The 113,061-nt window shown below is 71.2% G+C and carries 103 protein-coding genes, 1 tRNA gene and 3 pseudogenes (1 of these 107 only partly in view); 35 read left to right on the top strand and 72 right to left on the bottom strand.

Translation table 11 applies throughout. The annotated features are described in order from the left end of the window. A partial coding sequence (locus DIZ27_RS23395; RefSeq protein WP_181383656.1) for a bifunctional ornithine acetyltransferase/N-acetylglutamate synthase occupies positions 1-217 on the bottom strand: 217 nt, incomplete at its 3' end. Then, positions 214-1,242 carry an N-acetyl-gamma-glutamyl-phosphate reductase gene (argC, locus tag DIZ27_RS23400; RefSeq protein ID WP_109380422.1) on the bottom strand — a complete coding sequence of 343 codons (1,029 nt, stop codon included), beginning with the start codon at positions 1,240-1,242 and terminating at the stop codon, positions 214-216. The genes DIZ27_RS23395 and argC, both read right to left, overlap by 4 nt. A gap of 204 nt (positions 1,243-1,446) precedes the next feature. Between argC and DIZ27_RS23405 the strand changes: the two genes are divergently transcribed. Continuing rightward, entirely contained in the window at positions 1,447-2,313 is an 867-nt protein-coding gene (locus DIZ27_RS23405) for an AraC family transcriptional regulator (protein WP_109380423.1), read from the top strand. Between the two features lie 106 nt (positions 2,314-2,419). Here DIZ27_RS23405 and DIZ27_RS23410 read toward each other — a convergent pair whose 3' ends face one another. From DIZ27_RS23410 to DIZ27_RS23435, 5 genes are all read right to left on the bottom strand, one after another. After that, entirely contained in the window at positions 2,420-3,517 is a 1,098-nt protein-coding gene (locus DIZ27_RS23410) for a barstar family protein (RefSeq protein WP_109380424.1), read from the bottom strand. 131 nt (positions 3,518-3,648) lie between these two features. Then, positions 3,649-5,163 (bottom strand): hypothetical protein, encoded by a 1,515-nt coding sequence (locus DIZ27_RS23415; protein WP_109380425.1) that lies wholly within the window; start codon positions 5,161-5,163, stop codon positions 3,649-3,651. A 69-nt stretch (positions 5,164-5,232) separates the two neighbouring features. Continuing rightward, positions 5,233-5,433, bottom strand: a complete 201-nt coding sequence (locus DIZ27_RS23420; RefSeq protein ID WP_109380426.1) for a DUF397 domain-containing protein — start codon at positions 5,431-5,433, stop codon at positions 5,233-5,235. Next, positions 5,430-6,293, bottom strand: a complete 864-nt coding sequence (locus DIZ27_RS23425) for a helix-turn-helix transcriptional regulator (protein WP_109380534.1) — start codon at positions 6,291-6,293, stop codon at positions 5,430-5,432. The genes DIZ27_RS23420 and DIZ27_RS23425 overlap by 4 nt, the downstream gene beginning before the upstream one ends. Positions 6,294-6,634: 341 nt before the next feature. Beyond that, positions 6,635-7,279 carry an alpha/beta hydrolase gene (locus DIZ27_RS23435; protein WP_109380427.1) on the bottom strand — a complete coding sequence of 215 codons (645 nt, stop codon included), beginning with the start codon at positions 7,277-7,279 and terminating at the stop codon, positions 6,635-6,637. 203 nt (positions 7,280-7,482) lie between these two features. Here DIZ27_RS23435 and DIZ27_RS23440 point away from each other — a divergent pair, with 203 nt between their 5' ends. Beyond that, the gene (locus DIZ27_RS23440) at positions 7,483-8,037 is read left to right on the top strand and encodes a DoxX family protein (protein WP_109380428.1); all 555 of its coding nucleotides are present in this window, start codon (positions 7,483-7,485) and stop codon (positions 8,035-8,037) included. A 73-nt stretch (positions 8,038-8,110) separates the two neighbouring features. Here the strand turns inward: DIZ27_RS23440 and DIZ27_RS23445 are convergent, their stop codons facing one another. Then, positions 8,111-10,606, bottom strand: coding sequence for an alpha-L-arabinofuranosidase C-terminal domain-containing protein (locus DIZ27_RS23445; RefSeq protein ID WP_109380429.1), 2,496 nt, complete (start codon positions 10,604-10,606; stop codon positions 8,111-8,113). A gap of 160 nt (positions 10,607-10,766) precedes the next feature. Here DIZ27_RS23445 and DIZ27_RS23450 point away from each other — a divergent pair, with 160 nt between their 5' ends. Beyond that, positions 10,767-11,207, top strand: a complete 441-nt coding sequence (locus DIZ27_RS23450; protein WP_109380430.1) for a DUF6314 family protein — start codon at positions 10,767-10,769, stop codon at positions 11,205-11,207. Here DIZ27_RS23450 and DIZ27_RS23455 read toward each other — a convergent pair. Then, a complete protein-coding gene (locus tag DIZ27_RS23455; RefSeq protein WP_109380431.1) occupies positions 11,189-11,782 on the bottom strand; it encodes a histidine phosphatase family protein in 594 nt (197 codons plus the stop codon). The two genes, DIZ27_RS23450 and DIZ27_RS23455, sit on opposite strands and share 19 nt — an antisense overlap. A gap of 369 nt (positions 11,783-12,151) precedes the next feature. On the opposite strand from DIZ27_RS23455, the gene DIZ27_RS23460 reads away from it, so the two are divergent. Further along, a complete protein-coding gene (locus DIZ27_RS23460) occupies positions 12,152-12,346 on the top strand; it encodes a DUF1918 domain-containing protein (protein WP_109380432.1) in 195 nt (64 codons plus the stop codon). A gap of 22 nt (positions 12,347-12,368) precedes the next feature. Here DIZ27_RS23460 and DIZ27_RS23465 read toward each other — a convergent pair whose 3' ends face one another. Further along, positions 12,369-13,628, bottom strand: a complete 1,260-nt coding sequence (locus tag DIZ27_RS23465) for a glycoside hydrolase family 10 protein (RefSeq protein WP_181383657.1) — start codon at positions 13,626-13,628, stop codon at positions 12,369-12,371. A gap of 253 nt (positions 13,629-13,881) precedes the next feature. Between DIZ27_RS23465 and DIZ27_RS23470 the strand changes: the two genes are divergently transcribed. After that, the gene (locus DIZ27_RS23470; protein ID WP_109380433.1) at positions 13,882-14,742 is read left to right on the top strand and encodes a 3-hydroxybutyryl-CoA dehydrogenase; all 861 of its coding nucleotides are present in this window, start codon (positions 13,882-13,884) and stop codon (positions 14,740-14,742) included. 47 nt (positions 14,743-14,789) lie between these two features. Here DIZ27_RS23470 and DIZ27_RS23475 read toward each other — a convergent pair whose 3' ends face one another. The 10 genes from DIZ27_RS23475 to infC all read right to left on the bottom strand — a co-directional run bounded on the left by DIZ27_RS23475 (position 14,790) and on the right by infC (position 25,871). Continuing rightward, positions 14,790-15,335, bottom strand: coding sequence for an NUDIX hydrolase (locus tag DIZ27_RS23475; RefSeq protein ID WP_219933643.1), 546 nt, complete (start codon positions 15,333-15,335; stop codon positions 14,790-14,792). A 132-nt stretch (positions 15,336-15,467) separates the two neighbouring features. Next, complete coding sequence (locus tag DIZ27_RS23480; protein WP_109380434.1) at positions 15,468-16,808, bottom strand: transcriptional regulator; 1,341 nt, start codon at positions 16,806-16,808, stop codon at positions 15,468-15,470. Positions 16,809-17,083: 275 nt separating this feature from the next. Next, on the bottom strand, positions 17,084-18,133 hold the full coding sequence (locus DIZ27_RS23485; RefSeq protein ID WP_109380435.1) for a PP2C family protein-serine/threonine phosphatase: 1,050 nt from the start codon (positions 18,131-18,133) through the stop codon (positions 17,084-17,086). A gap of 239 nt (positions 18,134-18,372) precedes the next feature. Then, the gene (pheT, locus tag DIZ27_RS23490) at positions 18,373-20,883 is read right to left on the bottom strand and encodes a phenylalanine--tRNA ligase subunit beta (protein WP_109380436.1); all 2,511 of its coding nucleotides are present in this window, start codon (positions 20,881-20,883) and stop codon (positions 18,373-18,375) included. Beyond that, positions 20,883-22,004, bottom strand: coding sequence for a phenylalanine--tRNA ligase subunit alpha (gene pheS / locus DIZ27_RS23495; protein ID WP_109380437.1), 1,122 nt, complete (start codon positions 22,002-22,004; stop codon positions 20,883-20,885). The genes pheT and pheS overlap by 1 nt, the downstream gene beginning before the upstream one ends. Before the next feature lie 149 nt (positions 22,005-22,153). Next, a complete protein-coding gene (locus tag DIZ27_RS23500) occupies positions 22,154-23,299 on the bottom strand; it encodes an ATP-binding protein (RefSeq protein WP_109380438.1) in 1,146 nt (381 codons plus the stop codon). 131 nt (positions 23,300-23,430) lie between these two features. Next, the gene (locus DIZ27_RS23505) at positions 23,431-24,321 is read right to left on the bottom strand and encodes an RNA methyltransferase (RefSeq protein WP_109380439.1); all 891 of its coding nucleotides are present in this window, start codon (positions 24,319-24,321) and stop codon (positions 23,431-23,433) included. A gap of 97 nt (positions 24,322-24,418) precedes the next feature. Beyond that, complete coding sequence (gene rplT, locus DIZ27_RS23510) at positions 24,419-24,802, bottom strand: 50S ribosomal protein L20 (RefSeq protein ID WP_055470307.1); 384 nt, start codon at positions 24,800-24,802, stop codon at positions 24,419-24,421. A gap of 100 nt (positions 24,803-24,902) precedes the next feature. Next, positions 24,903-25,097: a 50S ribosomal protein L35 gene (rpmI, locus tag DIZ27_RS23515; RefSeq protein ID WP_109380440.1), complete on the bottom strand. Its 195-nt coding sequence runs from the start codon at positions 25,095-25,097 to the stop codon at positions 24,903-24,905. Positions 25,098-25,205: 108 nt separating this feature from the next. Further along, the gene (gene infC, locus DIZ27_RS23520; RefSeq protein WP_109380536.1) at positions 25,206-25,871 is read right to left on the bottom strand and encodes a translation initiation factor IF-3; all 666 of its coding nucleotides are present in this window, start codon (positions 25,869-25,871) and stop codon (positions 25,206-25,208) included. 407 nt (positions 25,872-26,278) lie between these two features. Between infC and DIZ27_RS23525 the strand changes: the two genes are divergently transcribed. Then, a complete protein-coding gene (locus DIZ27_RS23525; protein WP_109380537.1) occupies positions 26,279-26,692 on the top strand; it encodes a DUF1844 domain-containing protein in 414 nt (137 codons plus the stop codon). 14 nt (positions 26,693-26,706) lie between these two features. Here the strand turns inward: DIZ27_RS23525 and DIZ27_RS23530 are convergent, their stop codons facing one another. Further along, complete coding sequence (locus tag DIZ27_RS23530) at positions 26,707-27,438, bottom strand: SseB family protein (RefSeq protein WP_109380441.1); 732 nt, start codon at positions 27,436-27,438, stop codon at positions 26,707-26,709. 79 nt (positions 27,439-27,517) lie between these two features. Here DIZ27_RS23530 and DIZ27_RS23535 point away from each other — a divergent pair, with 79 nt between their 5' ends. Next, the gene (locus DIZ27_RS23535) at positions 27,518-28,342 is read left to right on the top strand and encodes a hypothetical protein (RefSeq protein ID WP_309074896.1); all 825 of its coding nucleotides are present in this window, start codon (positions 27,518-27,520) and stop codon (positions 28,340-28,342) included. 69 nt (positions 28,343-28,411) lie between these two features. On the opposite strand, the gene mycP is transcribed toward DIZ27_RS23535, so the two are convergent. Continuing rightward, complete coding sequence (gene mycP / locus DIZ27_RS23540; protein WP_109380442.1) at positions 28,412-29,587, bottom strand: type VII secretion-associated serine protease mycosin; 1,176 nt, start codon at positions 29,585-29,587, stop codon at positions 28,412-28,414. Further along, complete coding sequence (locus DIZ27_RS47310) at positions 29,584-31,173, bottom strand: hypothetical protein (RefSeq protein ID WP_258308516.1); 1,590 nt, start codon at positions 31,171-31,173, stop codon at positions 29,584-29,586. The genes mycP and DIZ27_RS47310 overlap by 4 nt, the downstream gene beginning before the upstream one ends. 267 nt (positions 31,174-31,440) lie before the next feature. Here DIZ27_RS47310 and DIZ27_RS23555 point away from each other — a divergent pair, with 267 nt between their 5' ends. Beyond that, positions 31,441-32,643 carry an amino acid deaminase/aldolase gene (locus DIZ27_RS23555; RefSeq protein WP_109380444.1) on the top strand — a complete coding sequence of 401 codons (1,203 nt, stop codon included), beginning with the start codon at positions 31,441-31,443 and terminating at the stop codon, positions 32,641-32,643. A gap of 25 nt (positions 32,644-32,668) precedes the next feature. Here the strand turns inward: DIZ27_RS23555 and DIZ27_RS23560 are convergent, their stop codons facing one another. Further along, a complete protein-coding gene (locus DIZ27_RS23560; protein WP_109380540.1) occupies positions 32,669-33,574 on the bottom strand; it encodes a DUF2510 domain-containing protein in 906 nt (301 codons plus the stop codon). A 115-nt stretch (positions 33,575-33,689) separates the two neighbouring features. On the opposite strand from DIZ27_RS23560, the gene DIZ27_RS23565 reads away from it, so the two are divergent. Continuing rightward, positions 33,690-34,379, top strand: a complete 690-nt coding sequence (locus DIZ27_RS23565; RefSeq protein ID WP_109380445.1) for a gamma-glutamyl-gamma-aminobutyrate hydrolase family protein — start codon at positions 33,690-33,692, stop codon at positions 34,377-34,379. Positions 34,380-34,428: 49 nt separating this feature from the next. Here DIZ27_RS23565 and DIZ27_RS23570 read toward each other — a convergent pair whose 3' ends face one another. The 5 genes and pseudogenes from DIZ27_RS23570 to DIZ27_RS23590 form a co-directional block, all read right to left on the bottom strand. Beyond that, positions 34,429-35,367, bottom strand: a complete 939-nt coding sequence (locus DIZ27_RS23570) for a LysR family transcriptional regulator (protein ID WP_109380446.1) — start codon at positions 35,365-35,367, stop codon at positions 34,429-34,431. Between the two features lie 30 nt (positions 35,368-35,397). Then, positions 35,398-36,126 (bottom strand): helical backbone metal receptor, encoded by a 729-nt coding sequence (locus DIZ27_RS23575; protein ID WP_109380447.1) that lies wholly within the window; start codon positions 36,124-36,126, stop codon positions 35,398-35,400. Then, complete coding sequence (locus DIZ27_RS23580; RefSeq protein ID WP_109380448.1) at positions 36,123-36,692, bottom strand: helix-turn-helix domain-containing protein; 570 nt, start codon at positions 36,690-36,692, stop codon at positions 36,123-36,125. The genes DIZ27_RS23575 and DIZ27_RS23580 overlap by 4 nt, the downstream gene beginning before the upstream one ends. 380 nt (positions 36,693-37,072) lie before the next feature. Next, a pseudogene (locus DIZ27_RS23585) lies at positions 37,073-39,697 on the bottom strand (ABC transporter permease/substrate binding protein). Next, the gene (locus tag DIZ27_RS23590; protein WP_109380449.1) at positions 39,690-40,778 is read right to left on the bottom strand and encodes a glycine betaine/L-proline ABC transporter ATP-binding protein; all 1,089 of its coding nucleotides are present in this window, start codon (positions 40,776-40,778) and stop codon (positions 39,690-39,692) included. Before DIZ27_RS23590 ends, DIZ27_RS23585 begins: the two are co-directional and overlap by 8 nt. Before the next feature lie 239 nt (positions 40,779-41,017). On the opposite strand from DIZ27_RS23590, the gene DIZ27_RS23595 reads away from it, so the two are divergent. The 4 genes from DIZ27_RS23595 to DIZ27_RS23610 all read left to right on the top strand — a co-directional run bounded on the left by DIZ27_RS23595 (position 41,018) and on the right by DIZ27_RS23610 (position 44,318). Continuing rightward, positions 41,018-41,947, top strand: a complete 930-nt coding sequence (locus DIZ27_RS23595) for a 5'-3' exonuclease (protein ID WP_258308521.1) — start codon at positions 41,018-41,020, stop codon at positions 41,945-41,947. Positions 41,948-42,040: 93 nt separating this feature from the next. Further along, positions 42,041-42,898, top strand: coding sequence for a siderophore-interacting protein (locus DIZ27_RS23600; RefSeq protein ID WP_109380451.1), 858 nt, complete (start codon positions 42,041-42,043; stop codon positions 42,896-42,898). Between the two features lie 159 nt (positions 42,899-43,057). Continuing rightward, on the top strand, positions 43,058-43,345 hold the full coding sequence (locus DIZ27_RS23605) for a hypothetical protein (protein ID WP_109380452.1): 288 nt from the start codon (positions 43,058-43,060) through the stop codon (positions 43,343-43,345). 19 nt (positions 43,346-43,364) lie between these two features. Beyond that, the gene (locus DIZ27_RS23610; protein WP_109380541.1) at positions 43,365-44,318 is read left to right on the top strand and encodes an RluA family pseudouridine synthase; all 954 of its coding nucleotides are present in this window, start codon (positions 43,365-43,367) and stop codon (positions 44,316-44,318) included. Between the two features lie 181 nt (positions 44,319-44,499). Here DIZ27_RS23610 and DIZ27_RS23615 read toward each other — a convergent pair whose 3' ends face one another. From DIZ27_RS23615 to DIZ27_RS23695, 17 genes are all read right to left on the bottom strand, one after another. Continuing rightward, entirely contained in the window at positions 44,500-46,065 is a 1,566-nt protein-coding gene (locus DIZ27_RS23615; RefSeq protein ID WP_109380453.1) for a cytochrome P450, read from the bottom strand. Positions 46,066-46,155: 90 nt separating this feature from the next. Further along, positions 46,156-46,776 (bottom strand): ATP/GTP-binding protein, encoded by a 621-nt coding sequence (locus DIZ27_RS23620; RefSeq protein WP_109380454.1) that lies wholly within the window; start codon positions 46,774-46,776, stop codon positions 46,156-46,158. Then, positions 46,757-47,161 (bottom strand): DUF742 domain-containing protein, encoded by a 405-nt coding sequence (locus DIZ27_RS23625; protein ID WP_109380455.1) that lies wholly within the window; start codon positions 47,159-47,161, stop codon positions 46,757-46,759. Before DIZ27_RS23625 ends, DIZ27_RS23620 begins: the two co-directional genes overlap by 20 nt. Continuing rightward, positions 47,158-47,565: a roadblock/LC7 domain-containing protein gene (locus DIZ27_RS23630; RefSeq protein WP_109380456.1), complete on the bottom strand. Its 408-nt coding sequence runs from the start codon at positions 47,563-47,565 to the stop codon at positions 47,158-47,160. The genes DIZ27_RS23625 and DIZ27_RS23630 overlap by 4 nt, the downstream gene beginning before the upstream one ends. Then, positions 47,562-49,196 carry a sensor histidine kinase KdpD gene (locus DIZ27_RS23635; protein ID WP_181383658.1) on the bottom strand — a complete coding sequence of 545 codons (1,635 nt, stop codon included), beginning with the start codon at positions 49,194-49,196 and terminating at the stop codon, positions 47,562-47,564. The genes DIZ27_RS23630 and DIZ27_RS23635 overlap by 4 nt, the downstream gene beginning before the upstream one ends. 538 nt (positions 49,197-49,734) lie before the next feature. Then, a complete protein-coding gene (locus DIZ27_RS23640; protein WP_109380458.1) occupies positions 49,735-52,590 on the bottom strand; it encodes an RNA helicase in 2,856 nt (951 codons plus the stop codon). A 40-nt stretch (positions 52,591-52,630) separates the two neighbouring features. Beyond that, on the bottom strand, positions 52,631-53,521 hold the full coding sequence (locus DIZ27_RS23645; protein WP_109380459.1) for a diacylglycerol kinase: 891 nt from the start codon (positions 53,519-53,521) through the stop codon (positions 52,631-52,633). 31 nt (positions 53,522-53,552) lie between these two features. Continuing rightward, positions 53,553-54,506 (bottom strand): twin-arginine translocase subunit TatC, encoded by a 954-nt coding sequence (gene tatC, locus DIZ27_RS23650; RefSeq protein ID WP_109380460.1) that lies wholly within the window; start codon positions 54,504-54,506, stop codon positions 53,553-53,555. 48 nt (positions 54,507-54,554) lie between these two features. Continuing rightward, a complete protein-coding gene (tatA, locus tag DIZ27_RS23655) occupies positions 54,555-54,848 on the bottom strand; it encodes a Sec-independent protein translocase subunit TatA (protein ID WP_109380461.1) in 294 nt (97 codons plus the stop codon). Between the two features lie 251 nt (positions 54,849-55,099). After that, positions 55,100-55,294, bottom strand: coding sequence for a hypothetical protein (locus tag DIZ27_RS23660; RefSeq protein WP_109380462.1), 195 nt, complete (start codon positions 55,292-55,294; stop codon positions 55,100-55,102). A 34-nt stretch (positions 55,295-55,328) separates the two neighbouring features. Then, entirely contained in the window at positions 55,329-55,622 is a 294-nt protein-coding gene (locus DIZ27_RS23665) for a hypothetical protein (protein WP_109380463.1), read from the bottom strand. Between the two features lie 61 nt (positions 55,623-55,683). Further along, positions 55,684-56,679 (bottom strand): YafY family protein, encoded by a 996-nt coding sequence (locus DIZ27_RS23670; RefSeq protein WP_109380464.1) that lies wholly within the window; start codon positions 56,677-56,679, stop codon positions 55,684-55,686. Positions 56,680-56,696: 17 nt separating this feature from the next. Next, positions 56,697-57,650 (bottom strand): YafY family protein, encoded by a 954-nt coding sequence (locus DIZ27_RS23675; RefSeq protein WP_109380465.1) that lies wholly within the window; start codon positions 57,648-57,650, stop codon positions 56,697-56,699. 162 nt (positions 57,651-57,812) lie between these two features. Continuing rightward, positions 57,813-58,184: an FKBP-type peptidyl-prolyl cis-trans isomerase gene (locus DIZ27_RS23680; protein WP_109380466.1), complete on the bottom strand. Its 372-nt coding sequence runs from the start codon at positions 58,182-58,184 to the stop codon at positions 57,813-57,815. 60 nt (positions 58,185-58,244) lie between these two features. After that, positions 58,245-59,246, bottom strand: a complete 1,002-nt coding sequence (locus DIZ27_RS23685; protein ID WP_109380467.1) for an FKBP-type peptidyl-prolyl cis-trans isomerase — start codon at positions 59,244-59,246, stop codon at positions 58,245-58,247. Positions 59,247-59,381: 135 nt separating this feature from the next. Next, entirely contained in the window at positions 59,382-60,743 is a 1,362-nt protein-coding gene (pafA, locus tag DIZ27_RS23690) for a Pup--protein ligase (RefSeq protein WP_109380468.1), read from the bottom strand. 9 nt (positions 60,744-60,752) lie between these two features. Beyond that, entirely contained in the window at positions 60,753-62,012 is a 1,260-nt protein-coding gene (locus DIZ27_RS23695) for an MFS transporter (RefSeq protein ID WP_109380469.1), read from the bottom strand. A gap of 140 nt (positions 62,013-62,152) precedes the next feature. On the opposite strand from DIZ27_RS23695, the gene DIZ27_RS23700 reads away from it, so the two are divergent. Beyond that, on the top strand, positions 62,153-63,169 hold the full coding sequence (locus tag DIZ27_RS23700; protein WP_109380470.1) for a LacI family DNA-binding transcriptional regulator: 1,017 nt from the start codon (positions 62,153-62,155) through the stop codon (positions 63,167-63,169). 65 nt (positions 63,170-63,234) lie between these two features. Here the strand turns inward: DIZ27_RS23700 and prcA are convergent, their stop codons facing one another. The 6 genes and pseudogenes from prcA to arc all read right to left on the bottom strand — a co-directional run bounded on the left by prcA (position 63,235) and on the right by arc (position 69,098). Then, positions 63,235-64,002 carry a proteasome subunit alpha gene (prcA, locus tag DIZ27_RS23705; RefSeq protein WP_109380471.1) on the bottom strand — a complete coding sequence of 256 codons (768 nt, stop codon included), beginning with the start codon at positions 64,000-64,002 and terminating at the stop codon, positions 63,235-63,237. A gap of 64 nt (positions 64,003-64,066) precedes the next feature. Next, positions 64,067-64,912, bottom strand: coding sequence for a proteasome subunit beta (gene prcB, locus DIZ27_RS23710; RefSeq protein WP_109380472.1), 846 nt, complete (start codon positions 64,910-64,912; stop codon positions 64,067-64,069). After that, positions 64,864-65,055, bottom strand: a pseudogene (locus DIZ27_RS23715) (endonuclease domain-containing protein); the annotation flags it as partial. The gene prcB and the pseudogene DIZ27_RS23715, both read right to left, overlap by 49 nt. Positions 65,056-65,178: 123 nt before the next feature. Then, positions 65,179-65,397: a ubiquitin-like protein Pup gene (locus DIZ27_RS23720; protein WP_109380473.1), complete on the bottom strand. Its 219-nt coding sequence runs from the start codon at positions 65,395-65,397 to the stop codon at positions 65,179-65,181. Between the two features lie 188 nt (positions 65,398-65,585). After that, positions 65,586-67,097 (bottom strand): depupylase/deamidase Dop, encoded by a 1,512-nt coding sequence (gene dop / locus DIZ27_RS23725; RefSeq protein WP_375231999.1) that lies wholly within the window; start codon positions 67,095-67,097, stop codon positions 65,586-65,588. A gap of 234 nt (positions 67,098-67,331) precedes the next feature. Then, a complete protein-coding gene (gene arc / locus DIZ27_RS23730) occupies positions 67,332-69,098 on the bottom strand; it encodes a proteasome ATPase (protein WP_109380475.1) in 1,767 nt (588 codons plus the stop codon). 245 nt (positions 69,099-69,343) lie between these two features. On the opposite strand from arc, the gene DIZ27_RS23740 reads away from it, so the two are divergent. After that, positions 69,344-69,649: a ferredoxin gene (locus DIZ27_RS23740; protein ID WP_109380477.1), complete on the top strand. Its 306-nt coding sequence runs from the start codon at positions 69,344-69,346 to the stop codon at positions 69,647-69,649. Positions 69,650-69,719: 70 nt separating this feature from the next. On the opposite strand, the gene DIZ27_RS23745 is transcribed toward DIZ27_RS23740, so the two are convergent. The 3 genes from DIZ27_RS23745 to DIZ27_RS23755 form a co-directional block, all read right to left on the bottom strand. After that, the gene (locus DIZ27_RS23745; RefSeq protein WP_109380478.1) at positions 69,720-70,307 is read right to left on the bottom strand and encodes a hypothetical protein; all 588 of its coding nucleotides are present in this window, start codon (positions 70,305-70,307) and stop codon (positions 69,720-69,722) included. 216 nt (positions 70,308-70,523) lie between these two features. Beyond that, positions 70,524-71,426, bottom strand: a complete 903-nt coding sequence (locus tag DIZ27_RS23750; protein ID WP_109380479.1) for a tRNA (adenine-N1)-methyltransferase — start codon at positions 71,424-71,426, stop codon at positions 70,524-70,526. 57 nt (positions 71,427-71,483) lie between these two features. Beyond that, on the bottom strand, positions 71,484-73,190 hold the full coding sequence (locus DIZ27_RS23755) for a site-2 protease family protein (RefSeq protein WP_109380480.1): 1,707 nt from the start codon (positions 73,188-73,190) through the stop codon (positions 71,484-71,486). A gap of 274 nt (positions 73,191-73,464) precedes the next feature. Here DIZ27_RS23755 and DIZ27_RS23760 point away from each other — a divergent pair, with 274 nt between their 5' ends. Beyond that, positions 73,465-74,442, top strand: coding sequence for a RecB family exonuclease (locus DIZ27_RS23760; RefSeq protein WP_109380481.1), 978 nt, complete (start codon positions 73,465-73,467; stop codon positions 74,440-74,442). Between the two features lie 14 nt (positions 74,443-74,456). Continuing rightward, complete coding sequence (locus DIZ27_RS23765; protein WP_109380482.1) at positions 74,457-75,128, top strand: response regulator transcription factor; 672 nt, start codon at positions 74,457-74,459, stop codon at positions 75,126-75,128. A gap of 101 nt (positions 75,129-75,229) precedes the next feature. On the opposite strand, the gene DIZ27_RS23770 is transcribed toward DIZ27_RS23765, so the two are convergent. From DIZ27_RS23770 to metH, 3 genes are all read right to left on the bottom strand, one after another. After that, positions 75,230-76,834, bottom strand: a complete 1,605-nt coding sequence (locus DIZ27_RS23770) for an ABC transporter substrate-binding protein (protein ID WP_109380483.1) — start codon at positions 76,832-76,834, stop codon at positions 75,230-75,232. Positions 76,835-77,265: 431 nt separating this feature from the next. Then, complete coding sequence (locus DIZ27_RS23780) at positions 77,266-77,994, bottom strand: HAD family phosphatase (RefSeq protein ID WP_109380485.1); 729 nt, start codon at positions 77,992-77,994, stop codon at positions 77,266-77,268. A gap of 135 nt (positions 77,995-78,129) precedes the next feature. After that, positions 78,130-81,651 carry a methionine synthase gene (metH, locus tag DIZ27_RS23785; protein WP_109380486.1) on the bottom strand — a complete coding sequence of 1,174 codons (3,522 nt, stop codon included), beginning with the start codon at positions 81,649-81,651 and terminating at the stop codon, positions 78,130-78,132. Between the two features lie 293 nt (positions 81,652-81,944). On the opposite strand from metH, the gene DIZ27_RS23790 reads away from it, so the two are divergent. The 5 genes from DIZ27_RS23790 (at position 81,945) to DIZ27_RS23810 (ending at position 88,436) form a co-directional block, all read left to right on the top strand. Continuing rightward, positions 81,945-82,709 (top strand): IclR family transcriptional regulator, encoded by a 765-nt coding sequence (locus tag DIZ27_RS23790; protein WP_109380487.1) that lies wholly within the window; start codon positions 81,945-81,947, stop codon positions 82,707-82,709. Between the two features lie 433 nt (positions 82,710-83,142). Continuing rightward, complete coding sequence (locus DIZ27_RS23795) at positions 83,143-83,937, top strand: MIP/aquaporin family protein (RefSeq protein ID WP_109380488.1); 795 nt, start codon at positions 83,143-83,145, stop codon at positions 83,935-83,937. A 110-nt stretch (positions 83,938-84,047) separates the two neighbouring features. Continuing rightward, complete coding sequence (glpK, locus tag DIZ27_RS23800) at positions 84,048-85,583, top strand: glycerol kinase GlpK (RefSeq protein ID WP_109380542.1); 1,536 nt, start codon at positions 84,048-84,050, stop codon at positions 85,581-85,583. Positions 85,584-85,612: 29 nt separating this feature from the next. Next, positions 85,613-87,229 carry a glycerol-3-phosphate dehydrogenase/oxidase gene (locus DIZ27_RS23805; protein WP_109380489.1) on the top strand — a complete coding sequence of 539 codons (1,617 nt, stop codon included), beginning with the start codon at positions 85,613-85,615 and terminating at the stop codon, positions 87,227-87,229. A gap of 220 nt (positions 87,230-87,449) precedes the next feature. Next, positions 87,450-88,436 carry a PAC2 family protein gene (locus tag DIZ27_RS23810; protein WP_109380490.1) on the top strand — a complete coding sequence of 329 codons (987 nt, stop codon included), beginning with the start codon at positions 87,450-87,452 and terminating at the stop codon, positions 88,434-88,436. A 77-nt stretch (positions 88,437-88,513) separates the two neighbouring features. Here the strand turns inward: DIZ27_RS23810 and mshC are convergent, their stop codons facing one another. The 4 genes from mshC to DIZ27_RS23830 all read right to left on the bottom strand — a co-directional run bounded on the left by mshC (position 88,514) and on the right by DIZ27_RS23830 (position 92,046). Next, positions 88,514-89,743, bottom strand: a complete 1,230-nt coding sequence (gene mshC, locus DIZ27_RS23815) for a cysteine--1-D-myo-inosityl 2-amino-2-deoxy-alpha-D-glucopyranoside ligase (protein ID WP_109380491.1) — start codon at positions 89,741-89,743, stop codon at positions 88,514-88,516. 126 nt (positions 89,744-89,869) lie between these two features. Next, positions 89,870-90,703 (bottom strand): SCO1664 family protein, encoded by an 834-nt coding sequence (locus tag DIZ27_RS23820; RefSeq protein ID WP_109380492.1) that lies wholly within the window; start codon positions 90,701-90,703, stop codon positions 89,870-89,872. Next, a complete protein-coding gene (locus DIZ27_RS23825) occupies positions 90,667-91,257 on the bottom strand; it encodes a DUF3090 domain-containing protein (RefSeq protein WP_109380493.1) in 591 nt (196 codons plus the stop codon). The genes DIZ27_RS23820 and DIZ27_RS23825 overlap by 37 nt, the downstream gene beginning before the upstream one ends. A gap of 102 nt (positions 91,258-91,359) precedes the next feature. Continuing rightward, complete coding sequence (locus tag DIZ27_RS23830; protein ID WP_109380494.1) at positions 91,360-92,046, bottom strand: histidine phosphatase family protein; 687 nt, start codon at positions 92,044-92,046, stop codon at positions 91,360-91,362. Positions 92,047-92,132: 86 nt separating this feature from the next. Between DIZ27_RS23830 and DIZ27_RS23835 the strand changes: the two are divergent. Next, positions 92,133-93,162: pseudogene (locus DIZ27_RS23835) on the top strand (magnesium and cobalt transport protein CorA). Between the two features lie 23 nt (positions 93,163-93,185). Here DIZ27_RS23835 and DIZ27_RS23840 read toward each other — a convergent pair. Further along, entirely contained in the window at positions 93,186-93,974 is a 789-nt protein-coding gene (locus DIZ27_RS23840; RefSeq protein WP_109380495.1) for a ferritin-like domain-containing protein, read from the bottom strand. Between the two features lie 314 nt (positions 93,975-94,288). Beyond that, positions 94,289-95,344 carry an LLM class F420-dependent oxidoreductase gene (locus tag DIZ27_RS23845; RefSeq protein WP_109380496.1) on the bottom strand — a complete coding sequence of 352 codons (1,056 nt, stop codon included), beginning with the start codon at positions 95,342-95,344 and terminating at the stop codon, positions 94,289-94,291. A gap of 180 nt (positions 95,345-95,524) precedes the next feature. On the opposite strand from DIZ27_RS23845, the gene DIZ27_RS23850 reads away from it, so the two are divergent. Both DIZ27_RS23850 and DIZ27_RS23855 read left to right on the top strand, forming a co-directional pair. Beyond that, positions 95,525-96,511: an aldo/keto reductase gene (locus DIZ27_RS23850; protein ID WP_109380497.1), complete on the top strand. Its 987-nt coding sequence runs from the start codon at positions 95,525-95,527 to the stop codon at positions 96,509-96,511. Beyond that, positions 96,508-98,760, top strand: a complete 2,253-nt coding sequence (locus tag DIZ27_RS23855; RefSeq protein WP_181383659.1) for a helix-hairpin-helix domain-containing protein — start codon at positions 96,508-96,510, stop codon at positions 98,758-98,760. Before DIZ27_RS23850 ends, DIZ27_RS23855 begins: the two co-directional genes overlap by 4 nt. Before the next feature lie 79 nt (positions 98,761-98,839). Here DIZ27_RS23855 and DIZ27_RS23860 read toward each other — a convergent pair whose 3' ends face one another. Next, the gene (locus DIZ27_RS23860; RefSeq protein WP_109380499.1) at positions 98,840-99,520 is read right to left on the bottom strand and encodes a hypothetical protein; all 681 of its coding nucleotides are present in this window, start codon (positions 99,518-99,520) and stop codon (positions 98,840-98,842) included. A 47-nt stretch (positions 99,521-99,567) separates the two neighbouring features. On the opposite strand from DIZ27_RS23860, the gene DIZ27_RS23865 reads away from it, so the two are divergent. After that, positions 99,568-99,756 carry a DUF5703 family protein gene (locus DIZ27_RS23865; RefSeq protein WP_109380500.1) on the top strand — a complete coding sequence of 63 codons (189 nt, stop codon included), beginning with the start codon at positions 99,568-99,570 and terminating at the stop codon, positions 99,754-99,756. Between the two features lie 85 nt (positions 99,757-99,841). Here the strand turns inward: DIZ27_RS23865 and DIZ27_RS48480 are convergent, their stop codons facing one another. The 3 genes from DIZ27_RS48480 to DIZ27_RS23880 all read right to left on the bottom strand — a co-directional run bounded on the left by DIZ27_RS48480 (position 99,842) and on the right by DIZ27_RS23880 (position 102,444). Continuing rightward, entirely contained in the window at positions 99,842-100,570 is a 729-nt protein-coding gene (locus DIZ27_RS48480; RefSeq protein WP_109380501.1) for a chaplin, read from the bottom strand. A 165-nt stretch (positions 100,571-100,735) separates the two neighbouring features. Further along, the gene (gene chpH / locus DIZ27_RS23875; RefSeq protein ID WP_109380502.1) at positions 100,736-100,969 is read right to left on the bottom strand and encodes a chaplin ChpH; all 234 of its coding nucleotides are present in this window, start codon (positions 100,967-100,969) and stop codon (positions 100,736-100,738) included. A gap of 149 nt (positions 100,970-101,118) precedes the next feature. Continuing rightward, the gene (locus tag DIZ27_RS23880) at positions 101,119-102,444 is read right to left on the bottom strand and encodes a M20/M25/M40 family metallo-hydrolase (protein WP_109380503.1); all 1,326 of its coding nucleotides are present in this window, start codon (positions 102,442-102,444) and stop codon (positions 101,119-101,121) included. Between the two features lie 209 nt (positions 102,445-102,653). Here DIZ27_RS23880 and DIZ27_RS23885 point away from each other — a divergent pair. Both DIZ27_RS23885 and DIZ27_RS23890 read left to right on the top strand, forming a co-directional pair. Further along, a tRNA-Leu gene (locus DIZ27_RS23885) sits at positions 102,654-102,741 on the top strand. A gap of 133 nt (positions 102,742-102,874) precedes the next feature. Beyond that, positions 102,875-103,249 carry a YchJ family protein gene (locus DIZ27_RS23890; RefSeq protein ID WP_109380543.1) on the top strand — a complete coding sequence of 125 codons (375 nt, stop codon included), beginning with the start codon at positions 102,875-102,877 and terminating at the stop codon, positions 103,247-103,249. Between the two features lie 6 nt (positions 103,250-103,255). Here DIZ27_RS23890 and DIZ27_RS23895 read toward each other — a convergent pair whose 3' ends face one another. Beyond that, complete coding sequence (locus DIZ27_RS23895) at positions 103,256-103,957, bottom strand: FadR/GntR family transcriptional regulator (protein WP_109380504.1); 702 nt, start codon at positions 103,955-103,957, stop codon at positions 103,256-103,258. Positions 103,958-104,093: 136 nt separating this feature from the next. On the opposite strand from DIZ27_RS23895, the gene DIZ27_RS23900 reads away from it, so the two are divergent. The 4 genes from DIZ27_RS23900 (at position 104,094) to DIZ27_RS23915 (ending at position 107,910) form a co-directional block, all read left to right on the top strand. Next, complete coding sequence (locus DIZ27_RS23900; protein ID WP_109380505.1) at positions 104,094-104,612, top strand: gluconokinase; 519 nt, start codon at positions 104,094-104,096, stop codon at positions 104,610-104,612. Between the two features lie 86 nt (positions 104,613-104,698). Beyond that, a complete protein-coding gene (locus DIZ27_RS23905) occupies positions 104,699-106,096 on the top strand; it encodes a gluconate:H+ symporter (RefSeq protein WP_109380506.1) in 1,398 nt (465 codons plus the stop codon). A gap of 12 nt (positions 106,097-106,108) precedes the next feature. Beyond that, positions 106,109-106,870 carry an SDR family oxidoreductase gene (locus DIZ27_RS23910; protein ID WP_109380507.1) on the top strand — a complete coding sequence of 254 codons (762 nt, stop codon included), beginning with the start codon at positions 106,109-106,111 and terminating at the stop codon, positions 106,868-106,870. Positions 106,871-106,884: 14 nt separating this feature from the next. Then, positions 106,885-107,910 (top strand): L-idonate 5-dehydrogenase, encoded by a 1,026-nt coding sequence (locus DIZ27_RS23915; protein WP_109380544.1) that lies wholly within the window; start codon positions 106,885-106,887, stop codon positions 107,908-107,910. A gap of 94 nt (positions 107,911-108,004) precedes the next feature. Here DIZ27_RS23915 and DIZ27_RS23920 read toward each other — a convergent pair whose 3' ends face one another. Together DIZ27_RS23920 and DIZ27_RS23925 are read right to left on the bottom strand one after the other, a co-directional pair. Beyond that, on the bottom strand, positions 108,005-109,546 hold the full coding sequence (locus DIZ27_RS23920; protein ID WP_109380508.1) for an APC family permease: 1,542 nt from the start codon (positions 109,544-109,546) through the stop codon (positions 108,005-108,007). 80 nt (positions 109,547-109,626) lie between these two features. Next, positions 109,627-110,577: a hypothetical protein gene (locus tag DIZ27_RS23925; RefSeq protein ID WP_181383660.1), complete on the bottom strand. Its 951-nt coding sequence runs from the start codon at positions 110,575-110,577 to the stop codon at positions 109,627-109,629. 282 nt (positions 110,578-110,859) lie between these two features. Here DIZ27_RS23925 and DIZ27_RS23930 point away from each other — a divergent pair, with 282 nt between their 5' ends. From DIZ27_RS23930 to DIZ27_RS23940, 3 genes are read left to right on the top strand one after another with little or no spacing between them, the layout of a single operon-like run. After that, positions 110,860-111,411, top strand: coding sequence for an NUDIX hydrolase (locus tag DIZ27_RS23930; protein ID WP_109380510.1), 552 nt, complete (start codon positions 110,860-110,862; stop codon positions 111,409-111,411). A 37-nt stretch (positions 111,412-111,448) separates the two neighbouring features. Next, positions 111,449-111,841 carry a YidH family protein gene (locus DIZ27_RS23935; protein ID WP_109380511.1) on the top strand — a complete coding sequence of 131 codons (393 nt, stop codon included), beginning with the start codon at positions 111,449-111,451 and terminating at the stop codon, positions 111,839-111,841. After that, positions 111,838-112,170: a DUF202 domain-containing protein gene (locus DIZ27_RS23940; protein ID WP_109380512.1), complete on the top strand. Its 333-nt coding sequence runs from the start codon at positions 111,838-111,840 to the stop codon at positions 112,168-112,170. The genes DIZ27_RS23935 and DIZ27_RS23940 overlap by 4 nt, the downstream gene beginning before the upstream one ends. A 46-nt stretch (positions 112,171-112,216) precedes the next feature. On the opposite strand, the gene DIZ27_RS23945 is transcribed toward DIZ27_RS23940, so the two are convergent. Next, a protein-coding gene (locus DIZ27_RS23945) for an NADP-dependent oxidoreductase (protein WP_109380513.1) crosses the window boundary here: on the bottom strand, positions 112,217-113,061 show its 3' portion. It continues 100 nt past the right edge of the window; 845 of the gene's 945 nt are visible here — the last part of the coding sequence; its start codon lies beyond the right edge, outside the window; its stop codon occupies positions 112,217-112,219.

Raw genomic sequence — 113,061 nt, forward strand, 5'->3', positions numbered from 1 at the left:
CASCGGAGTTGAGGACGACGGCGGCGACCTGGCCGCCCTTGAGCACCTGCTCGGACCAGAGCACGGGTGCGGCCTTGACGCGGTTGGCGGTGAAGACGCCCGCCGCGGCGCGGCGCGGCCCGTTGTTGACCACGAGGGCCAGGTCCGGATTGCCGTTCTCCTTGATCCCGGCGGCGATGCCGGCCGCCGTGAATCCCTTTGCTGCCGTCACACTCACGGCGCGACTCCGATCGTGGTCAGTCCGGTGGACTCGTCGAGCCCGAGGGCGATGTTCATGCTCTGCAGAGCGCCGCCCGCGGTGCCCTTGGTGAGGTTGTCGATGGCGCTGATCGCGATGATCCGCCCCGCGGCCTCGTCGTACGCGACCTGGATCTGGACGGCGTTGGAACCGTAGACGGCCGCCGTGGCGGGCCACTGGCCCTCGGGGAGGAGCCGGACGAAGGGCTCGTCGGCGAACGCCTTCTGGTAGGCGGCCCGGACGGACTCGGCGGTGACCCCGGGCCTGGCCTTGGCACTGCACGTGGCGAGGATGCCGCGGGGCATCGGCGCGAGGGTCGGCGTGAAGGAGACGGAGACCCGCTCCCCCGCCGCCGCGCTGAGGTTCTGGATCATCTCGGGGGTGTGCCGGTGGGTGCCGCCGACGCCGTAGGGCGACATCGACCCCATGACCTCGCTGCCCAGCAGGTGCGGCTTGGCCGCCTTGCCCGCGCCGGAGGTGCCGGAGGCTGCGACGATCACCGCCTCGGCCTCGGCGAGCCCCGCGGTGTAGGCCGGGACGAGGGCCAGCGAGACGGCGGTCGGGTAGCAACCGGGCACCGCGATGCGCTTGGACCCCTCCAGCGCGGCGCGGCCGCCCGGCAGTTCGGGCAGGCCGTAGGGCCAGGTGCCGGCGTGCGGGGAGTCGTAGAACCGCTCCCAGTCGGCGGCGTCGGCGAGCCGGTGGTCGGCGCCCATGTCGACCACGAGCACCTCCGGCCCGAGCTGCTCGGCGACGGCGGCGGACTGCCCGTGCGGCAGGGCGAGGAAGACGACATCGTGCCCGGCGAGCACGTCGGCCGTGGTCGCCTCCAGCACCCGCTCGGCGAGCGGCACCAGATGCGGCTGCAGGCTCCCGAGCCGCTGCCCGGCGTTGGAGTTCCCGGTCAGCGCACCGATCTCCACCCCGGGGTGCGCCAGCAGCAGGCGCAGAAGCTCCCCACCCGCATATCCACTGGCCCCGGCCACAGCCACCCGTACGCTCACGAAAACCTCCTCCTCGATGGCATGACTATACGTATATCCGCACGTTTATGCAATGCCGCACAGGGAGTACCGGGTGAGAGCGTCGTGGCGGGGCCGGCATGCGCACCCGACTCGATCGGGCACAGGATGTCGGGTCCGGCGGGACGCGTGCCGCCTAGCGTGTCGATCGCAAGCAAGAAGGAACAAGAAGGAAGGAGACCGGGCGTGCTGGAGCGGCTCAACCAGGCCATGGAGCAGATCGAGCACGGTCTCGACCGGCCCGTCGATGTGGCGGGGCTGGCACGCACCGCGATGACCTCGGAATACCACCTGCGCCGGATGTTCTCCGCGCTGGCGGGCATGCCGTTGTCGGAGTACGTCCGGCGTCGGCGGCTGACCGTCGCGGGTGCCGAGGTGCTCGCCGGCCGTGAGTCGCTGCTGGAGATCGCGGTGCGCTACGGCTACGGCTCGGGGGAGGCGTTCGCGCGGGCGTTCCGCGCCATGCACGGTGTCGGTCCGGGCGAGGCCCGGCGCACCGGCTGCGCGCTCGTCTCCCAGCCCCGGTTGACCTTCCGCCTCACCGTCGAAGGGAGCAGCAGCATGCGCTATCGCGTGATCGACCGTCCGGCCTTCACCGTTGTCGGCCTCAAAGCCCGGGTGCCACTGGTGCACTCGGGGCCGAACCAGGCGATCATCGACTTCGTCCGCGGCATCGAACCGCGGACCGTGGAGCGCCTGGAGCAACTGTCGGACCAGGAGCCCCAGGGCATCGTCGCGGTCTGCGACGACCTGGACCCCAGCCGCGCCGAGGGCACCGAACTCGACTACTACCACGGGGTGATCACGTCGGCGGCCGCCCCCGAGGGAACCACGTCACTGGCCGTCCCGACCGGCACCTGGGCGGTCTTCACCACCTCCGGGCCGGCCCCGCAGGCCATCCAGGAGCTGTGGCGGGACGTGTTCACCCAGTGGTTCCCGTCGAACCCGTACCGCAGCCGCCCCGGCCCGGAGCTCCTGCGCACCCGCCTATCACCGGACAAGGCCGAAGCCGACGCCGAATTGTGGCTCCCGGTGGAGCGGGAGCAGGGGTGAACACGGCACCGGGCCCGTGGCCGTCGAACGGTACGAACGCTTCAGCCGACAGCACGGGCCGGCTGGGCCGAGGCGCTCGGTTCGGACGTGGACGGCCGGCCACGCATCACACCAGGCTGACCCGCATGCCGCCCTCGGCCAGGACGTCGAGGACCTCGGCGAACAGGTCCAAGGGCCGGCCACGAGGTGTCAGGGTCCGGGACAGGTACTCGCGTGCGGTCGCGGAGTGCCGCCAGAGCAAGGTCGCGGGGGCCGTGTAACCGAAGGAGCCGCGCAGGCAGTCCGTGAGGGCGTCGAGACAGCCTCCGAAATAGCCGCCCGGCCCGTTCACCGCCTCGCCGAGCGCCAGGTAGAGGCCCGGTTCGTCGGTGATCTGCCGGCCGTCGAGTTCGTAGGCGTGGCCAGTCCGCCGGTCACGGTGGGTACGACGGCAGGCCCGGTCCCGGGCCAGGTCGAGCCAGACCTCGCGACGCCGCGTGTCGAGTCCGGCCCAGGCGCCAAGGGTGTCCGGCGGCCCGGCGAGCCATCGTTCCCAAACTGAGTGCGCGTACGTGGGAACAGGGGTGAAGAACTCTCCGTCGAGCTCCAGGTCGATCAGGTCCGCCCCGTAGGAGGACGGGCCCCAGCCACGGACGGTGGTCCACAACAACCGATCGGTGAGCGGTTCGCCTCGGGCATCCCGTATCTCCAGCGCGGCCTGTTCCAGGTCCAGCGCCCGCCGGGTGCCCGTCCTCAGTGCCGTTCTCAGTCGATCACCCTGGGCCAGCCCTTGCAGGACGAGTGGGGGCGCCGTTCTCTCCGGCGGCAGGACGCGGGCGTATTCCCGGCAGGAGCCCAGCCACCGACTCCCGTCATGCACACGAACGGGGCCCCGGTATCCCCCGGGCGGGCCTTCGTAGTCGTCCTGGCCGGTGAGAACGAGACTGTCCGATCCGGGAAGCAGTCCGAGGCTCTCCGCGTCCTCCAGCAGCCAGGGTTCGAGTGCCCCGTCATCCGGTACCAGCCACACCCTGCTGCCCACCCAGCCCCGCACGTCGCCGTTCTCCGGAATCCAGCCGAACAGTTCGTACGTCCCGCGCCGGGGCTCACCGAACAGCCCGTCCACTGTCTCGCACACACCCCAGATGTGGCCATGGTCTGTGTCCGTGAGCTCGTACCGCTCGCGCCCTCGATGGTCGCTTTCTCCATGCACTTGAGTGATCATGCCCGTACCGGCTTTGCCGACGAAGCCGTTTTTGTCGCAGCGGGTTGACGTAGGTTCAAGCCTGAGCACTCCAGTCGGTAGGCGGCCCTCAAACGGGTGAGGCCGAGCGTTCGGCAGGGCAGGCGGGGCATTCACAGCTGGGGAACGAGGTCTGACATCACGGCAAGCGGCAGCGCCGGGTTGGCCGCCGCCGCTTCCACCACCTGCGAGTCGGCGTCGGTGAGCAGTTCCACGATGACCGGCGGCGGGAGAGTCGGATGGACGGCCGCCATGGGTCTCGCTTGCCTGTCCGCCAGGCAGGCGAGCAGTGCTCGGGCTGTCGCGTTCCGGTGCCGGGCGATCTCGCGGAAGGCCTTCTGCGCCGGTGGTTCGTGCCGGGTCAGGTGCTCCAGCAACGCCGGACTCGCTTCCGGGTTGGCCGCCACCTTGGCCAGGACCCGGACTCCGTGGCGGTCGAGCATGGCGCGCAACTGAACTTCGGTGAGGCCCGGGTGCGGAGCGACGGATTTGGCCACTTTCGCGTCGACGTCACCGGCCAGCGCGTCGCGGATCTCAGGCGGTAGGTCGCGTCGTTGACCCACGAGCATGCGCACGGCCGGGTTCGGTGACTGGGCCAGCTGCCGAACCTCACCGGGCGACGCGGCAGCGATCCGTGGCAGCAGACTGGCGCCGATCCTGGTGTCGTCGGCCAGGTGGACGAGTACGTCGAGCGACACATTCGGGTTGCCCGCGAGCCTGCGCCGTACGTCGTGGTCATGGTCGTCGGCCAGGGTACGCATCAGAGCGACGTCGATCGCGGGGTTCCCGGCGAGGTCGGCCCGGACACCGGGGACAGGGTCTGCGGCCAGTCGCCGGTACACCTCCGTGGGCAGACCGGGGCGCGTGGCAAGCGTCCAGCGCAGCAGCATCGAAGGATGGTCCACGAAACCGACCACCGCTTCGGTGGGTGTCCCCGGATTCCGCAACGCGGCCTCCTGGATCTCACACATCGTGGACTCGTGGGAACCGTCGCAGGAGGCGCCCGGCGGCAGATCGCAGTCGGGCCGCGGACACTGCGGCTCATGCACGAAGGGCGGCGCTTCACGGTCGCAGACCAGGCATCGACGCGGCGGAGGCAGCTCCTCGCCGATGAGCGCTGCAAGTACGTCCGGGGGCGTCGCCTCGTTGGCGGCCACCGCACGGCGGACCTCGGCGTGCGGATGGCCGGCAAGTCTGGTGGTCATGTCGGGCGTGGTCCACAACGCCAGCTCCGTGACGACGCGGATATCCGAGTCCGCGGCGAGAGTCTCCCTCACATCCGCCGGAAGGCCGGGGCAGGCGGCGAGTTTCTCCCGGTGCTCCAGAACCGGATCGGCTGCGAAGCGGCGTGCCCATTCCGGGGTGCCGGCTCGCTTTTCGAGCAGGGCGAGGGCGGCACGCGGCTGTGTCACCGGATCGACGTCGGCGACGGTCAGCAGGCCTTTGTACGCAAGCCGCACACCGCTCTCCGGAACGCGCGCGGCCACCGCGGCCGCCTGCGCACGGCTGAGATCCTTCCGAGCCGCGAGGCTCTCGGCGATGTCGTCGTCCGCGACCGCGATCAGTCGGTCGACCAGCTCGGCCGGCAGGGCCGGATTGGCGGCGAGCCCGCACAGGAGTTGATCCACGGAGGTCATCCTGCATCTGCCCCTGACACCGTGCCAGGGGCAGGGGTCAACAGACCGCAGAGACAGGCCCTACAGGGACGTGAACCCGACGAACGCCGACCAGGCTGCGGGGTGGACCGAGACACCGGGGCGGCGTATGTCCTTGGAGTCGCGTACATGGATTGCGTGTGGGCAGGACGCCACCTCGACGCACTCGCCGCCTTCCTCACTGCTGTAGCTGCTCTTGACCCACAGAAGCCCAGACGTGTGCTCCCGTGCCCTGGCTTTCATAGCTCCCCCAGCAGTTTCTCAACGTGGCTGAGCGACGCCCGAGGCGTGAGCGCCTGTGCTCGCAGAATGCCGTACTTGACCTCAAGGCCCTTCACGGGCCGTCGCTCAGTGTGTACATGGCTGACGTTCTGAACCTCGACATAAGCGATCCTGCGCCCTTCGGCCGTCTCGATCAAGGTGAAGGGACCGGCCATTCCAGCATTCTCCTCGCTCCCCAGCGACATGACCTGGATCTCAACCGTCGGCTTCCGCCCAGCCAGCAGAATGTGTTCCAACTGGCCACGCAACACCTCCCGGCCGCCGATCGGCCTTCGCAGCACGGACTCGTCGATGACGAAGCTCATCAGCGGCTGAGGGCTCTTGCCGTAGACCTCTTGACGCGCCAGGCGTGCCGCGACTCGTCGGGCAATGGCGTCCTCGTCGAGTGGCGGACGCATCATGCCGAACACCGCCTGCGCGTACTCCTCCGTCTGCAGCAGCCCCGGTACCGCCTGATTCGCGTACACGTGCAGTTCGACCGCTTCCGCCTCCAGCCGCGCCGCGTCCCGGAAGAACGCCGGATACTGCGCCCGCGCGATCTCCTCCTTCATCTCCTGGAGGACACCGCCCGCGTCCAGGAGTTCGTCCGCCTGATCGATGAACTTCGGCGGCGGGATCCGGCGGCCCTGTTCGTACGCGGCGATCGTCGAGGCCGAGTAACCCGTCATCGAACCGAACTCAGGCCGTTCCAGGCCCGCCCGGCCCCGGAACCGCTTCAGCTGCCGCCCGAAGACACGCAGGATGCCGGAGCTTGCCCCCGCATCCCGTTCGCCTTCCTCCGTACCGGGCTCTTCGACAGCCCGTCCCATCAGATCGCTCATGTGCATCATCACCGCCTCTCCCGTCAACGCGGCTCCGCGTCGAAGCGACACGCTCCGCCCCGCCCACACGCACCGACGAGCGACGTACAGCGACCAGACGTGTGCGCACCGTTCACCTCGTCGCGCGAGCGCTCGTCCGTACCCCGCTTGAGAAGCAAGCCGCCACTTGCCTGTGGTGTCGGCTATGGCGGATTCACCCAGGAGCCGCTGGAAATAGGCCAGGCCACCCCTGCGGTCCTGGACGGTATCTGCGGCAATCTGATTCACATCGAGCACAGCACGCAGGGACCTGCGAAGGCGGGCAGCGGGTCCTCTCTCCACCGCCCCAGGCCTCGTCCCCCTCAGGCCGCACCCTCCCACGCGCGCCGCAGGAAGGCCGAGGCGTCCGCCAGTTCCGGGAGGGTGATGCCGTGGCCCTGGCCCGGGTAGCGGCGTTCCTCGAGGTGTGCGCCGGACTCCTCGCGGAGCCAGGCGCCGGTCCGGGTGACGAGGTCGGCGGGGATCACCTGGTCCGCGGTGTCGCGGCCCCAGAAGACCGGCACCCCGGTCAGGCGGCCCTGCTCCTCGGGCAGACCCGCGTCCCACGGCAGGGTGCCGGACAGGAGGACGGCGGCGGCGAACCGCTCCGGGCGGGCGAGCAGCAGGCCGCCCGCCATGGCCATGCCGCCGGAGAAGCCGAGCAGTGAGACCGACGTGTGGCCGGCGGCCTCGGTGTCGAGCCAGCGGAAGAGCCAGTCGGCGGTGGCCGCGATGGAGTCGGGCAGGGGGCGCCCGATCCCCCGGTTGGCGAACCACGCGTATCCGCCGCCCTCGGCCAGCGGGGCGCGCACGAAGGCCATCGTGGCCTCCTGCGGCAGATGCGGCGCGAGCTGCGCGAACGACGCCTCGTCCGCTCCCCGCCCGTGCAGGGCGACGACGAGCGGCGTGCCGGGCCTGCGGTCGGGTTCGACGGACCAGCCGACCGTGGGTGCGGCGGTGTGGGGCATGGCGGCGGCTCCTTGGGTGGCGTGGGGCAGACACGGGTTTCGGCTCGGGGCCGAGCACGGTCGAGCGTACTCGCACTGCTTGAAAGTTGAAGCAAGGGTCATGGCTGGGTTAGCTTGAAGCTTCAAGTTTGTCGGGGCGGGCGTCGCTCAGTGCCGCGCGGCGCCCCCACCGTCTTCGCCGTCCCCTTCCGAGGAGTCCCCCCATGGCCAGTGCCACCACCTTGTCCCGCCCCGCCGCCGCGACGTCCGGCCAGGAGGGCCCCGCCGCCCCCGCCCGCGCCTACGACATCGGTCTGCTGGTCCTGCGTCTCGTGCTCGGTCTGACGATGGCCGTGCACGGCGCCCAGAAGCTGTTCGGCTGGTTCGGCGGGGGCGGTGTCGAGGGCACCGGCATGTTCTTCGGGTCCCTCGGCTACCCCTCGCCCGAGGCGTTCGCCGTCGTGGCCGGGCTCACCGAGACCCTCGGCGGGCTCGGACTCGCGCTCGGTCTGTTCACCCCGCTCGCCGCAGCGGCCGTCGCCGGCACGCTGGTCAACGCGATCGCCGTGAAGTGGGGCGGCGGCTTCTTCGCCCCGGAGGGCGTGGAGTACGAGCTCCTCATCACCCTGGCCGCGGTGGCGCTCGCCCTGACCGGCCCCGGCCGGATCGCCGTGGACCGGCTGCTGCCCTGGCTGCGCACGCACCGCCTCACGTACGGCGTCGCCGCGGTCGTGCTCGGCGCCGTGGTGGCCGGCGTCACCCTGCTGCTGCGCCACTGACCCGGCGGGCGGTACCCCGGTCGGCGCCGGGTGCGGGCCGCCGTCTCCGTGACGGCGGCCCGCACCCTGACCACTACCGCTGCTTGATCCGCAGGAACGTCACCGAGTGCGCCGGGAACGTGTACGTGAACCTGTCGGACACGCCCCGGAGCGTGGACGTCACCGGGGTCACCGGCGTGTCCGTCTCGGTGTTCACCGCGTCCGCGTCGGCGGCCAGCGTGGTGACCCGGGCGGTGGAGGCGGTCCTCACGCCACCGAGGTCGATCGCCGTGCGGGCCTCGGCCGGCTGGGCGTTGACGACCTTGACGATCAGGTCACCGGTCCGGTCGTCCTCGGTGACGACCTGACGGAACGGCTCGGCCGGCTTGTCGTCGGTGAAACCTCCCCATTCCTGACCGTCGAGGTAGAGGGTCACCTGGCGGCCGCGCACCTTGATGTCGATGTCGTAGGCGCGGCCCGTCTCGATCGAACCAGCTTTGGAGATCAGCGTCGACTTGCCGCCGTCCACGGCCTGTTCGACCGCGGACCGGGTGTTGTTCCAGCCACCCAGGTTCCACCAGTAGTAGGTGCCGGTGTCCTTGACCCCGAAGGCGACGAGGAAACCTTCCTTGCCGGATTTCTTGGTCGCCCTCACGTGCAGGTCGTAGTTCTGCCAGGCCGGGTCGCCCGCCGTGACCATGGTGTTCTCGGCGGTCGCGTCGGTCTGGAGGTACTGCCCGTCCTGGACGGTCCAGCTGCCGCCCCCGGTGTGCGTCCACTGCGCGGCGCCGTCGGAGAAGTCGTCGCCGAGCAGCGGCGTCCCGTCGGCGGCGGTCACCCGTACGTCGTCGTAGGCAGCGCTGGTGGCCCAGGTCGACAGGCCGACGGCACCGGTGAGGGGACCGCTGACGTCCGGTGTGCCGCTCGCCTCCGAGGGGACCACGCGGTCGCCGACGTTGGTCATGAACAGCTTCTGGACCTCGTAGTCGGCCGAGCCCCACGAGGCGTGGTTGTTGAACCAGATCATGTCCGGCGACCACTGGACGTAGTCCTCGTTGGCGAGCAGCGGCGCGTACGAGGCGAGTTCGACGACGTCCGCGTTGCGTTCCAGGCCGGTCATGAACGCGGCTTCGGCCAGGCCGTTCTTCCAGGCGTTGCCCTGTGAGGCGTACTCGCCGAGGAAGACCTTCGGGCCGCCGCGGTCGTAGGAGTCGTAGCGGTCGTTGTTCTGCAGGAACCAGCGCGGGCTGTTGTAGTAGTGCTCGTCGACCATGTCGACGTCACCCTCGCGGTTGAGCTGCCAGGCGGTGTCGAAGGTCGTGCCGGAGTCGTCCGGGCCGGAGTTGGAGATGACGGTGATGTCCGGGTACTCGGCCTCGATGGCGGCCCGGAAGCGCTGGAAGCGGGCGAAGAACTCGTGCGGCAGGTTCTCCTCGTTGCCGACCCCGATGTGGGTGAGGCCGAAGGGTTTGCGGTGCCCCATCTCGGCGCGCACCTTGCCCCAGGTCGAGTTCGCCGGGCCGTTGGCGAACTCGATCAGGTCCAGGGTGTCCTGGATGTGCCGCTTCAGCAGCGCCTCGTCGTCAGTGGCCCGGTTCTGGCCGCATCCGGTGACGAGGGCGGGCACGACGGGCAGCGGCATCGCGCCGACGTCCTCGGCGAAGCGGAAGTACTCGTAGTACCCGAGGCCGTAACTCTGGTTGTATCCCCAGAAGTTGGCGTTGGTGGCTCGTTCCTCCACCGGCCCGACGGTGTCCTTCCACTGGTAGGAGCGCTTGCGCTGCCAGCCGGAGGCCTCGCTGTAGTCCTCCATGGAGCCGGTGTTGACCAGGCAGCCGCCGGGGAAGCGCACGAAGCCGGGTTTCAGGGCGGCGATCTTCTCGGCGAGGTCCTTGCGCAGGCCGTTCGGCTGGTTCTTGTAGGTGTCGCGCGGGAACAGGGACACCATGTCGAGGGCCGCGTCGCCGGAGGAGGCGACGGCGAGACGGCCGCGGTTGCTGGTGCGGGTCGCGGTGAAAGTGGCCTTGTACTGAACCCAGTCGCCCTTGGCGGCCACCCGTCGGGCGGTCCCGAGCTCGCCGACGGCGTCCTTGAGCGTGGCGGTGAGGGTGGTGCCTCTCTCGGCCCTGGCCCAGACGGAGAAGTCGTAGCGCTTGCCCCGCTCCACCCGGAGGCCGGTGTTGTAGCCGGTGTTCGTGACGGAGGAACCCGCCGCCAGGGAGAGGTAGTTGCGGTTGCGTTCGTTGAGCCGGCCGGAGTCGTTCCGCACCTCGGCCGTGCCGCCGACCGTCCAGGAGGTCAGGGGTGTGTAGGAGCCGTGGTCGGCGGTGGAGTACTCGAAGGACCTGTTCTGCACGAGTTCGGCGTACAGCCCGCCGTCGGCGGCCCGGTTGATGTCCTCGAAGAAGACGCCGTACATCGTGTCGCCGATCGCGGCGCCCTCGGCGCCCGGGTCGACGGTGATCGTGTAGTCGGTGACGTCCTCGGCGTGCGCGGGGGCGGGCGGCAGGGCCGCGGCCGTCAGTAACGCGGTGGCGGTGAGACCGGTTCTGAGATGGGCGCGAGTGCGGGTGCGGGCGGTGCGTGACATGGATACTCCGCGGCTCTCTGGGAGGGGTGGAGCTTCACTGGACCATTCAGGTTGTTCGATATTTCGAGCGACGGTCAGCACTTCGAACGGCAAGATAGGGAGGAGGCAGGAGCACGTCAATGGTGCGTGCGGCGACGGACACAAGGGGGAACGCGACGGAATGGGCGAGTTCTGGCCGGTACCGGACGCACTGACCTATCTCGGCGGACGCTGGCGGGTGACCCGGACCGTGCGGGACCTCGCGAGCGGCGACCTGGGGCGCTTCGAGGGAACCACGCTTTTCAGCCCGCTCGAGGGCGGCGGCCTGCTGCACCAGGAGTCCGGCACCTTCACCTGGCGGGGTGTCCCCCGGCCCGCCGAACGCACCCTGCGCTTCCTCCCCGGACCCGGCGGCGTGGTGGACGTGCGGTTCGCGGACGGCCGGCCGTTCCACGACCTGGATCTCTCGACGGGCCGGTACGTCGCCGACCACCCCTGTGCCGCGGACCTCTACCGGGGCGAGTTCACCGTCCGCGACGAGGACCACTGGCGGACCCTCTGGCGGGTGCGCGGCCCGGCCAAGGACCTGGAGCTGGACACCGGCTACGGGCGTGTGCGCTGAGGGGAGACACCCTCGATGCGCAGGCTCCAGCGGCCCGCCTGCCCGGTGACGCTGACCCGCGACAGCGCGCGGACGTCGATGTTCCAGTAGGTCGCGGGCGGCGCCTTCAGTGCGTACACCAGCGCGGCGCGGATCACGGAGGGCTCGGCCACCGCCACCACCCGGAAGTTCTCCTCCAGCGGCCGGGTGTCCAGCCAGCCGCCCACGCGGGTGATGAAGTCCAGCAGCGACTCCCCGCCGTGCACGGTGGCCCGCGGGTCGGCGAGCCAGGCGTCCACGGCCTCCGGCTCCCGGGCCATCGCCTCGCCCAGGGTCAGCCCGCGCCAGCGGCCCATGTCGCAGTCGCGCAGGGCGAGCTGGACCAGCGGGGCGTAGCCGAGCCCGTCCCCGGTGGCACGGCTGCGCGGGTTCGGCGAGCAGTAGCGCAGGTCGGCCGCGGCGAGTGGCAGCAGCTCATGGGCGACGCGCTGCACCTCGCTCCACCCGGCCCGGTCGAGTGGCCGGTCGTCCTCGAAACGCTCGGTCAGCCGCGAGGAGCTCCCCGCTGCGGCAACGAACGTGACCCGAAGTGCCATGCGGCGATCGTCGGCCCCCCGGGGTGAGCAAATCAAGGGGTCCGGCCGGGGTGTTACCGAGCGTCCCTCAGGCATGGAGCACAGATCACGACCTGCCGGACAAGTGAGGTGAAACGTCTGCCCCTTCGCCCCGCTGCCCTCACTCGAGCAGACATGGCCTTCATGGCCGAATACTCGCAGGCCACCCGGCTGGGACGAGTGCTTTCCCCGGCACCTCACTCATCCCAGCACCTCGTCGCAGGCAGCGTGCGGTCGCCGCCCGGAATCCGGAGCGCGGGGCCGCTCCCGTGCGGGGCGTGCCGGGTGGCGCGCCGCGCCGTAGACTCGAAGCCACGGACCGCTGCTCCCGCACTTGGTGAGGAGACCCCGATGCGCGCAACTGTGGGCGACCAGCTTGTCCAGCACGGCAGGGTGGTCGGTCAGCACGACAAGGTGGCCGAGATCGTCGAAGTGATGGGCCAGAAGGGCGACCCGCCCTACCGCGTCCGCTTCGAGGACGGGCACGAGGCCGTGTGCTCACCCGGCCCCGATTCTGAGATCCGGCACAAGAACCGTCAGCGATGACCCGGCGACCGCCGGTGGTGGATCAACGTGGGGGTGTCGCTGGCCGCCCGTAGTGGTCGGCGACCACCCGCGCCATCGCGCCGACCGGGTCGGTGCTCAGTTCCCGGGCGGCGAAGAAGACGTGCCCGCGCACCTGCGGGTGCTCCTCGGCGAGCGTGAGGTGCCGGGAGAGTTCGGCCGGATCCTGCCAGGGGGCGGGCTGCGCCGGGTCGCCCGCCTTGTAGAGCGCCTCGCCCACGTACAGCTGTGTCCCGGAGCCCTCCACGGCCGCGGACCACCAGGCCAGCAGCTTCGCGTAGTCGGCGGCGGCAAAGCCGATGTTCCAGTAGAGCTGGGGGCAGATGTAGTCGATCCAGTTCTCCCGCGCCCACCGGCGGGTGTCGGCGTGCAGATCGTCGTAGGTCTGCACGCCGGCCCGGGTTTCTGAGCCGAGCCGGTCGGTTGCCGCGTTGCGCCACACCCCGAAGGGGCTGATGCCGAAGCGGGTGCCGGGCCGGATCTCCCGGACGCGGGCCGCCGTCTCGCGCACCAGCCGGTCGATGTTGTCCCGCCGCCAGGCCGCCCGGTCGGGGAAGGCGCCACCGTGGGCGTCGTAGGCGGTGTCGTCGTCGAAGCTCTGCCCCGGCACGGGGTACGGGTAGAAGTAGTCGTCGAAGTGGACCGCGTCGACGGGATACCGGCGCACCGCGTCGAGCATCGCCTCCACGGCGAAGGCGCGGACCTCGGGCAACCCGGGGTTGTAGTAGAGCTTTCCGCCGTACGGGACCACCCAGCCGGGGTTCCGGCGGGCCGGGTGCGTGGCGGCGAGCCGGGTGGGGTCGGTGTGCGGGGCGACCCGGTACGGGTTGAACCAGGCGTGCAGTTCCAGGCCGCGGGCGTGGGCCTCGGTGACGGCGGTGCCCAGCGGGTCCCAGCCGGGATGCGTGCCCTGGGTGCCGGTGAGGTACGCGGACCAGGGTTCGTACGGGGACGGCCACAGGGCGTCGGCCGTGGGCCGTACCTGGAGGATCACGGTGTTGAGCCGGTTGCGGACGGCGGTGTCGAGGTGGGCGATCAGCTCGGCCCGCTGCCGGTCGGCGCTCAGTCCCGGACGCGACGGCCAGTCCCGGTTGGCCACGGTCGCCAGCCACACGCCCCGCATCTCCCCCGCCCTCGCTCCCCGGCCCCCCGCCGCACCCGAGGGCACGGGGCCCGGCCGGGCCGGGGTGGCCGAGGCCGCCGTCATCATCGTCGCTGCCGACAGCGCCACCGTCGCGAACGCCCTGCGTGACACTCGTCCCATTTCACACCTGCCACAAAAGCCGCGATCCGCCCGATCACGGACCGTTCCGTGCTCAGCATGCCCGCCCCGCACGATCGATCATCGATCCTGCCGGGTAGCGTGCACGAACGGAGCAGGACGCCGCGACCCGGCACCCCTGCCGGAGCCGCAGAGCGAAGTCGCAGAGCAGAGCCGTGGAACTGGGCGGCGGAACAGCGGTAGAACAGAGCCGTAACAGCGCAGACGAACCGCGCAGGGAAGCGAAAGGGACGATGTGACCGACATCGAACGCGTCGGAGTGGTGGGCTGCGGCCAGATGGGCGCGGGAATCGCCGAGGTGTGCGCTCGCGCCGGACTGCACGTGATGGTCGCGGAGACCACCGGCGAGGCCCTGGAGATCGGCCGTACCCGGCTGTACAACTCCCTCACGAAGGCGGCCGAGCGCGGCAAGATCACGGCGGAGGAGCTGGAGGCCGCCCAGGCCCGGCTGAGCTTCACCACGGACCTCGGCGAGTTCGCCGACCGCGACCTGGTGATCGAGGCCGTCGTCGAGAACGAGCAGGTCAAGACGGAGATCTTCCAGGTGCTCGACCAGGTGGTGACCCGGCCGGACGCCATCCTGGCCTCCAACACCTCCTCCATCCCGCTGGTGAAGCTGGCGGTCGCCACCTCGCGGCCCGACCACGTCATCGGCATCCACTTCTTCAACCCGGCCCCCGTGCAGCAGCTGGTCGAACTGATCCCGGCGCTCACCACCTCCGAGGGCACGATCAGCCGGGCGCAGATCTTCACCGAGAAGGTGCTGGGCAAGCACGCGATCCACGCCCAGGACCGTTCCGGGTTCGTCGTGAACGCGCTGCTGATCCCGTACCTGCTCTCCGCGATCCGGATGTTCGAGTCGGGCATCGCCAGCCGTGAGGACATCGACAACGGCATGGAGATGGGCTGTGCCCACCCGATGGGCCCGCTGAAGCTGTCCGACCTGATCGGCCTGGACACGGTGGCCTCGGTCGCGCACTCGATGTACGAGGAGTACAAGGAGCCGCTGTACGCCGCTCCCCCGCTGCTCCAGCGCATGGTCGACGCGGGCCGTCTGGGCCGCAAGAGCGGCTCCGGCTTCTACAGCTACGGCTGAGAGACGCTTCGTGGCCCGGCGCCCCGACGGGTGCCGGGCCGTCGGCGTCAGGGCCTGCTGTCCTGGCCGAGCCTGAGATGGTGCAACAGCAGTAACGCGGCCGCCATGTTGGCGGCCGGGACCTCGCCGCGGGCGACCAGGTCGGGGACCACCTTCAGCGGCACCCACTCCCGGCGGTCCGACTCGAAGTCGTCCACCGGGTGTCCGACGTATTCGCCCTCGTCGGCCCAGTAGATGTGGTGCCGGGCGTCGGTGAGCCCGTTGGACGGCTCCACACTCATGAGGTGGTGCAGGGGCCCGGGCCGCCAGCCGGTCTCCTCCTCCAGCTCCCGGGCCGCCGCCCGGACGACGTCCTCGCCGTCCTCGACCACACCGGCCGCGAGCTCCCACCCCCAGCTGTCGGTGATGAAGCGGTGACGCCACAGGAGGAGGACCTCGTTGGCCTCGTTCACCACCGTGGCCACGGCGACGGGCCGCAGCCGGATGAGGAAGTGGTCGAGATGCCGGCCGTCCGGTAGTTCGACATCCGCGAGATTGACGCTGAACCAGCGGTTCGAGTACACAATTTGTTCGTTCTGCTTCGTCCATTGCACGGTTATGCCACCTTCCGCTGAGTGAGTGGCAATATCGCAGCAGCAGCGGTCCGGCAGCAGGCGCACAGGAGGCCGCCCGCGACGCAGCGGACGGCGCGACGCGGGCGCACTCCGCGGCCACCTGCGGCGGGCTTACAGCGGTACGCGCAGGGCACCGTCGATGAGTTCGGCCGCCTCGCCGGTACCGGCGCAGCCGTTGCGCACCAGGTGCTCGCGCACGGCGCGCAGCCTGTCGCGCAGCCGCTGCGACTCCATTCCACGGGCCTGCTCGGCCATCTGCACCGCGATGGCGACCGCTTTGTCGGCGTTGCCCTGCCGTAGTTCGATGGTGCTCAACATGGCGAGCCGGTGCACCCGCCCCCGGTCGTGCGCGGGGTTGTCGACGGCGGCGGCCGCGTGCTCGCCCGCCGCGGCCAGCTCGCCGAGGCTGAGCAACGCCTCCGCCACCTGCACGTTGACCAGGCCGGGTTGGACATAGCCGGTCTCGTCGGGTTCGTGGCCGCGCCGGATGCGCTCGGCGGCCTGCTCGGCGCGCCGGATGCAGGACAGCGCGCTCGTGCCGTCGCCGAGGTGCGCGTACGCCTTCGCCTGCATCGCGTACAGGTCGGAGGCGAGGGCGGGGGTGATGTGCTTGCCCGCGGCGCGCAGCGCGGCCTCCGCGAAGGCGACGGCCTGCCGGTACTCCCGCATGAACAGCGACTGGTTGACCAGAAGCGCGATCACGTACGCGCCGAGTCCACGGTCCCCGCTGGCCTTTGCCAGCCGGAGCCCCTGGTGGAAGTAGCGCTGGGCGAGGCCGTGCGCGTCGGAGTCGTACGCGCAGATCCCCGCGACCGCCACCAACCCGCCGGTGGCCCGGTGCAGTTGACGGCCGGTGGAGTCGGTGTAGCTGCCGCGCAGCAGCGGGGCGGCCTCGGTGTTGAGGAAACCGACGATGCGGGCGCGGGTCGCGACACCGCCGGCCTTGCGGTACATCTGCTCGTAGTGGGAGCGGGCGGAGCGCAGCATGTCCAGGTCGCCCGGTGTGACCCGGTGCCGGCCACCGCGTGAGACGTCCACGTCCTCGGGCGGGTTCTCCCACTCCCAGACGGGCATCACGGCGGGGGTGCCGGTGACCGCGGGCGCGCCCAGTACGTGCGGACGCCGCTGCTGGTCGGAGCGCCACAGTGCGGTGGCCCGCTCGACGAAGCCGGAGAGCGAACCGGGGTGCGGGGTGGACGGTCCGCCGGGGACACCGAGGCCGATGTCGTCGAGGGTGACCTGGCGGTGCAGCCGGACGGCCAGGACCTCGCAGATCAGGTCGGGCACCTGGCCGCGGGGCCGCTGCCCCTTCAACCAGCGTGCCACCGCGGTGTGTTCGTACCTGAGTGACAGTCCGCGTGCCCGGCCGGCCTGGTTGACGTGCGCGGCCAGACCGGCGTGCGAGATGCCGGCCTCGTCCAGGACCGCGTCGAGCAGAGTGTTGGGCTGCATGAGGTCCCCCGGAGGATCGGTGTCGACAGAGTAGTGGTCGGGTGTTCACACGGGGTGTGAACGGAGTGCCCGAATCCGCAGTGTGCGCGCGCTGTCGCGGGGAGTTCCCGGCCGGTTGACTGAGGTGCCTCGAAAGAGGCCGGCCGGGCCGCCGGCTCCCCCTCGTACAGCGCGGCGGCCCGTATCCGCGCCGTCCGCCCAGCTGCCTGCCCGACATTCCGTGGCGGGGCGGACGGCCCCGCCGGCTGCCCGCGCACACTGCGAGGGGGCGCACGCTATGCGGGGAACTGCTGGTGGCTCGCCGCGTGCGGGTCCGTCGTGATCGGCCGCGGGGATTCCGGCGCGATCGAGGGGGCGCGCGGAGACGGGCGCTCGTTCCTGAGGACCATGAGGGCGATGTCGTCCTTGGGTGGGCCGCCGGTGTGGCGGGTCAGCGCCGTGAGGACCGTGCGCAGGACCGCCTGCGGTGTACGCGGTGCCCCGCGCGCGGCGGCGGCGAGCACCTCCGGCAGCGGGAAGAAACGGCCGCCGGCGTCCCGCGCGTCCTCGGCTCCGTCCGTGTGCAGGACGAGCATGTCACCGGGCAGCAGTCGTCCGCAGGGGACGGTGGGGAGCTCGGCGGGCAGCGGGAACGGGCCCAACGGCGGGTGCGGATCGGCACGGGCGAGCGGTTCGACCCGCGCGCCGCTCAGCAGATGGGGCCAGGGGTGCCCGCAGTTGAGCGCCCGGACCTGCCCGTCCGGGAGGATCTCGAGCAGCAGTACGGTGACGAACTCCTCGGCGACCTGATGGCCGTCGGCGGCGCCGACGGCTGCCGAAAGGTGCTCGGCGCGGGCCCGCTCCCGCAGGTGCCGGTCCATCGCCCGCTCCAGCCGGCGCAGCACTCCGGCCAGGTCGGGTTCGTCGTACGCGGCCGCGCGGAAGCAGCCGAGGACGGCGGTGACGGTGGGGACGGCCCCGAGCCCGTGTCCGCGGACGTCGCCGATGACCGCCCGTACGCCGTACTCGGTGGCGCCCACCTCATACAGATCGCCGCCGAGCCGGGCACCCCGGTCGGCGGAGAGCTGGACGGCGGCGACCGTCAGTCCGTCGACGCGCGGCGGCGGCCGCAGCCTCCGCTGCGCGGTGCGGGCGATCGTGCGGGTCCGTCGCAGCTCCCTCAGCAGGCTCTGCCCGACGTGCAGCGCCAGTCCGGTGCCGATGGCGCTCAGAGCGGTGGGTGGCAGCCCGCGGGCGAGCGCCCGGCGCAGCGGGCAGTGGTCGGGATGCAACGAGGTGGTCCTGGGCCGCCCCGTGCGGGGTGCTCCAGCCTTGAAGCGGATCATGCCGATGGCCCCCCATTGTGGCCCAGACAGCGCAGACCGGCCTCGGAGAGGCCGGTCTGATTCTTTCGACCACACGATCCGATCCGGGCGTATCGCCCGAAAAGTCACCCGAACGAGTGAGGTGACTGGCGGTAACAGATACGTGAGAGAGCTACGTGCGTTCAGGAGCGCAGGGGGACTCGAGCACCCCGCGAAAACCCAAGGACCGGCCCCGAAGAGCCGGTCCTTGGGGGGACCCACTAGCCGCGAAGGACCGCCCCGGTGCGCTCGCCCGCGAGGGCGACCGCCGTCTCCCGGGCCGCGGACGCCTCGTCGACCGTCAGCGTCCGGTCGGGCGCGCGGAACCGCAGCGCGTACGCCAGGGACTTGCGCCCCTCACCCAGCTGCTCGGCGTTCTCGTACACGTCGAACAGGCGGATGGACTCCAGCAGTTCGCCGGCGCCCTCGCGCAGTGCCGCCTCGACGTCCGACGCCGGCACGAACGCGTCGACGACCAGCGCGACGTCCTGCGTGGCGACCGGGAAGGTGGAGATGCCCGGCGCCTGCGGGGTCTCGTCGCCGGCCTGCTCCAGGACGTCCAGGTCGAGCTCCATCGCGCAGCTGCGCGCGGGCAGACCCAGGGTCTTCAGCACGCCCGGGTGCAGCTCCCCGGCGTGCCCGATCACCCGCTCGGTGCCGTCGACGACGACCGCCAGCTCGGCGCAGCGGCCCGGGTGCCACGGGCCGTACCGGCCCTTGCGCACGACGAGTTCGGCGCCCGCCTCGGCGGCGACGGTGCGGGCGGCCTCGATCGCGTCGGCCCAGTCGGCCGGGCGGCCCGCGCCCCACCAGCCGGCCTGCTCGCGGGCACCGGCGAGGACCGCGGCCACGTGCCGCGGCTGGTCCGGCAGCGCCGCGTCGAGGCCGGCGAGCTCCTCGTCGGTGGGGCGCCGGTCCACCGGCAGCCGGACGGCGGTCCGCTGCTCCTCGCGCGGGAAGAAGACCAGGCCGGTCTCGAACAGGGCCAGGTCGTGCGAGCCGCGTCCGTCGTTGCGCCGCAGCGCGCCGAGCAGGCCGGGCAGCAGCGAGGTCCGCAGCGCGGGCTCCTCGTCGCTGAGCGGGTTGGTCAGCTTCACCACCCGGCGGGCCGGGTCGTCGGCGTCCAGGCCGAGCTGGTCGAAGACCTGCTCGCTGACGAACGGGTAGTTCGGCGCCTCGACGTATCCGGCGCCGGCCAGGGCCCGGCCGATCCGGCGGTGCAGCCGCTGCCGGGAGGTCAGCCCGCGGCCGGCGGGCGGCCTGGGCAGCGTGGCGGGCAGGTTCTCGTAGCCCTCGAGCCGGATGACCTCCTCGGCCAGGTCGTTCGGGTCGGTCAGGTCGGGCCGCCAGGACGGCACGGTGACGATCAGCTCATCTTGGCCGTAGACGTCGCAGCCGACCTGCTGGAGGCGGCGTACGACGGTCTCGCGGCCGTAGGCGACGCCCGCGACCTTGTCCGGGTGGTCGGCCGGGATGGTGATGGTGTGCGGCGCGGTCGGGGCGACGACCTCGGTGACGCCGGCCTCGGCGGTGCCCCCGGCGAGCAGCACCAGCAGGTCGACCGTGCGCTGCGCGGCAGCGGCGGCGGCCTGCGGGTCGACTCCCCGCTCGAAGCGCCGGGACGCCTCGGAGGACAGCTTGTGCCGACGGGCCGTGCGCGCGATCGACACCGCGTCGAAGTGCGCGGCCTCGATCACCACGTCGGCCGTGGCGTTCTCGACGTCGTGATCGGCGATCTCCGTGTTGGCGCCGCCCATGACGCCGGCGAGCCCGATCGGGCCGCGCTCGTCGGTGATCACCAGGTCCTCGCCGTCGAGGGTGCGCTGCACGCCGTCGAGGGTGGTGAGCTTCTCGCCCGGCTCGGCCCGGCGGACGCCGATGGTGCCCTGGACCAGGGAGCGGTCGTAGGCGTGCAGCGGCTGGCCGAGCTCCAGCATCACGTAGTTGGTGATGTCCACGGCGAGGGAGACCGGGCGCATGCCGGCCTTCTGCAGCCGGCGCTGGAGCCAGATCGGGGAGCGCGCGTCGGGGCTCAGACCGGTCACCGTGCGGGCGGTGAAGCGGTCGCAGCCGGCCGGGTCGGAGACCTTCACCGGGTAGCCGAAGGCGTTCGGTCCGGGCACGTCGAGCAGCGCCGGGTCGCGCAGCGGCAGACCGTAGGCGGTGGCGGTCTCGCGGGCCACGCCGCGCATCGACAGGCAGTAGCCGCGGTCCGGGGTGACGGCGATGTCGAGGACCTCGTCGACCAGCTCCAGCAGCTCGATCGCGTCCTTGCCGACCTCGGTCTCCGGCGGCAGCACGATGATGCCCTTGCTGCCGTCGTCGCCCATGCCCAGCTCGTCGCTGGAGCAGATCATGCCGTGCGAGACCTTGCCGTAGGTCTTGCGGGCGGCGATCGCGAAGCCACCGGGCAGTACGGCCCCGGGCAGGACCACGACGACCTTGTCGCCGGCCGCGAAGTTGCGGGCGCCGCAGACGATCTCCTGGGGCTCACCGGTGCCGTTGGCCTGGCCGACGTCGACGGTGCAGAAGCGGATCGGCTTCTTGAAGTCCTCCAGCTCCTCGATGGTCAGTACCTGGCCGACGACCAGGGGGCCCTTGAGGTCGGCTCCGAGGTGTTCGACCGTCTCGACCTCGAGGCCGGCCGAAATGAGTTTGGCCTGGACGTCGCGGCCGGTCTCCGTTGCCGGCAGGTCGACGTACTCCCGCAGCCAAGAAAGCGGGACCCGCATCAGATCTCCATCCCGAACGGCCGGGTGAACCGGACGTCACCCTCGACCATGTCTCGCATGTCCTCGACGTTGTGGCGGAACATCAGCATCCGCTCGATGCCGAACCCGAAGGCGAATCCGCTGTACTTCTCGGGGTCGACGCCGCAGGCGGTGAGCACCCGCGGGTTGACCATGCCGCAGCCGCCGAGTTCGATCCAGCCCTCGGAGGAGCAGGTGCGGCAGGGGCGGTCGGGGTTTCCGACGGACTCGCCCTTGCAGACGTAGCAGAGCATGTCCATCTCGGCGCTCGGCTCGGTGAAGGGGAAGAAGTTCGGCCGCAGCCTGGTCTTCATGCTCTCGCCGAACAGCGACTGCACCATGTGGTCCAGGGTGCCCTTGAGGTCCGCCATGGTCAGGCCCTCGTCGACGGCGAGGAGCTCCACCTGGTGGAAGACGGGGGTATGGGTCGCGTCCAGCTCGTCGGTGCGGTAGACGCGGCCGGGGCAGATGACGTAGACCGGCAGCTCGCGGTGGAGCAGGGTGCGGGCCTGCACGGGCGAGGTGTGGGTGCGCAGCACGACCCCGGACTCGGTGCCGCCCTTCGGGCCCTGCACGAAGAAGGTGTCGTGCTCACCGCGGGCCGGGTGGTCCGGACCGATGTTCAGGGCGTCGAAGTTGAACCACTCGGCCTCGACCTGCGGGCCCTCGGCGACCTCGTAGCCCATGGCCACGAAGATGTCCTCGATGCGCTCGGACAGCGTGGTCAGCGGGTGCCGGGCACCGGCCGGTACGCGGTCGTGGGGCAGTGTGACGTCCACTGCCTCCTCCACCAGTACGCGCGCGTCACGCTCGGCCTCGAGCTCGGTCTGACGGCCGGCGAGGGCCTTGTTCACGGCACCGCGCGCCTGGCCCACGCGCTTGCCCGCGTCGGCCTTGGCGTGCGGGGGCAGGGCGCCGATCTCGCGGTTGGCGAGGGCCAGCGGGGAGGCGGCGCCGGTGTGGGCGACCTTGGCCTCATGGAGCGCGTCGAGGGAGTCCGCGGCGGCGAAGGCGGCGAGCGCCTCGTCCCGCATGCGCTCGATCTCTTCTGGTTTCAACGCCTCGACCTCGACTGGGTCGTACGACTTATTGGGTGCCGACATCTCTTCCCGTACTTCCGTTTGGCTGGCTGATGGTTCCCGTCACCGGCTCGTGGACGAAGCGTCTCCGTCTGCGGGACACAATGGTGGCCAGAGGCCGAGTCTAACGGGGTGAGGGCAGGCGAACGCGCCCGTGGGGCCCTGGGTGCGCTCTAGGTGAGATACGCCGGGGCCGCCACGGGCAACGTAAATCGGAGCTCCGCGCCGCCGCCGCGGGCGCGGCCGACGGTGATGGTGCCGCCGTGGGCCTCGACGATGCCCTTCACGATGTAGAGCCCGAGGCCGGTGCCACCGCGCTTGCTGCCCCGCCAGAAGCGGGTGAAGACGCGGTTCATGGACTCCTCCGGGATGCCGGGGCCCTCGTCGCTCACGGTGACCGACGTGGCCGCGTGTTCGCCGTTCTCCCGGTCTCGGGGGGACGCCGAGGGCGTGATGTCGATGGTGACGGTTCCCTCACCGTGGCGCACGGCATTTTCCAGCAGGTTGCTGAGCACCTGGTCGACCTTGTCGGGGTCTGCCCACAGGGCGGGCAGGGGGTGCTGGATCCGCAGCAGGAACCGGTCGGCGGGCTGTCCGGCGGCGACGTACGCCTGGATGTGCCGTCCGACGGCCGTGCCGATGTCGACGGGCTGGCGGCGCACCTCGAGGCGCCCGGAGTCGATGCGGGAGATGTCGAGGAGTTCGGCGATGAGCCGGGTGACGCGGTCGGCGTCGGCGTCGACGGTCTCCAGCATCAGCTGTTTCTGCTCGTCGGTGAAGCGCTCCCACTTCGCGAGCAGGGTGGCGGTGAAACCCTTGACGGAGGTGAGCGGGGAGCGCAGTTCGTGGGCGACGATGGCGATCAGTTCGGCGTGGCTGCGTTCGGTGCGGCGCCGGGCCTCGGTGTCGCGCAGGGACACCACGACCCGGCGGACCGGGCCGGTGGGGCGGGCGCGGACGTAGCGTGCCGAGACGAGGACCTCCCGGCCGCCGGGCAGCAGCAGATTGCGCTCGGGCTGGCTCACCCGGATGGCGAGGCCGCCGTAGGGGTCGGTGAGCTGCCACCAGCGCCGGCCCTCCAGATCCTCCAGCGGCAGGGCCGCGTCGAGGTGTTGCCCGAGGGCCTGCTCGGCGGGAACGGCGGTGATCCGGGCGGCCGCCGCGTTGAAGCAGATCACCCTGCCGTGCTCGTCGGCGACGACGAGTCCGTCGGGCAGCTGGTCGGGTTCGATGCCGAGCTCGGCGGGGCCGGCGGACCGGGGCGCGGGCGGGTGCGCCGCTTCCGGTGCTCCCGGTGCGCTGCTCGTGCCGACGGTCATCCCCGTACCCCACCTCTCAGAACTCCCTCGGGGTGCCCCGCGCTCACGGCGGGTGCCCCGGTCCGGACGAAGCCGGGAAGCCTGGGGCACGGCCGAAAACTTGGGGAAGGGTCCCCGGGCAGGTCACCCTACTAGCTCTCGGTGACGGAGCGGCACCCTCCGGCGGCGCGCTGTGCACGCGCCGACGCGTAGAGACATACGGCGGCGGCGGTGGCGAGGTTCAGACTCTCGGCCTTTCCGTGGATCGGGACGCGGACGACGGCGTCCGTGAGCGCGCGGGTCTCCTCGGGGAGGCCCCACGCCTCGTTGCCGAAGACCCAGGCGGTCGGTCCGCCCATGGTGCGCCGGTCGAGTTCGTCGTCGAGGTCGCGGTCGCCCGCGCCGTCCGCCGCGAGCACCCGTACCCCGGTGTCCCTGAGGGCGGCCACGGCCCGCTCTACGGGCACGCCCACGGCGACGGGCAGGTGGAACAGCGACCCGACGGAGGCGCGTACGGCCTTGGGGTTGTACAGGTCGACGGAGGCGTCGGTCAGGACGACGGCCTCGGCGCCGGCCGCGTCGGCGCACCGCAGTACGGTGCCCGCGTTGCCGGGGTCGCGTACGTGCGCGAGGACGGCGACGAGCCGGGGCCGGGCGGCGAGGATCTCCTCGAAGGGGGTGTCCAGGAAGTGGCACACACCGACGAGGCCCTGCGGGGTGACCGTGGTGGAGATGTCGGCGATGACCTGCTCGGCGGCGAGGTGGACGCGGGCGCCTGCGTCTCGCGCGGCGTCGATGATGTCGGCGTACCGCTCGGCGGCCTCCGGGGTGGCGAACAGCTCGACGAGCGTGGCGGCTCCGGTGGGCCGGTGACCGCCCTCCCGGCCGGCCGTGGCCCGGTGGACGGCGGCCTCTCGTACGGCCTGCGGCCCCTCGGCGAGGAACAGCCGCTCCTTGCCCCGGAAGTTCCGCTTGGCCAGCCGCCGCGCGGCGGACACACGGGGCGAGCGGGAGGAGATCAACTCGGGGGTGGCGGGGGGCATTCGGTTCACTTTCGCTCGCAACTTCCGCACAGACGACGGACCCGCAGGCAGCGCCTACGGGTCCGTCGGATCACGCCGGATCAGGGCCGGCGGGGCGTCACGCGGCCTTGGGCGCGTTCACGTCGGACGGCAGCGCCTTCTGCGCGACCTCGACGAGCGCGGCGAAGGCGGTGGCGTCGTTCACGGCCAGCTCGGCCAGGATCTTGCGGTCGACCTCGATGTTCGCGGCCTTCAGACCCTGGATGAAGCGGTTGTACGTGATGCCGTTCGCGCGGGCAGCGGCGTTGATGCGCTGGATCCACAGCTGGCGGAAGTCACCCTTGCGCTTCTTGCGGTCGTTGTAGTTGTAGACCAGCGAGTGGGTGACCTGCTCCTTGGCCTTGCGGTACAGGCGCGAACGCTGACCGCGGTAGCCGGAGGCCTGCTCGAGGATCGCCCGGCGCTTCTTGTGGGCGTTGACTGCCCGCTTGACGCGTGCCACTTTTTAACTCCTTGTAGCGGGGCCGCGGTTGTTGCTCACACGGCCCGAAATCGATTGGGTCCCGGTCCTGACGTACCTACGGCGCCTGGGCGCCATGACGTCACTTGCCGAGAAGCTTCTTGATCTTCTTGGCGTCGCCCGGGGCCATCTCGGCGTTGCCGGTGAGGCGACGCGTCACACGGGACGACTTGTGCTCGAGCAGGTGGCGCTTGCCGGCGCGCTCACGGAGCACCTTGCCGGAGCCGGTGACCTTGAAGCGCTTGCGGGCACCGCTGTGCGTCTTGTTCTTCGGCATAGCGCCGTTATCTCCTCGTCGGTGGCGCTCCGATGCCCGGTCACGAAAACCGGGCACGGTGGAGCGTCGTACTTGTTTCGGTTATGTCCTGGGGGCGGACCCCCGGGATCACGCCTCGGCGGCGGCCTGGGCCGGAGCTTCGGTCTCCGCGTCGTGGTCGTCGTGGTCGCCCTCCGCGGCGTTCTGCGAGCGGCCCGGGTGGGCCTTCGCATCCGCCTTGCGGGCTTCCTGCGCCTGGCGGGCCTCGGCCATCGCCTCGGTCTTCTTCTTGTGCGGACCGAGAACCATGATCATGTTCCGGCCGTCCTGCTTCGGGTTCGACTCGATGAACCCGAGGTCCTGGACGTCCTCCGCGAGCCGCTGCAGCAGTCGGTAGCCCAGCTCGGGCCGGGACTGCTCGCGACCACGGAACATGATCGTGATCTTGACCTTGTCGCCCTGCTTGAGGAACCGGACGACGTGACCCTTCTTGGTGTCGTAGTCGTGCGGGTCGATCTTCGGCCGGAGCTTCATCTCCTTGATGACCGTGTGCGCCTGGTTCTTGCGCGCCTCACGGGCCTTCATGGCCGACTCGTACTTGAACTTCCCGTAGTCCATGAGCTTGCAGACGGGCGGACGGGCGTTCGCCGCGACCTCGACCAGGTCCAGGTCGTACTCCTGCGCAAGCTCCAGTGCCTTGGCCAGCGGGACGATGCCCACCTGCTCGCCACTGGGACCGACAAGTCGCACCTCGGGAACGCGAATCCGGTCGTTGATGCGGGGCTCGGCGCTGATGGATCCTCCTCGGTAAGCACCACGCGACGGTCTGGCGGACAGCCGCGTAACGTCTGTTTTCGTTAGACCTAACCGCGCCGAAGCAGCAAAAATGCCCCGGACGATCACAGGCGGGGCTCCTCGAACTACCGGAACACCGCCGCGGTCACCGCGGGGCGCACTTTCGGGCGGATCGCCGCCGAGCGGCACCGCCTGACCGGTGACCTGTCATCCTCAGAGACGATCAGGTGGGAGTTCGAAAGCCTCCACTTGTGGGCCGGGCTCGCATGCCGTGGGCAGACGGGTCCGACCGGTCGTTACACAAGGTTAGCAGCTTCCGCAGGGGTGCGCTAACCGTCCGTCCCGCACTTCTGCCGCCGTGCCTCCTGCTGTCAAGAGGACACGCGCCTGGCCCTATCGTGTGGGGCATGAGTGAGACCTCCCCCTCGGACACCTCCGCCACCCCCGAGAGCGCCGCGACCCCCGAGACCCCCGAGATCACCGACAACCCCGACTTCGACTCCATGACCCGGGACATCGCCGAGGTCCCGGCGGTCGAGGTGATCGTGACCGTCGCCGTCAACCTGATGAGCGCCGCCGCGGTGAAGCTCGGCCTGACCGAGGAGGGCGACCAGCACAAGGACCTGGACGAGGCCCGCAAACTGGTGCACGCGCTGGCCGGCCTGCTGGACGCGTCCGCGACCGAGATCAGCTCCTTCCACGCGGCGCCGCTGCGCGACGGCCTGAAGTCGCTCCAGCTGGCGTTCCGCGAGGCCTCGCTCGTCCGGGACGAGCCGGGGCAGGGCCCGGGTGAGAAGTACACGGGCCCGCTCTACGCCTGAGGGGTCCGGCTCCGTCAGGGGCGTACGTAGAAGGGCTCGCCCGGTGGCGTCGCCTCGGCGGGCAGTACTGCCAGGTCGAGGCCGCGCACCAGGCGGGCCCTCAGTGTCTCGTCGGCGGCGAGGCGCTGTGCCACGGACCTGGCCGCCTCGGCCACGGGTGCGGCGGGGTCGAAGACCAGGGCGAGGGTGCCGTCGGCCTGCCCCGGCCCGAGGTGGGCGCGCAGCACTGCGGGCTCCGCGGCGACGACCGCGCGCAGGGCCTCGGTGACCGCGGGGTCGGCCAACGGATCGGTCGTCGTGCGCCCCTCGGCGAGCGCGAGCAGCAGCGGTCCGGTCAGCTCGAAGGGCACGGGCCCTGCCAGGTCGAGCACGACCGTGTCGGCCTTCTCGTGCGCGGCGGCCTGCAGGGCCTGGTGCAGCGGTACGGCGACGGGGCGGGCCTTCGGATCCCAGCGGGCGAGCGAGTCGGTGGAGGTGAACGCGGGCAGCGCGGTGCGGTGGCCCGCCTTCAGGGTGGGGACGGCCATGTCGCTGGTCTTCTCGCGGCGCAGCCCCCGCTCGTCCTCCTCGACCTCGCCGAGCACGGCCACCACGGGGACCAGCAGCCGGGTGCCCTTGAGCGCTTCGAGCACCGGGGTGACGGCGTTGCCGTCCTCGGCCCACGCGGCGAGTGCCGCGCTCAGCCGGGGGTCGGCGGAGCCGTCGTCGTCTCGGTAGCCCGGGTCGGGAATGTTCTTGTTCGCCACGGTCCTCGAGCCTATCGGCCATCGGTGGCGGGCTCGGACGGGGGCGGCCGAGAAGCGGGAAGCGCGGAAGGTGCGGGATGTGCAGGAGGTGCAGGTGAGGTCCGAGGGGCTGGGGGCACGGCTGGCGGCCGCCGTATCGGCGGGGTCGGCGGTGTCGGCAGGGTCGGCGCTCACCGAGGAGGACGGCGCCGAGGTGTCGGTGGGAGTCCTGGATCCGGTTGCCGCGGTCGGCGCCTGCCACGGTGACCGGGCGTTCGTCGCCGCGAGCATCGTGAAGGTCGACATTCTGGCGGCGCTGCTGCTCGGGGCGCAGGACGCGGGACGGGAGCTCACCGGGGAGGAGCGCGCGTACGCCGCCGCGATGATCGAGCGCAGCGACAACGACTCGGCGTCGGCGCTGTGGCGCTCGATCGGACGGGCGGCCGGGCTCGACGCGGCGAACGCCCGCTTCGGGCTCACCCGGACCGAGGGCGGCGACGGCCCCCGGTGGGGGCTGACCCGGACCACCGTCACCGATCAACTCCTGCTGCTGCGGCAGGTGTTCGGGGCCGGGGCGGACTCGGAGCTGACCGGGGTCTCGCGGGCGTACGTACGAGGGCTGATGGAGGGGGTGGTCGCGGACCAGGCGTGGGGGGTGCCGGTCGCGGCGGACCGCGTCCTGGCGGGCAGGGATCCGGGGGACGGCTCGGCGTGGGCGGTGAAGAACGGCTGGGTGCCGCGCGACGCGACCGGGCTGTGGGTCGTGAACAGCGTCGGGCGCGTCACGGTCGACGGCCGGGACCTGCTGGTGGCCGTGCTGTCCGACGGCAACGCGACGATGGCTCGGGGCGTCGCGCTGGTGGAGGCGGCGGCACGGGCGGCGGTGTCGGTGTTCACGGGGGACGGCGGGCACCGCGCCGGCTGACGCCCGGTGACACCGCTCGGTCCTCGTGGCACCGGACGTACGTGTGTGGCCCCGGACGTCCTCGCGCGTCTAGACGTCCTCGCGGCTCGTGCGGCGGCCGCGCCACAGGACGACCGTGGCGACCAGCAGGACGCCGCCCGCGCCGCCCGCCAGGGGTGCGGCCCAGTCGGCGGTGTCCCCGTCGGAGTCGGCGGTCTCCGGTCCGGGGCCGAAGTACGCGTCGCCGTGGGCCGCCGGCTTCAGGCCCCCGGGCTTCAGCCGGGCCGCGGCCTCGATGGCGGCGGCCGGGTCGACGAAGCCGAAGCCGCGGGAGTCGTCGCGGCCGTCGGCGGGGGCGTTGCGGGCGGTGTCCTCCAGGAGGCTCTTGAGCTGGGCCGGGGTCAGGTCCGGGTGGGCCGCCCTGACCAGAGCGACGGCGCCGGACACGAACGCCGCGGCGGCGCTGGTGCCCCAGCCCTCGTAGTACTTGCGGTCGGGGTCGGCGATGATCACGTCGACGCCCGGAGCGCTGACCGTGGCGTACCAGCGCCGGGTGGAGAACGGGGCGCGGGTGCCGTAGCGGTCGACGGCGGTGGCGGCGATGACGCCCGGGTAGGCGGCCGGGTAGGAGACGCGGTCGCCCTTCTCGCCGCCGTTCCCGGCGGAGGCGACGACGGCCACGCCTTTGCGGAGGGCGTACTGGATGGCCTCGTCCTCGCCTGACTCGGGGTGGGCGGAGGCCGAGTCGTCGCCGAGGGAGAGGTTGATGACGTCGGCGCCGTGGTCGGCGGCCCAGCGGATGCCCTCGGCGAGGGCGTTGCCGCGGGTGCGGCGGGCCTTGGCGCGGGCCGGGTCGCGGTCCTCCAGGATCACCCGGACGGGGAGGATCCTGGCCTCGGGCGCGACGCCCATGACGCCCTCGGTGTTCCCGGGGCCGTGTCCGTGACCGGCGATGATCCCGGCCATGTTGGTGCCGTGCCGGGCCCAGGCACGGTCGCCGGGCTCGGCTCCGAAGCCGACCAGGTCCTTGCCCTCGAGGACGTTGCCGGCGAGGTCGGGGTGGTCGGCGTCGACCCCGGTGTCCAGGACGGCGACGACGATGCCGTCGCCCCGGGTGGTGCGCCAGGCCTCCTGGATGTGCAGGGCGTCCAGGCCCCACTGCCGGGCGCGGATGCCGTCGGCGTGCGCGGCGGTGACGGGGAGCAGGGCGAGGGTGGCGGCGAGGAGGGTGCTCAGGGTCGCGGCCCTGGCGGTCGCGGTCCTCATGACGGCTGCTCCGTGGTCGTGCCGACGTTCTTGCGCAGGCCGCGTTCGACGCGGTCGGCGAGGCCCTGTGCCTCGTGGCCGAGGCCCGCCTGGGCGGGGGCGCTGGTGGCACCGGACTCCATGGCGTCCTCGGCGGGCTGCGGGGTCTCGACGGCACGGCCGTCGGCCCAGCCGGAGACGGCGTAGACGACGACGGGGGCGTCGGTGAGCACGGAGATCGCCCAGGAGGCACGCTGCCCGGCACCGAAGTCGGCGGCGGCGGTGCCCTTCGCGGGGTACGGGAGGGGCACCAGGTCGGTGCGGCGGTCCAGGCGTTCCCTGTCGACACGGTCGGCGAGGGAGGCCATGCCGGCGGCGTCGGCCTGGGTGAACAGCAAGCCGACGGTGGTGACGTGGCTCTGGGTGGCGTCGGTGTAGGTGGCGCGCAGCAGGCGTTCGCAGCCGAGGGGGGCGAGCAGCTTGCGCAGCAGGGGGTCGAAGGCGTCCTCGCAGCCGCTGTCCGGGGCCACTGCTATCCGGGTCCAGAGCCGGTCGGCGTCGCCGGGACCGGCGCCCTTGCCCTGCACGGTGGGCGGGAACAGCTGGTCGACCGGGACGCTGTGCCACAGGCTTCCGGCGGCGGTGAAGCCGCTGCGGGAAGCCGTCTCACCGGAGTCCCCGGCGAGCCAGCTCCCGGTGACGGCGCCGCCTATCAGTCCCACCCCTAGGACGAGGCAGACCGCGGCGGCCACGATCTGGGACCGGTCCCGCTGTCCGAGGAGCCGTGGCCGGGCGTTCTCGTCGTACCCCTTGGCCCCCGTCGGCCCGAACGACACGACGGGCCGGCCGGGGCCGAAGGAACCGCCGGGTGTCATGGGACCGCTCCAGGAGAGCACGGGGTCGGGGGAGCCCGGCCGCGGGGCCGGGGCCCAGGTGTCGTCCGGCGCCGGGCGGGGCGGCGGCATGGCCGACCGGGGCGGGGTGGCCGTGCGGGGGGTCGGTCCGACGGATGCGGGTGCGGCTGTCGGGCGCAGGCGGGTGGTCGTCTCCGACGGGGTTTCGGCGGGGGTGTCCCGCTGCCGGACGGTGGGGCGGTGGGCGGGCTGCCGCGGTACGGCGGTCGAGCCGTTCGGGGCGGTGCCCGCAGACGGTGTCCCCCGGCCGACGGTCGGTGGCGTGTCCGGGAAGCGGGCGGAGGCCTGCGGCGGGGGCGGCGTGCCGTCCGGGCCGGCCGTATCGGCCGTCGGTCCGCCGGTGTCGAAGCGCGGGAACCGGGGCCGGGACGGCGCGGAGCCGGAAGGCGAGGGGCCGGAACGCGAAGGGCCGAAGGGCGAGGAAGCGGCGAGCGGCGGTGCCGTCGGCCGGCGCATGTCGAACGCGCCCGTTCCGCCCGAGGTCCTGCCCTTGGGCTGAACCGGCGCGGTGTCGTTCGCCGGTCCCCCGGCGGGTGTCCCCGGGGGCGTCTCCTCGGCGCCGGTTCCCGGCTGCCGCCGGTCCGGTTCCCGGGCGTCGTCGTCCGGTCTGCCCGGCGGGTACGGCGGCGTGGACGGCGGCGGAGGGGTCGTGGGGCGCGGAGGGTGGGAGGCGCGCTGCGCTTCCGTGCTCATGCGCCCCCCCGTTTCGTCGTGCCCGGACCGTTTCCTCGCGGCGGGCCGGTGTCTGCCGCCGGGCCCGGTACGAAGCCGTCCCGGGCAGAGATACCCGCACGGGTGGAACGTCATCCCGGCACGAGCCTTCGTCCGGCATGGTTCTGCCGGGCGTGCGCGTCACTCTACGGCGTGATCCCGATCGAACGGGAACCAGTCGGCAGGGCCGCGGCATCTGCCCGGAACATCCCCCTACCCTGCGGTAATCCTGTCTGGCAGGCTTCGTTCATGACTGTGCGCGCCTCCGACCGGGCCCGTTACGACCAGGCCACCGCCCATCTCGACGCCCCGCTCGCGATCGTGGACCTGGACGCCTTCGACGCCAACGCGGACGATCTGCTCCGCCGGGCCGGCGGGAAACCGATCCGGGTGGCCGGCAAGTCCGTGCGCTGCCGCGCCCTGCTCGAACGGGTCCTCGCCCGGGAGGGTTTCGCGGGGGTCATGTCGTTCACTCTCGCCGAGTCCCTGTGGCTGGCCCGCTCCGGTTTCGACGACGTCCTGCTCGCGTATCCCTCCGCCGACCGCGCGGGCTACGCCGAGTTGGCCTCCGATCCCGAAGTCGCCGCCGCCGTCACCGTCATGGTCGACGACCCGGCGCAGCTGGACCTGATCGACGCCGCGCGCGCGGGCGGCGGTGAAGTGGTGCGGGTCTGCCTGGAGTTGGACACCTCGCTGAAGCTGCTCGGGGGCCGGGTGCGGGTCGGGGCGCTGCGTTCCCCGCTGCACTCCCCCGCACAGGTCGCCGAGATGGCACGCGCGGTGGTCCGGCGCCCCGGGTTCGAACTGGTGGGGATCATGGCGTACGAGGGCCATGTCGCGGGCGTCGGCGACGCGGTGGCCGGGCAGCCGCTGCGCTCCCGGGCCGTGCGGCTGATGCAGGCCGCCGCACGGCGGGAACTGGCCGGGCGGCGTGCGGCGGCGGTGCGGGCGGTACGGGAGGTCGCACCCGATCTGGAGTTCGTCAACGGCGGCGGTACGGGCAGTGTGCAGTTCACCGCCGAGGAGGACGCGGTCACCGAGGTCGCGGCGGGTTCGGGGCTGTACGTGCCGCGGCTGTTCGACAACTACACGTCGTTCACCGGGCGTCCGGCGGCGCTCTTCGCCCTGCCCGTCGTACGGCGGCCGGGCGTGGGCGTGGTGACGGTGCTCGGCGGCGGGTACCCGGCCTCCGGCGCGGCCGGTGCCGACCGGCTGCCGGTGCCGTATCTGCCCGAGGGCCTGCGCTACGACCCGCGGGAGGGGCCCGGCGAGGTCCAGACGCCGCTGCTGGGCCCGCCCGTCGACGATCTGCTGATCGGCGACAAGGTGTGGTTCCGGCATGCCAAGGCGGGCGAGCTGTGCGAGCGGTTCGACGCGCTGCGGCTGATCGAGGGCGGCGAGGTGACGGCGACCGTGCCGACGTACCGCGGCGAGGGCATGACGTTCCTCTGACACCGGAGCCCCGGCCCGGCTCGGGTCACGGTCGGGGGCCGACGCTGCTGCCCACGCCGCCACCCGGGTCCGCGTCGCCGACCGCGCGGATGCCCTTGGTGATGCGGTCCATGTCGGACAGGGGCGGGGCGCCCTCACCGCTCTCGAAGACGTAGCGGACGACGATCGGCGACTCGGTGCCGACGCTGGACGGGAAGACCAGCGACTGCACATGGCCGCCGGGCCCCTTGCCGGTCGTGACGCGCCAGCGGACGAGGTACCCGGCGCGGCCCGCCACCGCGACCGGGCCGGACCTGACGACCTCGTGGGACTCGATTCCGCCGTAGGGGCTCTGGTCGAGGGCGTCCTCCTCGAAGGCGTCCTCGGCCGCGTCGGAGATGTCCTCCTTGGCGAGCAGTTCGGGGGACGTCTCGTCGGTCGCGGTCACCGTGCGGGAGATGACCGTGCCGGAGCGGCAAACGCTGCCCTCGCCGGGGCAGTCGTGGGTGCCGGGGGTGGTCATGACGACGTCGTGCCGGCTGACGTGCTGCGGCCGGACCCAGCCGTCGAGGAGCGGGAAGGTGACGCCGTTGAGCTGGTCCTCGACGACGGCGGGGTCGCCGGCAGGCCCGGACGCGGACTCCGGTGCGGACGGTGCGGGGGTCTCACCTTCCGGTGCGTGGGCGGACTCCGTGCCCGTGGGGCCGGTCCTGGTCTCCGGGTCGCCGTCGTCGCCCAGCAGCACCGCGCCGGTGACGACCGCGGTGACGAGCACGGCCGCCGCCGCGGTGAGGGCGATGGCCCGGGCACGGCCGGTGCCGCCGGAAGACGGGGGCACCGGCCCGCCGGGGACTCCGGGGGCGCGCCGGTGCCCGGTCCAGGCCACACCGTCCCACCAGCGTTCCAGGTGCGGAGCGTGCGGGTCGGGATACCAGCCTGGTGCGGGCGTCATGCTCATCCGGGCACTGTAGGGGGAAAGCCGTCGCAGTCCCCAGTGCGATGGGACGTACGCCCCCGGGATTTCGCCGTTCACGAGGAGGCCGGTGGCGTCGACGAAGGAGTACGGCATGGTGGCCAGGCCGCTGATCGGCATCAGTACGTATCTGGAACCCGGGGTCCGTTGGGGTGTGTGGCGGCTGGACGCCGCACTGCTGCCCCTCGGGTATCCGCGGCTGGTACAGCGGGCGGGGGGACTGGCCGCGATGCTCCCGCCTGACGCGCCCGAGCACGCCGCGACGGCCGTGGCCAGGCTCGACGGGCTGGTCGTCGCGGGGGGTCCGGACGTGGAACCGGTCCACTACGGCGCCGGGCCCGGCCCGCGCACCGGGCCGCCCGCCCGCGCCCGGGACGCCTGGGAGCTCGCCCTGATCCGGGCGGCCCTCGACCGCCGTGTCCCGCTGCTCGGGATCTGCCGGGGCATGCAGCTGCTGAACGTCGCCCTGGGCGGCACCCTCGTCCAGCACCTCGACGGCCACGCGGAGGTGCCGGGGGTCTTCGGCCACCACCCGGTCAAGCCGGTGCCGGGCACCTTGTACGCCGGTGCCGTCCCGGAGGAGACCTCCGTACCGACCTTCCACCATCAGGCGGTGGACCGCCTCGGCGAGGGCCTGGTCCCGTCCGCGCACGCGGCGGACGGCACTGTGGAGGCGATCGAACTCCCGTCCGCCGACTGGGTGCTGGGCGTGCAGTGGCACCCGGAGATGGACGAGGACCCACGCGTCGTACGCCACCTGGTCCGAGCGGCCGCGACACTCTGACCCACCCGCCGCCTCCCTCGGCCCTCCCCGGTGCACGGCGGGCAGGTGCTCAGCCGCGGGTCAGGGCCAGCAGGTCGCGGGCGGGCCCCGTGGGGCGGTGGCCGGTCGGCCAGACCGCGCGGAGGTCGCGGGCCAGGGCTATGCCGTGCACGGGGACGCGGATCAGACGGCGCATCGCCAGCTCCTCGCCGACGGCCAGCTCGCTGAGGACGGCCGGGCCGGCACCGCTCACCGCCGCGGCCTTCACGGCGGTCGTGGACGACAGCTCGATCAGCGGGCGGGCCAGACCGCCCAGGGCGGTGTCCAGGACCTGCCGGGTGCCGGAGCCCTTCTCGCGCAGGATCAGCGGGGTGGTCGCCAGTTCCTCGGTGGCGAGTGGGCGACGGCGGCGGGCCCAGGCATGCGTCGGTGCCGTCACCACGATCAGCCGGTCGTGGGCGATCACCGCGGAGTCCAGGCCCGGCGGCACCGTCACCCCCTCCACGAAACCCACGTCCGCCTCGTCCGACAGCAGCCGCTCCGCGACCGACGCGGAGTTGCCGGCCAGCAGCGACACCGCCGTGTCCGGCCGCTGCGAACGCAGCGCGAGCAGCCAGCCCGGAAGCAGGTACTCGGCGATCGTCATGCTCGCCGCTACCCGCAGCCGTGAGTCCCGGCGGTCCCGCAGTGCCTGCGCCCCCGCGTCGAAGGCCTCCGCCGCCTCCACGATCCGCCTGGCCCAGTCGGTGACCAACGCGCCCGCGTCGGTCAGCCGCGACCCCCGCGGTGAGCGGTCCACCAGTGCCACGCCGAGCTGCCGCTCCATGGACCGGACCCGGCTGCTGGCCGCGGGCTGGGTGATGCCCAGTTCGCGTGCCGCGCCGCCCAGGCTCCCGAGCCGTGCCACCGCCAGCAGCAGCTCCAGCGCCCCGAGGTCCGGCACCCGGTGGGCCAGGGTTCTGGCGCTCACGGACCTGGATCCCGCACGGCCGTCGTCCGTCTCGCTCATAAGGTCAGCTTATGCCCTGACGGCGGTGCGTCAGCGGCGCGCTGCTCGCAGCTCCTGGGGCAGCACTGTCGCGGCTTCCGCCAACGACGGCCCGTACCAGGTGAGATGCCGACCCCCGACCAGCGCGCACGGCACTCCCGGGAAGGCTTCCGCGCCGTCGTCGGCGGTGAAGCGGTAGGGCTCGTCAGGCAGCACGACGAGGTCGGGGGCCGCCGCGCGCAAAGCGTCCAGAGGGACGCGGGGATAGCGTTCCCGGTGATCCGCGTAGAGGTGGTCGACACCGAGGCGGGACAGCAGATCGCCGGCGAAGGTGTCCCGGCCCAGCACCATCCAGGGCCGCCGCCAGACGGGTACGACCGCGGTCCGGCGCGTCTTCGGGGGCGCCACGGCGTCCCAGGCGGCTTCGGCCTCGTCCAGCCACCGGGGGCGCGCGTCCACACCGCACGCCGTGAGCACCCTGGCCAGCTCGCTGAAGGCCTGGGACAGCGTCCGCACCTCCGTCACCAGCACCTCGAGGCCGGCCGCGCGCAGGTCGGCGAGGTCGGACGGGCGGTTCTCCTCCTCGTTGGCGATCACCAGGTCGGGGGCGAGGGCGGCGATCCGCTCCGTCTTCGGGTTCTTCGTACCGCCGATCCGTACGACGTCGAGATCGGCCGGACGGGTGCACCAGTCGGTGGCACCGACCAGGGCGCCGGGGGCGGAGAGCGCCACGGCTTCGGTCAGGGACGGGACGAGGGAGACGATCCGCGCGGAACTCATCGGCGCGGCTTGTCCCGGACCGCCTCGATGTGCTCCGCGACGGCGACGACGATCAGCCGGGTCTCCGCGACCGTGGCCCGCCACCGGTGCCGGACGCCTCCGGTGAGGTACAGGGTGTCGCCGCGGCCGAGGCGGTAGGCGCGGCCCTCCGCCTCGATCTCCACGGCGCCGTCCGCCACGTACATCAACTGGTCGTTGCGGAACTGGAATTCGCGCCCGGCGTCGTGGTCGCCGGTGAACTCGGAGGCGTGCATCTGGTGATGACCGCGCACCAGGGACCGGACGCGCGGTTCGAGCAGCGGCTCGGTGTCCTCCGCGCGGACGACGTCGACGCTGCACGCCGGGTCGGCGGCGGCGAGCAGTTCCACCGCGGTGGTGCGCAGGGCGTCGGCGACCTTCTCCAGGGAGCTCTGGCTGGGGCGCGCGCGCTCGTTCTCGATCTGGCTCAGGAACGGGACCGACAGGCCGCTGCGCTCGGCCACGACGGCAAGGGTGAGGTCCAGCGCCCGGCGTCGCCGCCGCACGGCTGCGCCCACCCGCAGAGGCTGCTCTTTGTGGTCGCCCATCGCCCCGGCTCCCTCCTTCGCCCGTCGTCCCGTACCCGGTGCGTGCGCCGCTGTCCGGCGCACTCCTTCTTTTGAGCTGTCTGCACCCTACGCATGTTCGGCAAACCGTTTCAGGCGCCTGTCACGTCGGCGTCATGAGCGATCGCGTACGACCCCACAGTTCACGCCGGCCGGCGCCCGGCCTGTTCGGTTCGATGTGCGCAGGGTGCCAGGTGTTTCCGCCATTGTCGCCCGAAGTGGGGCAGGAGGTCACGGGGAGGTGCCCTGAGGCCGGGAAGGGCCTCGCGGTGTGTGATTGTCCGGATCCTCACCGTGCTCCGGACCTGCCCGAGGGGCGGSCGGTGGCGGCCGGCGCGGTGGTCACCGCGGCGGCGTCACCGTCACTGCGGGGTCATGCGCTCCGGCACGTCCGGGTGTTCCTCCAGCCAGGCGGCGACGGCTTCCTCCTCCTGGCCCTGGCCGCGGTCCTTGATCTCCTTCTCGAGCGTGCCGAGTTCGTCCTCGCTCATCGTGAATCCCTTGATCCACTTGGTGAGTTCGGGGTACTGCTCGGGGAACTTCTTGCTCGCGATGGTGTGGATGGTGTTGTTCTCGCCCCAGGCGCCCTCGGGGTCCTTCAGCTTGGTCAGCTCGTACTCGCTGTACGTTCAGTGCGGCGACCAGAGGGTGACCGCGATGGGCTCCTTCTTGCTGTAGGCCCGCTTGAGCTCGGCCAGCATCGCCGGCGAGGAGCCGTCGACGGCCTTGTACTCCTTGTCCAGGCCATAGGCCGGCAGGACCTTGTTCTTGAGGAGGTCCATCTGGCCGGTGCCCGGCTCGATGCCGACGATCCGCCCGTTGAACAGGTCGGCCTTGCCCTTGAGGTCCTCGAGCGACTTGACGTCCTTGACGTACGAGGGGACGGAGACCTCCAGTGAGACCGGTTCGTACCAGGTACCGAGGTCGGTGAGTTTGTCCTTGTTCGGCTCGTAGAAGTTCTTCTGGGAGTACGGCAGCCAGGCGTCGAAGTTGAGGTCGAGATCACCGGTGGAGAGGCCCGTGTAGACCGGCCCGACGTCCATCTGCTTCAGGTTCAGCGTGTAGCCGCGCCGCTCCAGGACGTTCTTCCACAGGTAGGTGATCGCGACGTCCTCCTCCCAGGGGAACCAGGCCACGTCCAGCGGACGCTTCGCCTCGGCGGGAGTGTCACCGGAACCGGACGACTGCACGGGCGCGAGCTTGTCGACGATGCCCGGGTTGTCCTTCAGCCAGGCGCGGACGGCGTCCTGCTGCTTGCCCTTGCCGGCCTTGTTGATCTCGGCCTCCAGGCTGGTGAGTTCCTCCTCGGCCATCGAGAAGTCCTTCAGCCACTTGCCGACGGTGGGGTGGTCGGCGGTGAAGTCCTTGCGGGCCAGGGAGTGCACGCCGTCACCCTCGCCCCAGGTGCCCTTGGGGTCCTTCAGCTTCTTCAGGTCGAAGTCGCTGTACGCCCAGTGCGGCGACCAGAGCGTGACGACGACCGGTTCCTTCTTGCTGTAGGCCCGCTTGAGCTCGGCCAGCATCGCCGGCGTGGAGCTGTCGACGACCTTGTACTCCTTGTCCAGGCCGTACTCCTTGACGACCTTGTCCTTCAGCAGGCCCATCATTCCGGCGCTGGACTCGATGCCGGTGATCTTCCCGTTGAAGGTGCCGGCCTTGCCCTTGAGGTCCTCGAGGGAGTCGAAGTCCTCCATGTAGGCGGGCACGGCGAGTTCGAGCGACGTCTCCTCGTACCAGGTGCCGAGGTCCTCGAGCCGGTCGCCGTACTTCTTCCAGTACTCGGCGTGGGTGGTGGGCAGCCACGAGTCCGTCTGGAAGTCGATGTTGCCCTGGGCGAGCGCGGTGTAGAGCGGGCCGGCGTCGAACTGCGTGGCCTCGACCTCGAAGCCCCGCTGCTCGAGGACCTCCTTCCACAGGAAGGTGGAGGCGATGCCCTCGTCCCAGGGGATGTAACCGATGGAGATCTTCTCGCCCTTGCCGACGTTCTTGTCGTCGGCCGTGGTGTCCGTGCCGCCGGTGGTGCCGCCGAAGATGCTCATGCCGCCGGCCACCAGGGCGAGGACGACGACGCCGATCACGGCGACCTGCGGACGCGGCCGGTAGGACCAGATCTTGAGTCCTCCCTGCGCGACACGGGCCTTGGCGGCGGCGCGGCGGCCGAGCGGGGACACCTGGGTGCCCAGGGCACTGGTCATGCGGTCGAGGTAGATCGCCAGGATGACGATGGCGAGGCCGGCCTCGGCACCCAGACCGATGTTGAGCTGGCCGATGGCCTCGATGACCGCGCCGCCCAGGCCGCCGGTGCCGACCATGCCCGCGATCGCGGCCATGGACAGCCCGAGCATGATCACCTGGTTGACGCCCGCCATCACGGTGGGCAGCGCCAGCGGCAGCTGGACGCGCAGCAGGGTGTTGCGGGGCGTGGTGCCGAACGCCTCGGCCGCCTCCACGAGGTCCTTGTCGACCTGGCGGATGCCCAGCTCGGTCATGCGCACGCCGGGTGCGAGCGCGAAGATCAGGGTGGCGACGACGCCGGGGGCGGGGCCGGTCCCGAAGAACAGGATCGCCGGGATCAGGTAGATCATCGCGGGCAGCGTCTGCATGAAGTCCAGGACCGGCCGCACGGCGGCGCTGACCCGGTCCGAGCGTGCCGCCCAGATGCCCACGGGCACCGCGATGACCAGCGCGATGACGGTGGCGACGATGACCAGCGCCAGCGTGACCATCGAGTCCGCCCACAGTTCCATGGAATCGAGGAAGGCGAATCCCAGGAAGGTGAGGACACCGGCGAAGGTGCCGCGCAGCCAGAAGGCGATCACCGCGAAGATACCGGCGAGCAGCAGCGGCTCCGGTGCCTGCAGGACGGCGTTGACACCGTCGTAGGCGCCGGTGAAGACGGCCTTGAAGAAGTCGAACAGCCAGGTCACGTTGTCGAGCAGCCAGTCGACGCCGCTGTTGACCCATTCGCCGAGCGGGATCCTAGGCACGGGCCATCACCTTCTCGCCCTTGCCCCGCTGGGAGTCGCAGGTGCCGGGCGCGGCCTCCTCGTCACCGAGGAAGCCCACGAGCCGCTGCCGGGGCACGACCCCGACGACCGCGCCCTCGCCGTCGAGGACCGCCACGGGGTGCGCCGCGCGGGCGCTGATCGCGCACAGCTCGGTGAACGGCGTCCGAGGGGTCGCGGTCTCGCAGTCGCAGTCGGCCTCGTCGCCGCGCACCTCTTGGTCCATCACGGCGCCGGCGGTCAGCACCCGGGAGCGGTCGACGTCCTGGGTGAAGGAGGCGACGTAGTCGTTGGCGGGGCGGATCAGGATGTCCTGCGCGGTGCCGATCTGCACGATGCGGCCGTCACGCATCACCGCGATGCGGTCGCCCAGGCGCATGGCCTCGTTGAGGTCGTGGGTGATGAAGACGATCGTCTTCTTCAGCTTCTTCTGCAGCTCCACCAGCTGGTCCTGCATGTCGCGGCGGATCAGCGGGTCGAGCGCGCTGAAGGACTCGTCCATCAGCAGCAGGTCGGCGTCGGTGGCGAGCGCGCGGGCCAGACCCACCCGCTGCTGCATACCGCCGGACAGCTCGTCGGGCCAGGACTTCTCCCAGCCGGCCAGGCCACACAGAGCGAGCGCCTCGTCGGCGCGGCGTTCGCGCTCGGCGCGGGGCACGCCCTGCACTTCCAGTCCGTAGGCGGCGTTCTCGCGAACGCTGCGGTGCGGGAAGAGAGCGAAGTGCTGGAAGACCATGCTTATCTTCTTGGAACGGACGTCGCGCAGTTCCCGGTCGGACAGCGCGGTGAGGTCCTCACCGCCGAAACGCACCTGTCCGGCGGTCGGCTCCGACAGACCGTTGAGCATGCGCAGCAGAGTGGACTTGCCGGATCCGGACAAGCCCATGACGACGAAGATCTCGCCCGGCTCCACCGTGAACGAGGCATCGATCACGGCGGCCGTGGTGCCCTGGTCGCGCAACTCCTCACGGTCGGTCTCGTCGTTGCGCAGTCTCTCGACCGCCTGTCCCGGTCGTCTGCCGAACACCTTGTACAGATGCTCCGCTTCTAGCCTGGTTGACACGCGTACCTCTTGAGTCGACGGCAATGGAAGGAGCGACGCCCGGCGGTAGGCTCACGCGGTCTTGAACCGTCGAAGACAGTTGAACCTGCAACCGGCATCGCTCCGTGCCTGCGCCTCCCCCGTTTCAGCCAACACAAACGTGTGTTCTGCTTCACAGAAGAAGCGCAGGGCGCAACTCGTCGCGCACCCCGCGCTCACCGTCACGCGGCTGCGGGGCGCTGTCGGTGGCGTACGGCATGATGCGGGACGTGACCGGACGACTCATGCTCCTCGACACCGCCTCCCTCTACTTCCGCGCCTACTTCGGCGTCCCGGACTCGGTCAGAGCCCCGGACGGCACGCCGGTGAACGCCGTGCGCGGGCTGCTCGACTTCATCGACCGCCTGGTCAAGGACCACCGGCCGGCCGATCTGGTGGCGTGCATGGACGCAGACTGGCGCCCGAAGTGGCGGGTGGACCTGATCCCCTCCTACAAGGCGCACCGCGTCGCCGAGGAGCGCCCGTCGGGCCCCGACGAGGAGGAGGTGCCCGACACCCTGTCCCCGCAGGTGCCGGTCATCGAGGCCGTCCTGGACGCCATCGGCATCGCGCGCGTGGGGGTCGCCGAGTACGAGGCGGACGACGTCATCGGCACGTTCACCGCGCGGGCGCGCGGTCCGGTCGACATCGTCACCGGCGACCGCGACCTGTACCAGCTGGTGGACGACGCGCGGGGGGTGCGGGTGCTGTATCCGCTGAAGGGCGTCGGCACGCTCCAGGCCACCGACGAGGCCGTACTGCGCGAGAAGTACGGGGTCGGCGGCGCGGGGTACGCGGATCTGGCGCTGCTGCGCGGCGACCCGAGCGACGGCCTGCCCGGCGTGCCGGGCGTCGGTGAGAAGACGGCGGCCAAGCTGCTGGCCGAGTTCGGCGACCTGGCCGGGATCCTGGCGGCGGTGGACGATCCGCGGGCCCGGCTCACGCCGACCCAGCGCAAGCGCCTCACCGAGGCGCTGCCCTACCTGGCGGTCGCGCCCGAGGTCGTCCGGGTCGCGGACGACGTACCGCTCCCGGACGTCGACACGGCGCTGCCGCGGGCGCCTCGCGACCCGGACGCCGTACGGGCACTGGCGGCCCGCTGGGGCCTGGGCGGGTCCCTGGAGCGGCTGCTGGCGACCCTCGCACGGTAGGGGCCGAGCCGGGGCGGCAGCAGGCGGGCAGGAGGTATTCCCTGAACAAAGCTGTTAGGTTAGGTAAACCTAACCGAGCAACAGGGAGCCTCCATGGCAGAGCGACCGGGACGCCAGCCGCGCAAGCCGCACTCCGGGCAGGTGGTCCGCACCGAGCAACTGACCCCGCACATGCGGCGCGTGGTGCTGGGCGGCGACGGCCTGGCCGACTTCTCGGCGGACACGGCCACCGACCACTACGTGAAGCTGCTGTTCCCGGCCGAGGGTGTCACCTACCCGGAGCCGTTCGACATGAAGCGGATCCGCGAGGAGCTCCCGCGCGACCAGTGGCCGGTGACCCGGACCTACACCGTGCGCCACTGGGACGCCGGGCAGCGTGAGCTGACCCTGGACTTCGTGATCCACGGGGACGAGGGGCTGGCCGGTCCGTGGGCCCTGCGGGTCCTGCCGGGCGAGACCGTGTTCCTCACCGGGCCCGGCGGCGCCTACGCTCCCGACCCGGCCGCCGACTGGCATCTGCTGGCGGGCGACGAGAGTGCGCTGCCCGCGATCGCCCGGTCGCTCGAGGCGATGCCGAGCGGGGCCAGAGTGCATGCCTTCGTGGAGATCGACGGCCCCCAGGAGGAGCAGAAGATCGACTCCGAGGTGGCGGTCACCTGGCTGCACCGCGGGGACCGTCCGGTCGGCGAGGCGCTGGTGGAGGCCGTGCGGGGCCTGGAGTTCCCCGAGGGCCGGGTGCAGGCCTTCGTCCACGGCGAGGCGCACTTCGTCAAGGAGCTGCGCCGGCTGCTGCGGGTCGAGCGGCAGATCCCGCGCGAGGACCTCTCGATCTCCGGCTACTGGCGGCTCGGTCACAACGAGGACGGCTGGCAGGCCTCGAAGCAGGAGTGGAACACACAGGTCGAGGCAGAGCAGGAGCAGACGCCGCGGCAGGCGGCGGCAACCTCCTGACCCTCCGCACTCGGAACCCGAACCGGCGTCATCCGATCCGCCCGGTTGGGGCGGGCGCCCCGGGTTCCGGCGCCGGTCGGGTGAACCCTGGGCCCCGCGCCGCGGTGGGCGGCGTGGCGAGGTCGGCCGGGCCGGGGTGCTGACCGAGGATCCGGGCGCGTGGCAGACACCTTCGAAGAACTTGTGGCCAAGCAGCGCGCGGCGGACGAGGCGCATGTCCGCGTACGCCATCTGCAGGAGACCTATGGGCCGCCCACCCGGACCAGGTGGAGCGCGCAGCAGACCAGTACCTGGGAGACCGCCTGGCGGGCCTGGCGCGACCTCGCCCGTGACCTCCAGATGGCGGTGAGCGAGTTCGCGCGGGCCGAGGGAAAGCCGCGTCACGTGGTCGAGGCCGAGGTCAAACGGGCGGTACGGCGGGAGGAGGAGGGCGGGGCGGACGTGTAGCCCCGTAGCCTTGGCCCTCGTGAGACGCAGACGCCGGATCCTCCCGCCCTCCCCGCTGCCGCAGCGCGACGGTGTGGACCCGGTGCGGCTGAGGCTGCCCGCGGCGGGGCCGGGGGCCACCGTGCGGGAGCATCTGGTGGCCCGGCTCCCGGTCGGCGCCGGTGTCGTCGACGGCATGTTCGACGCGGGGCTGATCGTGGGGGCGGACGGGCGGCCCGTACCGGCAGACGCCCCGTACGCACCGGGGCTGTACGTGTGGTTCCACCGGGAACTGCCCACCGAGGTTCCGGTGCCCTTCCCGCTGGAGGTCGTGTACCGGGACGAGCACATCGTCGTCGCCGACAAACCCCATTTCCTGGCCACCACACCGCGCGGCAGCCATGTCGCCGAGACCGCGCTGGCGCGGCTGCGCCGCGAGCTCGGCATCCCCCTGCTGGGTGCCGCGCACCGCCTCGACCGGCTCACCGCGGGGCTGGTGCTGTTCACCGTGCGGCCCGAGGAGCGCGGCGCGTACCAGACGCTGTTCCGGGACCGGCGGATGCACAAGGAGTACGAGGCCGTCGCCCCGCACGATCCCGCGCTCGCCCTGCCCCGGACCGTGCGCAGCCGGATCGTGAAGGAGCGCGGGGTGCTGACCGCCCGCGAGGTCGCGGGTGAGCCGAACGCCCTCAGCCGGGTCGAGCTCCTGGGCCACCGGGCGGACGGACTGGCCCGGTACCGGCTGGTGCCCGGCACCGGGCAGACCCATCAGCTGCGGGTGCACATGACCGCTCTGGGCGTGCCGATCCTCGGCGACCCGCTGTATCCCGAGGTGACCGCGCCCGCCCCGGCCGGTGATTTCCGGCGTCCGCTGCAACTGCTGGCGCGGACAATGGAGTTCACCGATCCGGTGACGGGTGTGGAGCACCGGCTGCGCAGTCGCCGGACGCTCGCGGCATGGACCTCGTACGAGCAGTGGGCCACTGGTCGTTGACACCCTCACCTGCGTGAACGCGGGCGATTTCGGTCAGCACCGCTACGCGGCGCTCCCTCGGGTCCCTGCTTCCCAGGCCCTTGCCACCCGAAGGTGGTCCTGCAAGGCCTCCACAGGCCTGACTTCCCGCCCGTCCGTCGGTAGGTCCGTCGACTACGTCGGTGGAGCACCGGGCACGTGTTCAGTAGCCGCCCCACCACCGCAGGAAGCGCTGCCAGGCACCGGTCGGGCGGGCGGGTTCGGCGGCCGCGGTCGCCGTCGGTTCCGCCACCGGTCCGGCGGGCTGCGGCGCGGGCGGGGTCGGGGGCTGCGGCGCGGGGACGTCGTGGTGCCCGAACGGCTCGGGGCGGTCGGCCGCCTCGGAACGGGTGGCGGGCGACGGCGCGGCCTGCTGCTCCGGCTCGGGGGCGCCGATGTGCCAGTTGGGCCGCGGGGCCGGCTGGTGGTCGTGGTTCGGCTGCTGGGTCACCTCCTGGGGCGGCCTGGGCATGAACTGGACGGGCAGCTCGATGAGATGCCGTGAGGCGATGGACTCGGCGTGGCGCAGGTCCTCGTCGTCGACGTCGAGTTCGAGGTCGGGCAGCCGCATCAGCAGCGCGTCGACGCCGACCTCGGCGATGGCGCGCCCGATGTCCTGCCCGGGACACTCGTGCGGGCCGCCGCCGAAGGCGAGGTGGGAGCGGTTGCCCTGCATGTGGGCGGTGGGGTCCGGGCGGACCCGCGGGTCCGCGTTGGCCGGTGCGGGGGCGAACAGCAGACCGTCGCCCTTGCGGATGCGCTGGCCGCCGAGTTCCGTCTCCTGCTTGGCGAAGTAGGCGAAGACGGTACTGAACGGCGGTTCGTCCCACAGCAGTTGCTCGACCGCCTCCGGTACCGTCATCTGCCCGCCGTTGAGCTGGGCGCGGAAACGCGGGTCGACCAGCACCGTGCGCAGCACGTTGGCGAGGAGGTTGGCCGTCGACTCGTAGGCGGCGATGAGCACCACCCGCAGGTGCTCCCTGACCTCGTCGTCGGTCAGCCCGGCCGAGTGGGTGACGAGATGACTGGCGAAGTCCTCCCGCTGCTCCGCCCTGCGGCGCGCGGTGAGCCGACTCAGGGCGCCCATGATGTACTCGTTGCTGGCGATGGCGGTCTCGGTGCCCCTGAGCATGTCACGGGCCGCCTCGACCATCCGGTCGTTGTACTCGTCGGGCATGCCCAGGACGTGGCACATCACGGCCATCGGCAGGTGCTCGGCGAACTGGCTGACGACCTCGGCCTCGCCCACTTCGCAGAACCGGTTGACGAGACGCTGGGTGCAGCGGTTGATGTGTCGGCGCAGACTGCGGAAGTCGATGGTCGACACGGCGAAGTCGATCACGCCGCGCAGCCGCTTGTGTTCGTCGCCCTCGGCGTGGGCGCACATCGGCTGCCAGGCGATGTGCGGCATCAGCGGGTGGTCGGGTTTGACCAGGCCGTCCCGGAGCGGGGACCAGATACGGCTGTCCTTGGTGTACTGCGCGGGGGTGCGCACCATGTGCAGGTTCTCGGCGTGACCGAGGACCACCCACACGGGCACGTCGTCGTGGAGCAGCGCCGGGGCCACGGGGCCGTGTTCGGCGCGGAGTTCCTCGTACAGCTTCTTCAGGTCCGCCGACTCGTGCAGCCGGGGCAGCCCCCCGGGGCCCAGGCCGTGCGCGGGGCAGCCGGGGGGCGGGCCGAGCCGGGGGGCGTCCGTTCCGGCCGGGGAGTGGGATTCAGGCGTCACAGTGGTCGCTCCGGAAAGGGAGGGAGAGCAGGGGCGGGGGTGAGGCGGTTCGGGGCACACGTCGCGAAGGGGCGGACCGGACGGCGGGTGTCAGGCGAGCGAACCCGTCATGGCGAGCGAGTGCAGGAACCGCATCAGCGTCATCAGGACGTCCCGGCTGGAGGTCCGGCGTCGCACATCGCACTCCATGATGGGGATGTCCTCGGACAGGTCGAGCGCCGTACGCAGATCCTTCAGCGGGTAACGGGGCGCGTCCGGGAAGGAGTTGACGGCGACGACGAACGGCACCCCGCGTTCCTCCAGCCGCCCCATGACGTCGAAGCTGACTTCGAGGCGCCGCGTGTCGACCAGCACCACCGCGCCGAGCGCTCCCTCGAACAGCCCGTTCCACAGGAACCAGAACCGCTCCTGGCCCGGGGTGCCGAAGAGGTAGAGCACCAGCTGGTCGGTGATCTTGATGCGGCCGAAGTCCATGGCCACCGTGGTGGCCGTCTTGGTCGCGGAACCGAAGTTGTCGTCGACTCCGACGCCGGCCTGGGTCATGGTCTCCTCGGTGGTCAGCGGTTTGATCTCGCTGACCGACCCGACCATGGTCGTCTTGCCGACCCCGAACCCGCCCACGATGACGATCTTCGCCGCGGCCTCGGCCGTGTGCGGCAGCTGATCCTCGGTCCGTGGGCCCGGGATGGTCTCAGAGCCTTTGAAGTCCATGCATCACCGCTTCGAGAAGGGAACGGTCGGGGAGCGCCTGACGGGCGATCGGGGCGCGCGCCTGCACCAGTTCCGCCGTCAGCATCTCGGTGAGCAGCACGGTCACCACGCTGAACGGCAGGCTGAGATAGGCCGACAGCTCGGCCACGGACAGGGGGGCGGCACAGAGCCGGAGCAGTGCCGCCTGCTCGGGCGTGGCGGAGGGCGGCGGGTCCTCGACCCGCGCCACGATCAGCGTGACGAGGTCGAGGTTCGCGCGGTTCCCGTCCGCCCCGGCGACGACGTACAGCCGTTCCGGGTTGGGCAGCTCGCCGTCCTTGGCCTGGGCCGGTTTCGGAGGGGGGCCCTCCCTGGGGGTGCGCCTCTGGCGTTGCGGAGGCGTCATACGGTCTGCCCGTTCCGGCGGGGCGGGCTGGTGAGGTGGGCGCCAATGCGGACGACGAGGTCGCGCATCATGGCCCCCATCCGCCCGGGTTCGCAGGTCATGTCGGAGAGCACCGCGAGGTAGGCGTTGGCGCCGGCGGCCATCAGGTAGAAGTAGCCGCCGTTGATCTCGATGATCACCATCTTCATCTCGCCGTCGCTGCACGGGAGTTCCCCGGCGACGGCACCGGCGAGGCTCTGCACGCCGGCGCAGGCCGCGGCGACCCGGTCGGCGGCGTCCGGCTCGCCGCCGAAGCGGGCGATGCGCAGGCCGTCCGCCGAGAGCACCACGATCATCTCGACGCCGGGTACGCCGTCGGCGAGCTCCTTGAGCATCCAGTCGAAGTTGGCGCGTTGCTGGATCACTTCAGGTCCCCCTCGTCGTCGGCCTCGGTACGGGCCGGTTCGTTGATCAGATGCAGGTACGCGGTCGGGTTCCGGGTGAAGTCGGTGGGGTGGACGCCGGGTTCGAGGTCCTTCTTCAGACCGTCCCAGAACGCGTCGACCCACAGCCCGGGTTCGCGGTCGTCCTTCGGCTTCGCGGGCTCGGATTCGGGCGTCGCCCAGGGGGACCGGGCGGTCTCGCCCCGCTCGGCGGCCTCCCGTTCGGCCCGTTCGGCGGCGGCCTGTTCGGCGTACCGCTGGGACAACGGGGTCTTCACCCGGCTGCGGCGCTGCGGCAGGCCGCCCGCGGTCCACTCGGTGACCACGGGGACCTCGTCCTCCATGGAGACGGTGGTGGGGATGGTCGGGCTGGTGGGGCGGCGCTTCTTGGGGGCGCGCTCGGGGCCCGGGAGCGCGTCGATCTGCATGGGCACCGCGGTCGCCCCGATGCCGTGGGCGAGGCCGACGCCGGGTTCGGTGGTCATCATGTCGCTCGGCACGATGAGGACGGCGCGGACGCCGCCGTAGGCGGAGGCCCGCAGCGAGACCTGCATGTCGTAGCCGGAGCAGAGCCGGCCGATGACGGCGAGGCCCAGGCGCGGGCTCACCCCGAGGTCCTGGAGGTCGACGCCGGCCTTGGCCTGCTCCAGCTTGGTCTCGATCCGGGTCCGGGCCTGCTCGTCGAGGCTGACCCCGGCGTCCTCGATCTCGATGGCGACGCCGGTCTGCACCTCGATGGCGGTGACGTGGACCTTGGTGTGGGGCGGCGAGTACCGCGTGGCGTTGTCGAGGAGTTCGGCGACGGCGTGGATGACGGGCTCGACGGAGATGCCCTTGATGTTGACCTTGGCGATGGACTTCAGGTCGATGCGGCGGTACTCGAGGATGCGGGACATGGCGCCGCGCAGCACGCTGTAGAGGGCGACCGGCTGGGGCCACTGACGTCCGGGGCGGCCGCCGCCGAGTACGGAGATGGAGTCGGCGAGACGGCCGATCATCGCGGTGCCGTGGTCGATGCGGAGCAGGTCGTCGAAGACCTCGGGGTTGCGGCCGTGGTCCTCCTCCATCTCCCGCAGTTCCTTGGCCTGCTGATGGACGATCGCCTGGACGCGGCGGGCGATGCTGACGAAGGAGCGCTGGGAGGAGTCGCGCAGTGCTTCCTCGTCGTCGATGATCTTCAGCATCGTCTTGAGGAGTTTGATCTGGTACTGGGGCAGATCACGCCAGGCCGGGTTGACCTCCTTGAGGTGGAGAAGCACTTCCCTGGGGGTGTTTCCGCGGTGCAGGAAGTCCAGGGCCTCGGGTACGACGGCGTCCGCGAAGTGCAGCGTCTCCGTGTCGTGGGCGGCGATCCGCGCCTCCAGATACGCACGGTGACGATCGTGCCCGGCACGCTCGTCCCGCAGGAGTCGGCCGCGGCGTACCGCCTCGGCTGCGGCGGCGGTCACCAGCAGGGTGGCGAGGGCGCCGCACGCACCGACGGCGATCCGGGCGGGCTCCGTCACCAGGGCGACGGCGGCTCCGGTTGCCGCGGCCATCAGTATGGCGGGGATCAACAGCACGCGCGCATAGGGAAGTTCACGGCGAACGGGCGGGGATTGGACACTCACCATGTAGGCCTCTGAAACGAATCGGCTGGTGGTCGGGGGGACATACGGGAGGTGATGGATCAGGAAACCGCGTAAGACATCCACACAACGGGGAACAAGCGCACGAATTCACCCCAACTCGGTGCGCTGCGGGCGAGCTTAGTCCGACCGGATCATCGCCGTGTCATATTCAGCGAGTGCCGGAAATGACCAATGGGACAGGAGTACCCTCGGACCCATTTACACGCTGGGATTCCGGTCGAACACCATGTGTGACGACGCGCGAGCGTGCGGGATTCACTCACCGTGAGGAGTGAAGGGCGCCCGCGCCGCGCGGTGTCGCGAGGAAGGGGCGAGGTGCCCGGGGCGTGCTCGTCGGAGGAGCCCGCGGTGGTGCCGGGTCCGTGCGGGTCCCGTTTCTGCCCACGGAATCACCACGTCATGCTCCCGGCAGGGGCGCACCGGACGCAGAAGCCCGGCGCGCACGGAGCGCGCCGGGCTTCACGGCGTACCGGACGGGCCGGTCAGGGCCGGGACCGGGCGGGGTGGAGCGCCGGGATGGTCAGCCCACGGACGAGTAGGCCACCACTCCCCTCAGCAGCGCGTCCACCGCCCTGCGGGCGTTCTTCGCGACCGTCGAGCCCTCCACCGCCGGTGCAGCGGCCGAGATCTGGCCCAGCACGTCGATGACCTGCTTGCACCAGCGCACGAAGTCCCCCGCCGGCATCTCCGCCTCGCGCAGCACCTCGTCGAGGCCCTTGCCGGACGCCCACATGTAGGCGGCCCAGGCGAAGCCGAGGTCGGGCTCGCGCTGTCCCACGCCCTCGGTCTGGGTGATCCGGAAGTCCTCCTCCAGGGCGTCGAGGCGCCCCCAGATGCGGACCATCTCACCGAGCGCGGCCTTCGCCTTGCCGGTGGGCACCTTGGGCGCCATCGCGTCGTCGCTGACCCGGGCCTCGTACACCAGTGCCGAGACACAGGCGGCCAGTTCGGCCGGACTCAGCTGCTCCCAGACGCCCTCGCGCAGGCATTCGCTGGCCAGCAGGTCGAGTTCGCCGTACAGCCGGGCGAGCCGCTTGCCGTGCTCGGTGACCTCGTCGCCCCGCAGATAGTCCAACTCGGTCAGCAGGGCGACGATGCGGTCGAAGGTGCGGGCGATGGTGTTCGTCCGGCCCTCGATGCGCCGCTCCAGCTGCGCGGTGTCCCGCCGCAGCCGGTGGTAGCGCTCGGCCCAGCGGGCGTGGTCCTCCCGGTCGTCGCAGCCGTGGCACGGATGCGCCCGGATCTCCTTGCGCAGCCGGGTGATCTCCCGGTCGTCGGCCGCCTGGGAACGCCGCTTGCGGTGCCGATCCGGCACGATGTGCCCGGCCTTGGTGCGCAGGGCGGACGCCAGGTCCCGACGGGACTGCGGTGAGCGCGCGTTGAACGACTTCGGGATGCGCATCCGCTCCAGCGCCTCGACGGGCACCGGGAAGTCGATCGACGCCAGCCGCTTGACCTGCCGCTCCGCGGTCAGCACCAGGGGGCGCGGGCCGTCGTGGTACTCGACGCCGCGCTGGCCGCCCGCACGGCCCGCGGGCAGTCCCGGGTCGAGGACCAGCGCCAGTCCCGCGTACTTGCCGGTGGGCACGTGGATGACGTCACCGGGCTTGAGCTTCTCCAGCGCGACGGCCGCCTCCGCGCGCCGCTGCGCCACGCCCTCGCGGGCCAGCTCCGTCTCCCGGTCCTTGAGCTCGCGGCGCAGCCGCGCGTACTCCTCGAAGTCACCGAGGTGGCAGGTCATGGAGGCCTGGTAGCCCTCGAGGCCCTCCTCGTTGCGCTGCACCTGCCGCGAGATGCCGACCACCGACTTGTCCGCCTGGAACTGCGCGAACGACGTCTCCAGCAGCTCGCGCGAGCGGTGCCGGCCGAACTGCTCGACCAGGTTGACCGCCATGTTGTACGACGGCTTGAAGCTGGACCGCAGCGGATACGTACGCGTGCCGGCCAGTCCCGCGAGGTGTTCGGGGTTCATGCCGCGCTGCCACAGCACGACCGCGTGGCCCTCGACGTCGATGCCGCGCCGGCCGGCCCGGCCGGTCAACTGGGTGTACTCGCCGGGGGTGATGTCGGCGTGCTGCTCGCCGTTCCACTTGACGAGCTTCTCCAGCACCACCGAGCGGGCGGGCATGTTGATGCCGAGGGCGAGGGTCTCGGTCGCGAAGACCGCCTTGACCAGGCCGCGGACGAACAGTTCCTCGACGACCTCCTTGAACGTCGGCAGCATGCCCGCGTGGTGGGCCGCGATGCCGCGCTCCAGGCCCTCCAGCCACTCGTAGTAGCCGAGGACGTGCAGGTCCTCGGCCGGAATGGAGGCGGTGCGCTCCTCGACGAGGGAGCGGACCTGCTCCCGCGCCTGGTCGTCGTTGAGCCTGAGGCCCGCGTACAGGCACTGCTGGACGGCGGCCTCGCAGGCGGCACGGCTGAAGATGAAGGTGATGGCGGGCAGCAGTCCCTGGGCGTCGAGCCGCTCGATCACCTCGGGGCGGCCCGGTGTCCAGACCCGTGAGCGCTGTCTGCGCTCACGCTCCCGGTCCGCCTCACGCATGGCGCGGCCGCGGCGCCGGTCGCCCCACGACGGGCGGGTGGCCTCCATCCGGGCCATCCGCACGAGGTCGGGGTTCACGGCCTTCTTGTGGCCCTCGCCCTCCTCGAACAGGTCGTAGATCCGGCGCCCGGCAAGCACGTGCTGGAACAACGGCACGGGCCGGTGCTCGGAGACGATCACCTCGGTGTCGCCGCGGACGGTGTCCAGCCAGTCGCCGAACTCCTCGGCGTTCGACACCGTCGCCGACAGTGACACCAGGGTCACCGACTCGGGGAGGTGGATGATCACTTCCTCCCAGACGGCGCCCCGGAAGCGGTCGGAGAGGTAGTGCACCTCGTCCATGACCACGTACCCGAGGCCGAGGAGCGTCTGCGAGCCCGCGTACAGCATGTTCCGCAGCACCTCGGTGGTCATCACGACCACGGGGGCTCCGGAGTTGACGCTGTTGTCGCCGGTGAGCAGACCGACCTTGTCGGTGCCGTAACGGCGGCACAGATCGGTGTACTTCTGGTTCGAGAGCGCCTTGATGGGCGTCGTGTAGAAGCACTTCTTGCCCTGCTGGAGGGCGAGGTGGACGGCGAACTCGCCGACGATCGTCTTGCCGGAGCCGGTGGGCGCGGCCACCAGCACGCCCTTCCCCGCTTCGAGCGCCTGGCAGGCCTCGATCTGGAAGGGGTCGAGGCCGAAGTCGTACATCTCGCGGAAGGAGGCGAGTGCGGTGGCCTGCTCGGCAGCGCGCCTGCGTGCTGCCGCATACCGCTCGGCCGGTGAGAGATCCTCTGTCATCGTGCTCTCGAGCGTACCGGGCCGCACTGACAACAGGACGATCATTATCCGGATCCGTTCCCGTCGGGCCCGCGGTACGCCCAGCTCAGGGGCCCACGACCCGTACCGCGCCACGGACACAGCGCGCGGTCAGCGGCAGCGGCCCGACCGGCTCGCCGTCCGCGTATCCGGTGACCTCCTCGGCCGCCAGCTCCACCCGCGACGCCCGGAACACGCTGACCTCGGGAAGGTGGACGTGGGTGCCCCGGTACACCGTCGGGAACACCCGCAGCAGCCTGGCCCGGCCGCAGTCACCGACCACGGTGACGTCGAACAGCCCGTCCGTGAGGTCGGCGCCGGGGCAGATCCGCATGCCGCCGCCGTACGACGCCCCGTTGCCGACGGCGACCAGCGTCGCCTCGATCTCGCGGACCTCGCCGTCGTCGAGGGTGATCCGGTACGGGATCGGGCGCAGCGCCGCGAGCTCGGCGACGACGGCGAGGTCGTACTTGAAGCGCCCCGCCGGCAGCCGCATCCGGTTGCCGCGGTCGTTGACCCGGGAGTCGAACCCGGAGGCGAGGACGGCGCCGAACCAGCGGTCGCCGACCCGTCCCAGGTCGATGTCGCGCACCCGTCCGCACTTGAGGGCGTCGGCGATCATCCGGCCCGCGGCGGCCGGTTCCCGCAGGGGCATGCCCAGCGAGCGGGCGAAGTCGTTGCCGGTGCCGACGGCGATCAGGCCGAGCGGGGTGCCGGTCCCGACGACGGCCTGCAGGGCCAGGTTCACCATGCCGTCCCCGCCGACGGCGATCAGGGCGCCGGTGCCCTCCTCGACGGCGCCCCGAGCGCGGGCGAGCGCGTCCGCCGCGTCCTCGCCGAGAACGGTCCGCACGGAGAAACCGGCCGCACGCAACGCGGAAGCGGCCGGTCGCGCCGCACGGGCGCCCCGGCCGCGACCCGCGGTGGGGTTGACGAAGAGGGTGATCTCGCTGGTCACGGAAGTGACCTTACGAGCTTCGACCCGGTCCTCAGGTCACGTCGTCATAACCGTTGACCCGGTCCGTTCCCCCCTGCTCGGGCAGGGCGCGCCGGGCCGAGACGGGTTCGACCTCGCCGATGTCCTCGGGGGTGAGGTCCAGCTCGGAGGCCTCGTCGTCGGCGGGGCCCATCGCCTCCAGGCGGCGCCTGCGGCGGTCGTTGAACAGGGAGACGCCGACGGCACCGAAGTACAGGATCCAGATCGGCGCGGCGAGCATGATCATGGTCAGCGGGTCCGTACTGGGGGTGGCGAGGGCCGCGAACAACGTGATGCCCATGATCATGCCGCGCCACCAGCCGAGCATGCGCTTGCCGGTCAGCACCCCGCTGAAGTTGAGCATGACCAGCAGCAGCGGCAGCTCGAAGGAGAGGCCGAAGACGACCACCATGCGCGTGACGAGGTCGAGCAGGTCGTCGAGCGGCAGCAGGTTGTCGACGCCGAACGGCGTGAACTCGATGAGCACCTTCGCCGTGGTCGGCAGCACCCGGTAGGCGAAGTAGGCACCGCCCAGGAAGAGCGGGAAGCCCGTGGCGACGAACCCGTAGGCGTACTTCTTCTCGTGCTTGTGCAGTCCGGGGGCGACGAAGGACCACAACTGGTACAGCCAGACCGGCGAGGCCAGTACGACACCGGCCGTCAGGGAGACCTTCAGCGCCAGCGTGAACGGCGTGAGCAGGCCGTTGATCGTGATCATCGCGCACGGCTGCTCCTTGGCCTGCGTCGAGCGGGCCAGTTCCTCGAAGGACTGGCCGCATCCGACCGACTTGAGCACCGGTTCGGTGAAGAAGTTGATGATGTCGTAGTAGAAGAAGGCCGCGCCGATCGTCACCAGGACGATGCCCAGCAGCGCCTTCGCGAGCCGGTTGCGGAGTTCACGAAGATGCTCCGCGAGGGGCATCCGTCCCTCGGGATCCCTCTCCTGCTTGCGGGCAGACTTGAGCAACCCACGTTCCCATCTCGTGCGGCGGGCCGGAGATCGTCCGGCCCTGCGTCAGCGCTTGGTCGTGTCCGTCGGCTCCGTGACGGGACGGGAGCTGGTCACGTCACCGGGGGCGGCCTGGATGGTGCGCTGCGCCGAGGACTCGTCGCCGGGGGCGGGCGGGTCGGCGGGGGCGGAGGACTTGTCCCCCTTGTCCTCCTTCATGGCCTTCGCCTCGCTCTTGAGGATGCGGGCGGACTTGCCGAGGGACCGCGCCATGTCCGGAAGCTTCTTCGCACCGAACAGCAGGATGACGACGACGAGGATGAGAATGATCTCGGGGGTGCCGATCTTGCCACCGAACATAAGTGTTTACCTTCTCACCGAGGCTGCTGGGGGGTGGGTGCTGTTGTGCCCGACCGTACGACCGTTCAGACACGCGTCCGACGATCGCGTTGCCAGCGATCGTAACGCTCAGGGGTGAACGTGAGGCTATCCCCGTGCGTACTCCCGTCCGCGGTCCGGGCCTCGTTCTCCGGGCCGCGGTCAGCCAGCGTACCCGCCCGCGTCGGCAGGGTGACAGGGCGAAGCGGCCAGGAGGGCGGTCCGGGCACCGGTCAGAGGGCCTCCGCGGAACGGGCCGCGCCGGTCGCCGCCCGCTCCAGGTCCTCCGCGGCCCGGCTGATGCGCCGCGCCGATTCACCGACCTGTCTGCCGAGCCGCTCCGCCTCGACGAAGACCCGTACGGCGAACACCCCGAGCACCACAAGACCCAGGAACCCCACAGCAACCGCGAACATCGGCCAGAACATGGGGTCGAGCCTAGACCGTCCCGCCACGGAGGTCCTACGCGGTGGAGTGCAGCCGCAGGGTGCTGACCCCGCCGCCGGTGAGCAGTTCGACGACCCGCTCCCCGGCCGGCTTGCGGACCGCGGTCTCGCACGCCGGGCAGGTGAACGAGTAGAAGGTGGTCCGTCTGCTGGCGCCTATGACCAGACGCAGCGCGCTCGCGGCGAGCTCGAAACGCCCCCTGCAGTCCGGGCAGCCCGCCCGGAACACGACCGGCGCCACGCTTCTCATCCCGGAGAACGCGGACGCCACCGTCATGCCCCGAACACCAGAGGTCGCCGACTCGCTCACAGTCCTCGCTCCTGCCTGTCGTCCTGCCCGCCCCGGACCACGCGTACGGCGCGCGGTCCGCTCATCCGGCCGCCTCGGCCCCGTCGTACGCCGCCAGCGCCTCGCGGGCCGCCCGCCGGGCACTCTCGGCGAGATCGTGCGGCGCGACGATCCGGCCGTCCCGCCCGAGCCGCAGCGCCAGCCGTCTCAGCGACGCCGGGTCGGGCGTCCGCAAGGTGATACGCAGCCCGCCGTCGGCCAGCTCATCCGCGCTGTCGTGCGGGTAGTACTCGGCGACCCAGCGCCCGCCCGGCCCCACCTCGACCACGACCTCCGGGTCCTCCGCGGCCGGCTGCACCAGCCCCTCCGACAGGTCCCGCAGTTCGACCTCGGGCGGCGCGGACGGTTCGTCGAGGATGCGGATCTCGGCGACCCGGTCGAGCCGGAACGTGCGCCGTGCCTCGGAGCGACGGCACCAGGCCTCGACATAGGTGTGCCCGACGCTGACCAGGCGAATGGGATCGATCTCACGCTCGGTGAGCTCGTCGCGCGCGGGCGAGTAGTAGCGGATCCAGAGCCTGCGGCGCTCGGCGATGGCCCGGTCGACGTCCGCGAACACGCCGCCTTCGGACTCGAAGGTCACCGACAGCCGGGAACTGGCGCCCGCCGCCTCACCGGCCGCCGCCTCCACCTTGGCGGTGGCCCGCAGCAGCGCCTGCCGGTCGCTCTCCCGCAGACCGGGCAGCGTGGCCACGGCCCGCGCGGCGACCAGCAGGGCGGTGGCCTCGTCGGCGGCGAGCCGCAGCGGCTCCGCGGCCTCCGCCCCGAGCGCGGCCGGGTTGTGCCACCAGATGCGCTCCCCGTCGGTGTCGATGTCCAGCAGATCGCCGCCGCGGAAACTGGTGCCGCACATGGGCAGCACGTCGAGGTCCGAGACCAGCTCGTCCTCGGTGATGCCGAAGGCGCGCGCCACGTCCTCGATCCGGGCGCCGGGGCGCTCCCGCAGGTAGGTCACCAGGGAGAGCATCCGCCGGGTCTGGTCGATGGCGTTGACTGGCCTGACCGGTTTGCCTGCCACGTTCTTGTCCGTCCCCCTCAGCCCTTGGCGACGGCGCGCAGCCGGTCCACCACGTCGGCCCGCAGCTCGGCGGGTTCCAGGACCACCACGTCCGCTCCGAACTCCACCAGCCAGGCGTCCAGGCCGTGCCCGTACGGAATCTCCAACTCTTCCCAGCCGTCACCGAGTTCCCGCACCGCGGTGGCTTTCGCCCGAAGGGGGTACCCCGCGTCGGAGCGCAGCCGGATGCGCGCGGAGCGGTCGGCGCTCTCCCCCGCCCAGCTCGCCACCGTCTCGCGGACGGTGACGACGTCCGGCACCGGGGTGGTGTAACGAGTGCCGCGGGAGCGCACCTTGCCGGTGATCCGGGACAACCGGAACACCCGCTCGGCGCCTCGGTCGCGGTCCCAGCCCGCCAGATACCAGTGGCCCCGCCAGCATTCCAGCGCCCATGGCTCGACATGGCGGGATTCGGGTTGCACGGCGTTGGCCTTGCGGTAGTCGAAGACGACCGGCCGACGGTCGCGGCAGGCCAGCATCAGCGGTTCGAAGGCGGCCTCGTGCACGGGGATGCGCGGCTCGAGCGCGCCGTGCGCCCCGTAGGGGTCGACGTCCTCGGGCAGCCCCGCCGCCCGCAGCTTCTGCAGGGCACCGCTGGCCGCGCCGGCCAGCCTGGCCTGCTGCCACACCTTGGCCGCCAGCCCCAGGGCGGCGGCCTCCTCCGCGTCGAGGGTGATGGGCGGCAGGCGGTTGCTGTCCCGCCGGGCCAGATAGCCGACCTCGCCGTCGAGGTTCTCGACGGTCTCGATGACGAGCCCGAGTTCGCGCAGATCGTCCTTGTCGCGCTCGAACATCCGGTTGAAGGCGTCGTCGGAGGCCGCCTCGAGGTAGGCCTCGACGGACTCGCGCAGCTCACGCTTGCTCAGTGGCCGCCGCGTCCCCAGCAGACACAGCGCCAGGTTCATCAGCCGCTCGGCCTTGGCAATGGCCATCGACGCCCTTCGCCTCCCTATGGTGCTCAGTCCGATGACCGTACCGCCCCGTGGTGGCGCGGCAAAAGCCGAGGGCCCATGCCCGGGCAGGCATGGACCCCAGATGATCGACTCCGGTCGCAACCCGACCCGCCGGTGATCAGGCCGCGATCGAACGGGCGATCACACGCCGAGCAGGTCGACCACGAAGATCAGTGTCTCGCCGGGCTTGATCGCCGGAGTCGGGCTCTGGTTGCCGTAGGCGAGGTGGGCGGGAATGGTCAGCTGGCGACGGCCGCCGACCTTCATGCCCTGCACGCCCTGGTCCCAGCCCTGGATGACCCGGCCGCCGCCCAGCGGGAAGCGGAACGGAGTGCCACGGTTCCAGCTGGCGTCGAACTCCTCACCCGTGCTGAAGGCGACACCGACGTAGTGGACGGTGACGGTCTGACCCGCCTGCGCCACCTCCCCGTCGCCCTCCCAGATGTCCTTGATCTCGAGCTCCGCCGGGGGCTCGCCGCCCGGGAAGTCGATCTCGGGCTTGTCGATGCTCACGTCTAACGCTCCTGCTTGTCTGCGGAAAGGCGAACACACACAGTCTTACATCACGCGCGGTCACAACTTCGCGAGGATGTCGACCGAGAAGACCAGTGTGGAGTCCTTCTTGATGTCACTGCCCTGCGGCGGGTTGTCGCCGTAACCCAGCTCCGGCGGAATGACGATGAGGACCCGGCTGCCCACCTTCTTCCCGGTGAGTCCCTGCGCCCAGCCCTTGACGACCTGCTGCAACGAGAACGAGGTCAGCTGCTTCCGGGAGTACGTCGAGTCGAACTCCTTGCCGCCGTCCCACAACACGCCCTTGTACTGCACGAGCACACTGTCCTCGGCACCGACCTCCGGGCCGTCGCCCTCCAGCACGTAGCTCGACACGAGCTTCTTCGGGGCGGCCGCGTCGGGCACCTTGATGTCAGGGGCCTCGCCGTCGGTGTTGGTGCCCACCTTGGGCAGACCGATGTCGTCCTGGGCGACCTCGGTGCCCTTGGCAGAGCTCTTGGCGTTGAACGCGTCCTGCACGTCCACCACGAACACCAGCGTGTCGGTGCCCTTGATGCCCGCCTGCTCATTGCCCTGCATGCCGTATCCCCAGGTGGGCGGGATCGCCATCTCGACCCGGCTGCCGGTCTTCCGGCCGATCAGCGCGTACCGCCAGCCGTCGATGACGCTGCCCTGGGCCAGCTGGATCGCCAGCGGGCTCTTGCGGTCGTAGGAGTTGTCGAACACCTTCGCGGTGCTCCACACCTGGCCCAGGTAGTGGGCCACCACGAAGTCGTTCTCCGCGATGGTCCTGCCGCCGCCCGCGATGACCGTCTTCACCGCGAGGTCCTTGGACGGCTCACCGCTGCCCTTCTCGACCGTGGGTTTCTCGCCGAACTTCACGCCCTCGGTGATCGCCGGCAGCGGACCGTCGACGATCTTCGGCGACGGCGCGGCCGAGGCCTCCGGAGCCGACGGCGAGGCGCTCTCGCTGGCCTTGCTCGAATCGGACCCACCGTCGCCGCACGCGGCGAGAGTGGCCAGTCCGGCGGGTACGGCAATGAGGAGTGAGCGTCGGCGCACGGTGGGGGCCTCGTAATCGTCGATCCTGTGGGTAGCGTCCGTGCAACTCTACGGCGTGAGAAGGGCGCCGCACTGAGTAACGTGCGGCGCCCGTGTGACGTTCCGCGGTTCGTGGGATCCGCGGAACCCCATGTCTCACATTCCGGCGATCAGCTTCTCCACCCGCTCGTCCACCGACCGGAACGGGTCCTTGCACAACACCGTCCGCTGTGCCTGGTCGTTGAGCTTGAGATGGACCCAGTCGACGGTGAAGTCCCGCCGCTGCTCCTGCGCCCGGCGGATGAAGTCACCGCGCAACCGCGCCCGGGTGGTCTGCGGCGGAACGGATTTGCCCTCGAAGATCTTCAGATCGTCGCAGATCCGGGCGGCCTGCCCCTTCTTCTCCAGCAGGTAGTAGAGACCGCGACGGCGGTGGATGTCGTGGTAGGCGAGGTCTATCTGCGCGACCCGCGGATGCGACATGGTCATGTTGTGCTTGGCCCGGTACCGCTCGAGGAGCTTGTACTTCATGACCCAGTCGATCTCGGTGTCGATGCGGTCGAGGTCCTCGGCCTCGATCGCGTCCAGCGTACGGCCCCACAGTTCGAGCACCCGCTCGACGGTGCCGGTGCGGATACCACGACGCTCGCAGAAGTCCAGCGCCTTCTCGTAGTACTCGCGCTGCACCTCCAGCGCGGAGGCCTCACGGCCGCTCGCCAGGCGGACCTTGCGGCGGCCGGTGATGTCATGGCTCACCTCGCGGATCGCCCGGATCGGGTTCTCCAGGGTGAGGTCACGCATCACCGTGCCCGCCTCGATCATGCGCAGCACCAGATCGGTGGCACCGACCTTCAGCAGCATGGTCGTCTCGGACATGTTCGAGTCGCCCACGATGACGTGCAGTCGACGATAGCGCTCGGCGTCCGCGTGCGGTTCGTCGCGCGTGTTGATGATCGGCCGGGAACGGGTCGTCGCCGAGGAGACGCCCTCCCAGATGTGCTCCGCCCGCTGACTGACGCAGTAGACGGCACCACGCGGCGTCTGCAGCACCTTCCCGGCACCGCACAGCAGCTGGCGGGTCACCAGGAACGGGATGAGGATGTCCGCGAGTCGCGAGAACTCCCCGTGCCGTGCCACCAGATAGTTCTCGTGGCACCCGTACGAGTTGCCCGCCGAGTCGGTGTTGTTCTTGAACAGGTAGACGTCGCCTGCGATTCCCTCCTCGTGCAGGCGTCGTTCGGCGTCCACCAGGAGCCCTTCGAGAATGCGCTCCCCGGCCTTGTCGTGCGTGACCAGCTCGGTCACGTTGTCACATTCGGGCGTGGCGTATTCCGGATGCGACCCCACGTCGAGATAGAGACGGGCGCCGTTGCGCAGGAAAACATTGCTGCTTCGGCCCCATGACACAACACGGCGGAAGAGGTACCGCGCCACCTCGTCAGGAGACAGGCGCCGCTGTCCCCTGAACGTGCACGTGACGCCGTACTCGTTCTCCAGCCCGAAAATGCGGCGGTCCATGACTGAACATTACGCCCGATCCCCTGAACCCAAACGAGGTTCGAGGGCACGGTTCGGATCATTTTCCGAACCGACCGCAACGACCGCCCCGTGAGCGGCAACCGCCAATACCCTTCCGGTGGAAATCAAAACCAGCAAAGCCACAGCGCCCGCGGCGGCCGGAACCGCGAACCCCCACTGCGCGCCGCCCGCCTCGACCACCGGGCCCGCCAGGCCCGTTCCCACCGAGGCGCCCACCGTGAACATCGTCACCAGCCACGAGAACGCCTCCGTGACCGTGCCGGCCGGCGCGTGCCGGTCCACCAGCACGAAGGCACAGGCGATCACCGGGGCCAGGAACACACCCGCGAGCACCGTGAGGAAGGTCATCGCCACCGCGCCCGGCATCAGCGTCAGCGGCAGGTAACACACCGCCAGAAACGCGACCAGCACCTGAAGTCGCCGCGCCGGCTCCCCCGCCCACTGCCGCGCCCCGTACGCCATACCGCCGATGAGCGCACCGAAACCGAGACCCGCCATCAGCCAGCCGTACACATGGTCGCCCCCGTGTCCGTCCGCGTACGGCACCGACGCCACCGTGATGGACCCCATCGCGACACCGACGAACAGGAAGGCCCCCAGCAGCGCCAGCAGCCCCGGTGAGCGCAGCGCGCCCAGCCAGTGCGCCTCACGCGGCGCCGACCGCCACGCACGCGAGGGCGCCGACACCACCACGGACAGGGCGCCCAGCACCCCCAGCACGTTCAGCACCAGCAGCGCGGCCTGGGGCGACCACAGCGACGCGCACACCGTCACCAGCAGCGGACCGACGGTGAACATGACCTCCTGCGCCACCGCGTCCATCGCGTACGCCCGGTGGACCTGCTCCTCCCGGTGCAGCACCGAGGACCACAGGGCCCGCAGACCGCCCTCCAACGGCGGTGTGAACAGCCCCGCGGCGGCCACCGACGCGTAGGCCGCGGCCCGCGGCTCGATCCCCACGAAGGCGAAGACCGCCATCGCCAGCGCCGACAGCACCGCGGCCGGCAACTGCACCCGCGGCTGCCCCCGCAGATCCACCAGGCGCCCCAGCACCGGCTGGCCGACCGCGTTGGCGACGCCGTACACCGCCGCCAGGGCACCGGCCAGACTGTACGAACCGCCCTGCGCACGAACGAACAACACGATCGCGATGGCCGCGGTCGCGTTGGGCAGCCGCCCGACCAACGTGCCCACCAGCAGCCGAGTGGCGTGCCGCGCCCGGAGGATCTCCAGGTACCCCGTGGCCATGCCGCGCCTCCACTCACTACCGGCGTCCACCGGAATCATCGACGTTGTACGTATAACGAGCGTCCCCATACGTACCATGTCGGCTGTTCACCAGTCCATACGCAGTCCATACACAGTCCAGTCGAAGGAGCGGCCCCACGGTGGCCCGAGCCCAGATCCGCCCCACGAGCAGGGACGTCGCCCAAGCCGCCGGCGTCTCCCAGGCCGCCGTGTCCCTCGTCATGGGCGACAAATGGCGCGGCCGTGTCTCGGAGGCCACCGCGCAACGCGTACGCGATGCCGCGCACCGCCTCGGCTACCGCCCCAACCTCGCCGCCCGCAATCTGCGCCTCGGACACACCCGCACCGTCCTCCTCGTCGTCCCCGCCCTCACCACCGAGTTCTTCGCCGGCGTCTACACCGGAGCCGCCCGCATCGCCGCCCAGCACGGCTTCGGCCTGGTCCTCTACCCCTCCCCCGAGGGCATCGGCCCCGCCCGCAACCCCTTCGCCTCGGCGCAGGCCGCGCTCGACGGCGTCATCGCCTCCTCCATGGCCGCCGACGCCCTGACCGACATCCGCGGCGACCAGCTCCCCCTGGTCATGCTCGACAGCGACCCCGAGAGCGACCCGGGCGCCGCCACGGTCAACCTCGACATCGCCGACGGCATCCGCCAGATCACCCGCCACCTCGTGGCCCTGGGCCACCGCAGCTTCCTGCACCTGGCGGCCGACGTCCCCTCCTGGACCTTCGAGGTACGCGCCCGCGAACTGACCACCCGACTGGCCGCGGCCCCCGGCACCACGCTCCGCACGGCCCGCTCGCCCATCTCCATCCGGGGCGCCGTCACCGCCGCCCAGGCCGCCCTCGCCGGACCCGAGCGCCCCACCGCCGTCATCTGCGACGACGACCAGCTCGCGGCCGGCACCTACAAGGCGGCCCGGCGTCTCGGCCTGCGCATCCCCGACGACCTCTCCGTCACCGGCTTCGACGACCTGGCCCTGGCCACGGCCCTCGACCCGGAACTCACCACGGTCCGCCTCGACGCGGAGCTCTTCGGCGAACGCGGCATGCAGGCCCTCCTCGCGGTCCTGGACCACCGCGCCCCCGAAGCCGGGGACATCCCCGTCCACCTCGTGCCCCGAGGCTCGACCGGCCCGGCCACCGCACACCCCTGAGGCGGAAAGGTGACGGGGCGGGGATGGCCCCCGCCCCGTCACCGACAGGCCCGCTCCGGACGTGCCTACTCCTCGCTCCCGGCCCCGGTCTCCGTGTCCGCCTCGGCCTCCGCCTCGGACACCGTCTCCGCGCCGCCGGCCTCCAGCAGCCGCGCCAGCTGCCGCCCCGTGATCCGCCGGAACTTCCGCTGCTGCGGCCGCGTGCGGTCCAGCACCGCCACCTCCAGCCGCTCCGCGGGAATCTCCCGCTCACCGCCGTTGGTGTCCCGCGACAACGACTGCACCGCCAGCTCCAGCGCCTGGGCCAGCGTCATCCCGTCCCGGTGGCGCTGATCCAGGTACCCGCTGATCTGCTCCGCGTTGCCCCCCACCGCGACCGAGCCGTGCTCGTCCACGATGGAGCCGTCGTGCGGCAACCGGTAGATCTGGTCGCCCTCCGGGGTCTCCCCGACCTCGGCCACCACCAGCTCCACCTCGTACGGCTTCTCCGCCGCACTCGAGAAGATCGTCCCCAGCGTCTGCGCATACACGTTCGCCAGGCCCCGGGCGGTCACGTCGTCACGGTCATAGGTGTAACCCCGCAGATCGGCGTAGCGCACACCGCCGATCCGCAGGTTCTCGTACTCGTTGTACTTACCGGCGGCGGCGAAGCCGATCCGGTCGTAGATCTCGCTGAACTTGTGCAGCGCACGGGACGGGTTCTCACCGACGAACACGATGCCGTCGGCGTACTGCAGCACGACCAGGCTGCGGCCACGGGCGATCCCCTTGCGGGCGTACTCCGCCCGGTCGGCCATCGCCTGCTGGGGTGAGACATAGAACGGCGTCGACACGGTTCAACCGTCCCTTTCTGTCGAAGTCACTGGATGGAGGTCCCTCGGCATCGAACCGCCCGCCCTACAGCAGCGAGGCCCGAGGGCCGTCCGGCTGCTCCAGCCGCCGCTCCAGCACGGACCGGGCAATCCCGGACGCCTCGTCCTCGGAGAGCCTGCGGTAGCCGTCCTCGGTGATCACCGTGACAATCGGGTAGATCCGCCGGGCGACATCGGGACCGCCGGTCGCCGAGTCGTCGTCCGCCGCGTCGTACAGGGCCTGCACGACCAGTGTGGTCGCCTCGGCCTCGCTCAGGTCGTCCCGGAAGAGCTTCTTCATGGCGCTGCGCGCGAAGACGGACCCGGAACCGGTGGCGGCGTACCCCTGCTCCTCCGAGCGTCCGCCCGTGACGTCGTAGGAGAAGATCCGCCCCTTCTCCCGGTCCATGTCGTACCCCGCGAACAGCGGGACCACGGCCAGGCCCTGCATCGCCATCGCGAGGTTGGACCGGATCATGGTCGACAGCCGGTTCGCCTTGCCCTCCAGGGACAGCTGCGTCCCCTCGACCTTCTCGAAGTGCTCCAGCTCCAGCTGGAACAGCTTCACCATCTCCACGGCGAGCCCCGCCGTACCGGCGATGCCCACCGCCGAGTACTCGTCCGCCGGGAACACCTTCTCGATGTCCCGCTGAGCGATGACGTTGCCCATGGTGGCCCGGCGGTCACCGGCGAGCACGACACCACCGGGAAAGCTCGCGGCCACGATCGTCGTGCCGTGCGGCGCCTCGACCGCTCCCTGGAGCGGCGGCAGCTTCCGCCGGCCCGGCAGCATCTCGGGCTGGTGATCGGAGAGGAAGTCCATGAAGGAGGAAGACCCTGGCGTCAGGAAAGCGGCCGGCAGCCGCCCGGTGCTAGGAGTGTTGGCTTCCACGAGGTTCCCTCCAGATAGGCGGCAGCCCGACGGATGGCGTCGGGATCGTCTCCCAACTTGCCGATGGCCGAATTGCAGTTGATGCACGGTACGCCACGGACCCTACCCGTCTTGCGGCAGTGATCCACATGTATGGCCGGGGCATTCCGCCACCGGCGAAGGCTGCCCGCGGTGCGGACCGACCGCACCGCGGGCAGCTCTTCACCAGCTACTCCCCCGTACCCACGACCCTGACCCGCGACCTTCGACTCGAAGGCCGCTCCGGCCTACTGGCCGCCCTTCTGCACGAAGGACCGCACGAAGTCCTCGGCATTCTCCTCGAGCACATCGTCGATCTCGTCGAGTACGGAGTCCACGTCATCGTTCAGTTTTTCCTGGCGCTCCTTGAGGTCCTCGGAGGCCTGCGCGTCCTGCGTCTGCTCCTCGACCTCCTCCGTGGAGCGTGTGGCCTTCTGCTGCCCGCCGCCGGTGTCCTTCGTTGCCATAACCCTCACCCCGCTCAGCTCGCCCGACATGGTCGGCATTGCGCCGATCAGTGTTGATCAGACCCTACAAGCCTGGCCCGACCGTGCCCCCGTACTTGCTCCAACGTACGGGGACCGTCTCGATGATTCCCGGCTCCGGGGTCTTCCACCCTGCCCGGCCGGCCCCTCCCGGGTTCCCAGATCGTGGTTCAGTTCCCGGACAACACCCTGACCAGGTCTTCTGCCGTGCGGCAGCGGTCCAGGAGCTCCTTGACGTGATTACGCGTTCCGCGAAGCGGTTCCAGGGTTGGGACGCGCTGGAGCGAGTCCCGGCCCGGCAGATCGAAGATCACCGAGTCCCAGGAAGCCGCCGCCACATCGTCCGCGTACTGCTCCAGGCAGCGTCCGCGGAAGTAGGCGCGGGTGTCCTCCGGCGGCTTCGTGCGGGCCCGCTCGATGTCCCTCTCGTCCAGCAGCCGCTTCATGCGGCCGCGGGCGGCCAGGCGGTTGTAGAGCCCCTTGTCGGGGCGTACGTCGGCGTACTGGAGGTCGACGAGGTGCAGTCGGGCGGCGTCCCAGTCCAGGTCGTCCCTGCGCCGGTAGCCCTCCATGAGTTCCCGCTTGGCGACCCAGTCCAGCTCGCCGGCCAGGCTCATGGGGTCGTTCTCCAGACGGTTGAGGGTGTCCTCCCAGCGGGCCAGGACGTCCTTGGTCTGGTCGTCGGCGTCGGCCCCGTACCGTTCTTCGACGTATTTGCGGGAGAGCTCGTAGTACTCCATCTGGAGCTGGACGGCGGTGAGTGTGCGACCGCTGCGGAGGGTGACGAGCCGTTTCAGGCTCGGGTCGTGCGAGACCTGGTGCAGCGTCCGTACGGGCTGGTCGACCGCGAGGTCCACGGCGACGAAGCCGTCCTCGATCATCGACAGGACGAGCGCGGTCGTGCCGAGCTTCAGGTAGGTGGAGATCTCGGACAGGTTCGCGTCGCCGATGATCACGTGGAGCCGGCGGTGTTTCTCGGCGTCGGCGTGCGGTTCGTCGCGGGTGTTGATGATGGGGCGCTTCAGCGTGGTCTCGAGGCCGACCTCGACCTCGAAGTAGTCCGCGCGCTGGCTGAGCTGGAAGCCGTGCTCGTGACCGTCCTGGCCGATGCCGACGCGGCCCGCGCCGGCGAAGACCTGGCGGGAGACGAAGAACGGGGTGAGGTGGCGGACGATGTCCGAGAACGGGGTCTCCCGCCTCATCAGGTAGTTCTCGTGGGTGCCGTAGGAGGCGCCCTTGTTGTCGGTGTTGTTCTTGTACAGGTGGATGGGCTGGGCGCCGGGAAGCGCCGCCGCCCGCTCCGCGGCCTCGGCCATGATGCGTTCGCCGGCCTTGTCCCAGAGGACGGCGTCACGGGGGTTGGTGACCTCCGGGGCGCTGTATTCGGGGTGCGCGTGGTCGACGTAGAGTCGCGCGCCGTTGGTGAGAATGACATTGGCGAGGCCGATGTCCTCGTCGGTGAGCTGGCTGGCGTCGGCGGCCTCTCGTGCGAGGTCGAAGCCTCGCGCGTCGCGCAGCGGGTTCTCCTCCTCGAAGTCCCAGCGGGCCCGGCGGGCCCGGTGCATCGCCGCCGCGTAGGCGTTCACGATCTGGGACGAGGTGAGCATGGCATTGGCGTTGGGGTGGCCGGGGACGGAGATCCCGTACTCCGTCTCGATGCCCATTACTCGCCGTACAGTCATGCGGCCCTCCTTGCCCGGCGGCGTCCCCGGTCGGGGGCGCTGCTCAAGTACCGCTGGCGCTCCGTGCGTGTGCGGTGCCCGTCCCCGCACTGCGCGACTCGGCGGTACCGAAGAGCCTAGAACGCCTTTGCGCTGGTGGGGAGATCATTTGCGTCTTTGCCGTGTTCCCGGTCGTGTGCCGAAAAGCAGTCGGCTGCGGGTACCCGTCGAGGGCACCCGCAGCCGCCCTGCTTTTTACAGGTATTGACCGGTGTTTGCCACCGTGTCGATGGAGCGTCCCGTGTCCGCGCCCTGCTTTCCGGTGATGAGGGTGCGGATGTAAACAATCCGCTCACCCTTCTTACCGGAGATTCGGGCCCAGTCGTCCGGGTTGGTGGTGTTGGGCAGGTCCTCGTTCTCCTTGAACTCGTCCACACACGCCTGGAGCAGGTGGGAGACGCGGAGACCCTTCTGGCTCTTCTCGAGGAAGTCCTTGATCGCCATCTTCTTGGCGCGGCCGACGATGTTCTCGATCATGGCGCCGGAGTTGAAGTCCTTGAAGTAGAGGACTTCCTTGTCTCCGTTGGCGTACGTGACTTCCAGGAAGCGGTTTTCCTCGCTTTCGGCGTACATCTGTTCCACGGCGGTCTGGATCATGCTCTGGACCGTCATGCCCCTGTCGCCGCCGTGCTCGGCGATGTCCTCGCCGTGCAGCGGGAGGCGCTGGGTGAGGTACTTGCCGAAGATGTCCTTGGCCGCCTCGGCGTCCGGACGTTCGATCTTGATCTTCACATCGAGCCGGCCGGGCCGCAGGATGGCGGGGTCGATCATGTCCTCACGGTTGGAGGCACCGATCACGACCACGTTCTGCAGGCCCTCCACGCCGTCGATCTCGGCGAGGAGCTGCGGGACGATGGTGTTCTCCACGTCGGAGCTGACGCCGGAGCCGCGGGTGCGGAAGAGGGATTCCATCTCGTCGAAGAAGACGATGACGGGAGTGCCCTCGCTGGCCTTCTCGCGGGCCCGCTGGAAGACCAGGCGGATCTGCCGCTCGGTCTCGCCGACGTACTTGTTCAGCAGCTCGGGGCCCTTGATGTTGAGGAAGAAGCTCTTGCCCGCGGCCTGGCCGGTGACCTCGGCGACCTTCTTGGCCAGCGAGTTGGCGACGGCCTTGGCGATGAGCGTCTTGCCGCATCCGGGAGGCCCGTAGAGCAGTACGCCCTTGGGCGGGCGCAGTTCGTGCTCCCTGAACAGGTCCGGATAGAGGTAGGGCAGCTCGACGGCGTCGCGGATGGCTTCGATCTGGTTGCCGAGGCCACCGATCTGCTCGTAGCCGATGTCGGGGACTTCTTCGAGGACGAGCTCCTCGACCTCGCTCTTCGGGACGATCTCGTAGACGTACCCGGAGCGGGGTTCGAGCAGGAGGGCGTCACCGGGGCGGATGGTGATGCCCAGCAGGGGTTCGGCGAGCCGGACCACCCGCTCCTCGTCGGTGTGCCCGAGGACGAGGGCTCGTTCCCCGTCCTCGAGGATCTCCTTGAGGGTGACGATGTCACCGACGCGCTCGAACTCCATGGCCTCGACCACGTTGAGCGCTTCGTTGAGCATCACTTCCTGGCCGCGCCGGAGCTCGTCGAGGTCGACGCTCGGGCTGACGTTCACCCGGAGCTTTCTGCCGCCGGTGAAGATGTCGGCGGTGCCGTCCTCGTTCGCCAGGAGGAAAACTCCGAAGCCGGCCGGTGGCTGGGCCAGCCGGTCCACTTCCTCCTTGAGGGCCACGATCTGGTCGCGGGCCTCGCGGAGCGTGCCCGCGAGTCGTTCGTTCTGGGCGGACACGCCGGCCAGGTTGGTCTGCAGCTCGACGATCCGCTCTTCGAGAATCCTCGTGTGTCGCGGAGAGTCGGCGAGCTTGCGGCGCAGGACGGCGATCTCCTGCTCAAGGTAGGCGATCTGCCCGGCCGGGTCGTCGGACCCGCGTCCCGGGCGGATGCCGCGGTTCATGTCGTCGTCGTGGGCTGCCACGGTCCTCACCTCCTCCAAGGGGAGCTGGACGCTTCCAGACCCTACCTGGGCGGGTGTCGATTGAAACCCCTAGATCACAAAGACTGTCGAGGTGTGTCCGATCTTCACCCTTGCGCTCTCCCTCACGCCAGGGGAATACCCATCGAGGGTGACGGGAACCCCGGCGGAGGTAGGGTCGATGTGTTCAACACCCGTCGGAGCTGGCCGGATTCCCGTTCGGCCCGACGCGGGAGACGGCAGGGGAGATGAGCGTGCAGCAGGAGGCCGGAGTCGACGCCGAGGCCCTGGAGGTCTGGATCGACCAGGACCTGTGTACCGGTGACGGCATCTGCGCGCAGTACGCGCCCGAGGTGTTCGAGCTGGACATCGACGGTCTGGCTTATGTGAAGGGCCCGGACGACGAGTTGTTGCAGGCCGAGGGGGCGACGGCGCGGGTGCCGCTGCCGGTCCTCACGGATGTGGTCGATTCGGCGAAGGAGTGTCCGGGCGAGTGCATTCACGTGCGGCGCGTGGCCGACGGCGTGGAGGTGTACGGCCCGGACGCCGGGTGACCGGTTTGACGCCTTCCGTCACCACTGTCCGACTTCTCGCATGTTCGCTCTCGGCTCACGCGCGCGTGGTTCACATGCTCCGGGCGTCGGAGGGCGTGGAGCGGACGAACGCGCCGTTGTCCCAGTGCCACTTCAGGCTCTCGCGCACGTCGGGGCAGCAACTGGGTATGTCGGAGGACGAGTAGCCGAGGAGTGCCGCGGTGATCTCGCCGTCGCGCACGGCGAAGTCGTCGACGTTGGTGCGGTCCTTGGGGTCGACGAGGGTGGCCACCACGCGTGGTGTGCCGGCTCCGGCGGTCCCGGTCAGGACGTACATGCCGTCGGGCGGGGTGCCCATGGGTGCGTCGCAGTGGACGACCGCCACGGTCTCGGGCCGTCCGTCGCCGTCGAGGTCGCCGACCGCCTCCTTCTTGACCACGGCCTGCACCGGACCGCACTCGATCGGGAACTCGACGTCCGCGGGGTCCGGCGGGGCCACGTGCGCCGGGGCACTCCTGGTCTGCGGGGTCCGCGGGTCGGGTGTCTGGGCCGCGGTCGCGGCTGGGGACTGCAGCAGGCCGGAGAGCGCCACGACTCCGGCGACGGCCGTGGCGGTGGCGACCCAGTGGATCGGGCGGGTGTGCGTGTGGGCGAGTTCCGGGACGGCGGATGACTGCACGAGGAGTGTCTCCTGTGAGGGCTGTGCCGGTGGGGGTGGCCAGCATCGTGCCACACGTCACAGTGCGGGGGAACGCCGGGGTGTGCGGTTCCGGTGCGGGGCCCGGGAGGACGCCGGCCGCCGTCGCGTCAACATGAGGGCGCCGTGGCGCAGTTCCCGGTGCGGTCCGGGAACTGCGCCACGGCGCCGGTGCGTTGGTGTGGTGGCTGGGACGGGTCAGCGGGCGGTGCCCGCGTCGGCGTTGGGTCCCGAGTAGTCCTCGCCGTAGGCGCCCTTGGCGGGGCGGCGTCGGCGCATGGGGGGCTCGACCCCGTCGGCGAGGCGGCGGGCGGTGAGCAGGAAGCCGGTGTGGCCGATCATCCGGTGGTCCGGGCGGACGGCCAGTCCTTCGATGTGCCAGTTGCGGATCATGGATTCCCAGGCGGTCGGCTCGTTGAAGGAGCCGATCTCGCGGATGGACTCGACGGTCCGGGCGAGCTGGGTGGTGGTCGCGACGTAGCAGCAGAGGATGCCGCCGGGGACGAGCGCCTTGGAGACGGCCTCCAGGCACTCCCAGGGGGCGAGCATGTCGAGGACGACGCGGTCGACGTCGGTGTCGGACAGATTGTCCTGGAGGTCGCCGACGGTGAGCTGCCAGGCTGGGTGCGGGCCGCCGAAGTAGCGCTCCACGTTGGCCTGGGCGATCTCGGCGAAATCCTCGCGACGTTCGTAGCTGTGCAGCATGCCCTGGTCGCCGATGGCGCGCAGCAGGAAGCTGCTGAGCGAGCCGGAGCCCACGCCTGCCTCCACGACGCGGGCGCCGGGGAAGATGTCGGCGAAGGCGAGGATCTGCCCCGCGTCCTTGGGGTAGACGACGGCTGCCCCGCGGGGCATGGACAGGACGTAGTCGGGGAGCAGGGGGCGCAGCGCGAGGTAGGCGACGTTCCCGGTGGTGCGGACAACGCTGCCCTCGGGTGCGCCGATCAGTTCGTCGTGGGGGAAGGAACCCTTGTGGGTGTGGAAGTTCTTCCCGGCCTCGAGCGTGAACGTGTAGTGGCGGCCCTTGGGGTCGGTCAGCTGTACCTGGTCCCCGACCTTGAAGGGCCCACGGCGGCGGGCGGCACCGGTCGGTTCGGACATGTGACCAGCCTACCGGTCCCGACGTGGGCCACTGACCACTCGAGGGCGGGGCGGATGTCAGGCGGGGCGGGCCATGGCCTTGACGAAGGCCCGCTCGACGTCTGCCGCGGACAGGACGCCGTAGATCTCGCCGGTGGCCTCGACGACCAGGTACTCGGTGGCGGGGGCGGCGCGCAGGGCATCGAGGAGGTCCTCTCCCGCGAGCTCGGCGGAGACGCGCATGCCGTCGGTGAGGTCCTGGGCGAGTCCGCTGACCGGGACCCAGGGGCGGCGGTGTTCGGGTACGCCGACGATGGCGGCCTCGCGCACCAGGGAGAGCGGGGTGCCGTCGGGGTCGACGACGACGAGGGCCCGGGCTCCGGCGGCGTTGGCGCGTCGCAGGGCCTCGGAGAGCGGGGTGTCCGTCTCGACGGGCACCGCGCGGCGGGTGAGGGCGCGGGCACGCAGTTCGGGAAGGTGTTCGCGCAGGCGGGCCATGCGCAGGCTGTTGCCGGCGCCGGTCCAGATGATCGCGGCGAGGATGGCGGCGAGCAGCGCGTCGAGGACGGTGTCCATGCCGACGCTGTCCTCGGCGGCGGAGCCGAGGGCTCCGGACTGGGTGAGCAGGGGAAGGCCGATCAGGACGGAGACGGCGAGGGCACGGCCCACCCAGGCGGCGGCGATGGTGCCGCTCATCGGCTTGCCGGTGAGTTTCCAGACGACCGCGCGGAGCATGCGTCCGCCGTCGAGGGGGAGGCCGGGCAGGAGGTTGAAGGCGGCCACGATGAGGTTGGAGATCATCAGGCCGGCCAGCAGGACGCCGGGGACGGAGCTGGGTTCGACGGCGAGCAGGGCGACGTAGAACAGGCCGGACAGGGCGAGGGAGAGCAGGGGGCCGACGAAGGCGAGCACGAACTCCCGCCCGGGTGTCTCCGCCTCCTTCTCGATCTCGGAGACGCCGCCGAAGAACTGGAGCTGGATGCGGCGCACCGGCAGCTTGAAGCGGAGGGCGGCAAGGGTGTGGGCGAGTTCGTGGACGAGTACGGAGGCGTAGAAGGCGACGGCGAAGAACAGCGAGACCAGATAGCTGGCGGCGCCGAGTTCGGGCAGCACGCGGTCGATCTGGCCGCCGAAGACCCAGGTGATCAGGATGGCGACGAGGAACCAGCTGGGGGCGACGTAGACGGGCACGCCGAAGGGGCGTCCCATCAGCAGTCCGCCGCGCTGCTGCTCCGGGGGGCGCGGTGCGGGCCCCTTGCCGGGTCCGGAGTGGGCGGGGGTGCGGTCGGCGCTGTGGGACTCGGAGGGCGCGGACCGGTGGCCGTCCTGCGGAACGCCCTCGGGCGGAACGCCCGTGGGAGCGGGAGGCTCGGACCGGCCGTCGTCCGAGGTCCGCGGGCCATGGTGCTCGGCGGGCCGACTCGGTTCGTCCGGCTCCCCCGGCAGGTCCGGGCCGGCTGGACCTGCCGGGTTCTGCGGGTGGGCGTCGGTGTCCGGGGCGGGAGGTTGCGCGGGCTCCCCGTTCCGGGGCGTGGCCCCGGTGTCCGCCGGAGCCGGGGTGTCCTCGGTCTCCGCCGGGGTACCGCCGGTCCGCCGTGACGGAGCGTCGCCGGGGGCTGACGGGTCACGGTCGGCGGTGTGGCCGCCGGGGGTGCTCGGGGTGGTTTCGGGCGGGTCGAAGCGGCCCCCGTCCGTGGGGGGTGCGCTTGCCGGGGCCCCAGCGTGGCGCTCGGCCGGCTCGTCGTTGCCGGAACGCGGCTGCCCGCGTCCGCCGCTTGCGTCCACCGGTGTCCCCTCGTCGCTGCGTTTCCCGTGCCTGCCGGACGGGAGGGTCTGGTACCGATGGTATGCGGCCGTCGCCACACGTCTCGCCTCGGCACCCCTGTCTCTCGCCGTCCGGCACCGTGCCCGCTCGCCCTCTCCTCTTCTTCCCTCTTTCCCTCTTTCCCTCTTTTCCCTCTTTTCCCTCCTTTTCCTCCTTTCCCTCTTTTCCCTTCTCTCCCTGTGGTCGCCCTTGGCATGCGGGTCCTGTCAGTACCGGGCCGTAAGGTCTGTGGGCATGGAGACGAGCACCGAGGGCACTGGACGGCCCTCCAGCATGCCGGTCGTGGCGGCGGATCCGCCGGTGGTGGCCGGGGCCCCGCCCGGGGCAACCGCCGCGTCGCCCGCCTCGTTGTCCCCGTCGCGTGCCAGTGACTTCATGCGGTGTCCGCTGCTGTACCGGTTCCGGGTCATCGACCGCCTGCCGGAAAAGCCGAGCGAGGCGGCGACCCGGGGCACGCTGGTGCATGCCGTGCTGGAGCGCCTCTTCGACGCCCCGGCCGCCGAGCGCACGGCGCCGCGGGCGAAGGAGCTGGTCCCGGGCCAGTGGGACCGGCTGCGGGAGTCGAGGCCGGAGGTCGTGGAGCTGTTCGCCGACGACCCGGAGGGTGAGCGGCTGGCGCGCTGGCTGGCGGAGGCGGAGCTGCTGGTCGAGCGCTGGTTCGCCCTGGAGGATCCGAGTCGGCTGGAGCCCGCCGAGCGGGAGCTGTTCGTCGAGGCCGAGCTGGATTCCGGGCTGAGGCTGCGCGGCATCATCGACCGGGTGGATGTGGCGCCCACCGGCGAGGTGCGGCTCGTCGACTACAAGACGGGCAAGGCGCCCCGGCCGGAGTACGCGGAGGACGCGCTGTTCCAGATGAAGTTCTACGCCCTGGTGGTGTGGCGGCTGAAGCAGGTGATCCCGCGCCGGCTGCAGCTCGTGTACCTGGGCAGCGGTGATGTGCTGACGTACGACCCGGTCCGCGCCGATCTGGAGCGTGTGGAGCGCAAGCTGCTGGCCCTGTGGGAGGCGATCCGGCTGGCCACCGAGACGGGTGACTGGCGGCCACGTCCCACCAAGCTGTGCGGCTGGTGCGACCACCAGGCGCACTGCCCGGAGTTCGGCGGCACTCCCCCGCCGTATCCGCTGCCGGTGCGGGCGTCCGGGGCGGCGCCGGCCGATGTGCCCCGGAGGCAAGGGGGGCAGGGCGCGCAGGGCACAATGGGGGCGGACTAGCGAAGGAGAGTCACGTGGCCATCCGCGTCCTACTGGTTGACGACCAGCCGCTGCTGCGTACGGGCTTCCGGATGATCCTGGAGGCCGAGCAGGACATCGCGGTCGTCGGTGAGGCCGGAGACGGCCTCCAGGCCCAGGAGCAGGTGCGGGCGCTGCAGCCCGATGTGGTGCTGATGGACATCCGCATGCCGCGGATGGACGGGGTGGAGGCCACCCGGCAGATCACCGGCCCGGAGCGGGACGGCCCGGCGAAGGTGCTGGTGCTCACGACGTTCGACCTCGACGAGTACGTGGTGGAGGCGCTGCGGGCGGGTGCCAGCGGCTTCCTGCTGAAGGACGCCCCGGCCGATGAACTGGTGCAGGCGATCCGGGTGGTGGCCGCCGGTGAGGCGATGCTGGCCCCTAGCATCACGCGCCGGCTGCTGGACAAGTACGCCACGCATCTGCCGTCCGGTGACGAGCCGGTGCCGGACACACTGCACACCCTGACCGACCGTGAGGTCGAGGTGCTGAAGCTGGTGGCGCGGGGGCTGTCCAACGCGGAGATCGCCGCGGACCTGTTCGTCAGTGAGACGACCGTGAAGACGCACGTCGGTCATGTCCTGACGAAACTGGGGCTGCGTGACCGGGTGCAGGCCGCGGTGTACGCGTACGAGAGCGGTCTGGTGCGCCCGGGGGCGCAGTAGCTCCCGCTCCGGTCCACACACCGAGGGCGCCTCCGACTTCCCGTCCTATGGAAGTCGGAGGCGCCCTCGGTGTGTGCGCGCCCGCTCGGGGCTCCGCGGCGTCAGCCGCTCACGCCTCGTCCCAGCTCCCACAGCTGGAGCGTGGAGGAGGAGTTGAGCATGTAGGCGGTGCCGGTGATGTCGTCACGTGCGGCGCTGTACTGCTTGCCCTGCCACAGGGGCAGCACGGGCACGTCCTCCGCGACGATGTCCTGGATGTCGTTCAGGCTGCCGGCCGCGGAGAGCCGGTCGGCCTGGCGGCGGGACTCCGGGATGAGCTCCTTGCGGATCTCGCTGTTGGCGTACGGCGAGTTGAGGAAGTTGTCCTCGTCCAGGAACGGGGCGAGGAAGTTGTCGGCATCCGGGTAGTCGGGGAACCAACCCATGCCGTAGACGTCGAACTTGCCCTTCTGTCCGTCCGGCCGGAAGGTCTCCCAGGCCGCTCCCTTGATGTCGGTGTCGAACAGGCCGCTGTCATTGAGCTGCTTGCTGAGCTGCTCGAACTCCGCCTTGGTGGCGGGACCGTAGTGGTCGGTCGTGTAGTGCAGCGTCATCTTCACCGGGGTGGTGACACCGGCCTTCTCCAGCAGCTGGCGGGCCTTGGAGACGTCGGGGTCGCCGTACCTGTTGAAGAACGCGTTGGAGTGACCGGTGACGGTCGCGGGGACCAGTGAGTACAGCGGCTCGGCCTGGGAGCCGTAGACCTTGGCGACCAGTTCGCTGCGGTTGATGATCTGGGCCATGGCCTGGCGGACGGCCTTGGTCTCCACGCTGGGGGCCTCGGTGTTGAAGACCAGGTAGCGGATCTCCAGACCCGGCGACTCGACGAGGTCGATGGCGTCCTCGTTGTCGTTGCCGAGTTCCCGGATCTGCTCCGGCGACATGCTGCGGGACATGACGTCGATGTCATCGTCCTCGAGCGCCTGGCCCATGGCCTCGGCGCTCTCGAAGCTGCGCATCTCGACCTTGTCGTTGCCCACTTCCAGGGTCCCCTTGTAGGAGGGGTTCTTGACGTAGGTGGCGCGGACCAGTTCACCGTCCTCGACCTCGGTCTCGAGGGTGTACGGACCGGAGCCGTCGACGTCGAACCCTTCGCGCAGCTTGCCCTTGTCGTACTTCTTCTCGCTGATGATGCCCGCGACCGGGGTCGACAGCTTGTAGGGGAAGGTGGCGTCGGCCGACTTGAGGTGGAAGATCACCTCGCGGTCGCCCTTGGTCTCGATGGTGTCGATCGTGGACAGCAGTGCGAACACACCGCTGTCGGACTGGATCGAGAGGGCGCGCTCGATGGAGAACTTCACATCGGCGGCGGTGACGGGCGAGCCGTCCGAGAACTTCAGGCCTTCGCGCAGGGTGCAGCTGTACCGCTCGTTGCCGGAGTCGGTGAAGCCGCAGCTCTCCGCGGCCTCGGGCACCGGCTCACCGTCGCCACGCGGCTGGATCAGCAGGGTCTGCACCGTCTGGCGCAGGATGTTCCAGGTGCCGACGTCGTAGGCGTACGCCGGGTCGACCGGAGCGGGCTCCTCCTTCGAGACGGTGAACCGGTCCGTGGTGCCCACGACGATCGCGTCGCCGCCGCCGCTCCCACCACCGGTGTCGCCACAGCCGGCGAGTACCGGCGCGAGCAGGCCGATCGCGGCCGCCAGCACCAAAGTCTTGCGGTTCATGCTCGAGTTTCTCCAGAGCTGTCGACTCCGTGTATGCGGCATACGGGGTTGTTACTGCCGGCCACGGGGATGGGGGCGATGTTCTCGCGATGAGATTAGTCCGCACCCGCAGGGAGGGTCGCAGCGACCGGAGTTGAGCTTCCATCACGCAGTGGAGCCGGGTGTGAACGCACCGGCGAACGTGGACGGAGCAGGATTGGGGCAGCGTTCCACCAATCGGGACACAAGGGAACGCGAACGACCTCAAAAACGGCGCGGACACCACGCGCCGCCCCCCCTGTCGACCCCTTCAGAGGTGGTGAACATCACAGGAGAACCGGGCCGGGCAGTACCGGAATTCACCAGCCGGTAGCGCTCCGAATTCCTTCGGACACACAACCCGCCGGCCGGAACGCGGGCCTTGGGAAATTCCGGTCCCGCAGGCCGCTCCCCTAGCGCATTTCCGTCATCAGCCCGCGCAGAAAAGTCAGGTCGACCGTTTCCAACGACGGCACGACGGTCCGCCGGGCGGCCGGCGTGATGGGGGCCACGGAGGGCACCGCCACGACGTGGCAGCCCGCGGCCTCGGCGGCGGCCACGCCGGTCGCCGTGTCCTCGACGACGGCACACCGCACGGGATCCACACCGAGACCGAGGGCGGCGGTCAGGTACGGGTCGGGGTGGGGCTTGGTTCGCGGGACCTCGTCGCCGGCGACCGACAGCGCGAAGTGGTGGGCGCCCAGCGAGGTCAGTACGCGGTCGATGATGCGCCGGTGCGAGGCCGAGACCAGGGCCGTGGGGACGCCGTGCTCGGACAGCTCGGCGAGCAGCCGGGCGGCACCGGGCATCAGCGGCAGGGCACTGGAGATGCGGTCCTCGAAGCCGTCGTTGAGCAGTACCGTCAGTTCGGCCAGGGGGATGTCGGCTCCGGTCGCCTCGATGAGGAAGCCCGCGCTGCGGGTCATGGGGCCGCCGACCACGACATGGCGCCACGAGTCGTCGAGGGCGTGGCCGAGGGAGGCGAACACCTCGACCTCGACGTCCCACCAGAAGCCCTCGGTGTCGACCAGGGTGCCGTCCATGTCCAGGAGCACCGCCTGCAGGGCGGAGCCTTCGGCCGGGGGGGAGCCCAGGGCCTGGGGGAGAGAGCCGAGCGCGGTAACCGGAACCGTACTGGTCATCCACGTACCTCCTTCAAGGGACGATCAGGCCGGTTCCCCTAGGGGAACCGGCCTGCGGTGGACCGACCAGTGTACGTCGTGCGCGACGCAGCCGCCCATTGCGCCCCGCGAGCCCGGGCGAACCGCCGGACGGGATCAGCGGGCGTTGAAGTACTTGGCCTCCGGGTGGTGGATCACGATGGCGTCCGTGGACTGCTCGGGGTGCAGCTGGAACTCCTCGGACAGGTGGACGCCGATGCGCTCGGGCTGGAGCATCTCCGCGATCTTGGCACGGTCCTCCAGGTCGGGACAGGCGCCGTAGCCGAGGGAGAAGCGGGCGCCCCGGTACTTCAGGGCGAACATGTCCTCCATCGCGGCCGGGTCCTCACCGGAGAACCCGAGCTCGGAGCGCACGCGCGCGTGCCAGTACTCGGCGAGCGCCTCGGCCAGCTGCACGGACAGCCCGTGCAGTTCGAGGTAGTCGCGGTAGGCGTTGGCCGCGAACATCCGCGCGGTCTCCTCGCCGATGCGGGAGCCGACGGTGACGACCTGGAAGCCGACGACATCCGTCTCGCCGGACTCCTCCGGGCGGAAGAAGTCGGCCAGGCACAGGCGCCGACCGCGGCGCTGGCGCGGGAAGGTGAAGCGGGTGCGCTCGTTGCCCGCCTCGTCCAGGACGATCAGGTCGTCGTCCTTGGAGACGCACGGGAAGTAGCCGTACACGACGGCCGCCTCCAGCAGGTTGTCCGTCTGGAGCCGGTCCAGCAGGCCGCGCAACCTGGGCCGGCCCTCGGTCTCCACCAGCTCCTCGTACGTCGGCCCGTCGCCCGTGCGGGCCTGCTTCAGGCCCCACTGGCCCTTGAACAGGGCGCCCTCGTCGAGCCAGCTCGCGTACTCCTTGAGCTGGATTCCCTTGACCACCCGGGTGCCCCAGAACGGCGGCTCGGGGACCGGGTTGTCGATGGCGACGTCCGAGCGGACGTGCCCGGCCTCGGGGCGCTCGTCGATCTCCACGGTGGCCGCGCGGACCCGACGCTGCCGCAGCTCGGGCAGCTTGGCGCCGGGCACGCCGCGCTTGATGCCGATGAGGGCGTCCATCAGGCGCAGGCCCTCGAAGGCATCGCGGGCGTAGCGGACCTCGCCCTGGTAGATCTCGTGCAGGTCCTGCTCGACGTAGGCGCGGGTCAGGGCGGCGCCGCCCAGGATGACCGGGTAGTCGGCGGCCAGTCCGCGCTGGTTGAGCTCCTCCAGGTTCTCCTTCATGATCACCGTGGACTTCACCAGCAGCCCGGACATGCCGATGACATCGGCCTTGTGCTCGTCGGCGGCGTCCAGGATCGCGGAGACCGGCTGCTTGATGCCGAGGTTGACGACGTTGTAGCCGTTGTTCGACAGGATGATGTCGACCAGGTTCTTGCCGATGTCGTGCACGTCGCCGCGGACCGTGGCCAGCACGATGGTGCCCTTGCCCAGGTCCTCGCCGTCCTCGACCTTCTCCATGTGCGGTTCGAGGTGGGCGACGGCCGCCTTCATCACCTCGGCGGACTGGAGCACGAACGGCAGCTGCATCTGGCCCGAGCCGAACAGCTCGCCGACCGTCTTCATGCCGTCCAGCAGGGTGTCGTTGACGATGTCGAGGGCCTTGCGGGTCTCGAGGGCCTGGTCGAGGTCTGCCTCCAGGCCCTTGCGCTCACCGTCGATGATCCGCCGCTTGAGGCGCTCGTCCAGGGGCAGCGCGGCCAGTTCCTCGGCCTTGCCGGCCTTCAGGGACTTGGCGGTGGCTCCCTCGAAGAGCTGCATCAGCTTCTGCAGCGGGTCGTAGCCCTCGCGGCGCCGATCGTGGATCAGGTCGAGGGCGCAGGTCACCTCCTCCTCGCTGAAGCGCGCGATGGGCAGGATCTTCGACGCGTGCACGATCGCCGAGTCCAGCCCCGCCTTGACGCACTCGTCCAGGAAGACGGAGTTCAGCAGGATGCGGGCGGCCGGGTTGAGGCCGAAGGAGATGTTGGACAGTCCCAGGGTGGTCTGCACCTCGGGGTGGCGCCGCTTCAGTTCCCGGATGCCTTCGATGGTGGCGAGGCCGTCCTTGCGGGACTCCTCCTGACCGGTGCAGATGGTGAAGGTGAGGCAGTCGATGAGGATGTCCTCCTCACGGATGCCCCAGTTGCCGGTCAGGTCGGCGATGAGGCGCTCGGCGATCTCGACCTTCTTCTCGGCGGTGCGGGCCTGGCCCTCCTCGTCGATGGTCAGCGCGATCAGCGCGGCACCGTGCTCCTTGGCCAGTTGCGTGACGCGCGCGAAACGGGACTCGGGGCCGTCGCCGTCCTCGTAGTTGACCGAGTTGATGACCGCCCGGCCGCCGAGCTTCTCCAGACCGGCCTGGATGACGGGGACCTCGGTGGAGTCCAGCACGATCGGCAGGGTGGAGGCGGTGGCGAACCGGCCGGCCAGTTCCTCCATGTCGGCGACGCCGTCGCGGCCCACGTAGTCCACGCACAGGTCCAGCATGTGCGCGCCCTCGCGGATCTGCTCCCGGGCCATCTCCACGCAGTTGTCCCAGCGGCCCTCGAGCATCGCCTCACGGAACTTCTTCGACCCGTTGGCGTTCGTCCGCTCACCGATCGCCAGGTAGGAGGTGTCCTGGCGGAAGGGAACGGTCTGGTAGAGGGAGGCCGCACCGGGTTCCGGGCGCGGGTCGCGCTCCGCCGGGGCGAGACCGCGCACGCGCTCCACGAGCTGCCGCAGATGCTCGGGCGTCGTACCGCAGCAGCCGCCGACCAGGGACAGCCCGTAGTCGCGGACGAAGTTCTCCTGTGCGTCCGCCAGCTCCTTCGGGGACAGCGGGTACCGCGCGCCGTCCTTGGTGAGTTCCGGCAGACCGGCGTTCGGCATGCACGACAGCGGGATGCGGGAGTGGCGGGCCAGGTAGCGCAGGTGCTCGCTCATCTCGGCCGGGCCGGTCGCGCAGTTCAGGCCGACCATGTCGATGCCCAGCGGTTCCAGCGCGGTGAGCGCGGCGCCGATCTCGGAGCCCAGCAGCATGGTGCCGGTCGTCTCCACCGTGACCGAAACGATCAGCGGGCCCTCGTGACCGGCGGTCTCCATCGCGCGGCGGGCGGCGATGACGGAGGCCTTGGTCTGCAGCAGGTCCTGGGTCGTCTCCACCAGCAGCGCGTCCGCGCCGCCCGCGAGCAGGCCCTCGGCGTTCTGCTGGTAGGCGTCCCGGATGGCGGTGAAGGTGGTGTGGCCGAGGGTGGGCAGCTTGGTGCCGGGGCCCATCGAGCCCAGCACCCAGCGGGGGCGGCCGTCCCGCGCCGTGAACTCGTCCGCCGCCTCGCGGGCGATGCGCGCACCCGCCTCGGACAGTTCGACGACGCGCTCCGCGATGTCGTACTCGCCCAGGGCGGTGAGGTTGGCTCCGAAGGTGTTGGTCTCGACGCAGTCGACCCCGGCGTCGAAGTACGCGGAGTGGACCGAACGGACGATGTCCGGGCGGGTCAGGTTCAGGATCTCGTTGCAGCCCTCGAGGTCCTCGAAGTCTTCGAGCGTGGGGTCCTGTGCCTGGAGCATGGTGCCCATCGCTCCGTCGGCGACCACCACTCGGGTGGCGAGCGCCTCTCGGAGAGCGGACACACGGGTCCGGCTGTCGGCGGAAGGGGTCAGCGGCAACGAGGCCATGTACGGGGCTCCCTCAGGTGCGACGGCTGTCGGCTTTACGTCTGTCCGAAAAGCACCCTCGTGGTGCTCCCGGGCAGAGGCACGCCGCCAGGGTATCGGGGACCGCGCCCCGATGTTCGGGATGTCCACTGGTCGGACGAAGATGGCCGGGTCCCGACGTACCGCACGCGGGTGACACGACGGATGGCGGCGGACCATTGGCGGGAGGTCGACATCGAGCGGTAGTGTTCGGCATTGCCGAACAGTGGCAGCGGCCGCGTGCGACGGTCGTAGGGGACGGAGGCAGCACGGCGATGGCACGGAACATCCAGTCGCTCGAACGGGCGGCGGCGATGCTGCGCCTGCTGGCGGGTGGCGAGCGGCGGCTCGGCCTGTCGGACATCGCCTCGTCCCTGGGCCTCGCCAAGGGCACCGCCCACGGCATCCTGCGCACCCTCCAGCACGAGGGCTTCGTCGAGCAGGACGACGCCTCCGGGCGCTACCAGCTGGGCGCCGAGCTGCTGCGCCTGGGCACCACGTACCTCGACGTGCACGAGCTGCGGGCACGCGCCCTGGTCTGGACCGACGACCTGGCCCGCTCCAGCGGCGAGAGCGTCTACCTCGGCGTGCTGCACCAGCAGGGCGTGCTGATCGTGCACCACGTGTTCCGGCCCGACGACAGCCGGCAGGTCCTGGAGATCGGGGCCATGCAGCCGCTGCACTCCACGGCCCTGGGCAAGGTGCTGTCGGCTTACGACCCGGTGGCGCACAGCGAGGCCCTGGAGGCCGACCGCAAGGCGTTCACCGACCGCACGGTGTGCGAGCCGGACGCCTTCGAGCGCATCCTCGACCTCACCCGCGCGCGCGGGTACGCGGCGGACGTCGAGGAGACCTGGGAGGGCGTGGCCTCGATCGCGGCCCCCGTCCACGACCGGCGGCGGATGCCGGTCGGCGCGGTCGGCGTCACGGGTGCGGTGGAGCGGCTGCGGCAGGGCGGCGAGCTGCGTCCGGAGCTGATCGCGGCGGTGCGGGACTGCGCCCGCGCGGTGTCGCGGGACCTGGGCGCCCGGCGGTTCTGAGCGGGCCGGGCAGGCACGGGCGGAACGAACACACTCCGAAGAGCGGGCGGGACGCCGTACGGCGTCCCGGCCGTCGCCGTGCCCGGGGTCGGGCGAACCGGCTGGACTCCGACACGACAGGAACTCCGACAGAACAGACGGATCCCGCAGACCCCCGGCGAAGACCGGCGACTCGACCCAGTCGATGCAGCCGGTGCAGCGGGTGCAGCGGGTGCAGCCGGTAACAATCGCACTTTCGGCAACCAAGCCCTTGACGTGTGTGCGAGGCGGAGAAAGACTCCCGTCCATCGGTCGGCATTGTCGAACAACTACCGGCAATACGCGTTAGGGTGTGACAACGCCAAGGGCCGACATCGCTCTCACCCCTGAGTGCGCCGATCCCCGGCGGGACCCGGGGGTCGGCTTCCCTGGACGAAGGACAAAGGAGTCGCGGGTGTCCAGCTCCGACATCTTCATCGGCGAGACCCTCGGTACCGCCGTACTCATCCTGCTCGGCGGCGGCGTCTGCGCCGCCGTGACGCTGAAGGCCTCGAAGGCCCGTAACGCCGGCTGGCTCGCCATCGCCTTCGGGTGGGGCTTCGCCGTCATGACGGCGGTGTACATCGCGGGGCCGCTCTCCGGCGCCCACCTCAACCCGGCCGTGACCCTGGCTCTCGCCGTCAAGGACGGCGAGTGGAGCAACGTTCCGGTCTACTTCGCCGGAGAGTTCCTCGGCGCGATGATCGGCGCGGCGCTGGTCTGGGTGGCGTACTACGGACAGTTCCAGGCCCACCTGACCGACCAGGAGATCGTCGGCGGTCCGGGCGCGCAGGCCGCCGCGGCCAAGGCCGTCGAGGCACAGGAGAAGGGCGCCGGCCCCGTGCTCGGCATCTTCTCCACCGGTCCGGAGATCCGGAACGCGGTGCAGAACCTCGCCACCGAGATCATCGGCACCATGGTGCTGCTGCTCGCCGTGCTCACCCAGGGCCTGAACGCCGAGGGCAACGGCCTCGGGGTGCTGGGCGGTCTCATCACGGCGCTCGTGGTGGTCGCCATCGGCCTGTCCCTCGGCGGCCCGACCGGCTACGCGATCAACCCGGCCCGCGACCTCGGCCCGCGCATCGTGCACGCCCTGCTGCCGCTGCCCAACAAAGGCGGCTCCGACTGGTCCTACGCCTGGGTCCCGGTCGTCGGTCCGCTGATCGGCGGCGCCCTCGCGGCAGGCTTCTACAACATCGTCCTCGCCTGACGGCGACCCTGCTGCCGCGCAACCCCGAGTCTTGTGGAAGCGCCGTCCGTACAGCCCCGTAATCAAGGAACCCCCAGGAGCACACAGTGACCGACGACCAGACCGCCGGCATCGCCTCCCACGGCCACGGCCCGTTCATCGCCGCCATCGACCAGGGCACGACCTCCTCCCGCTGCATCGTCTTCGACCGCGACGGCCGCATCGTCGCCGTCGACCAGAAGGAACACGAGCAGATCTTCCCCAAGCCGGGCTGGGTCGAACACGACGCCACCGAGATCTGGACCAACGTCCAGGAGGTCGTCGCCGGTGCCATCGAGAAGGCCGGCATCACCCGGGACGACATCAAGGCCATCGGCATCACCAACCAGCGCGAGACCACCGTCCTGTGGGACAGGAACACCGGTGAGCCCGTCCACAACGCCATCGTCTGGCAGGACACCCGCACCGACGCCCTGTGCCGCGAACTCGGCCGCAACGTCGGCCAGGACCGTTTCCGCCGCGAGACCGGTCTCCCCCTCGCCTCCTACTTCGCCGGCCCCAAGGCCCGCTGGTTGCTCGACAACGTCGAGGGTCTCAAGGAACGCGCCGAGGCGGGCGACATCCTCTTCGGCACCATGGACACCTGGGTCATCTGGAACCTGACCGGCGGTACGGACGGCGGCCACCACGTCACCGACGTCACCAACGCCTCCCGCACGATGCTGATGAACCTGCACACCATGCAGTGGGACGAGAGGATCGCCGAGTCCATCGGCGTCCCGACGGCGATGCTGCCCGAGATCCGCTCCTCCTCCGAGGTCTACGGCGAGATCAAGGGCGGCAGCCTGGGCGACCTGCTCGGCGGTGTCCCGGTCGCCTCCGCGCTCGGCGACCAGCAGGCCGCCCTGTTCGGCCAGACCTGTTTCGCCGAGGGCGAGACCAAGTCGACGTACGGCACCGGCACCTTCATGGTGATGAACACCGGTGACAAGATCATCAACTCCTACAGCGGCCTGCTGACCACCGTCGGCTACCAGATCGGCGGCCAGAAGCCGGTCTACGCCCTGGAGGGCTCCATCGCGGTCACCGGCGCGCTGGTGCAGTGGATGCGCGACCAGATGGGCCTGATCTCCACCGCAGCCGAGATCGAGACGCTCGCGCTCTCGGTCGAGGACAACGGCGGCGCCTACTTCGTGCCGGCCTTCTCCGGTCTGTTCGCCCCCTACTGGCGCTCCGACGCCCGCGGTGTGATCGCCGGCCTGACCCGGTACGTCACCAAGGCACACCTCGCGCGCGCCGTCCTGGAGGCCACCGCCTGGCAGACCCGGGAGATCGCCGACGCCATGACGAAGGACTCCGGCGTCGAACTGACCGCCCTCAAGGTCGACGGCGGCATGACCTCCAACAACCTGCTGATGCAGACCCTCTCGGACTTCCTGGACGCGCCCGTGGTGCGTCCCATGGTCGCCGAGACCACCTGCCTCGGCGCCGCCTACGCCGCCGGCCTCGCCGTCGGCTTCTGGAACAGCACCGACGACCTGCGCGCCAACTGGCGACGGGCCGCCGAGTGGACCCCCCGCATGGACGCGGAGATCCGCGACCGTGAGTACAAGAGCTGGCTCAAGGCCGTCGAGCGGACCATGGGCTGGCTCGGCGACGAAGACTGACACAGCCCGACGAGGAGCAAGAACCCGACATGACCACTCAGTCCACCCTGCAGTCCGTGCCTGCCCTGGGGACGCGCCCGGCCTCCTGCTCGAACCCGAGCCGGGCCGAGACCCGGGAGCGGCTCGCCAAGGCGTCGTACGACCTTCTCGTGATCGGCGGCGGCATCCTGGGCATCTCCACCGCCTGGCACGCCGCGCAGTCCGGCCTCAGGGTGGCACTGGTGGACGCCGGCGACTTCGCCGGCGCCACCTCCTCCGCCTCCTCCAAGCTCCTCCACGGCGGTCTGCGCTATCTGCAGACCGGCGCGGTGAAGCTGGTGGCGGAGAACCACTTCGAGCGCCGTGCGGTCTCCCGCCAGGTGGCCCCCCACCTGGCGAACCCGCTCACGTTCTACCTCCCCGTGTACCGGGGCGGGCCGCACGGCGCGGCGAAGCTCGGCGCCGGCGTCCTCGCGTACTCGGCGCTCTCGGCGTTCGGCGACGGCGTCGGCCACCTGCTCTCCCCCACCAAGGCCGCGCGGGACGTGCCGGAGCTGCGCACCGACAACCTCAAGGCCGTGGCCGTGTACGGCGACGACCAGATGAACGACGCGCGGATGGCGCTGATGACGGTCCGCGCGGCGGCCGATTCGGGCGCGGTCGTCCTCAACCACGCCGAGGTGACCGGTCTGCGGTTCACCCGGGGCCGGGTGACCGGCGCCGAGCTGCGCGACCGGCTGTCGGGCGACGAGTTCGGCGTCGACGCCCGCCTCGTGCTGAACGCGACCGGACCGTGGGTCGATCACCTGCGCCGGATGGAGGACCCGAACGCGGCACCGTCCGTCCGGCTGTCGAAGGGCGCGCACCTGGTCCTGAAGCGGACCTCCCCGTGGAAGGCCGCCCTGGCCACACCGATCGACAAGTACCGCATCACCTTCGCCCTCCCCTGGGAGGACATGCTGCTGCTCGGCACGACCGACGAGGAGTTCGAGGGCGACCCGGCGGATGTCGCGGTCACCGAGAAGGACACCGCCCAGATACTCGACGAGGCCGCGTTCTCCATCCGCGACCAGCAGCTGGACCGCGATCTGATCACGTACTCGTTCGCGGGCCTGAGGGTGCTTCCGGGCGGCCCCGGGGACACGTCGAAGGCCAAGCGGGAGACGGTCGTCAGCGAGGGCCGCGGCGGGATGCTGTCCGTCGCGGGCGGCAAGTGGACCACCTTCCGTCACATCGGCCGTACGGTGATGCGCAAGCTCCAGGAGCTGCCGGGCCACCCCCTGGGCGACGACTTCGAGCCGGTCGCGTCGCTGCCGAGGAAACTGCCGCTGCCCGGTGTGGCCAATCCGCGCGCGGTCGCCCACCGTCTGCTGGTCGACCACCCGGCACCCGGCCCGCGGATGGCGGCGGACACCGCCCGGCACCTGGCGACCCACTACGGTTCGCTGGCCTTCGACATCGCCCGGCTGGCCAATGACGACCCGCGGCTGGCCCGACGTGTCCACCCGGATGCCCCGGAGATCTGGGCGCAGGTCGTCTGGGCCCGGGACCACGAGTGGGCCGAGACGGCGGACGACGTGCTCCGCCGCCGCACGACCCTGACGATCCGGGGGCTGGCCACGGACGAGGTCCGCGCCGGGGTTCAGGACGTGCTCGACGAGAAGTAGGGGACGGGGCGCCGGCACCGGCTCCCCCACGGGAGCCGGTGCCGGGAAGGGACGCCACCGGGCCGCTCGCGCTCCCGGACCGCTCCGGCCACCGCGGGGTGTTTCCGGGTGCCTCCCAGGGCAGTCTTCGGTCATTCCCCTAGCAAAGGGGCTGCGTACGCCCCCTTGGCACGCCGTAAGGTTGGTGCGTACGCGAGGGCACGTCGGAAGGAGGCGCTGGGTGATCGAGCTCGAGGGGGTTCCCGAGCTGATCGACCCGGTCATGGTGGCCGCGTTCGAGGGCTGGAACGACGCCGGCGACGCCGCCTCCACCGCGGTCGCGCATCTGGACAGGGAATGGAAGGGCGAGGTGTTCGCGGCGCTGGACGCCGAGGACTACTACGACTTCCAGGTGAACCGGCCCACGGTGTTCATGGACGGCGGGGTCCGCAAGGTCACCTGGCCGACGACGCGGTTGTCGGTGGTCCGGGTCGGCGGCGACAAGCCACGCGATCTGGTGCTGGTCCGCGGTATCGAGCCGTCCATGCGCTGGCGCTCGTTCTGCAACGAACTGCTGGGGTTCGCCCATGAACTCGGGGTGGAGATGGTGGTCGTCCTGGGCGCCCTGCTCGGTGACACCCCGCACACCCGTCCGGTCCCGATCAGCGGGACCACGTCCGATCCGGACCTGGCCCGCCGTATGGATCTGGAGGAGACCAAGTACGAGGGCCCCACGGGGATCGTCGGCATCCTCCAGGAGGCGTGCACGCACGCCGGTGTCCCGGCGGTCTCACTGTGGGCCGCGGTCCCGCACTACGTGTCGCAGCCGCCCAACCCGAAGGCGACGCTGGCCCTCCTGAACCGGCTCGAGGACCTGATCGACGTGCGCATCCCGCTGGGCGAACTGTCCGAGGACGCGCGCGCCTGGCAGGTGGGAGTGGACCAACTGGCCGCCGAGGACAGCGAGGTCGCCGAGTACGTCCAGTCGCTGGAGGAGGCCCGGGACACCGCCGAGCTGCCGGAGGCATCGGGCGAGGCGATCGCCCGCGAGTTCGAGCGCTATCTGCGCCGCCGTGACGGTGGGTCCGGCCCGCCGCAGCCCGGTGGGCACGCCACGGCCGACGGCGGGGACGGCCCGTCGTTCCGACGGGAGGGCCCGGGCAGCCGGCCCCGCTCGCCGAATCCGCCGAAGCCGGACGCGGACGGCGAGGATTCCTCGGAGGACTGACCGGAACGAGGGGGGTGCCCCGTCCATGGACGGGGCACCCCCCTCGGCCGTTCGCTCCTGTCGTGGGGCGCCGACGGCTACAGTGCCACGCCGAGCAGGGCGTCCACCGCGCGGGAGACGATGCCGGGCGCGCCCGCGTCCGTCCCGCCGTTCTGCTCCTGGGTCACGGCCCAGCGGTCGACGGCGGCCAGGGCGGCCGGGGCGTCCAGGTCGTTGGACAGGGCCTCGCGGATCTCCTCCACGAGCGCCTCGGCGGGCGGACCGTCGGGGCGGGAGACGGCGGCCCGCCAGTGTTCGAGCCGGATCCCGGCATCCAGGAGGACCTGGTCCGTCCATTCCCAGTCGGCGCGGTAGTGGTGGGCGAGCAGCGCCAGCCGGATCGCCGCCGGGTCGACGCCGTCGCGCCGCAGCCGGGACACGAAGACCAGGTTGCCCTTGGACTTGGACATCTTCTCGCCGTGCAGGGCGACCATGCCGGCGTGGACGTACGCCTTGGCCATGGGGAACTCGCCGGTGAGCACCTGGGCGTGCGAGGCGCCCATCTCGTGGTGCGGGAAGACCAGGTCGGAACCGCCGCCCTGGACGTCGAAGCCCATGCCCAGATGGTCGAGGGCGATGGCCACGCACTCGATGTGCCAACCGGGTCGGCCCCTGCCGAGCGACCCGCCGTCCCAGCTGGGTTCGCCCTCGCGGGCGGCCATCCAGAGCATCGGGTCGAGGGGGTTCTTCTTGCCCGGGCGGTCCGGGTCGCCGCCGCGTTCGGCGGACAGCAGCCGCATGGCGGCCGCGTCGAGGTTCGAGACCCGCCCGAAGTTCGGGTCGGACTCCACGGAGAAGTAGACGTCGTCATCGAGTTCGTACGCCGCGCCGAGGTCGCGCAGTCGTTCGACGAGCGGGACGATGCCGGGTATCGCCTCCACCGCGCCTATGTACTGCTGCGGCGGCAGCATCCGCAGGGCCGTCATGTCCTCGCGGAAGAGCCGGGTCTCCCGCTCGGCGAGCGCGGCCCAGTCGACGCCGTCCCGCTCGGCCCGCTCCAGCAGCGGGTCGTCGATGTCGGTGACGTTCTGGACGTAATGGACCTGCCGCTTGGTGTCGAGCCACACGCGCTGCACGAGGTCGAACGCGTTGTACGTCGCGGCGTGTCCGATGTGGGTGGCGTCGTACGGGGTGATGCCGCAGACGTAGATACGGGCGACGGGGCCGGGGTCGAGCGGGGTCAGGCCCCCGGTCGCGGTGTCGTGGATCCTCAGGTCGCGCCCCTGACCGGGAAGGGCGGGGACCTCGGAAGCGGGCCAGGCATGCATCTCATGAGCGTAACCGGACCGCGGTCCCCAATACGAACCGGAGCAGCTCGGACGACCGAGAAGGCACTCTTGCGCATCCCCGCCGGACGTGCCCCGTCACGCGGGAGCCGTGTGCCGGCGCCCGGGTCAGACGGGTGGCCAGGGAATCGCCGGCCACCGGCCGCCGGGCTGCGGATGGGCGCCGGAGGCGAGCAGGGACGCCACCCGCGCGCGGGTGGCGTCGATCTCCGCGCGGGTGATCAGCGGGGCCAGCGAGGCGGCCAGCGCGCCGCCTTCGGCGAGTGCCTTCCCGAGGACCTCGAGGACGTCGCGTACCTCCTCGGTCAGCGGTTCCCCCGCCCAGCCCCACAGCAGGGTGCGCAGCTTGTCCTCGGCGTTGAAGGTGACCCCGTGGTCGATGCCGTAGAGCCGGCCGTCCCGCGTGGGCAGAAGGTGCCCGCCCTTGCGGTCGGCGTTGTTGATCACCGCGTCGAGCACGGCCAGCCGCCGCAGCCGTACGTCGTCGGCGTGCACGAGCAGCGCGGTGCGTCCCTCGCCCACCTCGGCGAACCCGACCGCCTTCCAGCCGGGTCCGGGCTCCTCCCGGTCCACCAGCGCGAGCAGTTCCGCCTCCGGCGTGGCCTCGATCCACAGCTGGCACATGCCCTCGCCGTGCGGCCCGTCCCGCAGCACGGTGGGCGGCACCAGTCCCCAACCGGTCGCCTCGGACACCTGGTACGCCGCGACCTCGCGCCCGGCGAGCGTCCCGTCGGGGAAGTCCCACAGGGGGCGCTCCCCCGCGACGGGCTTGTAGACGCAGGCGGCCTCGCGGCCCTCGTGGGTCACGGTGCAGTACAGCGCCGCGTTCGACGCCTCACGGATGCGTCCGCGAACGGTCAGTTCGCCCTCGGCGAGCAGCACCGCGTCGGCGGGGTCGGCGGTGGTCACGCCCCGCGGCGGTATCCGTTCTGGCGCGGACATACGTGTCCTTCCGGGTCGAGGGGGAGGCTGCACAGCGGGCACGGCGGCCGTCCCGCGTTGACGACGTCGAGGGCACGCTTGGCGAAGGCACGGGCCTGGACACCGGTGAGCCGGACCCTGAGCATAGGGGGCCCGTTCTCCTCGTCCTGGAGCAGCCGCTCCTCCGCCTCGGCGAGGTCCTCCTCGGACTCGGCGTCCAGTTCGACGAGTGCCTGCGCCTCGACGATCATGCACTCCTCCTCGCCGTCCCAGGCGAGGGCCATGGTGCCGACGCGGAACTCCTCCTCCACCGGGGAGTCCAACGGGGCGGTGTCGGCGATCTCGGCCGGTGCCACGGCGGGCACCGCGGCGCTGCCCCCGCTACGGCGCACGACCTCGTCGAGCAGTTCGTCCATGCGCTCGGCGAGCGCGGCGACCTGGGTCTTCTCCAGAGCCACGCTGGTCACCCGGGAGCCGGCTGAGGCCTGGAGGAAGAACGTACGGCGCCCTGGCAGTCCGACCGTACCGGCCACGAAACGTTCCGGCTGGTCGTAGAGGAACACCTGACGGGACACGTCCTGTCTCCATTGAGAGTTGTGGGTACGGGGATCAGCCAAGACGGCTGCGACGACTGAGACGGCGCTGCTGTGACCGCTTCACCCTACTGCGGCCGACGATCACGGTGCGCCCGCACCGCCCCCGACCGGGGCGTCGTCGGCGGGCGGCTCCTCGCGCGGCACCAGGGAGGCGAAGTCACCGGTGTCGCCGAGCCGGACGAGGTAGGGGCGCAGCCGTGTGTAGCGGATCGCGGTGATGGAACACGGCTCCACGGAGATCCGCTGAAAGAGGTCGAGATGAAGTCCGAGCGCGTCCGCGACGAGGGACTTGATGATGTCCCCGTGCGAGCACATGAGGTACACGGCGTCGGGGCCGTGATCGCGTTCCACGCGCGCGTTCCACTCGCGCACCGCCTCGGCGACGCGTGTCTGCATGGCGCGCATGGACTCCCCGCCGGGGAAGGCGGCCGCCGAGGGATGGGCCTGCACCACCTCCATGAGGGGTTCGTCCTTCAGTTCGGCGAGCTTGCGGCCGGTCCAGTCGCCGTAGTGGCACTCCCCGATGCGCTCGTCGGTGTGGGCGGTGAGGCCGGGCCGGGCCCTCAGCAGCGGCTGGATCGTCTCCTGGCAGCGCTGGAGAGGGCTGGCGACGATCTCGGAGAGGGGCAGTTCGGCGAGCCGTCCGGGCAGCGCGGCGGCCTGCGCGGCCCCGCGTTCGTCCAGGGCGACGCCGGGCGACCAGCCGGCGAGCAGTCCCTCGGTGTTGGCGGTGGATCGTCCGTGCCGGACCAGGAGCAACGTGGGCATGCGGACCAGGGTAGGCGCACGCGCGGGTGTGCCGTCAGGTGCTGTGCCGGGTGTGCCGGCCGGCCGGTGAAGGGAGAACGCGTTCCGTGATCGTCGACTGTGCCATCTACCGGGACGGGCACCGTACGGAGGGGCCCGAGGACTTCTCCGGCGCGCTGGAGGACGCACGGGCGGCGAAGGGTTTCGTCTGGATCGGGCTGCACGAGCCGACGACGGACGAGTTCGCCCTGGTCTCGCGGGAGTTCGGCCTTCATCCTCCCCCATAGCCCTGAACGGGCATGGGAGGCGCCCCCAGCGGTCGAGGACGCCCTCAAGGCACATCAGCGGCCCAAGCTGGAGGTGTACGACGACTCGCTGTTCATGGTCCTCAAGCCGGTCGATTACGAGCCGGACGGTGCCGTCGTCTCCACCGGCGAGATCATGATCTTCCTGGGCGACTCGTTCGTGGTGACCGTCCGGCACGGCGAGGGCTCCCCGCTGGACACCGTACGCAGCCGGCTGGAGCACGAACCGGAGCTGCTGGGCAAAGGACCGACGTCGGTGGTGTACGCGATCGCCGACGCCGCCGTCGACCACTATCTCGTCGTGGCGACCGAGCTGCAGACCGATCTGGAGGAGCTGGAGGCGGAGGTCTTCTCACCGGAGGGCGCCGGCACCCGGCTCACCGCGTCCCGGATCTACACCTTCAAGCGGCATGTCCTGGAGTTCCGCCGGGCGAGCGGGCCGCTGACAATGCCGATGGCGCGGCTGACGGAGGCGGGCGCGTTCGGTGCGGCGGTGCCCTTCGTGTCCAAGAAGGCACGTCCCTTCTTCCGTGACGTGCACGACCACCTCACGCGCGTGAACGATTCCGCGGAGGGGATGGACCGGTTGGTCTCGGACATCCTCTCGGCGCATCTGGCCCAGGTGAGCGTCCGTCAGAACGACGACATGCGGAAGATCTCCGCGTGGGCGGCCATGGCCGCGATCCCCACCATGCTCGCGGGGATCTACGGCATGAACTTCGAGCACATGCCGGAACTGCGGTGGGAGTGGTCCTATCCGGCGGTGATCCTGGTGATGGCCGCGCTGGAGGTGCTCCTGTACCGGTTGTTCAAGCGGCGCGGGTGGATGTAGCGGGGCGTGGGCCCGTCCGGGGGTCAGGCGAACTCGGGCGCGCTGCTCGCGGGGTCGCCCAGGGCGTCGCGGCGTTCCGGCATCCTCAGGGAGACCATGCGGCGCCAGCCGCCCAGGCGCTCGTAGGCGTACACCGCGTGGATGCCGGCCGCCAGGAGCGCCCCTCTGGCCCGGGACCAGCCGAGGATGTCTCCCATCCGGGCCATCACCGCGAGGCTGACGTCGCGGTGGACGCGGATCTCGGCGAGCGCGCACGCGCACAGGGTGCGCTGGATGGCTCGGCCGTGCCCGGCGTACGCGAGGCGCAGCAGTTCCTCGTGGCAGTAGGCGAGGTGGCTGTCCTCGTCGTGGGAGATCATCGTGACGGCGCGGCCGAGTTCGGGGTGGTCGGCGAAGTGCTTGCGGAGCAGTTCCATCTGCTCGGAGGCGCGCTGCTCGGTGACGCGGCTGTGCGCGAGATAGGTGACGATGTCCTGGACGGTGAGCGGTTCGTCGCGCCTGAGCTTGTCGTGCGCCAGGCCGATACCGCTCCGCTCGAGGAGCATGGTGTAGTCGGTCTCGGGCGGGACGGGGACCGGTCGCACACCGCGCTTCTTCATCAGGGCGTTGAAGATACGTCCGTGCTTGTCCTCGTCGGCGCCGTGCCTGGTGATCTTGGGGGCGAGTCCGCGCTGGCTCTCCGGAACCAGGGCCGCGATCCGGGCGTTCTCCCAGCCGCCCTGCGACTCGCCGCTGGCGGCGATGGAGCAGAACAGCGCGAAGGAGTCGTCGTCGTCGAGGATCTCCTGGAACAGACTCTTGGCCGACAGCATCTTGGGCCCCTCTCCACGACGATTCCGCACGTTCCCTGGTCCGGTGTTCCGTGGTCCGGTGTTCCGTGGTCCGGTGTTCCGTGGTCCGGTGTTCCGTGGTCCGCGAAGAACGAGTCAATTGCGAGGAGGCGCGCACGGCAACAGGTGTGCCCGGTAACTCCGCCAAAAGGAGGACGGGCGCGGGGACACGGGGGCGTAACCGGAGGGGGCCGCCGGGCGTTGTGGTGGGGGACGGCCGTGGCGGGGAGGACCCCCGAGCCCCCGCCACGGCCGTGGAGACTTCACCCGCGGCACCCGGCGCCCCGGGACAGGGCCTACGCGAGGCCCGCGTGCTCCAGCGCCTCGGTGCCGGCGCGCAGGGAGGCGAGGCGCTCGTCGAGCGTGAAGCCCGCGGGGGCGAGGGTGAGGGTGGTGACCCCCGCTGCCGCATAGGCCTTCATCCGGTCCGCGATGCGGTCCACGGAGCCGAGCAGCGTCGTGGAGTCGATCAGGTCGTGCGGCACGGCCGCGGCGGCGCCCTGCTTGTCGCCCGACAGGTACTTGTCCTGGATCTCGGCGGCTTCCCGCTCGTAGCCCATGCGCCCGGCGAGCTGGTTGTAGAAGTTCTGCTTGCGGCTGCCCATGCCCCCGACGTACAGCGCGGTGTAGGGACGGAAGGTGTCGGCGAGGGCGGCGACGTCCTTGTCGTCGCCGACGGCGAGCGGGAGCGTGGGGCAGATGTCGAAGCCGTCGAGGGTCTTGCCGGCCTTCTCGCGGCCCGCCCTGATGTGCTTGACGGCGGTGTCCTCGAGGTGGTCGGCGGAGGGGAAGATCAGCAGCGCGCCGTCGGCGATCTCACCGGTCTGCTCGAGGTTCTTCGGGCCGATCGCGGCGATGTAGAGGGGGATGTGCTCGCGCTGCGGGTGCACGGTGAGCTTGATGGGCTTGCCCGGACCGCCGGGCAGGGGCAGGGTCCAGTGCTCACCGTCGTGGGAGAGACGCTCGCGCGTCATGGCCTTGCGGACGATCTCGACGTACTCGCGGGTCCGCGAGAGGGGCTTGTCGAACTTGACGCCGTACCAGCCCTCGGAGACCTGCGGGCCGGACACGCCGAGACCGAGGCGGAACCGGCCGCCGGAGAGGGAGTCGAGGGTGGCGGCGGTCATCGCGGTCATCGCGGGCTGGCGGGCGGGGATCTGGAAGATGGCCGAGCCGACGTCGATCCGCTCGGTCTGGGCGGCGACCCAGGTGAGCACGGTGGCCGCGTCGGAGCCGTAGGCCTCGGCGGCCCAGCAGACCGCGTATCCCAGGCGGTCGGCCTCCTGTGCCACGGCGAGGTTGTCCGAGTCCATTCCGGCACCCCAGTAGCCGAGGTTGATCCCGAGTTTCATGACCCTCTCCCCTTACTCGTCAGTAACGTCGCTTGCGGTGACCCTATACCGCCGACGGCCGGGCCGGGGGGCGGTGCCGCGCCGTGGGAGACCGGGCCGGGTGGGACCTGGGGAAACCCGGGGGAATCAGTTGTCCACAGGTACCCACACCGCAGGTGTCGGCCAGTAATCTCGGCGTTCATGGAGCAGAGGCATCTCGGCCGTACCGGCCTGCGCGTGTCCCGCATCGGTCTCGGGACCCTGACCTGGGGTCGGGACACCGACGAGCACGACGCCGCGGACCTCTTGAAGACGTTCTGGGAAGCGGGCGGGACCCTCGTCGACACCGCCGACGTGTACGGCGACGGGGAGGCCGAGTACCTGCTCGGGCAGCTCATGGACGGGCTGGTGCCGCGCCGGGACCTCGTCATCTCGACGAAGGCCGGGAGCGTACCGGACCCGGAGCGCAGATTCGACGGCTCGCGCGGCCATCTGCTCTCCGCGCTGGACGCCTCGCTCGCCCGTCTCGGCACCGATCACGTCGACGTGTGGCACGTCCACGCCTACGACCCCTCCACCCCGCTGGACGAGACGCTCCAGGCCCTCGACATCGCCGTCGCCAGCGGGCGTGCCCGCTATGCCGGGGTGTCCAACTTCTGCGGCTGGCAACTGGCCAAGGCGGCGACCTGGCAGCTCGCCGCGCCGGGGGTGCGGGCCCGGTTGGCGAGTACCCAGATGGAGTACTCGCTGCTCCAGCGGGGCGTGGAGCGGGAGGTGCTGCCGGCGGCCGTCGACACGGGGATCGGGATCCTGCCGTCCTCGCCGCTCGGGCGGGGCGTACTGACCGGCAAGTACCGGGGCGACGCCTTGCCGCCGGACTCGCGGGGTGCCTCCGAGCACATGGCGCCGTTCGTCGCGCCGTATCTCGACGACACGGCGAGCAGGATCGTGGACGCCGTGACCACGGCGGCGGACGGGCTCGCCGTGACCGCGCTCCAGGTCGCCCTCGCGTGGGTGCGGGACCGCCCGGGCGTGGCCGCTCCCATCGTCGGCGCGCGCAACGCCCGGCAGCTCGCGGCGGCACTGTCAGTGGAGGCGCTTAGTCTTCCTGACGAGATCTGCCGGGCGCTCGACGACGTGTCGGCGCCCGTGCACCGCTATCCCGATCACGACTGGAGCACGCTGTGAGCACGGAGCCGTCCGAGACCGCGGAGGACGCCGAGCCGGGGACGCCGGACGAGCCGGCTCGGACCGAACGGGCCGGGGCGGAGGCCGACCCGGCCGAGCAGGGCGGGGACGCGACCGAGCAGGGCGGGGACGCGGCCGAGCAGGGCGGGGACGCGGCCGAGCAGGGCGGGGACGCGGCCGAGGGGCGGCAGGTGTCCGAGGCCGAGGCCGAGTTGCTCGCGCAGCGGGTCGAGCGGGAGCGGATCGAGCGGCGGAAGGCGGAGCGGCAGGAGCCGATCGAGGCCGGCGCCAAGCTGAGCGGCCGGGCCGCCGATCTGCTCGCCGCCGTGCGGGCCGTGGAGAGCGGTGAGAAGCCGGTGGCCGCCGTGTTCGAGGAGGCAGGGCCCGCGCCGCGGCGGCCCGCTCCCGAACCGGCGCGACCGGCGCCGCCGGTGACCGTCGAGGCGGCCCCCGCCACCGAAGTGGTCTCGGCCGTACGCGCGGTGCTGGTCCAGGGCGGTGCACCCGAGACGCTCGCCGTGCAGACCGCCGAAGTGCTGGGTGAGGGGGCCGAGGAGGCCCTGCGCGCCGATCCGTGGCAGCTGCTGCGGGTGACCGGTGTGCGGCCCGCGCAGGCGGACGGGTTCGCCCGTGCGCTGCTCGGCTCCGCTGCCGGGCCGGACGACGCACGGCGGGTGCGGGCCGTCACCGGGTGGCTGCTGGAGCAGGCCGCGGCGGCCGGGCACACCGCGTTGGAGATGCCTGTGCTGACCGCCGCCCTCGAGCAACAGGGGGTGCCGGATGCCGAGGGGGCCGTGCGGAACGCGATCTCGGACGGTGACGTCCTCGTCTTCCAGGACCCGGTACCGGAGGCGGGCGCCCCTGCACCGCGGCGGGGCGGTGCCGGAGCCGGGGAGAGCCAGGACGAAGCAGACGGAGCGGAGGAGGAGCGGCCCGTCAGGGTCCTCGTGGGGCTGGAACGGTACGCGATGGCTGAGGAGAGCCTCGCCGACGGCCTGGCCCGGCTCGTCGGCTCCGCTCCCCGGCAGGACGGTCCGGGTGCGGAGTGGGAGCGGGCCGCCTCCTCGGCGGACGGCTCCGGGGGTGAGCTGATCCGCGCGGTCGCCGGCCACGGCCTCGTCCTGCACACCGGTGGGCAGGCGTCCCTCACCGAGTCGGCGGCCCTGCTGCGGGCGGCGCACGGGCTCGGGTTGCGCACCTGGGCTGCCGCACACGGTCCGCTCGGGCGCGCCCGGTTCGCGGCCCTGCTGGAGGGTGCCGGGGCAGCCGACGATGCCGGAGCCGAGGTCCCCGGGATCGCCACCGTCGCCGGGCTGTTGTCCGGTGCCGAGGGGCCGGGGCGGGACGCCGACGGGGCGCTGCGGCTGGATCTGCTCGTCGTCCTGGACGCTCCTCAACTGGACGTGGAGGCGGCCGCGCTGGTCACGGAGTCGCTGCCGGACGGTGCCCGGCTGGTGCTGGCCGGGGATCCGGGGGTGCTGTGGTCCGTCGGTCCGGGACGGGTGTTCGCCGATCTGCTGGCGGCGCGCGCCTGCCCGCAGATCGCCTCCCGGCGGCCGGATCCGGGGCCGCTGGGCGAACTGGTCTCCGGCATCGGCGTCGGTGAGCTGAACCAGGTGGCGGCGCCCGGCAAGGAGGTCGTCATCGTGCCGGTGCGGGATGCGGGCGAGGCCGTGCACCGGACCGTGCAGCTCGTGGTGGACTCGGTGCCGCGCGCGATCGGGGTGCCGGCCGAGGAGACGCAGGTGATCACCCCGGGGCACGGCGGCGCGGTGGGCACGCGCGCGCTGAACGCCGCGTTGAAGGAGCGGCTCAATCCGGGGCCGGGGCGCTTCGGCGGATTCGACCCGGGCGACCGGATCGCCTACTCCCCCGCCCGGGGCCGTACGGTGCCGGGCCGGGTGGTGCGGGCCGACGCCGACGGCCTGCACCTGTCCTGCGCGGGCGAGGCCGTCGTCGTACCGCAGGAGCGCGTGGAGCGGTCCGTACGGCATGGATGGGCGCTGACCGCACACCAGGCCGTGGGGTGCCGGTGGCCCGCGGTGGTCGTGGTGCTGCCGGGCGACGCCGTTCCGGCGTTGAGCCGGCCCTGGGTGTACACCGCGTTCAGCCGGGCGGAGCGCCATCTGTCCGTGGTGCACGGTGTGGAGCAGGCGTTGCCGCACGCCGTGGCGGAGGTGGCGGCCAAGCCCCGGACGACCCGGCTCCCGGTGCTGCTGGCGCCGCAGATTCCGGCAGCGGCCGGCTGACTCCCGCCACCAGCGACGGCGACGGCGGTGACACCGAGGGTGTCACCGCCGTCGCCGTGCGTCCGGGCCCCGGGCCCGGTCAGCGATCGGCGTCCAGGGGCTCCAGGTCCTCGTCCTCGTCCAGGATCCGCACCTGCCGGACCTCGAGGTCGTCGTCCAGATCCTCGTCGAAGACCGCGCTGACGTCGAAGCGGCACACGACCCGGGCCGGGTCCACCTGCTCGAACGGGGCCGCCAGCCATTCACCGGGCTCCGCCGGTTCGTCCGATGCCGTCACCCAGAGCGTGGAGTCCCCCTCCTCCAGGCCGAACTCCTTGTGCCGGGATGCGATCTCGTCCGGTTCGTACTCGCCGAACAGGACGCCGAGCGCGCCGTGGACGGTGTCCGAGGCGTCCGAGCCCCCCTCGTCGTCCGCCGCCTCGATCCGCTGTGCGTGCGCCAGCAGCCGCTGCGGCTCCACGACGGCGTAGTCGCGACGGATCAGCACGCTCAGGGCGTTCGGCTCCTCCGGTCCGGTGTAGGGCGGCAGGGCGTCCTCCGCACCGGGGATCTCGAAGGGCGTCACCTCGTCGTGGCAGTCGTAGAGCAGTTCGTCGTACGCCTCAGCGGCCACGGCCAGCTCGTTGAACGCCTCGTAGACGGCCGGGTCGTCCTCCCCCGACCGGCGCTCGACCGCGGCCAGGTGGCGGTCGAGCGCGGTCTTGACCGCCTCGGCGGCGGCGCGTACCTCAGCAGCGGTGGGCTGCGCAGCATCAGACATAGTGCAGACGCTATCCGTACCGGGGCCCAGCACGCACAATAGATGCGATGCCGGAATATGAATTTGTCGACGTGTACGTACCGCGCGGGGTCTCCCGCAAGGAGACGGCACGTCTGCTGACGGACCACGCAGAGTACGGTCACTGGGAGTTGGACCGTCTGAGCCTGCTGCACGACGGCAGCCGCAAGGTGCGGTTGCGGCGGCGGATCATCCGCCAGGTACGCGCGACCTGGTGAGTTCGGGCCGCCTGTCGACAGCTACGAGATCAGCCGGCCATGGTGCGGGCCCCGCGGTCGCGGGGCCCGCACCGTGTGACCGGTGTCACGCGGCGGCCCGTGCCTTGCGGTAGAGGACCGCTCCGGCGAGCAGCGCGCCCGCACCGACCGGCAGGGCCAGGCCCACCGGCAGCTCGCTGCCGGTCCTGGCGAGCTGCGCGTCGGCCCGGGGCGCGGCGACGGACCGGGGGCCCGGCCGACTGCCCTGCGAGGGGCCGGCCGGGGTCTCGTCGCGCGGAGCGGACGGCGTGCTCGGGTCGTCGCCGGGCTCCTGTGGCTTTGCCGGGGTGCCCGGGTCGCCGTCGGCACAGTCGCCGCCCGTGGCGGCGTTGCCGGCGCCGACGACGTCCACGCTGTTGCTGCAGACGTTCACCGGGATGTGGATCGGAGCCTGGATCTGGTTGCCGGAGAGCACGCCGGGCGAGCCGGCGGTGTGTCCGTCGGCGTGCGAACCTCCGTGGCCGCCGGAGTCACGGTGGTTGCCGGACTCGCTGTGGTTGCCGGACCCGCCGTGGCCGGCCGAGGCGGAACCACCCTGGTTGGCACAGGAGTTACCCACGGACGAGTTGAGGAGGCCGACGACGTCGACGGTGTTGCCGCAGACGTTGACCGGCACGTGCACCGGCGCCTGCACCGTGTTCCCGGAGAGGACGCCGGGCGAACCCACGGCGGCGCCCTGCGCGCCGGAGTCGGCGTGGGCGACCCCGCCCGCGGCGGCGATCACGCCGGTGGCGGCGGCCACGGTCATCAGGCCCTTGCGAGTGACCTGTCGCATAGCTGAAATCCCTGCTTTCGACCTTGTGCCGGGAATTCCGTCCGTCGGATTCCCGGTGTTCCGACGTTCTGCGAGACCGGTCGGCCCCGGAGCGCATGGCGCGCGCCCCGGGGCCGACGAGCTCAAACACTGGAAAACGCTTGCCCTAAGGGGCGAGGCACAACGTCACTGGTTGATGCAGACGTTGCCGACGGCGGGGTTCAGCAGCCCGATCACGGAGACCGTGTTGCCGCAGACGTTCACCGGGACGTGCACCGGGGCCTGAACGACGTTGCCCGAGAGAACACCCGGGGAGTGCACGGCGGCACCCTGGGCACCGGAATCGGCGGCGGCCATGCCCGCACCCGCGAGAACCAGCCCACCGGCGGCGGCGGCGACAGCGACGACCTTCTTGATCATTATTCCTCCTCGTTGGCAATGCGATCCCAAGTCGCAGATCACATCACGGGTAACGAGGAAGGAGTAATGAGGCTACGAGCTTATCGTCGCATTCACTCTTCCCGGTCAACTCCGCACGTCTGCACGATTGTTGGAATCGCCGGACTACCTCAGGAGGCGTCCAGGAACCGGTCGAGCACCCGCACGCCGAACTTCAGGCCGTCCACCGGCACCCGCTCGTCGACCCCGTGGAACATGCCGGCGAAGTCCAGCTCCGGCGGCAGCTTCAGCGGCGCGAAGCCGAAGCAGCGGATACCGAGGTCGTCGAAGGACTTGGCGTCGGTGCCGCCGGAGAGCATGTACGGCACCGCCCGCGCGATCGGGTCCTCGGCGCCGAGCGCCAGCTGCATGGCGTCGACGAGCCGGCCGTCGAAGTCGGTCTCCAGCGCCTTGTCGGCGTGCACGTCCTCCCGCCTCACCCGCGGGCCGAGGATGCGGTCCAGGTCGGCCAGGAACTCCTCCTCGTGTCCGGGCAGGAAGCGGCCGTCGACGTGGGCGGTGGCCTGGCCGGGAATGACGTTGACCTTGTAGCCGGCGCCGAGCATGGTGGGCGCCGCCGAGTTGCGCAGCGTGGTGCCGATCATGCGGGCGATGCCGCCGAGCTTGGCGAGGGTCTCCTCCATGTTCTCCGGGTCGAGCTCGGTGCCGAGGGCATCGGAGAGCTCGTCCAGGAAGGCCCGTACGGTCTTGGTGACCCGTACCGGCCACTTGTGCCGGCCGAGCCGGGCCACCGCCTCGCTGAGTTCGGTGATCGCGTTGTCGTCGTTGGTCATCGAGCCGTGGCCCGCCGTGCCGTCGACGGTGAGCCGCATCCAGTGCATGCCCTTCTCGGCGGTCTCGACGAGGTAGAGGCGCAGCTTCTCGTTGACGGTGAAGGAGAACCCGCCCACCTCGCCGATCGCCTCGGTGACGCCCTCGAACAGCTCGGGGTGCTCACGCACGAGGTACTTGGCACCGTAGGTGCCGCCGGCCTCCTCGTCGGCGAGGAAGGCGAGGACGACGTCGCGCGGGGGCTTGCGGCCGCTGCGCATGCGGTCGCGGACGACGGCCAGCGTCATCGCGTCCATGTCCTTCATGTCGACGGCGCCGCGCCCCCACACGCAGCCGTCGGCGATCTCTCCGGAGAAGGGGTGGTGGGTCCAGTCCGCCGCATTGGCCGGTACGACGTCGGTGTGGCCGTGGATCAGCAGCGCGGGCCGCGAGGGGTCCTCCCCCTCGATACGGGCCACGGTGGAGGCGCGGCCCTTGTGGGACTCGAAGATCTGCGGTTCCAGGCCCACCTCGGCGAGCTTCTCGGCGACGTACTCGGCCGCCTTGCGCTCGCCGGGGCCCGAGTGGTCGCCGTAGTTGCTGGTGTCGATCCGGATCAGCTCGCGGCAGAGGTCCACGACCTCGTCCTCACCGGTGACGCCCCTGGCCGTGTCGGTCGCGCTCACGTGGTTCCTCCCGCTGTCACTGCTGGTGGGTCCCCCTCATCCTCTCCCCTGGACGCGTCCGCCCCAAGACCGGACCCGGCCCGTCACACGGCGTTCACTCCGGGACGGGGCAAGCCCGGCAACGCGCCCACCGGGGTGATCAGCCACCCCGGAAAGCCTGGTAATGTTTACTTCGTCGCAGCGGGGGAAACCCGCGCGTCAGACACCTTGTCCGGGTGGCGGAATGGCAGACGCGCTAGCTTGAGGTGCTAGTGCCCTTTATCGGGCGTGGGGGTTCAAGTCCCCCCTCGGACACCAGTGAGAACGAAGAGGGGCCCTTGATCTTCAAGGGCCCCTCTTCGTTGCCCGTCCGCCCGGGTCGGCGCGTCAAGCACGGGCCGCCGCGCACGCCGGGCTTCCGCTTCGACGACGACAGGACAGAATGGCCGTCATGACCACGCGTTCCTGCCCCTGCGGGCTGCCCGAGGCGTACGAGGCCTGCTGCGGGCGGTACCACTCCGGATCCGCCGCCGCGCCGACCGCCGAGCGGCTGATGCGGTCGCGGTACTGCGCCTTCGTGCGGCTGGACGCCGGTTATCTGCTGCGGACCTGGCATCCGCGGACGCGGCCGGAGCGGGTGGACCTCGATCCGGGGATGCGGTGGACCGGGCTGGAGATCCTGGACACGACCGGCGGGTCCGCCTTCCACACCACCGGGACGGTGACCTTCCGGGCGTCCTACCGGGGCGGCTCACTGCACGAGCGCAGCCGCTTCGAGCGGGTGGACGGGGCGTGGGTGTACGTCGACGGGGACTTCCTGAGCTGACGTCACTCAGGGCGCCAGGATGTCCAGTTCCTCGAGGGCGCCGACCGTGATCTGGCGGGTCAGTTCCTCCGCGCGGGCGGCGTCGCGCTCGCGGACCGCTTCGGCGACCTGGACGTGCAGGGTGACGGCGGCCGGGTCGGGATCGTCGAACATCACGTCGTGGTGGGTGCGGCCGGCCAGGACCTCGGCGACGACGTCGCCGAGGCGGGCGAACATCTCGTTGCCGGACGCGGTGAGGATCACGCGGTGGAAGGCCATGTCGTGGACGAGGTAGTCCTCCAGCTTGTGGCCGCGTGAGTTGGCGACCATGCCGATGGCGCACTCGGTGAGCTCGGCGCACTGCTCGGCGGTGGCATGGCGGGCGGCCAGGCCCGCCGCGACCGGTTCGATCGCCGAGCGCAGCACCGTGAGCGAGCGCAGCTGCCGGGGGCGGTCCGCGCCGGCCAGGCGCCAGCGGATGACCTGGGGGTCGTAGACGTTCCATTCACAGGTCGGAAGGACCGTCACGCCGACGCGGCGCCGGGACTCGACCAGGTGCATGGACTCCAGCACCCGGACCACCTCGCGCATCACGGAGCGCGACACGTCGAAGCGCTGGGCGAGCTCGTCGGTGCGCAGGACGCTGCCCGGCGGGTATTCGCCCGCGGTGATCTCGGGGCCGAGGGTGTCCAGTACACGGCCGTGCAGTCCCCGGCCCGTTGCGCTCATGGACACAGAGTACGGGGCAGATCACAGAGACGAAAAGTCAGACGTTTGCGTCACACACTCTTGTATTCGTCTTACCAATGGGTTTCAGTTGCCTCGACATCACGTGTCAACGAAGACATAAGACAGTGAGGCAGCGATGAACACCCCCCATGTCGTCGTGGTCATGGGCGTCGCCGGCACCGGCAAGACCACCATCGGTCCCCTGCTCGCGACCCGGTTCGACGTCCCGTACGCCGAGGCCGACGAGTTCCACCCGGAAGCCAACATCGCCAAGATGTCGGCCGGCACCCCGCTCACCGACGAGGACCGACTGCCCTGGCTGGATGCCATCGGTGACTGGGCGCGCGGGCGGACCGGCCTCGGCGGGGTCGTCAGCTGCTCGGCACTGAAGCGCTCGTACCGCGACCGGCTGCGGGCCGCCGCGCCCGGCGTGGTCTTCGTGCACCTCACCGGTGACCGCGCGCTCATCGAGGACCGGATGTCGCACCGCGAGGGGCACTTCATGCCCACGGCCCTGCTCGACTCCCAGTTCGCCACGCTCCAGCCGCTGGAGCCGGACGAGGTGGGGATCGCCGTGGACGTGACGGGCAGCCCGGAGGAGATCACCGAGCGGGCGGTCACCGCCCTCGAGGGCCTCTCCGAGCCGGCTCCGTAGGTCCCGCCCCGGACCCACATTCCCCGGGGCGCACCCCCGTCGCCCCGGTTCTTTCTCCAACTCCCCGTACTGACAAGGGATCCACCGTGACCAGACTCAGTGTCGAGATGCTGGCAGCGGACGTACCCGAGCCGATCACCTCGGCCGGCCACGCTCAGCTGGGCATCGCCGTCCTGGCGGGCATCGCCGTCATCGTCCTGCTCATCACCAAGTACAAGTTGCACGCCTTCCTGGCGCTGACCATCGGCTCACTGGCGCTCGGCGCGTTCGCAGGGGCGCCGCTGGACAAGGCGATCAGCAGCTTCAGTGCCGGTCTCGGCTCCACCGTCGCCGGTGTCGGCGTGCTCATCGCCCTCGGGGCGATCCTGGGCAAGATGCTCGCCGACTCCGGCGGCGCCGACCAGATCGTCGACACCATCCTCGCCAAGGCGAAGGGCCGCACCATGCCCTGGGCCATGGTGCTGATCGCCTCGGTGATCGGTCTGCCGCTGTTCTTCGAGGTCGGCGTCGTCCTGCTGATCCCGGTCGTGCTGATAGTCGCCAAGCGCGGCAACTTCTCCCTGATGCGCATCGGTATCCCGGCGCTCGCCGGTCTGTCCGTGATGCACGGTCTGGTCCCGCCGCACCCCGGCCCGCTGGTCGCCATCGACGCGCTCAGCGCCAACCTCGGTGTGACGCTGGCGCTCGGTGTGCTCGTCGCCATCCCGACGGTGGTCATCGCCGGTCCGCTGTTCGCCAAGTACGCCGACCGCTGGGTGGACGCCCAGGTTCCCGACCGGATGATCCCCCAGCGCGCCTCCGAGGATCTGGAGAAGCGCCCCGGCTTCGGTCCGACCCTGTTCACCATCCTGCTGCCGGTCGTGCTGATGCTGGGCAGGGCCCTGGTCGAGATCGCCATCGACGACCCGGAGAACGGCGTCCAGCGCGTCTTCAACGTCATCGGCTCCCCGATGATGGCCCTGCTCGTCTCCGTGCTCGTCGGCATCTTCACGCTGGGCATGCCCGCCGGGTTCAGCAAGGACCGGATCTCGCAGCTGGTCGAGAAGGGGCTCGCCCCGATCGCGGGCATGCTGCTGATCGTCGGCGCGGGCGGCGGCTTCAAGCAGACGCTGATCGACTCCGGCGTGGGCCAGATGATCATGGATATCTCCAAGGACTGGTCGATCCCGACGCTGCTGCTGGGCTGGCTGATCGCGGTGGCGATCCGGCTGGCGACCGGTTCGGCGACCGTGGCCACCATCTCGGCGGCCGGCCTCGTCGCGCCGCTCGCGGCCGACCTGTCGACCACGCACGCCGCCCTGCTGGTCCTCGCCATCGGCGCCGGCTCGATCTTCTTCAGCCACGTCAACGACGCCGGCTTCTGGCTGGTGAAGGAGTACTTCGGACTGAGCGTCGGCCAGACCATCAAGACGTGGTCGGTCATGGAGACGATCATCTCGGTGGTCGCCGGTGGTCTGGTCCTGCTGCTCTCGCTCGTCATATAGGGGTACGGAAAAATGACGACTCATTCCCTGTTCGACATCAGTGGCCGCACGGCCCTGGTGACCGGCTCCAGCCGGGGTATCGGACTCGCCCTCGCCCGCGGACTGCTCGAGGCGGGCTGCAGGGTCGTGCTCAACGGGCGGGACGGCGAACGCCTCGCCGAGGCCGCGGCCGAACTGCCGGGCGACGTCCACACGGCCGTGTTCGACGTGACCGACGGCGCCTCGGTGGCCGCGGGGATCGCGGACGTGGAGGAGCGGGTGGGCCCGCTCGACATCCTGGTCAACAACGCGGGCATGCAACTGCGGGCCCCTCTGCTGGAGTTCACCGACGCCGACTGGCACCGCATCCTCGACACCAACCTCACCAGCGCGTTCCTGGTCGGCCGGGAGGTCGCCCGCGGGATGACGGAACGCGGTCACGGGAAGATCATCAACATCTGCTCGCTGCAGAGCGAGGTGGTCCGCCCCGGCATCGCGCCGTACGCGGCCACCAAGGGCGCGCTGAAGATGCTCACCAAGGGCATGTGCGCGGACTGGGGCCCGCACGGGGTTCAGGTCAACGGGCTCGGCCCCGGCTACATCGAGACCGAGCTGACCGAACCGCTGGTGAAGGACGAGGAGTTCAGCGCCTGGGTGCGCAAGCGGACGCCCGCCGGGCGCTGGGGGCGTACCGAGGACCTGGTGGGCGGGGTGCTGTTCCTCGCCTCTCCCGCGGCCGACTTCGTCGGCGGGCAGGTGCTGTACGTCGACGGCGGCATGACGAGCGTGCTGTGAAAGAGGTGGCGGAGATGCTCGGTTGTGTGATCCACGGTCAGGGTGACCTGCGGGTCGAGGAACAGGCGGTGCCGGCCCCCGGTCCGGGTCAGGCGCTGGTCGCCGTCCGGTACGGCGGGGTGTGCGGTTCCGACCTGCACTACTGGCGGCACGGCGGGGTGGGCGACTTCCGGCTCCGGGAACCGATGCTGCTCGGGCACGAGGTCGTCGGCACCGTCGTCTCGTACGGTGACGGGGCCTCGGGCCCGGCCGCCGGCACGGCTGTCGCCGTGCACCCGGCGACCCCGTGCGGGGTGTGCCCCGAATGCGTGGACGGGCGGCGCAACGTGTGCCGGGACACCCGGTACCTGGGCAGCGCGGCGCGCTTCCCGCACGTGCAGGGCGGTTTCGCGGCGCAGATCGTCGTCCCCGCCGAGCAACTGCGTCCGCTTCCCGCCGGGCTGGAGCTGCGGCGGGCGGCTCTCGCCGAGCCGCTGTCCGTCGCCCTGCACGCGGTGCGGCGGGCCGGGGAGGTGGCCGGCCGACATGTGCTGGTCACCGGGGCCGGGCCCATCGGCTGCCTGGTCGTGGCGGCGGCGAAGGCGGCCGGGGCGGCGAAGGTGACCGTCACCGATCTGCTGCCGAAGGCGCTGGAGTACGCGCGGACCGCGGGCGCCGACACCCTCGTACGCGCCGACGACCCGGACGACGCCGGGTGGCCGGCGGAGGTCGACGTGGCGATCGAGGCGTCCGGCGTGGCCGCGGGGCTGGAAGCCTGTCTGCAGCGCGTGCGGCGAAGCGGAGTCGTCGTGCAGCTCGGCATGCTCCCGGCGGGGCAGAGCCCGTTCGCGGGCAACCTGGTGGTGAGCCGGGAGATCGAGCTGCGCGGGGCGTTCCGCTTCGACACCGAGTTCGACGCGGCGCTCGACCTGCTCGCGGCCGAGCCGTCGTTCGACGGCCTGATCAGCGCGGTCGTGCCGGTACGGGACGCGGAGTCGGCGTTCACGCTCGCCGCGGACCGGAGCCGGTCCTGCAAGGTCCTGCTGGACTTCGCCTCCTGAGCCCTTCCGGCCACCGCCTTCCCGGCACGGCCCCGGCGGGTCCACCGACCCGCCGGGGCCGACGCGTTCCCCGGACGTGCGTCGCCCGTCCGTCCTACGCGCCGCGCTCGGCCTCCTTGTCCAGTTGGAAGGCCTCGTTGCCGAGCCCGATGCGGGCGTGGACCTCGGGGGCGCGGGCGCGCAGGACCAGGCCCTGGACCAGGCCGGCGACGAGGGCCAGCCCGATGACGCCGGGCAGCAGCCGGCTCAGCACGGAGCCGGGGCCGGCGCCGACGAGTACGTCGAAGTCCTTGACGGTGTACCCGGCGATCACGACCAGGGCGAGGCCCGCCAGCGTCGAGGTGACCAGCCGCCAGGCCTGGGCACCGGCGGCCCCGCGGCGGACGAAGAAGACGACGACGGACAGCGAGGCGATCGCCATCAGCACGATCACGCCGAGGGCGCCGATGTTGCCGAACCAGGTGAACAGGTGCAGGACGGGCGCGGTCGGGTCGCCGGTCGGCTTGTCGTCGGTGAGCGCGAAGGCGAGGACGAGCACCACGGCGATGCCCGTCTGGAGCAGCGAACCGGTGCCGGGGGCGCCGCTGGTGCCGGTGGTGCGGCCGAAGGCGCCGGGCAGCAAGCCCTCGCGGCCCATGGCGAAGGCGTACCGGGCAACGACGTTGTGGAAGCTGAGCAGCGCGGCGAACATGCCGGTCACGAAGAGGACGTGCAGGACGTCCGTGAAGGTGCCGCCGAGCCGGGCCTCGGTCAGGTGGAAGAGCAGTCCCGCGCTCTGCTCCTGCGAGGTGGCGACGACATCGGCGGGGCCGGTGGCCACGGTGAGCGCCCAGCTGCTGATCGCGAAGAAGACGGCGACGCCGGTGACCGCGAGGAACATCACTCGGGGCACCAGGATGTGCGGCCGGCTGGTCTCCTCCGCGTAGACCGGGGCCTGCTCGAAGCCGAGGAAGGCGGCGATGCAGAAGCACAGGGCGGTGCCCACGCCGGCGCCGGTGAGGGTGTCCGGGTTGAAGGCGTGCAGTGACAGCCCTTCCTTGGCGGGGTCGGCGATGGCGGCGACGTCGAAGACGACGACCAGGAGCACCTCGATGACCAGCAGGACGCCGAGCACGCGCGCGTTGACGTCGATCTTCAGCCAGCCCAGCGCGCCGACGGCGACCGCGGCCGCGAGCGCCGGTATCCACCAGGCGACCTCCAGATCGGCGTAGGTGGCGAAGAGCCCGGAGACCTCGAAGCCGAAGATGCCGTAGATGCCGACCTGGAGCGCGTTGTAGGCGACCAGCGCGACCATGGCGGCGCCCGCTCCGGCGGTGCCGCCGAGGCCGCGGGAGATGTACGCGTAGAAGGCGCCGGCGTTGTGGACGTGCCGGCTCATCTCGGCGTAGCCGAGGCTGAACAGCACCAGCACGGTGCCGAGGACCACGAAGAGCAGGGGCTGGCCGACGATGCCCATCACCGCGAATGTGGTGGGCATGACACCTGCGACCACCATGAGCGGGGCGGTCGCGGCGAGCACGGAGAGCAGCAGACCGCCCGTGCCGAGGCGGTCGGCGCGCAGGGCGCGCTCCTGCCCCTTGAAGGTGCTGATGCCGTCCGCTGCGGATCTGCTCGGGCTCGAACTGTCCGTGGTCATCGGGAGACCGTCCTTGGGTCGGGAGTGGTTGTCGGGCGTGACGCGGTGGGCTGGGTCGGCCGGATCGGGCTCGTGCGGGTTCATCCGGTGCCGAGGGCGGCGGCCCGCGCGGCACGGAAGGCGGTGAGCGGGTCGCGGTCGGGGTACGACCAGGGGGCCTGGGTGGCCTTGTCGCCGATGCGGTGGAACAGGGCGGCGGCCTCGGCGCCCCGGCTCTCGCAGACCTTGGCGTGGGCGAGGAAGTTCAGGTCGATCAGGCGGCGCGGATGGCCTTCGTGCTCCCACTCCAGCCACCAGTCGAAGGCGGCCTTCATCACCTGCCGGGCACGGCGGCCCACCCAGTGGCCGGAGGCGGCCGGGTCGGCGCGCTCGTGGCCGGCGGCGGCGAGTGCGCGGTAGCGCTCGGCGTGCGCGATGACCGGCAGCATCGCCAGGGGGGAGTCGGCGGGCGCCTGTTCGGCGGACCAGTTGGCGAAGTCGTAGACCTCGTGCAGCGGGTCCGGGCCCGTCTCCACCCGGCGTTCGGCGAGCCAGGCGACCACCAGGTGGTGGGCGTGGTGGTGGTCCGCGTACCGGGTGCGGACCTGCTCGAAGATCCGCACCACGTCGCCCTCGGCACCCTGGGCGCACTCCAGCAGCAGCAGACCGAGCCACGGGGTGGGGTCGGCGGGTGACGCCGCGGCCGCCCGGCGGCAGGCCTCGCGCGCGTGGGCCGCCTTCTCCTTGCCGCGCAGAGCGCGCCTCACCAGGGCCAGGGCGAGCAGGACCGACGCGTCCCCGGAGTCGGGCTCGGCGAGCAGCCAGTCGCGGACCCAGGCGGCACTGGATGCCTCCCGGGCGAGCACGGTGATCCGGTGGCCGCGGCGGTCCCAGTCGTCCCCCGTACGGACGAGCAGCGAGCGGGCGTTCTGCCACCGGCCTTGCGCCAGCGCGGCCCGCGCGGCGACGAGTTCCTCGTCGTCGAGGGCCTCGTCGAAGGCCTGTGCCGCACGTCTGCGGGCACGGCCGAGGGGAGGCGGGGGTGGAGACACCGCGGACTTCCTCACGCGCTCTTCTTGTGGCTCGGCCCATGTCGGACGGTCGGTCGGTACGGCAGTGGTCGGCTGCCGATAGCCATGGGCCGATCACGGACAGCAAACCGGCAGCCAACAGTTGACGTCAAGGGCGCCCGAGTCATTACACGCGTCAACCAGCGTCACGGACAGGTCACTTGGGATCCGGCGGCCGGGTTCACGTCCGTCCGGCGTGGCACGGCCGGCAGCTCCCGGAAGCCGTACCTGCCGCGGACGGCCGGTCCTGCTTGGATGGGACTCATGAGTGCCGCTGACGGACCCGCGCGTGCCGCCGACGAGATCCTCGACATCGTGGACGAGGACGACCGGGTGACCGGCCGGTCCCCGCGCGGTGAGGCCTACGCCCGGAAACTGCGGCACCGTTGCGCGTTCGTCCTGGCCAGGGACGCCGAGGGCCGGATCTTCGTGCACCGCCGCACCCCGACCAAGCTGGTCTTCCCCTCCTTGTACGACATGTTCGTCGGCGGGGTCGTGGGTGCCGGGGAGAGCTACGACGAGGCGGCCCTGCGCGAGGCCGAGGAGGAACTGGGCGTGTCCGGGCTGCCTCGCCCCGAGTACCTCTTCAAGTTCCTGTACGACGACGGCGCCGGCCGGACCTGGTGGTCCGCGGTCTACGAGGTCCGCTGCGACCTGCCCGTACGGCCCCAGGCCGAGGAGGTGGCCTGGCACGCCTTCCTGACCGAGGCGGAGCTGGAGCGACGCCTGAGCGAGTGGACGTGGACACCGGACAGTCTGGCGGCGTACGAACGACTCAGGGCCACCCGGGCCCGGGAGCGGGAGCGTCCGAGCTAGACGCAGTCCGGTCAGGGCGTCCCGGTAGGGTCGCGGCGTGATCGACTTCGTACGGAACGTCCGGCTGTGGTTCGCGCCCGAGGACGTGCGGCAGGAGGGGGACACGCCCGACTACCGGTTCTCGCTGGCGAACGAGCGCACGTTCCTGGCCTGGCTGCGCACCGCCCTCGCGCTGATCGGCGGCGGCTTCGCCGTGGACCAGTTCCTGCCGGACCTGCGCTGGGGCTGGCGGGTCGGGCTCGCGCTGGCACTGCTCGCCGCCGGGGTGCTGTGCGCACTGCGCGCGGTCGACCACTGGGTGCGCTGCGAGCGGGCCATGCGGCGCGGTGAGGACCTGCCGGTGTCCCGGTTCCCGGTGCTGCTGAGTCTCGTCGTCGCCCTCGTCGCCGTCGCGATGGTCGTCGTGGTGCTCGTCGGGTGGAAGGGGTGAGCGGGCCGGCCGGGGCCCGGGACCCCGGGCTGCAGCCCGAGCGGACCCGGCTCGCGTGGCGGCGTACGACCCTCGCGTGCACCGTCGCGTCCGTGCTCGCGGTGCGCACGGCGCTGCACAGCGGGGTGTCGGCCGCCGGGGTGGTCCTGTGCGCGCTGTGCTGTGCCTGCTGGCTGGGGTTCCTCCTGGTCGCCCACCGCCGGATCCACGCCCTCGCGGCCACGGCCGCCCCGGCCGCGCCCTCTCCCCGGCGCCTCACCGCGGCGGTGCTCTGCGCCGGGGCCCTGGCCGTGTGCGGGGCGGCCCTCGTCCTGCTGGACCGGACCTAGGCACGCTGTCCGGGGAGGTCGGTGACGTGGCTCCCGGAAGGCCGCCTCACCGGTCCTCCGGCTCCCTGGCCACGGTGACCACGATCTTGCCCCTGGTCCGGCCCTCCTGGTTCAGCCGGTGGGCGTCCGCCGTGCGTTCCAGCGGGAACGTCTTCGAGACGTGCACGCGCACCGCACCCTGTTCCGCCAGTTCGGACAGGTGTCCGAGATCCCGGGGGTCGGGGCGGACGAAGCAGTAGTGGCCCCCGTACTCCGCCACCGCGTTGTCGGCGATCGACGCGAGCCGGCCCTCGGGGGCCAGGAGGTCGGCCGAGACCTTCAGGGTGGCGCCGCCGACCGTGTCGAACACCGCGTCCACGCCTTCGGGGGCGAGCCCCCGTACCCGCGCGGCGAGGCCCTCGCCGTAGGACACCGGTTCCCCGCCCAGCTCGCGGACGAAGTCGTGGTTGTGCTCGCTCGCCGTACCGATGACCCGGGCGCCGAGGTGTGCGGCGAGCTGGACGGCGATGGAGCCGACGCCGCCGGCCGCGGCATGCACCAGGACGGTCTCGGCCCGTTTCACCTCGAGGGCCCTGTACAGCACCTGGTAGGCGGTGAGTCCGGCGAGGGGCAGTCCGGCGGCTTCCTCGAAGGACAGGTTGCGCGGCTTGCGCGCGAGGGCCCGTACCGGGGCGGCCACGTACTCGGCGAAGGTGCCGCGGGAGAGGAAGTCCTCACGCACATAGCCGATGACCTCGTCACCGACGGCGAACTCGGGGACCGCGGCACCGGGCCGTACGACCACACCCGAGACGTCCCAGCCGGGGATCACCGGGAACACCGGGGCCAGGACCTGGTCGAGATAGCCCTCGCGGCACTTCCAGTCGACGGGGTTGACGGCCGCCGCCCGCA

This window comes from Streptomyces sp. NWU339, from assembly GCF_003143855.1.
Taxonomy (GTDB): Bacteria; Actinomycetota; Actinomycetes; order Streptomycetales; family Streptomycetaceae; genus Streptomyces.

What these genes read in the sequence shown, in the direction of transcription:
- DIZ27_RS23410 (WP_109380424.1), bottom strand. Translation starts at nt 3,517, where the DNA reads ATGATCACTCAAGTGCATGGAGAAAGCGACCATCGAGGGCGCGAGCGG.
- DIZ27_RS23420 (WP_109380426.1), bottom strand. Translation starts at nt 5,433, where the DNA reads ATGAAAGCCAGGGCACGGGAGCACACGTCTGGGCTTCTGTGGGTCAAG.
- DIZ27_RS23425 (WP_109380534.1), bottom strand. Translation starts at nt 6,293, where the DNA reads ATGAGCGATCTGATGGGACGGGCTGTCGAAGAGCCCGGTACGGAGGAA.
- DIZ27_RS23435 (WP_109380427.1), bottom strand. Translation starts at nt 7,279, where the DNA reads ATGCCCCACACCGCCGCACCCACGGTCGGCTGGTCCGTCGAACCCGAC.
- DIZ27_RS23440 (WP_109380428.1), top strand. Translation starts at nt 7,483, where the DNA reads ATGGCCAGTGCCACCACCTTGTCCCGCCCCGCCGCCGCGACGTCCGGC.
- DIZ27_RS23445 (WP_109380429.1), bottom strand. Translation starts at nt 10,606, where the DNA reads ATGTCACGCACCGCCCGCACCCGCACTCGCGCCCATCTCAGAACCGGT.
- DIZ27_RS23450 (WP_109380430.1), top strand. Translation starts at nt 10,767, where the DNA reads ATGGGCGAGTTCTGGCCGGTACCGGACGCACTGACCTATCTCGGCGGA.
- DIZ27_RS23455 (WP_109380431.1), bottom strand. Translation starts at nt 11,782, where the DNA reads ATGGCACTTCGGGTCACGTTCGTTGCCGCAGCGGGGAGCTCCTCGCGG.
- DIZ27_RS23460 (WP_109380432.1), top strand. Translation starts at nt 12,152, where the DNA reads ATGCGCGCAACTGTGGGCGACCAGCTTGTCCAGCACGGCAGGGTGGTC.
- DIZ27_RS23465 (WP_181383657.1), bottom strand. Translation starts at nt 13,628, where the DNA reads ATGGGACGAGTGTCACGCAGGGCGTTCGCGACGGTGGCGCTGTCGGCA.
- DIZ27_RS23480 (WP_109380434.1), bottom strand. Translation starts at nt 16,808, where the DNA reads ATGCAGCCCAACACTCTGCTCGACGCGGTCCTGGACGAGGCCGGCATC.
- DIZ27_RS23485 (WP_109380435.1), bottom strand. Translation starts at nt 18,133, where the DNA reads ATGATCCGCTTCAAGGCTGGAGCACCCCGCACGGGGCGGCCCAGGACC.
- pheT (WP_109380436.1), bottom strand. Translation starts at nt 20,883, where the DNA reads ATGCGGGTCCCGCTTTCTTGGCTGCGGGAGTACGTCGACCTGCCGGCA.
- pheS (WP_109380437.1), bottom strand. Translation starts at nt 22,004, where the DNA reads ATGTCGGCACCCAATAAGTCGTACGACCCAGTCGAGGTCGAGGCGTTG.
- DIZ27_RS23500 (WP_109380438.1), bottom strand. Translation starts at nt 23,299, where the DNA reads ATGACCGTCGGCACGAGCAGCGCACCGGGAGCACCGGAAGCGGCGCAC.
- DIZ27_RS23505 (WP_109380439.1), bottom strand. Translation starts at nt 24,321, where the DNA reads ATGCCCCCCGCCACCCCCGAGTTGATCTCCTCCCGCTCGCCCCGTGTG.
- rpmI (WP_109380440.1), bottom strand. Translation starts at nt 25,097, where the DNA reads ATGCCGAAGAACAAGACGCACAGCGGTGCCCGCAAGCGCTTCAAGGTC.
- DIZ27_RS23525 (WP_109380537.1), top strand. Translation starts at nt 26,279, where the DNA reads ATGAGTGAGACCTCCCCCTCGGACACCTCCGCCACCCCCGAGAGCGCC.
- mycP (WP_109380442.1), bottom strand. Translation starts at nt 29,587, where the DNA reads ATGAGGACCGCGACCGCCAGGGCCGCGACCCTGAGCACCCTCCTCGCC.
- DIZ27_RS47310 (WP_258308516.1), bottom strand. Translation starts at nt 31,173, where the DNA reads ATGAGCACGGAAGCGCAGCGCGCCTCCCACCCTCCGCGCCCCACGACC.
- DIZ27_RS23555 (WP_109380444.1), top strand. Translation starts at nt 31,441, where the DNA reads ATGACTGTGCGCGCCTCCGACCGGGCCCGTTACGACCAGGCCACCGCC.
- DIZ27_RS23560 (WP_109380540.1), bottom strand. Translation starts at nt 33,574, where the DNA reads ATGACGCCCGCACCAGGCTGGTATCCCGACCCGCACGCTCCGCACCTG.
- DIZ27_RS23565 (WP_109380445.1), top strand. Translation starts at nt 33,690, where the DNA reads ATGGTGGCCAGGCCGCTGATCGGCATCAGTACGTATCTGGAACCCGGG.
- DIZ27_RS23570 (WP_109380446.1), bottom strand. Translation starts at nt 35,367, where the DNA reads ATGAGCGAGACGGACGACGGCCGTGCGGGATCCAGGTCCGTGAGCGCC.
- DIZ27_RS23575 (WP_109380447.1), bottom strand. Translation starts at nt 36,126, where the DNA reads ATGAGTTCCGCGCGGATCGTCTCCCTCGTCCCGTCCCTGACCGAAGCC.
- DIZ27_RS23580 (WP_109380448.1), bottom strand. Translation starts at nt 36,692, where the DNA reads ATGGGCGACCACAAAGAGCAGCCTCTGCGGGTGGGCGCAGCCGTGCGG.
- DIZ27_RS23595 (WP_258308521.1), top strand. Translation starts at nt 41,018, where the DNA reads ATGCGGGACGTGACCGGACGACTCATGCTCCTCGACACCGCCTCCCTC.
- DIZ27_RS23600 (WP_109380451.1), top strand. Translation starts at nt 42,041, where the DNA reads ATGGCAGAGCGACCGGGACGCCAGCCGCGCAAGCCGCACTCCGGGCAG.
- DIZ27_RS23620 (WP_109380454.1), bottom strand. Translation starts at nt 46,776, where the DNA reads ATGGACTTCAAAGGCTCTGAGACCATCCCGGGCCCACGGACCGAGGAT.
- DIZ27_RS23625 (WP_109380455.1), bottom strand. Translation starts at nt 47,161, where the DNA reads ATGACGCCTCCGCAACGCCAGAGGCGCACCCCCAGGGAGGGCCCCCCT.
- DIZ27_RS23635 (WP_181383658.1), bottom strand. Translation starts at nt 49,196, where the DNA reads ATGGTGAGTGTCCAATCCCCGCCCGTTCGCCGTGAACTTCCCTATGCG.
- DIZ27_RS23640 (WP_109380458.1), bottom strand. Translation starts at nt 52,590, where the DNA reads ATGATCGTCCTGTTGTCAGTGCGGCCCGGTACGCTCGAGAGCACGATG.
- tatA (WP_109380461.1), bottom strand. Translation starts at nt 54,848, where the DNA reads ATGTTCGGTGGCAAGATCGGCACCCCCGAGATCATTCTCATCCTCGTC.
- DIZ27_RS23660 (WP_109380462.1), bottom strand. Translation starts at nt 55,294, where the DNA reads ATGTTCTGGCCGATGTTCGCGGTTGCTGTGGGGTTCCTGGGTCTTGTG.
- DIZ27_RS23675 (WP_109380465.1), bottom strand. Translation starts at nt 57,650, where the DNA reads ATGGCCATTGCCAAGGCCGAGCGGCTGATGAACCTGGCGCTGTGTCTG.
- pafA (WP_109380468.1), bottom strand. Translation starts at nt 60,743, where the DNA reads ATGGACCGCCGCATTTTCGGGCTGGAGAACGAGTACGGCGTCACGTGC.
- DIZ27_RS23695 (WP_109380469.1), bottom strand. Translation starts at nt 62,012, where the DNA reads ATGGCCACGGGGTACCTGGAGATCCTCCGGGCGCGGCACGCCACTCGG.
- DIZ27_RS23720 (WP_109380473.1), bottom strand. Translation starts at nt 65,397, where the DNA reads ATGGCAACGAAGGACACCGGCGGCGGGCAGCAGAAGGCCACACGCTCC.
- dop (WP_375231999.1), bottom strand. Translation starts at nt 67,097, where the DNA reads ATGACTGTACGGCGAGTAATGGGCATCGAGACGGAGTACGGGATCTCC.
- DIZ27_RS23740 (WP_109380477.1), top strand. Translation starts at nt 69,344, where the DNA reads ATGAGCGTGCAGCAGGAGGCCGGAGTCGACGCCGAGGCCCTGGAGGTC.
- DIZ27_RS23750 (WP_109380479.1), bottom strand. Translation starts at nt 71,426, where the DNA reads ATGTCCGAACCGACCGGTGCCGCCCGCCGCCGTGGGCCCTTCAAGGTC.
- DIZ27_RS23760 (WP_109380481.1), top strand. Translation starts at nt 73,465, where the DNA reads ATGGAGACGAGCACCGAGGGCACTGGACGGCCCTCCAGCATGCCGGTC.
- DIZ27_RS23770 (WP_109380483.1), bottom strand. Translation starts at nt 76,834, where the DNA reads ATGAACCGCAAGACTTTGGTGCTGGCGGCCGCGATCGGCCTGCTCGCG.
- DIZ27_RS23780 (WP_109380485.1), bottom strand. Translation starts at nt 77,994, where the DNA reads ATGACCAGTACGGTTCCGGTTACCGCGCTCGGCTCTCTCCCCCAGGCC.
- metH (WP_109380486.1), bottom strand. Translation starts at nt 81,651, where the DNA reads ATGGCCTCGTTGCCGCTGACCCCTTCCGCCGACAGCCGGACCCGTGTG.
- DIZ27_RS23790 (WP_109380487.1), top strand. Translation starts at nt 81,945, where the DNA reads ATGGCACGGAACATCCAGTCGCTCGAACGGGCGGCGGCGATGCTGCGC.
- DIZ27_RS23805 (WP_109380489.1), top strand. Translation starts at nt 85,613, where the DNA reads ATGACCACTCAGTCCACCCTGCAGTCCGTGCCTGCCCTGGGGACGCGC.
- mshC (WP_109380491.1), bottom strand. Translation starts at nt 89,743, where the DNA reads ATGCATGCCTGGCCCGCTTCCGAGGTCCCCGCCCTTCCCGGTCAGGGG.
- DIZ27_RS23820 (WP_109380492.1), bottom strand. Translation starts at nt 90,703, where the DNA reads ATGTCCGCGCCAGAACGGATACCGCCGCGGGGCGTGACCACCGCCGAC.
- DIZ27_RS23830 (WP_109380494.1), bottom strand. Translation starts at nt 92,046, where the DNA reads ATGCCCACGTTGCTCCTGGTCCGGCACGGACGATCCACCGCCAACACC.
- DIZ27_RS23840 (WP_109380495.1), bottom strand. Translation starts at nt 93,974, where the DNA reads ATGCTGTCGGCCAAGAGTCTGTTCCAGGAGATCCTCGACGACGACGAC.
- DIZ27_RS23845 (WP_109380496.1), bottom strand. Translation starts at nt 95,344, where the DNA reads ATGAAACTCGGGATCAACCTCGGCTACTGGGGTGCCGGAATGGACTCG.
- DIZ27_RS23850 (WP_109380497.1), top strand. Translation starts at nt 95,525, where the DNA reads ATGGAGCAGAGGCATCTCGGCCGTACCGGCCTGCGCGTGTCCCGCATC.
- DIZ27_RS23860 (WP_109380499.1), bottom strand. Translation starts at nt 99,520, where the DNA reads ATGTCTGATGCTGCGCAGCCCACCGCTGCTGAGGTACGCGCCGCCGCC.
- DIZ27_RS23865 (WP_109380500.1), top strand. Translation starts at nt 99,568, where the DNA reads ATGCCGGAATATGAATTTGTCGACGTGTACGTACCGCGCGGGGTCTCC.
- DIZ27_RS48480 (WP_109380501.1), bottom strand. Translation starts at nt 100,570, where the DNA reads ATGCGACAGGTCACTCGCAAGGGCCTGATGACCGTGGCCGCCGCCACC.
- chpH (WP_109380502.1), bottom strand. Translation starts at nt 100,969, where the DNA reads ATGATCAAGAAGGTCGTCGCTGTCGCCGCCGCCGCCGGTGGGCTGGTT.
- DIZ27_RS23890 (WP_109380543.1), top strand. Translation starts at nt 102,875, where the DNA reads ATGACCACGCGTTCCTGCCCCTGCGGGCTGCCCGAGGCGTACGAGGCC.
- DIZ27_RS23895 (WP_109380504.1), bottom strand. Translation starts at nt 103,957, where the DNA reads ATGAGCGCAACGGGCCGGGGACTGCACGGCCGTGTACTGGACACCCTC.
- DIZ27_RS23900 (WP_109380505.1), top strand. Translation starts at nt 104,094, where the DNA reads ATGAACACCCCCCATGTCGTCGTGGTCATGGGCGTCGCCGGCACCGGC.
- DIZ27_RS23910 (WP_109380507.1), top strand. Translation starts at nt 106,109, where the DNA reads ATGACGACTCATTCCCTGTTCGACATCAGTGGCCGCACGGCCCTGGTG.
- DIZ27_RS23915 (WP_109380544.1), top strand. Translation starts at nt 106,885, where the DNA reads ATGCTCGGTTGTGTGATCCACGGTCAGGGTGACCTGCGGGTCGAGGAA.
- DIZ27_RS23920 (WP_109380508.1), bottom strand. Translation starts at nt 109,546, where the DNA reads ATGACCACGGACAGTTCGAGCCCGAGCAGATCCGCAGCGGACGGCATC.
- DIZ27_RS23930 (WP_109380510.1), top strand. Translation starts at nt 110,860, where the DNA reads ATGAGTGCCGCTGACGGACCCGCGCGTGCCGCCGACGAGATCCTCGAC.